The organism is Paenibacillus sp. TAF43_2 (assembly GCF_052113545.1).
GTDB lineage: Bacteria > Bacillota > Bacilli > Paenibacillales > Paenibacillaceae > Pristimantibacillus.
In genome coordinates, this window is sequence record NZ_JBFRDK010000006.1 from 1 (window position 1) to 84,612 (window position 84,612).

Below are 84,612 nucleotides of genomic sequence, written 5' to 3' on the forward strand. Positions count from 1 at the left end.
ATATTTACGTTTCCTAATCTGACGATTATTGGAAGTATAATGTTGCATTAATAAGCCAGTAACATTACAATATATTTACGTTTCCTAATCTGACGATTATTGGAAGTATAATGTTGCATTAATAAGCCAGTAACATTACAATCGTTAACAGACATGCTGCGAGTCCCATGATCGGCTGCATGAAGCAATTATTCAGGAGGACTTCACCTTGGAAACATTCGAATTAATCGCATTTGAAATGACTTATCAGCAAAAGACGATTCAGCTTTCTTTTACTTCCGCTGAGCTCGTTCGAGTTACGGAGTATGGGGATCGATTATGGTACGTTGATATAAATGGCGTTGGCGACCGTGAGCTATTAGCATGGTTTGGCAGAAATGAGGATATCGGAATTGAGCTTACTGCTGTCGCCAGCAGTGGGCAAACCTTCCGAGGCAAAGGCTATTTTCATCCGAATGAGCCTCATCAAGCTGCTGCTGTTCGGGGCGATGGCGAGCTGCTTGAAACATAATTCACACAAAAAAAGAAGCTAAGATAAGTCATGTTAATGACTTGCCTTAGCTTCTTTTGGTTTATTATTATTTGCCGTGAGCAATTTCAGGCGTTGTAAGGCGATCATAAAACTCTACGCCTTTATCTTTGTCTGCAGAATCACGAAGCGCCATAGCGGAACGTGGATGCTCATCCAAAATACCTGTAATCATGTAAGGAATGATGTAACCCCATTCTTCCTTCTCGCGAAGCGGAACCATGTACTTCTCGATCATATCAAGGACAGGACGGATGTTGTATTTCGTGTTTTGAAGCTCGGATACCAATAGCTCCGTGTTGCAGTTGCCCGCTGCGCGGCCCATGCCATAAACAGATGCATCAAGCAGTTCAACGCCATGTTCTGCTGCTAGCAGCGTGTTAGCAAATGCAAGCTGCAAATTGTTGTGTGCGTGAACGCCTAGACGTTTGTTAGGCAAATGCTGACGGAACTTGTCAACGAGGTAGCTCATATCGCTTGGTTTCAAGCTGCCGTAGGAGTCAACGACGTAAACAACGTCAACAACGCTCTCATTGATAAGCTGGAAGGCTTCAATAAGCTGGTTCTCCATTACGTTAGAGAGAGCCATAATGTTAATTGTCGTTTCGTATCCGCGATCATGGAATACTTTAACCAGCTCAAGCGCTTTATCTACATCTTGGATGTAGCAAGCAACGCGAATCAGATCAAGCAAGCTCTCGCTGCGCGGCAAAATGTCGTTCTCGTCAACACGACCGATATCAACAAGTGCGGAAAGCTTCGTATTTCCTTTGTTAGGGATAACTTTTTTCAAGAAATCATCATTTAGAAAACGCCAAGGTCCTGCACTTTCAGCACCCTTAAGCAGTTTTGGAGAGTTTTTGTAGCCGATTTCCATATAATCGACGCCGGCTTCGTTCAAGCTTTGGTACAAATGCTGAACGAACTCGACACTAAAATCCCAATTATTTACGAGTCCGCCATCACGGATCGTGCAGTCAACAATTTTACAGTGGCTTGTTTTTGATTGCATGCTTTGTTACTCCTTTGATGTGAACATGAGTTCATTTTATCTCATCATACTTGAAAAGAAAGAGGAACGCAAAATAATTTTGTCGTTTTATGGTTAATTTAGAAGCAGTTTTGTCTACTCTGCAAACACCTTCTAGGCCAGCGATAGGACATCTACTTTGACTATTATGACCTATGTTCAGACAAAAAAGCCGTCTCAACGAATTAACGAAGAAACCGGCTTCTTTGGCTGCTTTCACAAATAAATTATTTAACAAGCGTTTGAGGCTCTTGTCCATAATGACCCGATCGCTTCATTTTCGTTTGGATATATTTTTCATTATAAGTAGAGGAATTGCCCCATAATGGCACTCTTCCCGCCACGTTCATGCCAGATTTGCGCAGTGCATCCACTTTCCGCGGATTGTTGGTAATAATCGATACCGGGTGCTTCCGCAGCAGCTTCAGTACAGCAATTGCATCACTATAATCGCGTGAATCATCTGCGAAACCAAGCTCTGTATTCGCATCAACCGTATCGAGCCCATCCTCTTGAAGCAGGTAGGCAATCGCTTTACTGAACAAGCCGATTCCACGGCCCTCATGATTGGCTAAATAAAAGAGCGCCCCCGTGCCGTGCTCTATTATGATCCGCATCGATTGCTTTAACTGAAAACCGCAATCACATCTTGCGCTTCCGAAGATATCGCCTGTATGGCAGATGCTGTGCATCCGAATTAGCGCGTCTTCATTATTTTCAAAATCGCCATATACGAGAACGCTTGATTGCTGCAGATCCGCATAAGAGAAACGATTTAAATCATCAACGAGCTGCTCGGGAGACAGCTCCTCGCCTGCTTCTTTGCGGAGCCAGCTATACCAATGAAAAATCTTAGTTTCTCCGTCAAGGTCGACGGGAAGCTTCACAGGACCGATCACATAAATGTCATCATTGCCGCTTTGCGTTCGTTTTAGTTTGTTCTTAATAAGTGCTGCTATATTAGGTTTAATCATGCTAGTTCACCTTCTCTAAAAGTATACGCAATTAAAATTGCATGCATAAGTAGCTTAGCGTACCAAATTCATAGCTTCGATAAATGACCTTTGGAGCTGACTCCTGGCTGCCGCTTCCTAAAGCTATATATAATGGAACAAAATGTTCTGCACGGGGTACTGCCATTTTAGCATGTGGAGCAAGCTGTTCATACTGAAATAGCGAATTTGTATCGTGCTTATTCATTTTTTCTATTAGCCAATCATCAAACTGGACAGCCCAGCTCTCCGGCTCCTTCTGTCCCCAGTTTACAGCACGAAGATTATGAACGGTCACGCCGCTGCCAATGAGCAAAATATTTTGTGAGCTCAAGCTGCGCAGCGCCTCGCCAATTCGGAACTGCTCCTCCGGAGCACGATATGGATTTACAGAAATCTGCACGACAGGAATATCTGCCTTCGGGAACATATGCTTAAGCATCGTCCATGAGCCATGATCCAGTCCTCTTTCATTATCATATGCTACCTGAATATTATTTTCGCTCAGCAAATGGCCAACATGCTCAGCGACTCTTACTGAGCCTTTAGCAGCATATTTGATCTGGTAGAGCTCATCAGGAAAACCATAAAAGTCATAAATCGTTTCATATTCATCATCCTTGGATGAAATCGTAACGATGTCCGTCTCCCAATGCGCCGTGAAAATAACGATCGCATCCGGCTTTAGACTGGCACCTGTTTGTTTCAGAAATTCGCTATATTCATTTTGCTCGACAGCGAGCATCGGTGATCCATGTGCTAGAAATAAAGGATTCATTGCGGTACCTCCTTAAATTCACTTACTATTTGTAACTAATTATAATTTTATAACTAAAGATAGTCAAGTAATTAACAATATCCAAGTGTGCTTGTATAAATAAGATATTGGAGTTATACTTATTAGAAGTAAAAAGAGGTGATGCGCATGGATCAAACTAACCTTTGTCCCCGTTTTCAGAAGGGAATGGAACTTATAAGCAAGCGTTGGACCGGCCTTATCATATTCCAGCTTTTGTCCGGCCCGCAGCGCTTCTGCGCCGTTCAATCCGCCCTTCCGATCAGCGGCAGATTGCTGTCAGAACGTTTCAAAGAGCTTGAGAATGAAGGTATTGTCGATAGACATGTTTACCCTGAAATACCTGTACGCATAGAATATTCATTAACGGAAAAAGGCCTTGCTCTTGAGCCGATTATCCGTGAAATACAAGTGTGGTCTCAAGACTGGATTGAACCGATAACCAAAGTCTAATCCAGCCTACAAGCATAAAAGGGATTATCTGCTCAGCGAGGTTTAAGCGCTGACTAGATAATCCCTTTTTTTAATGTTTATCCGTAATCCGGTTCGCCACAATGAGCATATCCATATGACGGCCGGATTGCAGCAATTCACGGACGATATTGCCGCGAAAGCTTGCATACCACGCCTTTCTGCTAGGCTGCCCGACGATAAGCTGCGTTGCTTTGATGCGATTGGCTGCCGTTAGAAGTGTACCTGCAATATGCTCCCTGCTCTCCGCTTTGGACATTTCAAATACTCCGCCAAGCCTCTCGGTCAGCTTCATCAACAGATCACGCTTATTGATCGCCTCGTCTGTCCAAGGTGCGCCATCCTGCACATGATGCACATGCCACTGCGCCTTCAGCCGATACGCAATGCGGAAGCCCCGCCGAATAAGCCGCTCTGCGTCCACGAGAATATCGATGCCAACAAAGATGACCTCTCTTCGGCGCAGCGTTCCACGCAGCGTCTGATTGCGATCCCATGCTTCAAGCCGTTCATCCACATCATCAGCAAGCTCGCGAAGGGCAAGCTCTCGCAGCGCAATTAAATTGCCTGTCGTAAAAAAAGCACCAAGCGCTTGTTCCACTTTAGCTTTGGCATATATTTTCCCATCTCTCATACGCTGCTGCAGCATTTGCGGTGTCACGTCGATCAGCTCTACTTGATCTGCCAGCCTTATGATCGCATCGGGTACCGTTTCTCTAACACGAACGCCAGTAACCTGTTCAATGGCGTCATTCAAGCTTTCAATATGCTGTACATTCATCGTCGAAACAACCGATATTCCCTTCTGCAGCAAATAAATGACATCCTCATAACGCTTCTTCCTCAAGCTGCTCGGCACATTCGTATGAGCTAACTCATCCACCAGCACAACATCGGGATTTCTGCTAACTATCGCTTCAACATCCATCTCTTCGAGCTGAGTACCTCGATATTGAATCGTTTGCCTAGCGATAATCGGCAGCTCTCCAATCTGCTTCAATGTATCCTCGCGCCCATGTGTTTCCACGATGCCAATAACGACATCTATACCTTTCTGATACATCATGTTCGCTTCAGCAAGCATCCGATACGTCTTACCGACGCCTGGCGCCGCCCCGATATACAGATTGAAGCTGCCTCTTCTGATGGATTCCATTTGCTGCTCGCGCTCATCTGGGGAGAACCTTCGAAACAACGCTTTTCGAGAATCACTTCTTTGCTTAACAGGCAAAATCCGCTCGCCTTCTTGCTCTGAGCGGTCTGCCATAAGAAATAAATCGATCTGCCTCAGCTTGCGCAGTACGCTGTCAACAATCGAGCCCTGTTTGAGCTGCTGCCATCTGCTCTGCTTGGAATGGCCCATAACGATGCGAGTAACCTGGTGCTCCTCCGCATACCTTACTAGAGCAGACGGCAAACGACGGCGGCTTTGCAACGGCAGCTCCTCAAATGTACCCCCTACTTTAACGGTAAGCTTCTTTATTGAAGCTTTAAAAGCATGCTCTTCCTTGGTCAGTTTTTTTTGCGGCTCTTTAAAGGAAACGACTACGACATCTCCATTAAGCCTGCGGGCAATTTGCTGTCCTCTTCTTACATATAAAGAGCCGTTCCAATGATATTGTGCGGTAACCAGAATACGCTCGGAAGCACCCGACGGACCCGTGAGCCCCATCTCCTCCCGATGCTTCTCCAGCGACTCATTGACTCCCTCTGCGACGAGCCGCAGCGACAGCTCTCGCAGCACCGCAAGATTTCCCCGAAGGGAAATTGCAGGATCGGGCTTTACGCCAAGCGTTCCATCCTCAAACCGCTTTAGCATCGTTTCAGGCGATACATCAATCAGCCTAACCTCATCAGCAAGCTCAAGCGTATGAGCAGGAACGGTGCAGCTCGGACGAATCCCCGTCCATTTGAGAACAGCCTGATCTACACCCTCGAGCTCATACACATTGATTGTCGTAATAACGCTTATGCCCTTGCCAAGCAAAAAAATAATATCTTCTAGCCGCGTTTGAAACATTGCATCTTCTCGATTGCGATGGGCTAGCCCATCGATGAGCAGCACCTCAGCGTCCCTCTTAACCAAAGCATCCAGATCAAGATCCTTTTGCTCTGCACCATCCTTCTGCCAATGGATGCTTGGCACACGCTCGAAAGGTTCAATCAATTCGAGCGTCTCCGGACTCTGCGGCCTAGGAACCGCACAAAGAACAACATCAATGCCATCTCGCTTCAGCTCTGTTCCTTCTCGCAGCATATGATACGTTTTGCCTGAACCGCTTACCGCTCCAATGAGTATTTTCAGACGTCCTTGATGCAGCTTTGCGATGGAGAGCAGCAGCTCCTCTGGCGTTTTCTTTTTCAGTGGAGCCATATGGCTATTCCCCCAACATTTTTGACAATGCGATATTCAGCTTCAACACATTAACCCGTTCGTCACCGAAAACGCCTAAATCGCGTCCTTCCGTATTTGATTTAACCAATTGCTCAAGCTCTGCTGGCGATACGCCGGTCAGCTTGCTGATTCTTGCGATCTGTACATCAGCCGACTGTGGCGTAATATGCGGATCAAGGCCTGAGCCCGAGTTCGTAATTAAAGCGATCGGCAGCTGGGAAACCGGTACATCTGGATTTTGTGCCTTCCAAGCTTCAATCGAAGCTTTGGTTCTTTCGATTAAAGCTGGATTGGATGGTCCAAAATTGTTCGATCCAGAACCGGCAGCATTATAGTCAATGCTTGATACACGTCCTTGAAACCATTTCGGATCAACAAAGCTTTGGCCGATCAGCTCTGAACCAACGACTTGGCCGGAGCTATCCTTTATAAGGCTACCATTCGCTTGCTTAGGGAACAGCAGCTGAGCTGCTCCCGTGCTTGCAAGCGGATAAATAATGCCGCAAATAATCATAAATATGATGCTGATTCGTAAAGGTATCATTAAAGACGACAACTGAAATCGTGAAGCGTTTTTCGCTTGTTCATTCATATAGGTAAGCCTTCTTTCGTGTATGGTTATATTAAATCCATAAATGCACTGCAAAGTCGATGAGTTTAATGCCAACGAACGGAACAATGACACCGCCCAGACCATAAATGAATACGTTGCGGCTAAGCAATTTGGCTCCGCTCATCGGTTTGTACGCTACGCCTTTAATGGCAAGCGGGATAAGCAGCGGAATAATAATGGCGTTAAAAATAAGCGCCGACAGTATAGCAGACAATGGAGAGCCTAAATTCATAATATTTAGAACGCCCATCTCGGGAATGGCAAGCATGAACATCGCTGGAATGATTGCAAAATATTTGGCGATATCATTAGCGATACTAAAAGTCGTCAGTGCCCCTCTTGTCATAAGCAGCTGCTTGCCTATAGCAATGACTTCAATAATTTTGGAAGGGTCCGAATCCAAATCAACCATATTGGCAGCTTCTTTTGCAGCAATCGTCCCGCTGTTCATAGCAAGACCCACATCCGCTTGGGCAAGTGCAGGAGCATCGTTTGTACCGTCACCAGTCATCGCAACCATTTTTCCTTCGGCTTGTTCACGGCGTATAACCGCTATTTTATCTTCCGGCCTACTCTCCGCAATAAAATCGTCGACTCCCGCTTCATGTGCGATGGTTGCTGCAGTAAGCGGATTGTCTCCCGTACACATAATCGTTTTGATGCCCATTTCACGCAGCTGATCGAATCTTTCCTTCATTCCTGGCTTAACGGTATCCTTCAAATAGATAACACCAAAGATTTGGTTATCAACAGCTACTGCGAGCGGTGTACCGCCTAATGTAGCAATCGTATTCGAAATATTATCCAAATCGGATGGGATGGTTCCCCCCTGAGAAGCTACCCACTTCCGAACCGCATCGACAGAGCCCTTCCGAACTCGGCGGCCGTTTGCCAGATCAATACCGCTCATTCGCGTCTCTGCTTTGAATTCAATAAATTCGCCGCCTTCCGCAAGTGAAGCATCATAGCTTAAGCCCTGCTTCTTCATCCATTCAAGCACAGATCGGCCTTCAGGCGTTTCATCCTTAAGCGAGCTAATAGACGCCCAACCCGATAAAGCTTGAAGATTGCTGCCTCCGACAGGGACAAGCTCGCTTGCCATCCGGTTGCCGAACGTGATCGTTCCTGTTTTATCCAAAATCATCGTATTAATGTCGCCTGCTGCTTCAACAGCCTTACCTGACATAGCCAGTACATTAAACTGAGTTACTCTATCCATCCCAGCAATGCCGATTGCTGATAATAATCCGCCGATGGTCGTCGGAATCAAACATACGAGCAGCGCGATTAATACTGGAATTTCTAAGTGGATACCCAAATAGTCAGCGATTGGTGCCAACGTAACGACTACAATTAAGAAAATAATCGTTAAGCTAGTCAAAAGTGTATTGAGCGCAATTTCATTAGGCGTCTTCTGACGTTTCGCTCCTTCAACAAGGGCAATCATCCGATCGATGAATGACTCCCCAGGGTCACTCGTCATGCGCACTTTAATTTTGTCACTCACAACCCTTGTACCGCCTGTAACCGAGCTGAAATCTCCTCCAGCTTCTTTAATAACTGGCGCCGATTCACCTGTAATCGCTGATTCATCTACGGAAGCCAGCCCTTCAATGACCTCGCCATCACCAGGAATCATCTCACCTTGGGATACGATGAAAATATCGCCTTTGCGGAGCTCCGTTGATGATACGACTACGATAGAGCTGCCGACGAGCTTATTGGCGCTCATTTCCTGCTTAGATTTTTTGAGCGAATTGGCCTGTGCCTTGCCCCTGCCCTCTGCAATGGCTTCAGCAAAGTTAGCGAACAGCAGCGTGAAAAGCAGGATGAAAAACACGGTAATATTAAAGCCTATGCGTTCTTGAGAATTAAAGTAATTTGGAAAAATAGTCATCAGCAGAACGATAACCGTCCCTACCTCGACAACAAACATAACTGGATTTTTCATCATCGTAACTGGATTTAATTTCACAAAGCTATCGATGACGGCATGTTTAACCGCATCTCCCGACAGTAAATTATTCTTCTTATTTTTATTCATTATCGTTCACCTCATCCGTTAGCGGAGTGTCAAATATTCTGCAACCGGCCCAAGCACGATGACCGGCAAGAAGGTTAATGCACCAATTAAAAGAACAGTACCAATTAGTAATATAGTGAAAAGTCCATTATCTGTACGGAACGTCCCGATTGTTTCTGGAACAGGCTGCTTGCGAACAAGAGAACCTGCAACCGCAAGCATCGCAATCATCGAAATATAACGGCCGGTCAGCATGACTAGCCCAGTACTAATATTCCAGAACGGCGTATTGTCGCCTAATCCCTCAAAGCCGGAGCCATTATTCGCTGCCGATGACGTATATTCGTAAAGCACCTGGCTAATGCCGTGGAACCCTGGATTCGTTATCGCCCCGTGACCCAAATCCGTCATAAAAGCGATGGCGGTGGGCACCAATATAATGAAGGGATGAACTAGAATCGCTATCGCTATCAGTTTCATTTCTCGCGGCTCTACTTTTCGTCCCAGAAACTCTGGCGTTCGCCCAACCATCAGCCCGCATATAAACACAGCTAGTATGGCGTACATGAGCATATTGATAAGCCCTACTCCCTTGCCTCCAAAGACGACATTAAGCATCATTTCAGCAAGCGGGACCAAGCCGCCAAGCGGTGTAAGCGTGTCATGCATATTGTTGACGGTACCCGTTGTCGCAGCGGCTGTTACCGTTGTGAACAGTGCCGATTGCGCGATACCGAACCTTACTTCCTTGCCTTCCATGCTTCCTTGAGTAGCGTCGATTCCTAGTGCGCTCATAGCAGGATTGCCTGTTTTCTCCGATGTGTAAGCAAGGCTTAGAAACACTAGAAACAGACACATCATGGCGGAGAATACAACCCAGCCCTGCTTTTTGTTTTTAGCAAAAAGCCCAAATGCATAAGGCAGCGAAGCCGGCAGCGCCCACATCGACAAGATTTGAATCACATTCGTTAATGGATTTGGGTTTTCAAATGGATGAGCCGAGTTCACTCCAAAAAAACCGCCGCCGTTTGTGCCCAAATGTTTGATGGATTCAAGCGAAGCTACAGGACCGATTGCAATTTGCTGCATGGCTCCCTCAAGCGTTTTAATTGTAAATGTTGGATCAAGTGTTTGCGGCACCTGAAGAGCGACAAGCACTAGCGTGATAATAAAGGAAATCGGAAGAAAAATTCTTGTGTGTGCTTTTACAAAATCCTCGAAAAAGTTGCCGATCGTCGTTCCTTTACTCGTAATCCCACGAACAAACGCGATGGCAACAGAGAAGCCCGTCGCCGCTGACGTGAACATCATCATCATGATGACCGCCATTTGAGAGAAATAAGATAAGGCGCTTTCCCCGCTGTAATGCTGAAGATTCGTATTGGTAATAAAGCTGATGACTGTATTGAAAGTCAGTGTAGGCTCCATGGCTGCCATGCCATTTGGATTAAACGGCAGCGCATTTTGGAACCGCAATATCAAATAGCTGAAAGCAACTAAAATTAAATTGGTTGCAACAAAGCTGAGTGCGTATATTTTCCAGCTCATGCCCTCTCTTTTTTTGAGACCAATAAGCTTAAATATAAATCGCTCCGTCCCTCCGAATACTTTGTCTAACCGATTGTGTTCATTGGAGAACACATGATAGACGTAAGTACCAAGCGGCTTAACTAACAATACAAGAACGGCAATGACGATAAGCAATTGTAAAATATCCATCTTGTAAATCCCCCTCTATTAAAACTTCTCCGGATGAATTAACGCATAAATCAGATAAACGAAAACAAATACAGCCGCTATCGCTATGACAGTCATAGGCCTTCGCCCCCTGTTTTCTCAATAACACTGGAGCACCAAGTTAAAAATCCGTAAAATAAACCGAAGCTAGCTAACAACGCCCCGAACATATAAAAATCCTGCATGTAAACCCCTCCTGCATTATTTGTTGCTTAATAGAAAACCGACTTCACCGGTATGAGAGAATACGATATGATCCGCTCCGAGCCCCTTGTAAATAGCCCTTGGATTCCACTGCTGTGTGATGACGTAAATGGACTTTGAGGTCCAAGCTCTGCAGCACTGTACAAAGCGGCAGCTAAGCGCCAAGCTGCTCTCGAATATAAATACCTCGCTAATGTTCATCGAAGGAACATTCCAGCTTTGACGATCATTCGAATTGATGTACAAAACATTGCTGATACCCTGCTTGCGAAGCTGTTTTTCTTCCTGTTTGCTATTGGTCAAAACGATAAATTTTAATTGATGAAACTGCAAAGTTCGTATGAATGATTGGCCAGCCTCGTTTAGACCAGCAACAATAATATGCTCTTCCTGCAACCGAATTCTCCTCCATATGGTAAAAAAGGCAACAAAAAAGAAGCCTTGGGATAAGAGGAACTTTTCCCGCGGCTTCTTTGCCCGCAGCAGAATAAGCCGCGGGAAGCACGATGGCTGTTGCCTCTCTCGAGTACACTTACGAGGTTAGCTGTCGGATTCGGGCCTTGAGAGTTGCCCTACGCTTGATCATTTTCAAGCGATTCACCCCATGAAGCGAAGTCGTGATTACACACGAATCGTTCGTTGGTTCCCCCGTTCCTGCTGCTGCAGGACTCAGCGTTTTCTTACATTTTGTAGCAAATTAAACTTTTTTGGGCACAAAAAACCACAGAGGTCTATGACACTCTGCGGTCGAAGTTAATCGATCACAAGCTTCATCATTCCTCTCTCGGTCCACGCTTACGAGGTTAGCTGTCGGATTCGGGCGGTGAGAGTCGCCCTACTTTGACCGGTATCCATGGCACCTGTCAAAGATTCACCCCTGCTCTGCGTTTGTTCGACTCTCACATCGAACAGGCGCATCGCGTCATTATTGGTTCCCCCGCTTCCGCTTTCACGGAAACTCAGCGATCAGTAAATCGAAACTTATTTATAAATCCTGTATCGAATATTACTCCTCGCTATAAATACTGTAAAGGCAGCCTGCTGCCTAATTTAGCCAGTTTCAGCCTTGCAGAGCGATTCGCAACGCTTACATTCATTTCGATCTCTCGATATCTCACTATTTCTCAGTTTTACTCTTGTTTTCAAAAATAGTGTTCATTCCCTTTCTAACGATTTTATGCGTGAATAATCAGATTTCTCTATAATCGAGAATGGAAGAGAATAAACGAGTATTTCGAAGAATTACCCTTTTTTTACTGGCATAACGAATGGATTTCTTTTAATTTGGCATATGGCTGCCTTTTCACGATATACCACAGTTTTACAATAATTCATTTCGGGTTTACCATAGACGGCAAGCCAATATGGCTGAGTATTGTCGGTGAATTATTCAAATCGAGGAGAGATCTCATTGATGTCTACACCAGTTGAAGTACCCTTGCCAAGCTTGGAAAATCATCCTGCTGCCTTGTTTGAAATTAAACGAATTCAAATGTTTGTGCTGCCGGCTTCCATGCTTGAATCTAATGGTTACCGTGTTTGCCTAAGGATCTCCACTGCTTATGGTCATGGCTGGAGTGAGCTGTTTATTAAAAAATCCGAGAAGCCTCGCGACTGGATCAGATGGAGCAGTATGCTGCTGAGATTCATCGGCACTCTTCCTCTTACTTCTCCTTTGGTTATTCAAACAGATCCAATGATGAAGGACGAGCGTATATATCATTTGTTTGCAGCCGCTGCTTTGCATATAGAATCCATTCATTACACTTTTCCAAACTGTGAATATGACCGTGAAGAGCATACTTTATTTAAACAAGCTGTCTCCTATGCATCGTTATTTTAAGCAGTTCTGATTTACAGATGCGCTAATGAAGGGTATAATTAAGAGTAAACTATTTACGCTGAATTTTTCGAATGAAAAAGCGGGGGAACCATCGCGATCGATCGAAATCGATTCGCAAGGGGTGAATCCAGGGATTTGTAACCCTGGTAGGGCTTTCTCTCTAGCCCGAATCCGACAGCTAACCTCGTAAGCGAATAAAGGAGAGATGTATATGTTGACAAATTGTGCACGAAATCTGCATCTTTTTACGGAACAGACCCCTTATTTATCTGTCACACGAATCGAGCTATTCGTCATTCCTGCTCTTGCCGTCGATTCTGCAGGCCACCGGGTATGTCTTCGTTTAACAAGCAATCAGGGCTTCGGCTGGAGTGAACTATTTGCCAGCGACACAGAAGAGCCCATTGACTTAGAACGATGGAGCGACCTGCTTCAGTCTTTTATCGGCAGCATTCCTCTACCACCTCTTAACCAGTATCACTATGACAAAACGGATCAGGATGGGCGCGTTCTCGACTTATTCGTCTCCGCCGTCAAGCATGTCCTAGCACAATCCGCCGATGCAGCCCCGTACAGCAACGACCATGAAGAGTCTGTTTTGCGTCAACGTTCCGTCTCCTACATCTCTTTGGATTAATTTCGTTCATAAGAAAAAAAAAGGCAGTCCAGAACAGATAACCTAGTTCTGGACTGTCTTATTGTATTTAGGGTTTAAACCTTCGCTAATGCAGCACGCTGCTCTCTGACTTGGTAAGTAGCCAGCATCATGTTGCGCAGTGAAGCAACCGTTTCCTCCATTCCGCGTGTTTTTAAGCCGCAGTCCGGATTGATCCAGAAGAGCGTAGGATCTAGCACTTTAATGGCGCGCTCGATCATGCTGACCATTTCTTCCACGGACGGTACACGCGGGCTGTGAATGTCGTAAACGCCCAAGCCAATGCCTTGGTCATAGGTGTTCTCCTCAAAGCTATGAATCAGCTCGCCATGGCTGCGCGAGGTTTCAATGGAGATGACATCCGCATCCAGCGCAAGAATGGAATCGATAATATCATGGAACTCACAATAACACATATGTGTATGAATTTGTGTTGTGTCACGCACAGCTGAAGTCGATAGACGGAACGCATGCACGCCCCATTTTAAATAAGCATCCCAATCACTGCGTTTAAGCGGCAAGCCTTCTCGCAAAGCTGGCTCATCAACCTGGATCATTTCGATGCCTGCAGTCTCAAGCGCCTTTACTTCCTCTGAGAGTGCAAGCGCAATTTGGTATGCGACCTGCTCGCGTGTGATATCGTTGCGGACAAATGACCAGTTCAAAATCGTAATCGGACCCGTCAGCATCCCTTTTACCGGACGGCTTGTCAGCGACTGCGCATACACGCTTACGGTTACTGTCATTGGTTCAGTAAATACAACATCGCCATAAATGACCGGCGGCTTTACGCAGCGGGAACCATACGATTGAACCCAGCCGCCTTTTGTAAATGCGAAACCATCGAGCTTCTCTCCGAAAAATTCGACCATGTCCGTACGCTCAAATTCACCGTGAACGAGGACGTCAATGTTAAGCTCTTCCTGGATTTCAATCCAATTTTTAATTTTATCGTTGATAAAGGAAGAGTAGTCCTGTGAGCTGAGCTCGTTTTTTCTCCATTTTTGCCTTGCTTGACGTACATCCAGCGTTTGCGGGAAGCTGCCTATTGTCGTTGTTGGAAGGAACGGCAAATTCCACTTTTGCTGCTGCAGCTTTTGTCTCTCCGCAAATGGATTCTGCCTCGTTGAAGGATGCGCCGATACCACTGCTGCATCAGCAGCTTGACGTTTGCGGGCAGGAGAAATGGATAAATGATGAATCCGCTCGCCGTTAAGCTTAAGCTCAAGCTTGCGCAGTTCTGAGATGTCCGCCGCATTTACAGTCGCTGTTTCACTTAGCCACACGATTTCATCCAGCTTTTCTTCCGCGAATGCAAGCGCCTCACGCAGCTCTACTGGCAGATTGGTTTCGTTTTTTGCCGTTACCGGCACATGCAGCAGGCTGCATGACGATTGAATGATCGTGCGCTCAGCTGGAATGTATGCCGAAAGCTTTTGCAGCAATTCGAGCTTTTGCTTATAGTCTGAGCGCCAAATGTTGCGTCCATCTACAAGTCCGATACCAGCGAGCTTATCCTTCGGATAACCAAATTGCTCCAGCGACTTCAAGTTTTGCACTAAGCCATGAACGAAATCCAAACCGATCGCTTGTACCGGCAGAGCAACTACAGCTTCATAATGCTCAACCGCTTCAAAATACGTTTGAAGCATGATGTTAAGCGCTGGTGCTGCTTGGTTCAGCCTTGCATAAATAGATTCAACCCATTGCATCTCTTCCTTAGAAATCGAAGTAACAAGGATGGGCTCATCGATTTGCACCCATTGTACGCCTTCTTGCTCAAGCTCCTTAAGCAGCTGAGCATAAAGCGGTATAAACTGCTCAATAAGCTGCGGAAGCTGCTTGGCATCGTAGCCCTTCGACAGCTTGAGGAAGGTGTATAGACCGATAATGACAGGTTTACCTTCAATGCCAAGCTTTTCTTTGGCTTCGCGGTATGCAATCAGCGGACGGTTTTCCGTCAGTACCGGTGCAGCACCCGCAAGTTCCGGCACGATATAGTGATAGTTGGTATTAAACCATTTGGTCATCTCGCAGGCTTGTGCTTCCTGTGTCCCTCTCGCCATTGCGTAGTAGGTCTGTACGGGAACAGGACCTCCATCGTAGGAAAAACGCTCTGGCACAAGGCCAAACATCGCTGCAGTATCCAGCATTTGATCATACAACGTAAAATCATTAACAGGGATTAAAGAAATTCCTTTATCCTTTTGCAGCTTCAGGTTGTTAAGGCGAATGCTTTCAAGCGTTTGAAGGAATATCGTTTCGTCCAAATCACCTTTCCAAAAAGCTTCAAGCGCTTTTTTCCATTCCCGATTTTCGCCGATACGCGGATATCCAAGTACACTGTTTTGCAGTTTGCTCACGTTCATATTTCCTCCTAATAAATGTAATTATCATGAAATAAAAGCACAAAAAAGAGCGTCGTTACCTTAAAGAAGCAAAGGTAAAGACGCCCGGCGTTTTAATAAACAGCGGTTCTGTCTTAACACCTCCCTATCTCCCGTAGGTAAAATCAGTGTCGTTCAAATAGGCAGGTCTCCTGGCTCCAGAATCATCATCGTAAGCTTGCCTTCCCAACCGGTTTAGATCAGTGGCGTTAGCGCTTAGACTCCTCTGTTACAGTGGCGGGACCGCGTCGGTTTTGCACCGGACTTCCCTTTTAAGCTCAAGCTATACCGCAAGAGCACCTATTTCCACTTATTTCAATTGTTGATCGCATTTTTTAGGATCACGAATAACTATACACGCAAAATAATAACCATACAATGGAAATCATTATAATATCAAAAAAAGACTTTCCTCTAAGCAGCCTGCGCTGCAAAAGGAAAGCCTTATTGGTTTTTTATACAATTACCTAACCAGCCAACCGCCATCAACAGCCAAGATATGGCCGTTCATATAATCAGAAGCTGAAGAGGCTAGGAACACCGCTGGTCCAATCAAATCCTGCGATGTCCCCCAGCGTCCCGCTGGTATGCGCTGCAAAATTTGAGCACTGCGAACAGGATCCTCGCGAAGCGCTTCGGTGTTGTCTGTACTCATGTAGCCTGGGGCTATTGCATTTACCTGCAAGCCTTTAGCTGCCCATTCGCTGGCAAGCGCTTTGGTAAGACCCGCAACGGCATGTTTGCTGGATGTATAGCCCGGAACATTAATTCCGCCTTGGAAGGTTAGCATCGACGCAATGTTAATAATTTTCCCTGAGCCCTGTTCAATCATATGTTTCCCAGCCAGCTGGGAAAGGAGAAATACAGAATTCAAGTTAACGTCGAGTACATCCTGCCAGTCCTCGTAGCTATGCTCTGCAGCTGGAGTGCGGCGAATGATACCCGCGTTGTTGACCAAAATATCGATGCGTCCCAGTTCTTCAACTGTACGATCAACAATTCCAGCAAGCTTCGTTCGGTCAGCAATATCGGTCTGAATTGTAATCGCTTTGCGTCCAAGCTCTCTTATCGCTGCTGCCGTTTTGTCAGCAGGCGTTTGGTTCGTGACAAGCGCGATATCCGCACCCGCTCGTGCTAATCCAAGCGCAATCGCTTCTCCAAGCCCGCGCCCTGCACCTGTGACGACAGCTGTTTTACCCGTCAAATCAAACAAACTCATCGGCTCAGCTCCTACCTTTAGTACGCTTCCCATTTTCCGAAAGCGCTGCTTTCATCATTTTTATATTTTGTGACTCATACCTCGCCGCAACGTCCGCATCTATACCTTCATCTGTGATGATATAGTCAATTTCATGCAAACCAGCAAACGTTATTAGTGCACCCTTATCGAATTTGCTATGATCGGCAAGGCAGTAGACGACCTTGGCATTTTCCATATACAGCTTCTTCAGCTTCGTCAATTCTTCTGTGAATATGGTAAGCCCATATTCCATATGAATGCCGGTTGTGGAAAGAAACAGCTTGTGTACATTCAGTCGTTTAATCCATTCCTGCGATTCTGCGCCGATAAGCAAATTGTTATGCCGGTAGCCCCCGGGAATAACAAGCCTTACCTGATCCTTCGCAGTCAACTCCCGAATGATAAGCAGATCGTTCGTAAGCACCGTAACCGGGATGTTTGGCAGCCGCTTTGCCATTTCGAGCGTAGTACTGCCAGCATCCAGCGCAATAATATCATTAGGCTCGATGCAGGAAAGAGCAAGCTCCGCAATCGCCGCCTTCTCCTGTTGATGCTTACTATTTGGGAATTGCAGCGGGTATAGGCTATCCTCGCCTCCCTGCTGGGGCACGGCTCCACCATGGGTCCGTTTCAGCAATCCTTTTTCTTCCAGCTTCTCTAGATCTTCACGAACCGTTTTCTCCGTTACTTGAAACAGCTCGCTTAGCTCGGAAACTTTGACCGCGCCAAACTGCTCCAATTTATCTATAATCTTACGATGCCGTTCGGCAGCAAGCATAGTGCACCCCCTGTAGCGAATGTTTCTATTTTAGCTCGCTTGCAGGTACGGCGTCCATATCTGTAAATGTGTAGTTCTCTCCAGCCATCGACCAGCAGAATGTATAATTGCTTGTGCCCACTCCTGAGTGGATCGACCATGGCGGTGAAAGAATTGCTTGGTCGTTGGCAACAACAAGATGTCTCGTCTGCGAAGGCTCGCCCATCATATGGAATACGCGAGCATCATCATTCATGTCGAAGTATAAGTATGCTTCCATGCGGCGGTCATGGACATGAGAAGGCATCGTATTCCAGACGCTTCCCGTTTTCAAGCTCGTTACACCAAGCATAAGCTGGCAGCTTTGGATGCCGTCTGCGTGAATATATTTATAAAGAATACGTTCATTGGAAGTCTCCTGTGAACCAAGATGAGTCGGATTCGCTTCCTCCATCGTCATCTTGCGTGTTGCAATTTCAGCATGCGCAAGCGCGGAACAGAAATAAAGCTTCGCAGGGTTCGCTTTATCGACACTTGAAAGCAGCACCTGACGTTTGCCCTTGCCAACATACAGCACGTCGAGCTTATTCAGCTCGTATACTTCCCCATCAACGGAAATCGAAGCAGGTCCGCCAATATTCAAGAAGCCTACCTCGCGGCGCTCCAAGAAATATTCGGTTTTTAGTGTTGCAGCATCCTCCAGCTCAAGCGTCTCGTTCACAGGCAATGCTCCGCCTACAACCATTCTGTCATAATGCGTATATGTCATTTTTAATTGATCTTGCTCAAACAAGCTTTCGATCAAAAACTCGCTGCGCAGACGTTCCGTATCATATTGCTTCACATCAGTAGGATTCGTAGTATGGCGTACTTCCATTGGATAAAAGCCTCCTAAAAGTTATTTGCGTTAGACTCGCCTCGCAAGCTACGCTAATGTTTGTTATTGTTCGTTTTTATGATAACACACATTTACGAACATAAAAAGAACATTTTAAACATTTTGGAATAGCAGGAGCATTGTATTCTCGAAAAGAGTGTACAACAAAAAAACGACCTCCGCGCGCATCATCTGCAAAGAGGCCGTTTGTTGTTTTAGAAGAAATCTACTGAAGCTTCCACCTTCGATAAACATAAAGAGATACCGCCATAAACATGCCGTATACTAAGACGGTAACAAATACGTTTCTTGGGTCCGTCATAAGCGTGTCACCGATCGTGGCGAACAACAGCATCGCTGGAATTTTGCCAATCGATGAGGCGATCGCATAAACGGTAAAGGAAACACGGCTTAGCGCCGAGTACATATTAACTGCAATGGATGGAATGAACGGAATGAGCCGAGCAAACATAATCGTCAGAAAAGCATTCTGCTCAAACATCACCGTTAGTTTTCCGATGCTTGGATAACGATAGAGAAATTTCTTCCCCCACTCTTGATAGCCATAGCGGACAAACAGAAACATCACAATGGATGCTGCCGCTGAGCCCGTCCAAGTCACTGCCGCGCCTAACACTGGGCCAAGAGCAGCACCAATGAGCCCGCCGATTACGGGATACGGGATGACAGGAAAAAGTGCGACGAGCGTTGCCATAATGACGACGAGCGGCACATGATCCGCTTGCTGAAACCACGTCAAAATCACATCGCCATAACGATAAATAAGAAAAGCAATACTGGCATACAAAGCAGCTAGACCTGTTTTTTTGAGCATCGTTGTACCCCTGAATAGAAGATATCTCCAGCTTATCATTATTGAAGATAAATACGAGCAATGCATTGTGTCAAATTTAAGATAGCCAGTGATCAGTCGTTCAGTTCTTGTTTAAAGGTTGACCGTTGTCTCTGCTTATTTACCTTCATCTCACTGTAAAAAAGGCAAATAGCCGCTACTCCTGTTGTAGCTACCCCAACAGCGAGGAATACACTGCCGACACTCCACCACGAAGCCATCATCGCCCCTATTACCGGTGCAATGAGCATAGAGCTCGTCTGAAAAGCATTCGCTAACGCAAACACAGGACCAACCGTTTCATCCGTCGTCTCTATTTGCAGCACATAGCCAAACGGCACCGCGCTTTGTGCGCTGCAAAAGCCAAGCGCCGCACATAACGGCAGCCACAAAGCGAGCTCCGCTTGGAATATGCCCATTCCGCTAATTCCTACCGCAATAACGAGAAATCCAGTTACGATACCCGCTTTCGTCATATGGGTAAGCGGCCGCTGCTTCCACCCGCTCCATTGTCCTGCCAATAAAGCGCCGGCAACACTGCCTGCACCAACCGCGCCAATGAGCAGTCCGAATAAATTCTCAGCCATTCCCAATTCCTTCGCCAGCAAAACGAACAAACCATCATACAAAAAGATAAGGAAAAACAAAGAAGCAGCATATAGAATGACCGCCCTTAGGAGCGGCCTGCGCATCACATGCTCCCATGCAACCCTTAATCCGCCGGATGGCTTTGCCGCTTGCTCCCTCTGTCCTCTCCAAGACGGGATAAAACTGAGCATGAGAGCTGACAGTGCATACAATATAGCGCTTATGATAAATGGAACCGTTGCTCCGAGCCATGCCGTTATTGCTCCGCCTATCATAGGTCCCAACACCTTCGTCAAATTAACAGACATTTGGCTGAGTGAAGAGGCCTGCGCCAGCAAATGCCGGTCAACGATTCGTTTCACAGCGCTTTGCCTAACCGGATCAAAAACAGCGCTCATGCTGTGCTTAAGCAATACCAATAGCAGGAGAATAGGAAGCGACGGCGCCCAAGCCATCGCCAGCACGAATACAAATCGCAATAGATCGCATCCGATTAACAAGCTTTTTCCAGAAATATAACTTAGACGCACACTCATCAACGGTCCCACAATGACATAAGGCAAACCGACACAGATCGATAAAGCGGCAACTGCCATAGAGCCGTGATTCCATGCATAAACAATTAATGCGCTAAGCGCTATAAAATCAAGCCAATTCGCAAGGTCGGACAACAGCTGGCCAATAAACAGCTGGCGGAAGCTTTTTGCCCGCAGCGGGTGCCAAATCGGATCATTCGTTTTTGCATTTTCCATCTTGATAACCTCCGGTATGAGTTGATAGATCAAACAATACCGGGCAATTATCAGAGCAATATCAGAGCATGAATAAAGATTTACTAGAGAATTATTAGTAAGGTTTCAGCTCAGCTTGAAGCTGCTCCTTTACCTGTTTTGCAATATCATCCAGCCCAATCTGTGCCGTTAACCGGCTCCATTCCTTCACAAAGTAATCCCGGTCTGCTCCCCAGCCATGCACCTTGGTTATGATAAGAAGGGTGTGATAGCTGTTTAACAGATTGGCTAAAAAATGCGACTGCTTCAGCAGCGAGAATCCCTGTTCAATAAAGGACAAGCCGGATTTTCTGTTCGAACGATAGAGCGCTATCCCCTTCAAAACAAGGTAATGCCCCTCCTCGCGTTGATAAGGAAACTGTTTGAGCTTCGCTTCAACAACCTCTGCAGCCGAATCAACTTCTGACCACAGCTCAGCGCGCAGCACAAATTCCAGCTCTAAATTAGCGGTGTAGGGGATGAGCCCTTCCCAGTTATTCCGCTTCACTTCTGCTTTAAGCAAATCCAGCTTTTCCTTGGCAGCCTCGAACTCTCCCCAATCCATCAGCATGCTGATGATCGACATCGTTTCGAGCTCGTTTTGCCATATCTGCGCCAGCACCTGTTGCCTGCGAACGATCGCCACATACTCACGGTTGTCCTGCGGGTCAATAAACTGATTTAAGTACAGCAAAAGGAAGGCACGATCTGCAAATGAGCCCGCCTCCTCCCGCACAATAAAACGTACATCGCCTTCCATTACGCGAAATAAAAGCTTTAAGGTTGGATCCACCTTAAAGCCTAATACTTGCTCATTTCTAGTCAGCATGAGGAGCGCATCTCCTCTTCCATAGCGCAAATAAGTGCTGACAATTCCGCTTAGCTCCTCCGTAAACGAAGGCAGCTCGATTAGAGGGTTGTCATTCAGGCCACCCTGCTTCAGCAGCAGTCGATAACCGAGTCCACGTACCGTATCGATCTGAATAGTCGGCGACCATTGCGCAAGCTTGCGCCGCAGCCGGTAAATGTGATCATCTACCGTACGATCTACCGGCGCCTCCATTGGCCAGACGTTGTCTAGCAGCTGCTCGCGCGACAGCGTTTGCCCTGCATGGCTGTACATGAAATGCAGCAGCGCATATTCCTTCGGAAGCAGTAAAATCTTTTGTGCTTTCCATGCAATGGTGTAAGCACCCGCATCCCATTTCATAAATCTCTCGACCTCTATCCCTGCGCGCTGAAATTATGCTCTTTCGTTAAATCCACAGTGAACGGTGTAGGATCAAAGCATCCACCGAAACCAACGGCCATGACCATCTGTTTCCGCTAACGTTTCCTTTTGCTCCTTGCCCTCCAAATAATAATCAAGATGAAGATTTGGGTCCCACATATTATTGTAGAGGTGAAATATATCTCTTTGTTGCCCTATTCTCCTAATGCTGTCTGTTAATTCAACTTTGTCATCATGAGTCATTTGGTTCGCTACATGGGTGTGAAACACACCAATAACACAATCCTCCGTTATTTTAGCAACCATTTCTGCAAGTCGTTTCACGCCATTCCCCTGAAACAACTCCATCTGCTGCCCTTTTAATAAAGAAGCTGCTTTATCAAAATTCACAATCCGCTCATTATGCTCAGGCCAAATCAACGACTTTAACCAAAGATAATCGTCTTCCTCTTCCAGATTATTAACGTGCAAATCTATTCCTATCCTTGCAATCACCGGCGGACTTTGTTTTAGGAGATGCAAGGCAATGTCTCCACGAACTTCCGAGTGCAGTACCAGTTCAGCATCTATATTTCCATAGGTTTCACTATTGTTGTATTGATAACTATACTTATCCCAAAAAAGCTGCAGCCCCGCACTTGTGCCGATTTCAATGATTGCTAATGGTTTGTTCGTTTTTTGATACATATAACAAAAAGCAGGATACAAGTAAGCACAGCGTCTAACCTCATTCGTTTGTACTAGCTTGCTTTGGAGCAGTTGAACAATTTTGTTTTTATGCTGAAGGCAAAAGTGTTTAAAAAAAGGAAATGCCTCTGCTGCATCTCTCGGATCGTTAACTAAGCTGCCATAAAACTTTTGCAGTTCGTGGCTGCTCTCTTTGCGAAGCAAGTACTGAACCGCAGCAAAAAAAAGATTGGGTACTGGCTGGCCTTCTCTGCAATAAGAAGCCATCTGAAGCATTTCATCATCATCTGCAATGGCTAATGATAGCTGTTCATACAAACGGCTTGAGCCTTTGCATTCCCTCGTCGCGAACATCATAAATTGCTCAGTCAAAATAGGTTTGTTCAACAATGCCATCCCTCCATTTTCCCACTTAACGGAATTGTATCATGACTATCGATAAATTATATTTCAATGATTTTATAAACTATATAGATTTCTTTTATCATGTGTATGTAGGATGAGAAAGGACAAAATCAACTATTTACCTAAAAAACCACCTTCAGATTTTATGACTTGCCCGGTTATCCACTGCGATTCGTCACTCGCCAAGAAGCTGATTGCTTTAGCTGCATCCTCCGGCAAACCGATGCGTCCCATAGGGAACATTGGCAAAAAGCCAGCTTTCATCTGCTCATCCATCCAGCCAGAATCGGTGGGGCCTGGATCAAACCCATTCACTGTAATTTGAAGCGGAGCCAACCCTACAGATAGCGGCTCGATTAGCCCAATCAATGCGCCTTTTGTTGCAATGTAAGCCAAATTATTAGGATCGGGCCCTTTTGAAACCATAAAAATAATTCTGCCCGACGTCCCTTTAATTTGGTTTTTCTCAAATCTGCTCGCAAACTCTGTGCTTAACAATATCGGTCCGCGGTTATTCACAGCATAATGCTGGTCCAATATATTGATATCTAAGCTTTTGTAATTGGAAGGTACGCAATAGGTGGCATTGTTAATTAAAATCGTCGCGTGTCCTAACGACCTTTCTACTTGTTCCATTATAAGGGCAGGTGTTTCCACATTGGTAAAATCCGCTTCCATATGACTTGCCCTCACGCCTAAGTCTTCTAATTCCTTACGCAGCTGCTCAGGCCAGTCCTTCTCTCCCCCATTGCCTTCCGTTTCATCAAAAGCATGCCAATGCGTAAAGAAGATGTCTGCACCTAAGCGTGCAAGCGAACGGCAAATCGCTGTTCCAATTCCCGTTGATCTGCTCGCTCCTGTAACGATAGCTATCTTATTTTTTAATGAAATCATTCGCAGTTCCTCCATATTCGATTATCCTGTACTTATAATCTATCTAATAGATTTAATACATGTTGTTTAATCTGCTTTTTCTCATCGTCTGATAGAGCACTGGATCGAAAATTTTGTAAATTGTCATCAGGGATGATAATGGTTGATGGCTCCTGAAGCTCTTTTTTTCGATCATCTCCATCTTCAACCATCGTGATATGGGACTTGCTGAATTTCGAATGTACGATTTCTGATTTAACGTATTTTCCATCCAGATCATAATAATCCACAACCATTTTGATTTCAGAGCTTGTATAATTTTTATTTTCTGCCAAAGCAGTAATAGAGTTCACCTTCTTAAAGCCTGCTTGTTCATAAAAGCCATCTTTGTTTTTCTCTGAAAAAATTTCTATGCTAAATGCCTCGACATGCTCGACCTTGACTGTATTGCTGCAAGCACTTAACAATATAACAAAAGCAGCTATTATACTTAACTTCATTGCAGCAGCTAACCAATCTGATATTCTCATGACTTTCATAGCTTCACTCCTCATCGCAATTTCCAATAAAATTCCATTACTTTATGATTGCAAAGCTTTCATCATTTGTAAAGGTTTTATCTATAAACAAAAACAGCCCTCTACCAACACGGTAAAGGACTGCTTTGTGGAGCATATGGGAACATATGCGTTCTTACAGCCCGCAAACCAAGCCTGACACACCACTTTAAGAACCTATATGCTCTTAAACGCTCCCATTGATGAGTTACTCCTCCACTTTTGGAGCATATAGGAACGTATACGTTCTTACAGCCTGCATTCGAAGCCTGACACGCCACTTTAAGAACCTATATGCTCTTAAACGCTCCCATTGATGAGTTACTCCCCTACTTTTGGAACCGCCCCTCTACTCTCTATTCCACCGTCAAACAAAAAACGAGGTGGAAACATCTCCACCTCGCATGCAAACCCATTAAAATATTTTCCGACCAGCCGCATCGGCAATGCCCGATTTACGATAGAAATACGTATTGATCACATCGCGCCAATGTTTGCCATGAGCAGCTTGAAAGGCTAATCGCTCAGCGATATGCGCAAACCTTGCTTCATCGATTTTATCGGCCAAACCAGCCCAATCCCGCAGCATCTGATCGGCTTCCTCCGCACCCGCAAAATGGGTATCGTAGATATGCTGAATGACCGTCTTGCCAGAATGGAGCACATGGGTATAAGGCACATGATGGAAAAATAGCAGCAGCTCGTCTGGACAAGTGTCCAAACTATCATACTGCGAACGGTTTGGTTCATTATACTGTGCGGTATATCCTGTTCCGCTCGCCTGCGTTCGGTCAACGCCGATACCGTCACGATCTGCAAAATGGTAGGTTCCCCATCTTGAATACTCGTAGCCATCAACATCCGGACCAAAATGATGGTTAGGCGTGATCATCCAGCCTACGCCAAGCGGCGCCGTATAGCTTTCATATAACAGCCACGACTTCATCAGCATGTCACCGATTGCTAAAGCTATCTCAGCATCATTGCCAAACGTTGCGGCTATCCACTCGTGCGAAATCTCCTCGGCTGTTAAAGCCGGGTTCCACACCAGCCGGCCATATCCGTAAAGATTGGCTTGTGCGAGAATATGCCCTGTCCAGCTCTCTTCATTCCCAATATTGCTCACCGCTGCAATTCCGCTATATTTCATGCCGTACAATGTGCCATCCACCACTCGCTTAACTTCAGTCGATGCACCTTCCGCATAGGTATCGAAATCCATTACCTGCTTCCACTGCGGTACGAGATAGCAAAGATGCTTCTGTTGGCCGGTATATTCTTGAGTGATCTGGAACTCCATCATCTGGTTCGTTTTCTTCATCGCGCCAAACAATGGGGATACGGGCTCGCGAACCTGAAAGTCCATCGGTCCATTCTTAATTTGTAGAATGACATTACTCCGAAAACGACCATCGAGCGGTTTAAAATGGTCAAATGCAGCACGTGCTCGATCGATCTTCCGATCACGCCAATCCTGCATGCAGTCATAAACGAAGCAGCGCCAAATGACGATGCCATCGTGAGCTTCCAGCGCTTCAGCCAGCATATTCGCTCCATCTGCATGGTCGCGTCCATAAGCAAATGGCCCGGGCCGATGCTCAGAATCTGCCTTCACGACAAAACCACCGAAGTCAGGAATGAACGCGTAAATCCGTTCAGCTGTTTCCTTCCACCACTGCTGCACACCAGCATCCAGCGGATCCGCAGTAGCCAGACCTCCGATTTGCAGAGGAGCAGCAAAGTTAACACTCAGAAACAGCGTAATTCCGTACCTGCGGAAAATGTCTGCAATAACCGCAACAACAGGAAGCTTTTCCTCTGTGATGAACATCGTTTCAACCTCATGAACATTCACATTATTGATAGAAATCGCATTGAGGCCAACGGATGCGAGCATTCTCGCATAATCGTTTATTCGATTAAAATCACTCGTTATTTCTCCGTTTTGATAAAATATAGACTGTCCCGCATACCCTCGCTCTACCGAACCGTCAGCATTATCCCACTGATTAATCATTCGAAGCGACATGGCTGGAGATTCCTCAGCATTCAGTTCTTTCACTGGCTTACTGGCGCCTAATAGACGCAGCAAATGAAACACACCATATAATACGGCTGTATCTGATCCGCCGACAAGAGATAAGTTGCCATGGCCTTGCTGAGAGCTGTACCGAATCATATATCCCGCTTTGGACGGCTCCCATCTATCAGAATCCATCAATACGGAGTCCACCATAATATGAAGAAAGCCAGCCGTCGCAGGCTCAGCCCGCTCCTTTACTGCCGGGATTATGCCGATTAAGGCACGAATACCATGCTGCAGCTCTTTGATTGCCGTTTCCAAAACGCCGGTCGCTACGCCACTAAAGACGATCTGACCAAAAAGAGCTGAATACTCCTTTTTCAAATGCAAATCCTCTATCCGCTGAGGATTCAGCCAAGCCTTATACGTGTGACTGTCCATTTATTAACGTGCCTCCTTGTAAGCTGGCTCAGAGAGATGAGTGCTGCTTCATGACGCGCCAGAACGAACCTTTTGGCTCATGGTTCTCATCAAATAGCATTGGCCAATTTTTCCGTCCACGTACAGGAAAATCACTGAGCCACGTATAATCATCCGCCGCTCCCCAGAACGTAACCGCATCAATATGATTGCGATATTCCGTCAGCAAATGAAAGACAGCCTCATATCGTTTCTCCTGCAGCTCCAGCATTTCTTCAGTAGGCTTTGCTAAGTCGGTTCGTACATCATCATGGCGGAACATCGATATATCAAGCTCTGTTAATTGCAGTCTTAGGCCAAGTGAAGCGTACTTCTCGATAGCAGCCCTTATTTCATCTAAATGAGGATTATATAAGCTCCAATGCGCTTGAAGGCCAACGCCATGAATCGGGACATCCTGCTCTAGCAGCGATTTAACCAATTGATAGATTTTATCGCGTTTCAGAGGGTTCGACTCATTATAATCATTGTAGAAAAGCTGAGCTTTAGGATCTGCTTCATGTGTGAATTCAAACGCTTTGGCTATATAGTCCACTCCGGCGATATCCAGCCATTTGGTTGGACGCAGCATAGCTGCGCCTTCGTCAGAAATGACTTCATTTACGACATCCCATGCATAAATATCATCTTTATAACGGCCAACAACGGTATGAATATGCGATTTCAAGCGATCCAAAAGCTTCTCGCCGCTAACCGGGCTTCCATCCGCTTCTTCAAACAGCCAATCGGATGTCTGATTATGCCAAACCAGTGTATGCCCTCGCATTTTTTTCCCATGCTCTCTTGCAAATGCGACGATTTTGTCTGCTTCTTCGAACGTATAGGTAGCTTCGGAAGGGTGCAAGCTAACAAATTTCATTTCATTCTCAGCAGTCAAGCTGTTAAAATGTGTGGCAATGAGATCGCGAGCCTGAACAATCGTGCGCGGATTGACCGCTGCGCCTATATCAAATGAATCTTTGAATGCTTCATATAGCTTAGGAATAGAACTAGCTGCATTGCTGCTCATCGTATTTCCCCCTGTCTATTAACCTTTCACGCCGCCTACTGTCATACCTTTTACAAAGTATTTCTGTAGAAACGGATACACCATAATGATCGGCAAGGAAGCCACAATTGTCATCGTTGCCCGAACCGCAACCGGGGTCACTGAATTAGCTCCTGAATTAGCCGCACCTGAGAAAGCATCGGCTGCCGACTTCGTCGTCAAGGAAGCATTGGAGTTCTGAAGAATTTTTTGCAGCTCATACTGCAGCGTACTGAGATCGATATTTGATGAATTGTACAAGAACACATCAAACCACTGGTTCCACTGATACACCGCTGAGAAAAGCGCTACAGTCGCGAGTACAGGAATGCAAAGCGGCAGGACGATACTGTAAAACATTTTAAAATCGCCGGCTCCGTCTATTCTAGCAGACTCCAAAATGCTCTCAGGCAGCCCTTCAATAAAGGAACGGATAATGATTAAGTTAAATACACCAATTAAACCTGGGAAGATGTATACCCAGAAGTTGTCAAGCAAACCCAAATCACGAATCAATAAAAAGTTTGGAATGAGCCCACCGTTAAAATACATCGTCAAGATGAACGCAATTGTAACGAATTTCCTAAGCACATACTCTTGTCGAGTAATCGTGTAAGCCACCATCGCTGAACAAAAGACAGTAGCTATTGTACCAATCACCGTTCGAAGGATGGAAATCAGCGTCGCATGGAATATCGTTGCTTCTTTTAGTACATAGGCGTAATTGTCCAGCGTCCATATCCTTGGCAGCAAATAAATGCCGCCCTTAATCGAATCCGTCGCATTGTTAAGTGATACGGCGGCTGTATTCAAGAAAGGATATAAAGTAACAACCATCAGCAAGGTAAGAAATATATAATTGCAAATATCAAATATGAGATCGCCGCGTGATGAGCGGATGCGGCTTGGTTTGTTTGGCACAGCTTCTGATGCCGAATGACTCATGTTGTACCCCTCCCTTTAAAACAGTCTGGACTCGCCCATACGTTTTGCAAGATTGTTCGCTGCGAACAATAAAATAAAGCTGATAATGGTTTTAAACATGCCCGCTGCAATCGATAGCGAGTAGTTGCCTTGCGCAATCCCGTATTTAAGAACAAATATGTCAAGGTTTTCGGAAAAATCGACGTTCATGCCGTTCCCCAGCAAATACTGCGGCTCGAAGCCCGATTCAAGCAAATACCCGATATTCATAATGAGCAATACGATAATAACCGGTTTGATACCCGGAAGCGTTACATACCACATCCGTTTAATTCGGCCTGCTCCATCCATCTCTGCTGCTTCATATTGCGCAGGGTCAATCATCGTCATTGCCGCTAGGTAGACGATTGTATTCCAGCCTACATCTTTCCATACAGAGCTTGCTCCAAAAATGGTCCAAAATTGCTCGGGTATACCGAGAAATAATATTTCCTCGCCTTTTTCCACAAAGCCGGTCCAAAGCAGCATTTGATTGATGATGCCATCTGGAGATAACGTTGTTTGAATAATGCTTGCCGCAACTACCCAAGAAATGAAATGGGGCAAATAACTGACCGTTTGAACAATGCGTTTGAAAGCAACCTTGCGAACCTCATTTAATAACAATGCAAGAGTTATTGCCGTAACGAAGCCGAGAACCAGATTGATTCCGCTCATCGCCAACGTATTTCTCAAGACACGAATAAACCGTTCGTCTTCGAACAAAAATTTAAAATGATCAAACCCAATCCATTTCTGCTCACTGAAGCTTTTGGCTGGCTTATAAGCTTGGAAGGCGATCGTCCACCCCCATAGAGGCATATATTTAAAAATAAACAACCACGCTAGAAACGGTACAGACATAAGAACAAGCACGCGCTGCTCAATGAGCTTTTTCGCAAAATTCTTCAGTCCCGACGGCTTCTTAGGCAGCACCAGGTTTGACGATGACATATCGGGCTTATGTTCCATCTTGAATCTCTCCTTCCGGACTGAATGATGCTGGATAGCAAGCAAAGACGTCTTCGGCGACCTCTGGACGCTGAAGCAGCTTTGACGGAGAAATATAAGCCTTTTATAAGCTAATAAACTTATAAATTCTTATATTTGAAGAAAGGCCGGCATTTTGCATGCGCAAGCCGGCCTTCCACCGTTCCTTCTATATTATTGCTTGGATGCTTCGATCAATTTCTTCACTTCATCTGTTGTCCATTTCTCGTAAGCAGCCGTATCGAGCTTGCTAAATGCATTGGTGTACTCAGTCCATACTTTTTCAAAGTCTGCTGATTTTGCAAGGACAAGCTTAGGGAAATATTTTTTCGTAAGCTCATCTTTTTTCGTTTCCCAAATTTGCTGTGGAGAGCCTTGCTCCTTCGGAATGCCCCAAGCAGGGTACCATGGACGATCGTCCGGTGCTGCGAACATTTCCGAATACGTTTTCACGCCATACTTCTCGAGAATAGTTTTATCTTCATTGGTTAAGCTCATTTGAAATACTTCTGCTTGCATTCCTGGTGCTACGGAGTTTCCATCCGGCAGGGACGAGCCGTTGTTGTATAGCGGCCAGTTCCAAGAATAATATTTAAATCCAAATTTTTCGTTGAAAGCTTCATCAATTTTGGCGATTTGTTCCGCTGTACGGTACATCCGGCCTTTATCGTTTATTTCGTACGTTTCCCCTTTAATGCCCCATTTTTGAAGAATTTGGTTCTCGTCTGTCAACAAATTATCCAAATATTGAATAATGCGAACCGGGTCTTTCGCGCTTACAGTAATACCCATACCACGGTTTTTAACAAAGCCTGGAGGATCCAGATATTGATCCTTTTGACCGTCAAAAGTAACAGGAAGCGGGAAGTATACGAAATCATCCTGTGTTGGATCTTGTTTAGCGGCGTCCTTGAGCGCATTTTGCGCATTAGCAAACTGCCAGCCGTAATCAAAGAAACCTACTACCTTATGCGAAGTTAATTTCGCCAAATATTGATCGTAATTGTCTACGAAAGATGCTTTATCGAAATAACCGCCAGCATTCATATCATTCAGCTTCTGCAACCAACGTTTCGTGTTGTCATCTGCTGCATATGTTTTTGCTTCAAATGTGTTCATATCCACGATGACGTTTCCATCATTCGGGTAACCTGCCAAATGGTTCGGCGGGTTAGCTGTAGCGAAAAATCTCCAGTCATGCGTCAAAGAAACGATTCCCGTCAAATCTTCGTCTTTATGCTTGTCTACAAAATTTTTGACTAAATCCATGTAAGCATCAAGAGTCGTAATTTTCGGATAACCGGCTTCTTTCAAAACACGTCTTTGAACCCAGAAAGCACCTTGGTTTATATTCGGATCTGGAATGTACTCGCCAACCGTATTTGAAAACGGCAGGAAATAAATTTTACCATCCGCTGCTTTCATTTGATTGAAATATTTACCGTATACACGCTTAATATTCGGACCATGTTCTTCAATTAGGTCGTCCAATGCAATAAACGCACCTGCTTCAAGAATTTTGTCTATTGCAGCATCCGGAATCATAACATCCGGATAAGCGTTGGATGCGATCATCGTTCCAACCTTCGTGTTCAAATCGCCAACCAAATGCTCGATTTTAAAGTTTACACCCGTTTGATCTTCTAAAATTTTGCCGATTGTCGTTTCATTGGTGTTCGTATCCTTGGCCGCTGCTACACCGTTGAAATAAGAGAAGGTTACTTTCTCAACCGGCTTTTTTTCTTCCCCATCTTTAGCTTGTTCGGTTGGAGTGTTCGTGCTGTCTGCTTTCTTTGCTTCTCCGCCATTGCCGCTGTTCGAGCATGCAGCAGTAAAGATCATAAAGGCAGTCATACAAGTCAATAATATTTTCTTTTTCACTTTCCCCAGCCCCTTTCGAGTGCAACTTATTTTGTAAGCACTTTCATTATAAGTAATTCAAAATACTTTGTTTACCCGATAAACTATAGTTCAAACTTAAAAAAACATATACGATATTCGTTTTACGGGCACCTCATATTTCTACAGGAACAGCAACCCGAATAAATGTGCCTTGTCCAGGCTCACTCTCAATTAATAGTTGAAAACGGTCACCATAAATCAGCTTCAAGCGGTAAATAACGTTTTGAACGCCAATTCTCTCGCCCAACTCTTCGTCGCTTTCCAAATAGCCATAAAACTGTTTTACTTTTTGTTCATTCATGCCAATTCCATTATCTCGGATCGAGAAAATTAACGTGTCCGCCTCGCGTTCAACCTGCACCTGAATGCTGCCTCCATGTCTTAGAGGCTCAATGCCATGGATGCTGGCATTTTCTACGAAAGGCAAAAACATCATTTTGGGCACCATGCACTCTTTTGCAGAAGGATCTACATGAATGTGATAATTCATCCGATCTTCAAAGCGGTATTTCTGAATTTCGAGGAAACACAATATAAATTCAATTTCCTCACTAACCATGACGCGGTCCTTGCCCCAAGTGAGCGAGGTTCTAAATATTTTCGCCATATTATGAATGATCTTGGCCGTCTCCATCTCGTCCTTAATCAAGCTTCGCATTCGAATCGTTTCCAGCGCATTAAATAGAAAATGAGGATTGATTTGGCTTTGCAGTGCATTCAGCTGCGCTTTCCTCCGTTCGAGCTCTAATGTTTTGGTCTGAATGTCCGCGATATAAACATCATCAATCAAGCTTTTCACTTGTATCGTCATCCGATTGAATTCGCTCGTTAATTGTCCGATTTCATCCAAGGATTCACCCTGCTTAATCGTATCGAAGTTTTGGTTCTTCACTTTTTTCATATGCTGCAAAATGCGAACCAACCGCTCATGCAGTGAACGTGAAATCCATAATATAATCAGCGTTGGGATGAAAATATTTAAACAGGCCAGCACAAAAACAAATTCTCTAGACTGTCTTACGTCCTTCAGCACCTCTTCCTCCGAAATCGTCCCTACAATGCGCCAATTTTCCAAATAACTCACATAAGAATTCGTTGAAGGAAATTGGATGGAATCCTTTGGAAAAACCAATTCATCAAACGATACCGGTTTTCCGCTCCAGTCCACCTCAGGGTCTGTCGTATACTCCACATGACCTTTATCATCAATTAAATAAATGTTGCCCTGCAGGTTTTGATTTCGAAATATTTGGTCAATCGTGCTCGTTTTCAAATCAATTTTCAAATACTTTTGCCATTTATTTTTGGATTCAAAATAATTCATTTCACGGATAATGCTGAATGTATTCCGCCTGTCCGCGCCATCGCTTTTCAGATATAAATCCTCCTGCTGCGTTCGGATGAAAATAGGGTAAGAATTGTTCCTTTCCTTCAGCAATTGATACCAATCAGACTGCTTAATTTCGTTTGATAAATAACCAACGCCGCCTGAATGCAGCATCGTAGGATTTTCTACGAAAATTTTTATGCTTTGAATGGAGGCATAAACAGGAGTATAGCTATTCAAAATTCTCCGGAAATACGTATCATAAGCTTCAACATAAGCAGCCGGCTCTTGATAGTCCGTTTCTAAAATTTCGTTTAAGTTGTAATCGGTATAAAACACAGCTGAAATGGTCACGGCATCCTCGACTTCGGCGCGGAATTCGTTGTTGATCTGTTCTACTGCTCGTGTAATATCCTTCATCCGTTGATTTCTCACATTATCCGTCGTCACATTATAAAAAATAACGTTGGTTAATACGATTGGAAGAAACACCGAAAAGATATAAAGGATGAGCAACTTATTCCGCAGACGAACATTGTTGAGACTTAGGCTCAGCTTCACGGATATTCTCCTTTTCTTGTGCAAACGGATGGTTTAAGTAACTACGCCTACAAAAGCTTATTTCGGTATTCTGTAGGAGTCATATGCTCGATCTTCTCGAATTGCGTAACAAAATAATCTGCATTGCTGAAGCCAATTTTCTCCGCAATCTCATATATGCGCATCGTGCGCGATTGTCTAAGCAGCTTTTTAGCCTCATTCACCCTAAGCTGGAGTAAAAATTCATTAAAATAGACGCGGTATGTCTTTTTAAATAATTGGCCTAAATAGACCGGATTGACATAAAATAACGCAGCAATGCTCTYCAAGCTGATATTTTGCGAATAATTAGCTTCAATATAGCTTTTAATTTTTTGAATATCACTCTTCAGCTGTTCCTTCCTAAGCTCTGCAATACTTTGCTGACTCTCTTCGATAAATGCATAAAACAGTTTTTTCAGTTCACCGAGCGATAAATTAGAATCATGCCAGTTTAGGAGCGGTGCCAGTGTATGCAAGGAGTTTTCATCCCCCTCCATATTGCGGATCGTTTTCAAAATTCCCATCAAGCATAGCTGAATGTTCATTTTAACCGCTTCTGGAGCATATCGTTTCTCGCGAAAATCAATAAACCATTTATCAACAATTGTTTTCACTGCCTCCAGCTGCAGCTCTTCCATTTGCTCCATAAATAAATTAAATTCAGCAGGATCAAACCCGATATAATTGAGCCTCTCCAGCTTTTTTTGATCGAAGCTAACGATGCGATTGTCCTCGTTTATATATTTGTATAAACTGGCTTCCTTGGCGGTCTTGTACGATTCTCGGATCTCCGACAAATGTTGAACAGCAGAACCTGCGTAAAGAAATACGCCTTTTCCCAAATGTGCATCCAGCGCATCTCGAAAGGCCGTTAACAATCGCTCAATATCTCCACCCCATCTTGCCAGTAAATAACTAGGCAGCAAAATCCCGATGCGATTGCGATGCTCATTTAAGCAAATTGGCTGATCTGCAGAAGTTATACGCGTAAGCTCTTGTTGAACGAGCTCCTTGAAGTGCGCGTAGGAAACTTTCTCCTCATACGGATGCCAGTTGTAGTTATCATTCAGCTCAGCAAGCAAATAATATAAACGATCAGCTTTACTCAGATTCAAACGCTGCTCCCATTCTGCAATGGACGCCTCGCTCGCTTCACCAAGAATGAGTGATTTAATCATTTCACCGCCCAGAAGCCGTTCATTTCTAGCCTGTTCCTCTTGCTGCAGTATTAATTTATCTTTTAATTTGCTCAACGTAGCGGCGAATTCAATCTCATCGACCGGTTTAACAACGAAGTCATGAACGCCATAACGCATCGCTTGCTGGGCATAATTGAAGTCATTGTAGCCGCTTATGATAATAAAATAAGGTACTGCAATATTTTCCAGCATGACGCATCGAATGAGCTCAAGCCCATCTATAACCGGCATACGAATATCCGTTATGACAAGCTCTGGCTGCACACGCTTGATCAGCTCAAGCGCATCCTCGCCATTGTCAGCCTCCCCTACAATCTGAAAGCCGCAGGTTTCCCAATCGATAAGCTTCATTAAGCCTTTGCGGGTAAATGGTTCGTCATCAACCAGAATTGCACGATGTAAATGCATCAAATTCCTCCTCTTATTGGGGGTTAGACCACTTTAAAAACCGGATCTACAGGCAAGTAATGAACAGGAATAGTGGAATATTTATGGCGAAGCCGATCAGCCAGCAGTTTCATACCTGGCTGCTCGCTTTCGGAATGTCCTAGAACAACCAGTGCTTGGTGCCTGCCTAGGTGGACGGCATCCCTTACATACTCTGGCGTCTCCCACTCCGGGCCTTCGCCGTATATGATCAAGTCCAGCTTATAGTTTGCAAATAAAGGAATTGCGTTGTCCCCCCCGCCTCTGTAGCCGGCCAACAATCCAATCCGGCTGCAACTCGTGGATAAATCCCCTACTGCACGCACATAACGGATTCCCAGCTTTTTTTTGATATGCTCGATTACTTGCTCGAGCTTCATCGGTTGAACGGCAACGATTGATGCGGCGGGCAAATGCTCCGTCACATAATCATTCCAATCCAAGGCATGAATAAGCCCCTCCATAATGCCGTCTGGCTCGTACCGATGCCAATAATCGTGGAAGCGATAAATCGCCAAACCTGATTCTTCAATGAATCGGCTTTTAGCCTTATAAATAGGATCATTCACGTAAGTAGATTCCTTGGCATCATGGTGGCTGAAGAAGGTTCCTTCATGCGTAATAATGAGGTTCGCACCCATTTCGACTGACCTTTCCAGCACCTGCTGCGTTGCCATAAACGCAACAACAATGCCCTTGACTTCCGTTTGAGGATTTCCAAACTTTAGCGTATCCACACTGCCTGCAATTGGAGTTACAGGGGCCAATAAATCATCCACAACATTTTGTATTTTTATCATTTTATAGGTGCACCCCTTCAGATTTATTATGACATGTAATTGAATAAAAAGATGAAATAAAGCGTATTCATATTTAATTAAATTGTAATTTCAAAAAATAAACTGCACAATGTAAAAAGTATAGTGTCAACCCTATAAACTATATATTTTGCAATACAAAAAAGGCGATTGCTTCCGAATTAATTTCGGTAAGCAATCGCCAAATTATTTTGATCGTTTCAGTTCAAAAATGATGGAATGCTAACGGCCTATAGACGTTCCTTCACCCATACCGCCATCTCGCCTTTGCCGCGATTCGCCCATGCGTAATAGGGAATAAACGTAACATCCGTCTGCTCAAGAGCTGCATCTGTGTTGGTGCGGTAAAGCTGAGTGCCCCAATCCTCGAATTGAAGCTTCAGTGCCTGCGCCTTAATGACTTGGATGCCGCCAATCAGATGTTGTTCAAACGTTTCCTCCAGCTTGGCATCCTGCGGCAGAAGCAGCTGCTGAAGCTGCTTCCCATTGTCCGCCTCCTCTAGGCAATAGACGAGCGGTCCGCGCTGCAGCGCTACCTTACCAGCATTTTGCTTCACTAGCGGATGGCTTCTTACTCGTAATATAGGCATATCGAGTGCAAGCTCCACAACGTCGCCGGACTTCCACTCCCGCTCAATTCGCGCATAGCCGTCCACGATTTGATTCGCAAGGGAAAAGGCTTCTCCGTTTATGAGTACCGCTGCATTGGAAGACCAGTCTGGTATACGCAGCGCCAAAGTGAATACTGAAGGCTCGCCGAGTGTCACCTCAAAACGTGCTGACCCTGCCCAAGGCATATTGGATTGCTGATGAAGCTTGATTTTTGTATCTCCTAATGAAAGCTCCATTTCTCCGCCGATATACAAATGCGTATAAATGGTATTACCTTTTGTGGAATACAAATATTCGCCAAGCGAGGCAAGCAAGCGCGCAATATTCGGCGGACAGCAGGCACAGCCGAACCACTCTTGGCGGACAGGCTTCACATGGTTAAAGTTTTTGTTTCTTCCTTCACATACATCCGGCGTTACCTCCAGCGGATTTACGTAGAAGAAATGTCTGCCGTCGCGCGACATGCCTGCAATAACGGTATTGTACAAAGCACGCTCCATAACATCCGCATAGCGGCTGTTAGGCTCGAGCTGAAGCATGCGATGAGCGAAGAAAATGAGGCCGATCGATGCACAAGTTTCTGAATATACCGTATCATTTGGCAGATCGTAATCGAATGAAAAAGCTTCGCCCTGCGCCATAGATCCAATACCGCCAGTAATGTACATCTGCTTGGAGGCTATATTGTCCCACAATCTGCGGCATGCCTCAAGCAAAGACTCGTCGCCCGTTTCGCGTGCAACATCCGCCATACCCGCAAGCATATAAACGACACGTACCGCATGGCCAACCGCCGTTTCTTGCTCACGAACAGGCAAATGCGCTTGGAAATAATCCGCTTCAATATGAATTTTATTATTGCTCCAATGCGAAGTTCTGCCCCTGCGGTCAGCCTCTGCTTCGAAGAAGCTGGGCTGCTGGCCGCGTTTATCAATAAAGTAGCTGCTTAGCTCCAAATATTTGCGATCACCTGTCGCTTCATATAACTTCACAAGCGCCAGCTCAATTTCTTGATGACCGTCATATCCTGCAATTTGACCTGGTCCATCACCAAACACGACAGCAATATCATCTGCGATGCGGCATACAATTTCAAGCAGCTTCTTCTTGCCTGTTGCTTTATAGTAAGCTACTCCAGCCTCGATCATATGGCCTGCGGTATAAAGCTCATGGCACTCCGTCAAGTTTGTCCACTTCTTGCCCGGCTCTTTAATCGTATAGAAGGTATTCAAATAACCGTCAGGCTGCTGCGCCTTTTCAATAATGTCGATCATTTCGTCAGCAATTTGCTCTAGGCCAGTATCTGGCTTTGTCTCAAGCAAATAAGCGACCGCCTCCAGCCATTTGGCTACATCGGTATCTTGAAATACGAAGCCGTAAAAATCCCCTTTTTCTAAACCTGCCGCAATTTTAAAATTACGAACCGCTCCGCTTCGTTCGGCTCCCTCTACTTGATCATTTATAGCATCCCATTGATAGGGTACAACAACATCCCTAACTAGATTAATATAATAATTCCAAAATGAATCTTGAATTTTGATCTGCTTAAGTGATACGGGTTTGGCATGGTCCCTGCTTGCGATTTGCTCCATTTATTAAAACCCCTCTTCCGAAATGAATAACTTTCATACTGCTGATCTCTATTTTATGGGTTAAAATAAAACTTAAATACAAACGAAAATAACTAAATACTTATAAAATTTCACACAAGCAGGGAGTGTAATTGATTATGATAGCAGCATCGGAGCATATTTATTTTGCAGCCCCTCCGCTTCCTTATTACTTAGAGAGCGGCGTTACGAATCACGAACGGGGCGATCAGCATCCGAGCCGGAAGCAGCTAGGCGTATTTGATCTTCTTATCGTAGAACATGGCTGCTTATTTATAGGCGAGGATGAGCGGAACTGGCAATTAACAGATGGTCAAACCTTGCTTCTGCTGCCTGACCGCTATCACTATTCCGTAAAACCTTCCGAGGAAAAAACACGCTTTTACTGGGTTCATTTTCAAGCGGTGGGGGAATGGCAGCAAACGGAGCTCGATCACTCGGGCATTAACCAAGAAGAGCATTACAATCGTTTCTTAACTTCGCCTTACTCCCTTCACCTGCAGAAAGCATGGACGCTCCCCTATCCAGAGCAAGCGTTTCGCTTAATGCGTACGCTGAACAAAGCTGGAGGAGAGCGTCAGTCGAGTGCATTCTGGACGCAGCAGCAGACATTCGAGGAGCTGCTGCGTATGATGGACCTGCGGCAAAATGACAGCTATACAAGCCCCATTGTCACTCTAGCTGAGAAAGCGGAGGCTTATATAAAAAATAATTATCGATTTGAAATTTCAAGCAAAACGATGGCTGAAGCTCTCAATTTTCACTATAACTACATTACCCGCTGCATGAAGCAGGTGTATGGCATGACACCTATCGACTATTTGTCCAAATATCGGCTTGAGCAAGCCAAGCTGATGCTGCTCAAAACAGAATGGCCGATCGCAGAAATCGCACAATATGTTGGATTTGAAAATGTTCCCTACTTCTCCAATTGCTTTACGCAGCAAATCGGGTTGCCGCCTACGAAGTTTCGCAAGCAATATACGACGTAATTTAAGGCGATAACGTTTGCTTCAACCAATCGCAAGCCAGTCGGCCGCTTATTTCATGCTTGCCCGGAAATACGTCCGTTAAAAGCTTGTCACCAGCTCCATCCGCCTCATAAATGGCCTGAATCTCTGCCTCCGCCTTCCGAAAGCCTGCCAGCGGAAAAATCGGATCATTTTCTCCAGATTCAAGAAATAATGGACGCGGAGCAATTAATCCGATCAATTCCGGCAGCTCCGCGTGAACGAGTAAACTTGGCGTGTAATTATCAATGCAATGATGAACAGCAAAGATGCTGTCTTTGACTGTGCTGGCGAAGCCAGTCAATACCGTTGCATTTATGCGCGCTTCCAGCACGGCCGTCACAAACCCAATTAAACCTCCGCCAGAAAAACCCATGAGGCCAATCCGATCAGCATCAACCTCTTTACGCGTAGACAAATAATGAAATGCTTTTAACGCTTCTGATACGCGCAGGCCGGTCAATGTCTTGCCAAGCATCATCAGCTGCGTCGACAGCCGGTAGCACGAGCTTGGCGTATCTGGATTAAGCGCAAGATCGGCATGGAGCCTGCGTTCGCCGAAGCCGATCACGTCTGGTGCGATCACGACCATGCCCCGTTTCACGAGCTGAATAGCAAAATGCTGATGGCTGCCGGGGTCTTCATCATCTAGTGATCCATCCTGCCGCAAACCAACAATTTGCCTGCTCCCATAACCATGACCATGCAGTGCCAGCACACTCGGCTGCGGCCCCTGCACATCACTCGGAATAAGCACATACGCGGCAAAGGTCAGCTCTGGCGTAGCCGACAGCTCCACCCGTTCGCGAACATATCCATCGCATTGAACGCGCTCAAGCAGCTTCGGTATATGTGCGGGATTAGGCTCGAACTGGCCTACCAACTCTCGCAGCGCTGATTTCAGCTTCGGCCTGCGTTCATTTCGGAGCTGCAGAGTTCGAAGCTGTTGATGCCGAGCTATGGCTTCGTCATATAGCTTCGTTAAATAAGAATCACCATTCCACATCGTGATCTCTCCTCATTGTTTGCGTTTTTGTTGTTCTCTTCCCTACATTCTGTTGTCTTTAAGAAAATTCAAGCAAAGTGGTTGAATCTTTATTCTTAATGTTGTATATTTATGCAATACAATGAATAACCGGGAGGCTCGTAAATGATTCAGATGGAAAAGTCAGCAACAAAGGCATTATTAGAAACGGCGGAGAAATCGGTTCTTTTTACGGCGCACCGTCCCAGCGTCGTGATGGAAAAAGGCAAGGGTATGTTTTTGTGGGATACGGATGGAAATCGTTACTTGGATTTTGTCGGCGGCTGGGCGGTTGCAAGCTTGGGGCATTCCCCTGCTGTATTGCAGGAGGCATTGTCACGTCAGGCTTCAACGCTTGTTCATGCAAGCCCCGGTTACTATAATAAACCAATGATTGAATTCGCCGAGACGCTGACCAGCGTCAGCGGTATGGATAAAGCTTTTTTTGTAAGCAGCGGTGCTGAGGCGAATGAAAGTGCAATTAAGCTGGCAAGAAAACATGGCTCTGTTAATTTGAATGGAGCATATGAGATTATTACGTTAACGAACAGCTTCCACGGACGCTCGCTAGCTATGATGTCTGCAACTGGGAAAGCAAAGTGGAAGGATCTATACGCTCCTAAGGTCGAGGGCTTTAAACATGTACCTATTAATGACCTTGATGCTTGCTTTGCTGCGGTTACGAACAACACCTGTGCAATTATGGTCGAGCTCGTGCAAGGGGAAGGCGGCGTTCATTCCGTAGATGAAGCGTATTTGTTCGGATTGCGTAAAATATGCGATATGTACGGCATGCTGTTAATATTTGATGAAATACAGACGGGGATGGGCAGAACAGGCAAGCTGTTCGCATATGAGCATTACGGTATTATGCCTGATGTCATCACCTTAGGCAAAGGCATTGGTGCTGGCTTTCCGTTGGCGGCGATGCTGACAAAAAGCAAATATGACTTATTTGAGCCGGGAGATCAAGGCGGAACCTATACAGGAGCCCCGCTTGCCATGGCCGCAGGTTATGCCGTGCTTCAGGAACTGCTGGAGCAAAACTTGGCAAACAACGCTAAGCTGCAAGGCCAATTTCTAGAAGGCAGCCTTCGCGATCTTTCTCACGAATTTCCGATTGCGAATATTCGCGGCAAAGGGCTTCTGCTCGCATTTGACGTACCCGAGAACACCGCGGATGAGCTTGCTGCGATCTGTATGCGTGAGGGACTGCTTATCAATGCACTGAATTCATCTACCATTCGCCTCGTTCCTCCATTAATTGTAACGCAGAAGGATATCGATCTCATGATATTCATCCTGCGCCGCTCTTTCCGTCAGCTGCTTGCTGCCAAATAATGACTCATTCGTAACGAGCCAGCTGATCCAGCGAATGCTGAATCGGCTGGTTTATTGAAGTGAGCTCTTGCGCTGGCCTCCGCCACACAATCGACTCCGCGTCTCAAGCTTCTACCAATTCAGCGCATTGCCTGCATAATCCACGTATTCACAATCTGCTGCCGCAGCATCCAAGCTTATGCGGGCTTCAACTAGCTTTAGAATAGCGGACGCCGATTGCTCAGGCGTAAGCGTTGCTGCAGCATCTAACTTGCCCTGCATATACGTCTGCACCCAGCCTGGGTGCACAACCAGTACACGGCCACCCAGCTGCTTAATGCCATTATGGATCAGCTTGGATTGCATGTTCAGCGCTGCCTTTGACATACAATACGCATACCAGCTGTCCCGGTAGCAATCACTTATGCTGCCCGCCTCCGACGAAATATTGAGCAGAAACTTTGACTCTCCTTTTAGCAGGAGCGGCATAAAGGTCTGGCTCATCCGCAAGCTCCCTAGTGTATTCACATTGAAAACATCAAGCATCTCCGCGTAGTGAAGCGGATCCAGCACCGTTGCTGTAATGTCTCCCAATATCGCTCCGTTATTGATTAATAGATCCAGCTGATCCGTCCTTGCAGCTGTTGCCGCGAACGCCCTCGCCACACTCTCATCACTTGATATGTCCAGCTGCAGCACCTGCAGCCGACCTGCATGTGCTTCTTTTAACTCATCAAGCTGCGGTACATGGTCCGCATATTGTCCAGCAAAAACGTCATATTCTAGCTCAAGCAAGCATTTTACGAGGGCCAAGCCTACTCCTCGATCTGCTCCGGTTACGAAGGCTGTTTTCTTCAATACAATCACTCCTATTATACTTATTGAAATCATTGCGAATGATGGATAAGCTGCTCCGCATAATCTAGTTACGGTTGTAATGCGCCTAATTAGCAGGAGGGCTCCCATTTTGCGTACTCGAGCTGCCAAAAAAGAAGAATTTGAAATATACATTGTTCCCGCCTGGAAATGGAAGGAGTTCATTGCCTTTGAGCTCATCGGCGGCGCGGCATTTTATTTGCTATGCCGAAAAGCAGTGCATTCCGAGTTATTCGGAATAGCCGCGAATATAGCCGGACCGCAGATGCTCAAATTTTTGATGGCTGCTTATCGCTTGGATACAAAAAAACGTCCCACAGCCCCCGCTGAGCTAGCGGAATTGTAGAACGTTTTATGCATGCTAGAAGCCGAAGTAAGCTTTCGCGTTGCGGTAAGAAATATTTTGAACCATTTGACCCAGCAGCTCCATATCTTCCGGCGCCTCGCCATTCTCGACCCATTCACCTAGCAAATTGCAGAGCAAACGCCGGAAATATTCATGTCTGGTGTACGAGAGGAAGCTGCGGGAATCGGTCAGCATGCCAACAAAGCGGCTAAGCAGTCCTTGATTGGCAAGCGTATTCATTTGGTCAATCATACCATTTTTTGTATCGTTGAACCACCATGCAGAGCCAAGTTGAATTTTCCCAGGCACCCCGCCCCCTTGGAAGCTTCCAATAATGGATCCCAGTACATCATTGTCCTTGGCATTTAGCGAATAAACGATTGTTTTCGGAAGCGCGTCGTCCATATCCAGCGCATCAAGCAGCCTCGTTAGCGGGTAAGCTACGTCGCTATCATTGATCGAATCAAATCCTGTATCCGGTCCGAGCTTGCCAAACATGCGCGAGCTGTTGTTTCTAGCCGCATTGATATGGAACTGCATCGCCCAGCCGCGCTCGGCATACAAACGTCCCAAGAAGAGCAGCGTATACGTCTTGTACTGTTTCTCTTCTTCCAGGGTGACCGTTTCCTTGTTCAAGGCTTTGGCAAAAATAGCGGCAGCAACAGCCTTCGTTGTCTCTGCATACGCAACGTAGTCCAGCGCATGGTCAGACACTTTGCAGCCCGCCTCAGCGAAAAACTTTACTCTTGCCTCAAGCGCATCAAGCAGCGCATCATAGCTGTCGATCGTCGTTGCAGCCGCCTCTTCAAGCTTGCCAACCCATTCTAGAAAAGTAGGACGATTGATTTCCAGCGCTTTGTCAGGCCTGAAGGAAGGCAGCACCTGTACGTTAAAATCATCTAAAGCTTTGATCGCGATATGATACTCCAGCGAATCAACAGGATCATCTGTCGTGCAGATGACCTCGACCTTGGACATGTTGACCAAATCACGCGCTTTAAATTGGCCTGTCGCGAGCTTCGCGTTAACCTGTTCCCATATGGACGGTGCATTTTTCTCATTAATAAGCTCATAAATGCCAAAATAACGACGAAGCTCCAGATGCGACCATTGGTACAGCGGATTGCCGATCGTTTGCGGAACGGTTTTGGCCCATGCTTCAAAGCGCTCGTAATCGGTTACTCCCTCGCCGCCTGTTACTAAACGCTCCTCTACTCCATTCGCACGCATTGCCCGCCACTTGTAGTGGTCACCGTACAGCCATGCCTCCGTAATGTTCTCAAAGCTTTTATTCTCAAAAATTTGCTGCGGACTCAAATGGCAATGGTAATCAATGATCGGCATGTCCTTTGCAAAATCATGATACAGCTTAATCGCCGTTTCGTTTGACAACAAAAAATGATCGTCCATAAATGGCTTCATTCCAGCTTCCTCCTCCGCAACCTAATTATGAAATTTCACAAGCTCATCAATTTGTACTGCGAGTCCCGTCTGGATAGAACGGTTCGCTGCAATACCCGTTAGAATCGATCTTGCTCCATCAATATGATTCGCCGCCCTATGGAATGGGTCCTCTACAGGCGTTCCAAACAGATCGTTCAGCAATACCGGATCACCGCCGCCATGACCGCCAACGCCTTCCTCTACCTCAACCACGTAAGGAGCTGCAAACATTGGAAATACTTTAATCGACTGCTCTTTCAGCGCGCCCTCATCTGATTTCTCGCCGCCGGAATTCACATACGATTGTTCCACGATATTCATCTCGATGCGTCCTTTTGTTCCATTAAATGCGATGCGGTAGCCTTCCCATGGCAAATATGCGTTTAAGGAGTAAGTTAAGATCGCATTGTTTTTGTAGCGGACAAGCACGCCCATCGTATCTTCAATATTAATGCCGTCACCGAACACGCTTTGATCGCGGCGGTAGCCGTCCTCATGCTCCGCATCCAAATACATCGCTTTCAAATGATCATTTTTGTCCAAATGCAGCGCAAATGGATCATTCTCAGCCAGCGGATTTCCCGTCGCGCGCTCATAAAATTGCGTCTCCCCGCGCTGCTCTGCATTTTCGCGACCATAGAACAAGAGATCACCAAAGGCAAATACCGACTCCGGCTGCGAGCCGATCCAGAAGTTCACGAGATCAAAGTGATGCGTCGATTTATGAACCAGCAAACCGCCGCTGTTCTGCTTGTTGCGATGCCATCTGCGGAAATAATCTGCGCCATGCTGCGTATTCAGCAGCCACTCGAAGTGAACAGAGGTTACTTTGCCGATTGTACCATTAGCAATCAGCTCTCTTGCTTTCGTATGATGCGGCGCATACCGATAGTTGAACGTCACACGCACATTGCGGCCCGTCCGTTCAACCGCATCCAAAATTTGCTGGCATTTTTTCTCGTCTACCGTCATAGGCTTCTCGGTTACGACATCACAGCCAAGCTCCAGCGCACGAATAATGTACGTATGATGCGTCCGATCCATGCTCGTAACGATGACCGCATCCGGCTTCTCCTGCTCAATCATTTGTTCAAATTCATTTGACTTGTACGTTTTTACAGCCTCATGGTTATATTTATCAACTAATATGCGATTCGCATAGTCCATCCGAGTTTGGTTAATATCACAAAAAGCGAGCAGCTGCGACGTTTCTCTGAAATCGGTTGCAAGAGCACCGTAGAAAAATTCTGCCCTGCCGCCGCTGCCTACCAATACATACCGTTTTTTTGCCATACTCATTATTCCTCCTCGATTCCAATTACCTTCATATTACTGCATGATAGTGATATAATTCTCTGCATATCCTGCTCTATTTCGATCAAACACCGCTTATTTTGCGATAAAATCAAAAGGAGTACATCCCTAATGAGCATCCAGCCCGACATCTACAGCTTTGGCTCTATAACCGACCTGTACATTGAGTATACGAAGCGGACAGCACCCTACACGATGGAATACAATCACTACCACGACTATTATGAAATTTACTATATGCTGTCAGGGCAGCGGATTTATTTTATACGTGACCGTTCCTATTCAGTCGAGCAAGGCGACCTCGTCTTTATTTCGAAGCATGAGCTGCACAAAACGATGCAATCCGGCGATGCTGCTCATGAACGAATTATCATACACTTTGATGATGCCATGTTGACCAAATTGGCAGGAGCGCATGCCAGCTTCTTATTGACGCCATTTGAACAGCAATCCCATATTATTCGTATGCCTATGCAAGAGCAGCTGGCGACAGCACAATTAATGAGTAGAACGCTCTCAGAGATCAGACAGCAGCCTGCTGGCTTCGAGCTGTTTCCTGCGTTTGCCGTAACGGAGCTTCTGCTGACTGCAGCTAGACATATTCAGCAGCATGAGCCAGTGCCTCTGCACCACGCCACTCCCATGCATGCCAAAATTTCAGAGGTTATCCGCTACATTAATGCTCACTTTGGGGAGACGCTTCGGCTTGACGAGGTCGCAAAACATTTTTTCATCAGTCCTTACTATTTAAGCCGCATGTTCAAGGAGCTGACAGGTTTTACCTTCTCCGATTACATCACTCTGACCCGCATGAAGGAAGCGCAGCGTCTGCTTCGCGAGTCCGATAGGAGCATTACCGATATTGCCGCTGCGGTTGGCTTCGATAACTTCTCCCACTTCGGAAAAACCTTTAAAAAGATAACCCGCATATCCCCGCGTCAATATCGGAAGCAATATAGGTAAGAGAATTTAAGCGAAACAAATTTTTGTCGTAATTTCATACAAATTTGGTCATTAAATTACACTAAAAATAAGCATAAAACTATGTTAAATTATAGCTGTTGTCATAAATTTATATATGCAATGCAAATTCGCTAATAGATGCCCAGGGAGAGATGAACCTATGATTCGAATCGGTAAAATCAGTTATTGGCATGTACACGCATGGGATTATACGAAACAAGCTCAGGAGCACCCTGGTACGGAAATCGTTGCTGTATGGGACGAAATCGCGGAACGCGGTCAAGCAGCTGCCGAGAAGCTTGGCGTTACTTTTCATTCCGATCTTAATGAAATGTTGAGTCGCGATGATATTGACGCCGTTATTGTTGACGCTCCAACTTTCAGACACCAAGAGGTTATCGTAGCAGCGGCTAAAGCCGGCAAGCATATTTTCACAGAGAAAGTTATTGCCCCGACTCTTAAAGAAGTAAATGTTATACTAGATGAAGTAGCTAAAAATAATGTAAAATTAACTGTATCGCTGCCTCGTCTAAATGACGGCTATACACTGGCGATTCGCGATATTTTGTCACAAGGCGTACTTGGAAAAATCACACTCGTTCGTGCTCGTCTCTCACATAACGGAGCAACAGCGAACTGGCTGCCTGAACACTTCTACAACCTAGAGCAATGCGGCGGCGGTGCTTTAATCGATTTGGGCTGCCACCCTATGTATTTGACTAGACTTTTCTTGAATGAAATGCCAAAAGAGGTTTCTGCTCACTTTGGTTATGTGACTGGCAAAGAAGTAGAAGATAACGCAGTTGCGATATTGAACGCGCCATCTGGAGCAATCGGAATTGTAGAAGCCGGCTTCGTTAACAATCATTCACCATTTACGCTTGAGGTGCATGGAACTGAAGGAACGCTATTGTATGGCAATCCTGAGAGCCAGCTGCTGCTTCGCACTTCTACACCAGGAGCACAATCATCTGAGCAATGGACGGCACAAGTGATTCCGCCGAACAGAGAAAGTGCATTTGACCAATGGGTGCAGCACATCGAGAACAACACGTCCGCTGACGAAAATGTAAGCCTTGCCATTGACTTAACAAAGCTGATGGAAGCTTCAAACCGTTCTGCTAATGAGCACCGTGCAATCCGCATCGATGAGCTGAGCGAGTAATACTACACACATAATTTGAACGACTCCAAGGAGTGATCGGCATGCCTAACTTCCCGTATGAGGTCATGCATGAACGCCAGGATGCGCTTGAACGCCTGGAGCTGTGCATCAGATGGGGACCCTACGACATCCATGTACTGCGCTTCCATCTGACGCAATTTCCTCCCGGCAGAATGATTGGATTTCATAAGCACGCGGAATATGAATTTCACTTCATACCGCAGGGCAAAGGAAAGGTCATTATTAGCGACCAGGAGTATGCGTTAAAACCTGGCATGCTTTATTTAACCGGACCTGAGATCATGCATTATCAAGAAGCAGACCCGCTTGAAGCGATGGATGAGCTTTGTCTGCATGTCGATATCATTGATCGCACCGAGCAGAATAACGGCGAGGATGTTCATTCCTATGACGACTGGGAAGCTGCTGAAGCGCGAAATTGTATCGAGAAGCTCAAGGCGCTTCCACTCTATCCAACAATGGATCTTCATCAAGCGATGCCTCGCTTTCTTGAAGCGTATCAAGCTTGCAACGATAATTTTGTCGGCAGCTATACTACCATTAAGCAGACAGTTATCCAGATTTTAATGCGAGCGGTTCGTGCTTATGAAACAGCAAGTGAACAGAAGCATTTTCCAACGCGGGATATGAAGGCTTATCGTTATCGACTCGCCTTGGAGTATATTTACGCTAACTATGACGGCTTCATCACGCTTGAGGACGTTGCGGACAAGCTTAATTTAAGCTCTCGGCAAATTCAGCGATTATTCAAGGAGCTTCATCACGGACATACATTCAGCCGTATTCTTGAAGACATCAGGCTAGCTGTCGTATGTCGTGAGCTGCTCGAGAGTTCGCATTCGGTGGAGAAAATAGCTAAGTTATCCGGCTTTGCCGGCGGCAACTATTTACACGCTGTATTTCGCAAGAAATTCGGCGTCACTCCTTCCGAATATCGCAGGAATGCTCGTCAAACCGTTTCTCAATAGAAAAAAATCATTATACTACTAGGAGGCTTTATAACATGTCTAAAGTATACAAACTTGCTATTATTGGCTGTGGCGGAATTGCAAACGGAAAACATCTACCAAGCTTGAAGAAACTTAAAAACGTTGAAATCGTTGCATTTTGCGATATCGTTGAACAACGTGCGATTGACGCAGCTGCTCAATACGGCGCAGAAGGCGCGAAAGTATACACGGATTACACGGAGCTGTTGAACGATTCTTCCATTGAAGTTGTTCACGTATGTACGCCAAACGATTCACATGCAAACATTGCCATTGCTGCGCTTGAAGCTGGCAAACATGTTATGACAGAAAAGCCTATGGCAAAAACAGCTCACGATGCACAACGTATGGTTGACGCTGCTCGCCGTACTGGCAAGAAACTTACTGTTGGCTACAACAACCGTTTCCGTCCAGACAGCCAACACTTGAAAAAATTGTGTGAAGCTGGTGAGCTTGGTGACATCTACTACGCGAAAGCGCATGCTGTTCGTCGCCGCGCAGTTCCAACTTGGGGCGTTTTCCTTGACGAAGAAAAACAAGGCGGCGGACCGCTTATCGATATCGGTACTCACGCACTTGATTTGACGCTTTGGATGCTTGACAACTACAAGCCAAAAGTAGTGCTTGGTACTTCTTACCACAAGCTTTCGCAACGTGAGAATGCTGCTAATGCATGGGGCCCTTGGGATCCTGCAAAGTTCACAGTTGAGGATTCCGCATTTGGTATGATCGTTATGGAAAACGGCGCTACAATCGTGCTTGAATCCAGCTGGGCACTTAATACACTTGAAGTTGACGAAGCAAAATGTACGTTGTCTGGTACTGAAGGCGGCGCGGACATGAAGGATGGCCTTCGCATTAATGGCGAGAAGCATAGCCGTCTATTTGCAACAAAGGTTGATCTGAATGCAGGCGGAGTTGCTTTCTACGATGGCAAAACAGAAAGCGATGCTGATCTCGAAATGAGAATGTGGCTGAAAGCTATCGAAGAGGACACTGAGCCTGTTGTTACACCAGAGCAAGCTTTTGTCGTTTCTCAAATTCTTGAAGCGATTTATGAATCATCCAAAACCGGCAAAGCCGTATATCTATAAGCTATACAAAAGGAACTGCCTCGCTTGGTCTATACAGACCTTGCAGGGCAGTTCCTTTTTTTATTCTCCTATTGAATTACTCATTAACGAAAAACGAGGCCAATAAAATGACAGGAGCATTATAATCAATCGCGTATTCATTGCTGGAATAAGAACCTCTTACGTCCAAATAGGCCATGGCAGGTGCAAGACTATCCTTGACCGCATCCAAATCAGGATCTCCTCCGTAACGATTCGGACCTCCAACGACTAAACCTGGAATCAATACTCCAGTAGCTGCATTAATGCGGTGATGAGGCTCCAGCGGGTATTGACTGCCTATTCCCGTCACATAACTAAACCCCGTTGCGCTGCGGCCAAATACATGGTGCAGCTGCTCAAGCGCAGTAGCTCTGAAGCTAGCTTCTTCAGGCTTCATTAGGTTTGCAATCAGAAGGATACAGCCATAAGCAGCTCCGGATTTCACCGATGCCCACGTGTATTCCTCTGCGTTCAATAGGTTGAAATAGCCGTCTGCTTCGGATCTTGCAACAAGCTCCTTCGCTCGATCAATTACTGCTGTACGAATAAGCTCCTTCCACTGCTCATCGGCTTTCTCCGCACGATAGTACGCCCATTGACCAAGCAGCTGGGCATTCGCCCAGTTGACCGCCTGTGGGGAGCTCTTCAACAAATAATCAAACCGACTAGTCAGCACGTCGCTATAACTGCTATTTCCCGTAGTGCGAAACAGCTCAGCAAGTGCCCACATCCTCTCTTCTGCATCGGTTTGCTTGCCATATCCGCCAGAGCCGTTATCCTGCATCGGATCCTGCCGGAAAGCAGCGGCTTCGTTTGCGCTCAAGTAACTCTGTGCTTTCTCAGCCGCAGCTAACAGTCGATTTGAAAATTTTTCGTCGAAGGGTTTATATAATCGGGACGCCAGCGCTGTTGCACCCGCAAATTGAGCGGTGCCATACGTCGACAAACCATATACATAACGAGTTTGTGTATCCGTATCTGGCGTAACAAATCCAGTCCAAGCGGAGCCGCTCACTTTATGATAAACCGCACCGTCTGCACGCTGCATGCGCAGCATCCATTCCAGCTCATAACGCACCTCTTCCAAAATATCAGGAAGCGAGGAATTAGCAGCCTTTAACCCTTCAGGGAACTTAAGCTGTTCCGCAGGAAATGCTTCTGGATTGATGTCGTATGCGAGCAGCAGCTGAGCAACTGTAACAGCTGCAGGAGGTATGTATTTCCCATAATCACCCGCGTCGTACCAGCCCCCGGATACATCTATGGGATCACCTTTATGCGATACCCCATCATCAAAGAAGATCTCTGCTTGCGCATCTTGTAAATGCCCCGCTGTCTGCTTCAGCTTCGTAATCGGATCGTCGATCGTTACGCCCGAACGCTGCAATGTATAAGATCTGAGCAGCGTAGCGAGTGCATCATGATATGGAGCATCTCCAATGACAAAAGGATAAGAACTGCCCGCCCCAGCTACCAGCAGCTTATATTCTCCAGCCGTTTGGAAGCTGGAGAAATCCGCTCTTCTTACTGTCTTTTGTGATGCTGCATCCGCAAGCGGCTCAGATAAGCTGCCCGTAAACATCGTGTTGCCATTGCTGTCTACTAACGAAAATTCCGCTCCGCTTGGCAATTCACCCTCCACGATGGCAAACTTCGCATGCGCTGTTCCATAGCCTACCTGATCCACCTTCACTTGTGTTCCTTGCTTAATTTCTGGCTGCGAGTCAGGTTCCGTTGCAATTGGCAATTCAGCATTGTTTATTGGGGCATTTCCTTGTTCCTGCTGCTTATTCAATGTATTCCCGCCTTCTGACCCTGATAACAGTCGAAATGATATCGTCACGACTAACAAAAGAATAATGATTCCGCCTATGACATACAAAGAACGTCTGCGTATACGCATCAGTCACCGCCAATTTTGATTTTGCTGCCTTATAAATTCATAGGAGCGCCATTATGATCAATAAAAAGTGCATCTGCTTCCGTTTTCCGCTCGACGATGTTCAAGATGCCAGCTGCAGATACTGTCGCATCTCCTGGCGCTTGCTCGCCTCCCATATCTGTTTTGATCCAGCCGGGATGAAGCGCATGAACAACAAAGCCTTGCGGTGCAAGCTCGTTTCGCAGCTGAGCTGAGAACATGTTCAGAGCAGACTTAGACAGCGCATACGAATAGTCGCCGCCATAAGCGCCTGTGAAGCTTCCTGCTTCCGAGCTAATATTAATGATGCTTTGCCGCTCTCCTTGACGAAGCATAGGCAAAAAATGCTTGAGCACGACGATCGGACCAAAAAGATTAGTCTGGAACGATTGCTCTACTTGCTCCAAGTCGAGCTGCTCCAGCTTCTGGTCCCGTCCCAGCAATATCGCTGCACTGTTTATAACCGCATCCAGACTGCGAACTCGGTTTTCCGCTTGCTCGGAAGCGTAGCGAACCGAATTCTCATCCGTAACATCAAGCGGCAGGATCGTTACTTGATCTGGAAATTTCGAAAGCAGCTCTTGCAAGCCCTCTGCGGATGATCCCGGGCTGCGAACCCCAGCTAGCACATAATGCCCTCGTTCGCACGCTTCACTAGCAATCGCTAAGCCAAGACCTCGATTGGCGCCTGTAATTAATATGTTCATACCGCTCATTCCTCCTGTTCATTCATCGCCTATATTGGGAAGCTCGTTATCGCATCATTTACTTTTTATCGTTTTCCAGAAGCTCCAGCATGATCTTCAAATTTTTAAAAGTATCCATATAAGCGTATCGTCCGCCGGTATACTCTCCCTTTTGAACCAATGCCATTCCGTTTTTCTCCATGGACGCTACAATTTCTTTCATGCCGTCAACGACAAACGCGATGTGATGCGGGCCTTCACCATGCTTGTCGAGATGCTCTCTCCACGTACTAGGATGTTCATCCGGCTCGATAAGCTCAAGCTGCAAGGAACCCATATCAAAAAAAGCAAGCTTGGCGCGAGCCACTGACGATTCACCATTGTATTCCGTTTGTGCTTTATCTACCGTGTCCGTCCAAAACCAATTCGGCTTTTCTATTCCAAAAAAATCGGCATACGCCTGCGACGTTGTATCAATATCATGAACTAATAGTCCAATTTGAGTTACTGTACGTGTTCCAATCAAGTTTTTATCCATGCCCGTTTCCCCCTGTAGATTGATTTTATCGTTATAAGTGCTGTAAAAGCCGTATAATCACTATTCAATATCCGGATGCTCCAATTCATTGTAAATCCTTCACCTACATCCGCATTCCCCCTCTCACAAAGCTACAACACGTGAACGCGTGTTCATTCGAAAGTAAAAAATAATATGCAGTTCAAACCTGACATTAGAAGCCATTATGCAAATCATAACGACCTCTAACTACGTAGGCTTTTGTCTTAACTATGAATCTTCCCTTGCCCTTTGACAGGAATCACGGACAACAAGCTCCGTGCTTGCCGCAACCGGCTGATAGTCGCCCGAGCCATTCTCAATGCTGGAAATCAAGGTTTTCGTTAATTTGTCCATCATGTCTGCAAAATCAACCCGAATCGTCGTTAATGCCGGACTGGAATGCGCACTCAATATATGGTCATCAAAACCTACGATCGATACATCCTCCGGCACACGAATACCGGATTCCTTCTGTGCTCGAATAGCTCCGAATGCAACGCTGTCATTTGCCGCAAATATCGCTGTCGGCAGCTCCATCTTGGATTTCATAAATTCCTTAATCGCCATGTAGCCGCTTGATTCGTTAAAATCTCCCGGCAGCATCCACTGCTGCACGAGCGGTAATTGATGCCTTGCCATCGCTGCTTGAAAGCCGCGCCACTTGGATGGTCCAGAGTATCTATTCATGTCTCCGTTAATCATGCCGATTCGCTTATGGCCCAAGCTGACTAAATAATCAATCGCTTGCCCTACACCCGTTTCGTTGTCAAAGTTGAACACAATACGATTGGATTCGGTTCGTCCTGGCAAGTGCTGATCCACGATTGCCACCATAAATCCTTCGGCTATAAGTTCTTCAATGAGCGGTTCATGATTTGCTGCTCCAATGAACACGCCTCCATCGATTCTGCGCTGATAAAAGCTCTCCTTAATCGTACGAGCCTCATTCTGATCTTTCATATCGTGAACGATATGAGTCAGCACATAATAGCCATGCGAAGAAGCGTTTTCAATAACCCGCGCAAGCAGCAAGCTTGAAATGCTGTCGCCGGATACTCGCCCGGAATCGGCCATAAACAAACCAATCGTTCGCGTGCGTTTGCCTGCCAGCACCTGCGCGGATAGATTAGGGTAATAATTGTATTGCTGAATGACCTTCAATACCTTTTGCTTCGTCTTCTCAGGAACATTCGCATAATTGTTAATAACACGACTGACCGTGCTTCTGGAAACACCTGCTAGCTTAGCAATTTCAGTACTATTAATTTCCTTGCTCAATCCTAGTCCCTCTTTCCGTAAACACGCGTTTATGAAAATATGGTACCAATGTTCCGAAGCGCTGTCAATTCATAATTGCAAGCTGCTTTAAAGATATTAAAATAGAAGCAGCCTCAAAGGTTTCCCTGAGGCTGCTTCTTATATAAAAACAGCTAAGTCGAGGCTGCGGCCAGCTGCTTGGTGTATGCGTGACGATCCTCATTGAACAGCTGACCACGTGCGAATTGATCTACGATTTGCCCTTGTTTCATAATGATGATACGATCACTCATTAAACTGACAGCCGAAATATCATGCGAGATGAAGAGATATGATATGCCAAGGTCTTCCTTTAGTGAGGAGAGCAGCTTCAGTATCTGTGCCTGCACGGTTACATCAAGGCTAGAAGTTGGTTCATCACAAATGAGCAGCTTAGGCGCCAGACTTATGCCACGTGCAATTGCAACTCGCTGTTTTTGTCCGCCGCTCAGTTCATGCGGGTATCTATCCAAATGCTCAGCCTGCAAGCCGACCAGCTCCAGCAGCTTTAACGCTGTTTCTTTACGGGATAAACCTATATTGCCCAAGAAGGAAGGCCTTACCTCCTTGAAGTTATCTAGCGGTTCCATAACAGACCGCCAAATCGGCAAACGTTCGTTCAAAGCGGCTGACGGGTCCTGAAATATAACCTGAATATGCTTCCTCATCTCACGTAATTCCTTACCCTTCAAGGAGAACAACGATACCCCGCTGAGCAGTGACTCGCCGCTGTCCGGCTGCTCGAGCGCAAGCAGCAATCGGACAAGCGTGCTTTTTCCGCTTCCGCTTTCTCCAATGACTCCTAAACATTCATCTTGATAAATGGTAAGGGATACATCACGTAATGCATGTACTATTGTGCCGTTTTCCTTATACGTTTTGCTTAAATTAGCAACGGACAGAAGCTTTGTCATTTTTGTCACGCAAGCCCTCTCAGCGGGTATCGCAATGAAAGCTCATCGGCCGCCATATTCTGATGAATACGTTCAATATCCATTAAATTCGGTTTTGCTTCAAGAAGCATTCTCGTATAAGGATGGCTGGCTTCATGTCCTATTTCATCCGTACGATCAATGTCGAGGAGTTGTCCATATCTCATAACGGCGACGGTATCCGCCCGCTTTAACACATTTCGAAGATCATGTGAAATAAGCAAAACGGCACAACCCGTCTGCGCCTTCATCTGGGCAAGCAAGTCAAGTACACGCTCGCCTGCCAAAACATCCAGTGCTGTCGTTGGCTCATCTGCGATTAGCAGAGCCGGCTCCAGCATCATCGCCGACGCCAGCACTGCACGCTGAAGCTGTCCGCCACTCAGCTGAAAGGGATAACTTTCATAAACCCGCTCTGCCTGTATCCCAGCTTGCTCAAGCCATTCTAGCACCACTTGCTTCGCCTCCTTGCGCGTACAGCTGCGATGGCTGCGCAATGTCTCCGAAAGCTGATTGCCTATTTTGATAAAAGGAGTAAAGCTTCCTTGGTAATCTTGGAAGACAAAGCCGATTTTGTCGCCGCAAAGCTTCCTTCGCTTTTTTTCCGGCAACAGGCTAATGTCCTCACCGCTGAGCAAAATACGGCCTTCCGTCATCTTAAGATGATGAGGCAGCATGCCAAGCACAGCGTTTGCAGTCACGCTTTTTCCACTTCCGCTTTCGCCTACCAGCGCCAATGTTTCACCTTGATTTATTTGTAATGTCAAATCCTTCACAAGCAGTCGATGCTCCTTGCCTTTGTCTGCACATATGTACAGATTTTCGATTTGCAACACGGCTTGGTTCATTGCATCTCACCTCCGCTTAGCTTAGTACTGTTAATGGCTTCTAACATCAAACCGATCGCGTACGCCCTCACTTATCAAATTACATGAAGCCACGACGAGCATAATCGCAAGTCCCGGGTAAAGCATGAGCGAAGGATTCGACTCGAAGTAAGGCCTTCCGTCATTCAACATCGCCCCCCATTCCGGAGACGGAGGTTGTGCGCCTAATCCTACATAGGAGAGCGAAGCAATAATTAAAATAATTTTTCCGATGTCGAGTGCCGCAAGCACGATGATCGGCGAAATGATATGAGGCAGCAGATGACGCCAAATCAATTTCCAGCTGCTGCAGCCTGCTGCCCGAGCCGCGAGCACATAATCCTTCTCCCGCTCAGACAACACAATACCGCGAACAACACGAGCGTAATTAATCCAACTGACAACGACAATGGATATCATCAAGTTTTTTAGGCTGGGACCCAGAAAGCCGGTAAATGCGATCGCCAAAATAAACTCAGGAAATGCGCCGATAGCATCTACGATTCTCATTAAGACGATATCAAACTGCCCGCGCTTATAACCAGACAGCAGTCCGATTGGAATACCAATGATCATTGCGGCGGCAAGCGTTAGCGCGGCAATGCCTAATGTTGTCTCAGCACCAACAGCAAGTCTAGTGAAAAGACATCTTCCCAAATGATCCGTTCCGAGCGGATACTGCCAGCTTGGCGCCAGCAGACGCTCAGATAAATTGACAGTCAGTGGATCATTTTGCCAAATAAGCGGCTCTATCATTACGATCACTACAAGGAGCGTAAGCATAGCAATTCCAATAACAGTCAGCGGGTGATTGCGAATGGAACGGTTTCGCTTCCAGCTAGTTTCATTAACATTTACATTCGTTATCGTCGGCCTCACAGCGGCTTCTCCTTCCGAATACGGATACGCGGATCAAGAACTCCATAGCTTATATCGACGAGCAAATTCACGCTGACAACAAGCAGGCCCATCAGTAATACAAAACCTTGAACAATAGGATAATCGCGCTCGAATATAGCAGATACAGCCATCGTTCCAAGTCCTGGCCAAGAGTATAGCGTCTCTGTGACGACAGAGCCTGCAAGCAGGCTGCCAATGCTCATCCCGCAAACGGTAATAATCGGCAGCAAGGCAGCACGCAGCGCATGCAGTGACATTACCCTCCATTCCGATATACCTCTAGCACGAGCAGAACGAATGTAAGGCTGCGACATGCTCTCCAAAAGACCAGCGCGCAGTAAACGTGAATATTGCGCAGCTAAACCAATTCCTAACGTAAGTGAAGGAAGAATCATATGCAGTATGCTGCCCTTGCCCAGCATCGGCAGCCAGTGCAGCTTGTTAGCAAACAAGTAGATAAGTAGAAGTCCCAGCCAAAATAACGGCATCGAAGCACCGATTAACGAAAAGATTCGGCTAAAGTGATCTGGCAGTTTTCCTTGATATTTTGCAGACCATATTCCAAGCGGAACCGCAATAAGCACCATAAAAAATAAACCGCCTGCAGTAAGCTGTAGAGTTGAAGGAAGCCGGTACAAAATTTCATCAAGCACCGGCTTTCCTTTCATATAGGAATAACCCAAATCTAATTGCACTAATTGCAGCAGCCACATGCCATATTGCAAAATAACCGGCTTGTCGAAACCAAGCTCCTTGCGCAGCTCCTCTTCATCGTCTTGCGTTACCGTTACGGTATCCGCTTCAAGCATCAAGAGAACAGGATCGCCCGGTGCCAGCTTCATCAATATAAAAGTTAGTAAGGATAAAAAAAAGAGCACGAATACGAGCTGCAGCGCACGTTTTTTGACCATATACAGCATTACTTCACATCCAGCTGGTTTGTAATAATGTAGTACTCCTCAGGACCAGGTTTCCAGCCTGTAACACGGTTATTGACGCCAACGATGAGATTTGGATAGACGATATAGGAATGTATCACTTCGTCCATCACAACCTTTACTGCCTCTTGTGTAAAATGGGCTCTGCTTGCTAAATCATTCGTTGCGTTCAGCTTGTTCACAGCTTCGATAATGGAACTGTTCTCATAGTGAGTACCATTCAACGATCCGCCCGGCATGAGCGCCGCGTTCAAAAAATAGCCGCCGTCGCCGCGCGGAGCCGACAAATTACTATATGTAACGATGTCCCACTGTTTATTTTCACGAATATACGTATCTGCATTTTCTACGGTTGAAATATGGATGTTGATCCCTATTTTTGCCGCATCGGACTGCAGCAGCTGAGCAATTAACGAAAGCTCTGGACGAGCGCTGTACGTTGCCAGCTCAAGGTTAAGCTCCTTACCGTCGCTCTCCATTTTGCCGGCACGGTTTAGCGTAAACCCCGCTTCCATAAGCAGCTTCTGCGCTGCAGCAGAATCCGCCTCCCTAACTGCCTCTTTACTGCCAAAAGGCAGGCTGGAGTTGAATGGGCCGTTCGCGGGTGTCCCATTTCCCAGCATGATATCGCGTGCTACACTTTCGCGATTAAGCAGCAGATCGATCGCTTTGCGAACCTTAATATTTTGCATTAAAGGCTTTTGTTGGTTGTATAACAAGAAATGAACCCGTAATCCAGCAATAGATTCTACGTGAAGATTGTTATCCTTCTCGATACTGGAAACAGTCTCAGCAGGTACCGAATAGACGATATCCGCTTCATTCGATTGCAAAGCGAGCGCTCGCACGTTGCTATCCTCGTTAAATTTATATACCACGCTGTTCACTTTCGCTTTGCCGTCCCAATAGCCGTCGTAACGCTTTAATTCCACTTCAATGTTCGGTGTAAATTTCACCACTTGGAAAGGCCCAGTCCCCACTGGCGCAAGATTAAAAGCTTCTGTCCCCAACCCCTCTTCCGCCGCTACACTTATAACCGATGCGTACGGATTTACCAGCTCTGAAGGCAAGGAAGGATGTGGCTCGCTCGTTATGATTTTTAGTTCGTTTCCGTCCGCCTCCATCGCCTCAATCTTTAAAGAGCCTGCAAGCACCTGACTCGCAGCGATGCCTCGCTCAAAAGAAGCTTTTACCGCCGCCGCATCCAGTGGTGTACCATCTTGAAACGTAACCCCTTCACGAATGGTAAACAACCAGGTTACATCGTCGATCGCTTCCCATTTTGTAGCAAGCCAAGCCTTTAACTCTAACTTTTCATCCATACGAACGAGCGTCTCCACAATTCCGGCACGCAGCGTTTCCCAGCTGTTATGCGGGTCTAAGCTTGCTGTTTTAAAATTGCGTATGACCGTAATCTGTTTTATGGCTTCTCCCCCTTCTCCTTTCACCGAAACCATTTGATTTTCATTTTTTCCGCATGCAGCAAGCATTGCCGTACATAGCAAGACTGACGCCAGCAAAGAAATATACCGTTTCCTCGTTTTAAATAAGGATATCACTTTAATTCTCCTATTCTATTAAGCTTCTTGCCGTTATTGAATCGCTGAGTTCATCTGATCATTCATTGCATTCGGAAATTCATCAAGAAAAACGTTCCAGTCGAGCGGCAGCTCCTCGTCTCTCAGCAAGCAGCGGTCGAGCGATTCGGTCAGCTGCTTACGATTCATCGCAATGCCGATAAGTACAAACTTGTTAACACGATCACCATATTCCTCGTGCCATACGTTTGCCAGCTCCGGGTCTTCGAGCAATAATTCTTCTCGTTCCGCATCCGGCAATGCAGCAGCCCACAGACCAGCTGGTCCAAACTGTATGGAAGGCCCTGCTTGGCTCAAGCTTTGTGCATAGTTGTTGCGAGTCGCCAGCCATACGATACCTTTGGCCCGAACGACTTCCTCTGGCCAGCGCTCCATCCAAGCTTTAAGACGCTGCGGATGAAATGGCTTCGCACGTTCGTATACGAAGGAGGATATGCCGTACTCTTCCGTTTCAGGTGTATGTGATGGAGCTTCCAATTCCTTTATCCACCCTGCTGAACGACTAGCTTCGTCAAAATTAAATAACGACGTATTCAAAATTTCTTTCGGATTAACTTCGCCTTTGGAAGTTCGAATAAATTTGGCGCGCGGCTGCATGGTCCGGAGCACCCCTTCAAGCTCCGCCAAATCCTCATCATCAACAAGATCGCATTTGTTCAAAATTAGCACATCGCAAAACTCGATCTGATCTATCAACAAATCAACTACCTCGCGTGTATCGTCTTCTCCAACGGCTTGACTGCGATCAAGCAATGTTTCGCCTGATGCATAATCATGCCAGAAGCGATAAGCATCAACGACCGTTACCATACAATCCAGCCTGCAATATTGTGTTAAATCAATTCCTTGCTCTTCATCGATATAGGAGAAGGTCTGAGCTACGGGAACTGGCTCACCAACACCCGTTGATTCAATCAGAATATAATCAAAGCGATTTTCTTTCGCCAAGCTCTCTACTTCCTTAAGCAAATCTTCCCTAAGCGTGCAGCAAATACAGCCATTGGACATTTCGACAAGCTTTTCTTCTGTCCGTGACAAGCCGCCCCCATCTTTAATAAGACTAGCGTCTATATTCAATTCACTTAAATCATTTACAATAACAGCGACTTTCAAGCCATCGCGATTATGTAGGATATGATTCATAATCGTCGTCTTGCCAGCGCCCAAATATCCGCTCAATACAGTTACAGGCAGTTTTTTAACAGTCATCATTGGCACCTCCGGTTAATTTAAGCTTTCGTTTAAACGTAATTATTACGATTATATAGCAAATAAAAAGCGCACTCAATTAATAGTAATCATTACGCTTAATGAGTATAACGATATTTCGCTAACTCGTCAAGATCGTATTCATTACAATTAAACAACCATGCTTTTTGTCCCATTTATCGTTTTTCCATAAAAACCAAACTTAATTGAGCATTGATTAATTTTGTTTGGAATATCTCATATCCTGCTTTTTTATAAAGCTGAATGTATTATTTCCCCCATCCGAATACAATCTATATCCGTATTATCATTTACCACGACTAGTTTATTGCTGTTCGGCTCCAATAGCTTGAAAACTTGCACATTTTCCTTCTTTTTATGATTATAGTTCTACGCGTACATTCTCCATAACATAGAAAAGATTTGTTTGTAATTCTCTTTTTCTAAATCCAAGCTTCTGTACAATAAATCTTTTTTGCACGAATGCACACATGCGAGTCCACCTACTTTATTCAAGTTCATTCTCTCTATCCTTCAGTCATATCCGCCTTCTGCTTCTGGCAGTTTCTGATAGGCTTCCTTCCCTGCAACGATTTGATGAATGAACTGTCGCAGTTCCAGCAATTGTTTTGCATCCTTTGTTAACTCGCAATATTTCTCGGTCCAAGTAAATGTCTTTGATTCCCCGTTTATACTAACTTCCCAGCTGTCTTCCCCGTAAGGAGTCCGTTCACACCCTATAGCAGCAGGCTTTAAGTTTTTTGTTCCCATTATATTTATTTCTCTCATTTTCTCATAAATGCTGCGCATCTCTTCTGTCGTAAACGCAATTTTTGCAGACGCAGTCCCGTTCATTACTAAATCCTTTGTAGCTGTATCTAGAAAAGTATTAATTTCGTTTTTGTTCACTTCGCTGTATCCGTAACGCACCATGAAATCAAAATCACTTGGCATTTCTTTAGGCATATTGTTTGATTTTATAACGATATCATTTGTTGGTTGATACTGATCAACAGTGTTTATCTCTGCACTCGTCCCCTTGCTGCAACCACTTGCGATAACTGCAAATAGGAGTAAAACTGAGCATAAACGTTTCATTTTAATGCCCCCCAATTAAATTAATGCAATGTTAAAGACGTAATTGGGAGATATTAGTTGCATCTATCCATCTTGTTCCTTTGTGAAACTAATCATATCCTCGCGCCTCGCTAAGTGTATGATTACTATACAAAAAAAGCCGATGACCCCTTTGCTTTGGACTCATCGACCTATTATCATTGGGCTCTCTCTGCACTACACATTAACATTATAGGAGAGCTGCAGTTCATCCCCTGGCAGGCCGCGAATGCCCCAGTTATATTTTGGAGTTTCAAAAATTGTTATTTCGATATCTTCAGGAGAAATATGCAATTGTGCTTGAATGTGATCAAAGAGCGAACGAATAAGCTGTTTTTTGGAATCGATGGAACGACCTTCAAATACGCTTATTTCGATAATCGTATACGCCTCGGTCCGTCCAGGAGCGTAATAAAAATCTTCTTTCTCCATTGCGAAAAAACGATGAAACTTCTTATCGAGCGGCATCTTAAATACATCCACTACACAGGAATGAATAACTTCTGATAATTGTTGTTTTATCGGATTTAATTGATCCTTAAGTCCAAAAACTTTGACCTGAGCCATTCTACTAATCACGCCTTTCTTATTTCAATGATTGTTAGTGTAATCTTGTATTTTTAGTAAAATTATAGCACATGCAATTAGAGTAAATCTCCTATGTTGAGCCAAACCAAGCATGGCTTAGCAGACGAATGCCTTCTTCAATATCATCCTCGCTCATTCCGCCAAATCCAAGCCATACAAATGATGCCGGACAGCGCTCACTATCCATCCAATGTACATTCGGAGAATACACCTTAACCCCATTTTCTGCTGCCCGTTCGATCAGCTGGCCGCTTTCTCTGTCCTTAACATCAAGCAGCAAATGCAGTCCTGATTTGCTCCCAATGACACGTACACGATCACCCATATACAGTGAAATCGCAGCAACTAAAGCTTTATGCTTCGCTTGATAAAGTCTTCTCATTTTGCGTATATGCCCAGCAAAATGTCCGCGATTCATAAACAAAAACACGGCCTGCTGAATGATAGGTGATGCAGGCTGACTGTAAACGGAAAATATCTCATCCCGCTTTTCTAGCATGTTTGTTGGCAAGACGATATAGCTTAATCGGGCCGCAGGCAAAAATGATTTCGAAAATGTCCCCAAATAAACGACACGTTCTCCTGAGTCCAATGCTTTAAGAGAGGGAATCGGCTGGCCAACATATCGGAACTCACTATCGTAATCATCCTCGATAATGACAGCGTCGTTTTGGTTTGCCCACTGGAGCAGCTTCATTCGTTTCTGTACTGACATCACCATGCCTAATGGAAATTGATGTGATGGTGTCACATACACTGCATTGACATTGCTTGATTGCAGCTCTTCTATGTTCAAGCCATCAGAATCGACCGAAATGGGCGTAATTTCGCAGCCATGATTTTTGAAAATCGTTCTAACGCCATTATAGCCGGGTTCTTCCATAGCTATGTTTTGCCCCCCTAGAGACAAAAACTGCAATAACATGCTTACGGCATGTTGTGTTCCTGAACAAATGATAATTTGATTCGGGCTGCACGATACTCCCCGAGATTGAAATACGTATTTTGCAATTTCTTCCCTAAGCTCCTCTTCTCCTTGTGGATGTCCATAACCCAATATTCGATAAGGGTCTCCATTTAAACCATCCGACAAACATTTCTTCCATATCTTCATCGGGAAACGATGCCATTCAATATCACCATAGTTAAAATCATACCGATACCTTTTCCAATTAATATCCTTAGTGGAGCTTACTTGAATTGAATCTCGATTGGTATTCACTTCCTCTAGCGGCAGCACTCTTAACCCATTACGGCTTTTACTATCCACATACCCTTCTGCAAGCAGCTGCTGATAAGCAGCTTCTACAGTGTTTTTGCTAATCTTCAAATAGTGCGCCAACTCACGAATCGATGGAAGCTTAGTACCTTCAGCCATTAATCCAGATTCAATTTGATCCTTAATATACGTATACAGCTGCGAGTATAAAGAATGTTTTCCCTGCTTATCGAGTAAAGGAGTAATCTCTATCATATGCAGCACCTGACCCCATGAAATATTCGGAATCTGCCCCTTTTCACAGGGACAATTGTTCATTACTATTACATTATCATAAAGACAAAGGGTGTGCCTAACTATGTTTCCCGTAAGATTACAGAAAAGAGAGTGTACTGATCAGGGTAAAATTCAATCTTTTTTGTTAAACGCAAAAACGGGATTCCTTGGCCTATCTGCCGATGGAATCCCTTACGTTGTTCCGTTAAACTTCACTTGGCTGAACGACACTGTTTACTTTCACGGTGCTGCTGAAGGGCGGAAAATCTCCTATATCGAGCAAAATCCAGAAGCTTGTTTTACCGTAAGCGAAGAATATGGAACATTAACTGATCCCGTACCTGCTCATACCGATACCTCTTATATGAGCGTTATGATTTCTGGGCAAATACAGTTTGTTAATGAAATAGATGAGGCTGCAAAAGCTATGCAAAGCATGCTGGACAAATATGTGCCTGGCTACTATAAACAACCGTTGTCAAAATCGCATTTGGAAAAATATGAATCATCCTTGGGGAGTAAAACTAAAGTATTTAAATTAATAGCAGCTTCCATCTCTGCGAAAGAAAACGAGAAAGTAGAGAGCGCTATGTTTTATCCAGGTAAAACGGTACACAACGATTTGTAATAACGGTTAGACAACTAAAGAAATCATCATTACCGATGAGCAATCGTCAATTGGAACTTTTGCCTTGAACCGCCTTCGGGACCGTTTGGAATCGATTCCTCCAAGGGAATGAAACCAAATCTCTCATAAAGGCGCCGTGCAGGCATCCCATCTGGAATATCATCGCCAAATGTTGTGACTGTTATTTCTGAAGGAACATCAACAAGCGTTAGAACATGATTCAGCAATGCCGATGCCACGCCTTTATTTCTTGCTTTAGCGGAGACAGACAACCAGCCGATTTTGTAGCTTGGGGCATTAGATGTAGAAAGCAATAGTCCCCCTAACAGGCTGCACCCTGGCGAACCATCATTTTCCCGCACGCAGAACGCGCGATTTTGATGGATATTTCTCTCTAGTGCCAGAACAAAGTTTGGATCATCCACCATTGGGCCAAAGAGGTACTCCACCTCGGCAGCCAGCTCTAACCAACCATTTATATCTTCTAATGTTGCGATTACGACATTCATTTATTATGTCTCCCTTTAACTGCTTCCTGAACAAAAAACCGAAAGATAGACACTTTATAAAAAAGCGTCTTGTCTCTCGGGTTTTTGCTTATCTATCTATTTTATTCTAAAGCATTCTGCTTAATAACGATATAAGTGGCGATCTTCCTTTTCACGAATCCATACCTGCATGAAGCCCGCATCTCGGTTATCCCAAGCATAATAAGGAACAAATAAACAAGCGCTGCCTTCAGCCACTTTTCCTTTGAGAACAGTCACGCCGCCAAGCCATTCTGCTCGGTGCTCAATGAAAAGCGGGTCATGTGCTGCAATAGAAAACTCATCATAGGATAGCTCCGTATTATCAATCTGCTCCATGCAGTACACAATAGGTCCGCGCTGCAGAGCAATTCTTCCAATGTTAGCCTCCACCTCCGGCCGTGACCGAATAACTTCAACCGGCATATCCAGCTCTAATACAATGGAGTCTCCCGGCGTCCAGCAGCGATTCAGTACGAGATAACCATTTTCGATCTTTCCTTCCGATGGCTCCAGCTGCTCCCCTGGAAGCGATAGCTTATATCCTCTGCACCAGCCAGGAACACGAAGCCGGATCTCGAACGTTTCCGCTCGATCCAAGCTTACCGCAACTTCGATTTTTCCATCCCAAGGATACGCGGTTGCCTGCCTAAGTTTGACGGTTGTCCCGCTCTTAATTTCCAAAGCAGTTTCTCCGTTCATGTATTGATTGACGACTACTCCAGCATCCGTAGCAGCATAAGCATATTGTCCAATGGATGGTAAAAATCTAACCAGGTTAGTCGGGCAGCAAGAAGTGCCAAACCAATCCACGCGGTGATGCTCGCCCTTTGATGCAAGCGGATTGACGTAAAAAAATTTGTCGCCAGACAACGAGATTCCGGCTAAAGCGCCATTGTACATCTCACGTTCTACAACATCGGCATATTTGGCATCGCCAAACAACAAGTTCATCCGGTGATTCCAAAAAACCATAGCGATCGCCGCACAGGTCTCGCAGTAAGCCGATTCATTCGGTAGATCGTAATCATGTGTAAAGCCTTCATTATGCTGAGATGGCCCGATGCCGCCTGTCACATACATATTCCTTTCAACCGTATGCGACCAAACGCGGTGCAGCGCATCAATATACGTCGGATCACCGGATGCATGCACGACATCAGCCATCGCGGTGTACAAATACATCGCTCGTACAGCGTGTCCTGTTACCTTCTCGATATCTCGAACAGGTACATCATCCTGGCAGTACGCAGGGCCCCATTCCTCTTTGTCCCAAATGGCGCCTTTACCATGACCATGGCCACGTTCTTCCAGCAGCCAAAGCGCCAGCTTCCAATAACGATTCTCGCTGGTCGTGCGGTAAAGCTTCACAAGCGCAAGCTCAATCTCCTCATGCCCCTCCACCCAGTGCCGCTTGCCAGGGCCAAATACGCGATCATAATGATCAGCCAATTTGCATGCTACATCCAGCAGCTTCCGCTTGCCTGTCGCTTCGAAATAAGCAACCGCTGCTTCAATTAGATGGCCGCCATTATACATCTCGTGTTTTTCCATATCCGACCATTTGAGTTCAGGCGCTTCAAGCGTGTAATACGTACTTAAATATCCATCTGCCTCCTGCGCCGCAGCTATGAGATCGATAATCCGATCAATCTCTGCTTCCAGTACTGGATCACGATCCGTCATAAGGGCATAAGCGGCACCTTCAAGCACCTTATACACATCGGAGTCGTTATAATACATCCCTTCAAATTTGCCTTCCAGCAGTCCGCCTGCTATTGCAAAATTGTCAATTCGGCCTGTCTCCTCGCATTTGTCTAAACATGCCTTCATCGTAATATTTTTGAGAACCTCCAGCCGCGGCCTCCAGAAAGCATCATCGATCTCAACTTTCGTAAAAGGCACGTTTTGCCAGCCTTTTATCGCCTTCGTTTCAGTTAATGTCATGTCTAACCATCCTTTCATCGCTAATTGTTATCCTTTCAATCCCGTTAACGTAATGCCTTCCAGAAAATAACGCTGGCCGATTAAAAATACGAGCACGCAGGGCATAACGACAGTTGCTGAAGCCGCCATGAGCAAATCCCATTGCGCTGTATAGCTGCCTTGAAACATTTGCAAGCCAAGTGCTAGCGTAAAGCGGCTGTCACTCTTCAAATAGATAAGCGGCCCCATGAAGTCATTCCATGAACCTAAGAAGGTAAATAGCGCAACGACGATAACAGCCGAACGGCTAAGCGGCATAAGAATACGCCAGTAAATTTGAAAATAATTAGCCCCGTCAACAAAAGCAGCCTCGTCAAAGTCACGCGGAATCGTCATGTAGAATTGGCGAAGCAGGAATATATTAAAGATACCTCCGCCAAAGAACGCAGGAACGATAAGCGGATAGAACGTATCATAGAAGCCCAGCGTTTTCCATCCGAGAAAGCTAGGAATTAGCGTAACCGCAGCAGGCAGCATCATGCTGGTCATGAGGATTGCAAAAATCGTGTCTCTGCCCTTCCACTGAATACGAGAGAAACCAAAGGCTGCGATCGTACTCGTCAGCACAGTTCCGATAATAACGCTGAACACAATAATAAGCGTATTTTTGAAAAATTGTCCGAAAGGCAGCACAGTAAGCGCTCTCTCGTAGTTATCCCATTTAAAAGGATTTGGAATCCATTCCGGCGGCATAACGAAAATTTGCGACAAATCCATCACTGAGCTTCGAATCAGCCAAACGAACGGAATGATAAACATAACTGAAATAATAATTAGGGCCGCATAACCTGCTGTCAGCTTGAGTTTGGACTCTCTCATGATTTTTCCCCCTCGTAGTAAACCCAAGATTTCGAGGTTTTGAATACGATAAACGTAAAGAACAAAATAATGATAAATAGAATCCATGCCAGGGCAGATGCATAACCCATCTCTGTATCACGGAATGCTGTACTCCACAAATAAAACACGAAAAATAAACTTTTATTATTCGGCCCGCCCTGTGTCAAAATGTAGGCTTCGCTAAACACCTGGAAAGAACCGATAATCGTCATGATTGTATTAAAGAAGATTGTTGGCGTTACCATCGGGATCGTAATATGGCGCAGCTTATGCATCCATCCTCCGCCATCGACATCTATGGCTTCATAATACTGCTTCGGAATACCCGAAAGCCCTGCTAGAAAAATAATGACCGTGCCGCCTATTCCCCAAAGCGTCGTTAAGACAACAGATGGAATAACACTGCTCTCGCCAAACAACCAGTTGCTTGTCGGCAAATGAAGCCATGCGAGCACCGTATTAACTAAACCAAGGTCTGGATTTAGCAGCCACAGCCATATCATGGACGATGCAACCGCTGGAACGATACTTGGCAAATAAATAATGGTGCGGAACAACGATCTACCCTTTACATTCATATTAAGGAGCAGCGCCAGCAGAAAAGAGATGATGATGACAGCAGGTACCCGCAGAATAACAAAATAGAAGGTAACGCCTAGTGATTTATAAAATAAATCATCTTCACCTGAGAACAGCTTGGCGTAATTATCGAAACCAATAAATGAGGTTGTATCTTTGAACACGCTATAATCAGTTAAACTGAGCACCAAACTAGCAATCATAGGACCGAGCGTAAATATGATGAAGCCTAGTATGGCAGGAGCTGTAAACAATAACCCGTAGAATAACGCCTTACGCTCTCTTATGCGACTTTTTTTACTGACTGCTGGAATGGTTTGCGCAGGAATATCCATGCCCATACTTGCCTCCTATCCTAAGAAGACGGCGGTCTTCAGGAAGAACGCCGTCAATCTGACTATAGTTCTTTCTTTAATTGGTTATTGTACGTCACGACGTCCTTGAACCTGTGCTTGCGCTTTCGCAGCGATAGAATCCATTGCCTCTTGAGCGGTTTGCTGGCCTAACCAAACTTTATCGAGTGCTGGATTAACGATATCCATAATTTTATTAAAGTTTTTCACATAAGCGGTTGGTGTTGCATGGCTGTTGCTCAATACCATCTCAACGACCGCATCCTTGTAGCCCGATGGGCGAGAAGGCAGGTTTTCAGTCCATCTGGTTAGGTAAGATTCATCCGTGTACCACTCTTTATGAGATGGCATCCAAGTGCCGGCAGTTAGCAGCTCGATTGAAGCTTCTGGATCAATCAGCGCCTTCAAGAGCTCCCATGCTTCCTCCGGATGTTTCGTTGATTTAAACATCGAGAACATGCCAGAAACGACAGTCGTCATCGGCTGTTTCATCACGGGAAGCACGCCAACGTTAAAATTAAATTTGGATTGTGCCAAGCTTGTGCTTGCCCATTGACCATCAAATGCCATCGCTACTTTTTTGGTTTGCAGCGCAACGTTGGTGCCTGGTATATTTTTCGCTTGAACAGGTGACGGCGCTACATGATGAACATTAATAAGATCGGAAATCTTCTGAATAGCTTCAACAGCTTCAGGCTGGTTCAGAGCAAAGGTTTTGCCGTCCTCAGACAAGAAGTCTCCGCCATTTGAATAGATGAAGTTGCTGTATGCGCCCCACCAAGTTGGTACGTTGACTCCGAATTGTTTAATATTTTTAGGATCAAAGCCTTCTTCTGTCGCATTCTTGCCTTTGTTGTCAATCGTAAGTTTCTTCGAAACCTCTACGAACTGATCCCATGTCCACGCTTCAGAAGCTTTGGCTGGCGGAGGTGTTAAGCCTGCATCCTTAAATACATCTTCGTTATAAAATAAAGCAAAAGATTCTGGTCCAGGCGCAATACCGACTACATTGCCAGGCTCCGAGGAATACATAATGTTAGGAACGAGCCTATCCACAGTCAACTCCGTATCCTTATCAAGGAAATCCTGAAGGTTGACGAACTTTCCTTCTTCCGCTAAAGGAAAAGCGATCGTGCTGGACTCCATCATGGCAATATCCGGCTCATCGTTGCCAGCTACCATGGTCGTTAATTTCGTATCGTAATCCGCTGAAATGGCTTGGAAATCAACCTTAATATTGGTATGCTTAGCCTCAAAACTAGCGACTGCTTTCTTAAATGCTGCGATCTCATCAGGTGCGCCCCAAGCGGTAAGACGCAGTTTGATCGGATCTTTGGATACATTTTCACCGCTGCCTGTATTTTCGGTGTTGCTTGAGCCATTCGTTGCCCCAGCCTGAGAATTTTTGTTACCCGAATCAGACTTCGTGCAAGCCGATAATAAGCTGATTGCCATAAGCAGCACAACCAAGAGAACGGAAACCGATTTCCATTGTCTTCTCATATTCGTAACGAGCCCCTTTCATTTATCCATCTCATTGGCTCATAGCTGCAGTCTATGATGGTTTTATTGTAATCGATAGATAACGCTTTCAAAACCCGAGTATTATTGGAATGGTGGACTATTATTAGGTATCTAGCGGAAGTCTTATCAGAATGCTGGTACCAGATCCTGGCACGGACTGTATCTCGATCCCGTATTCATCACCGTATGACATCTGTAAACGGGAGATCGTATTTTTAATGCCGACCGAGGAAGATTGTTTGTACATAATCACCTTGATCATCTCTTCGCTAATCCCTCGACCATTATCCTTGATTTCAAAAAAACGTGTACCCTCGTCTGCCCAGCCGCGAATGAGGATAACTCCTCCCTCTTCCATCTGATTAAACCCGTGCAAAATAGCATTCTCAACAAACGGCTGAAACAGCAGCCTAGGCAGCTTATGATCATAAAGGATCGGATCAATTTCATAGTTAACGGTAAACTTGCCTTCGAACCGCGCAGACATAATATAAAAGTAGTTTTTCATCCATTCGATTTCCTCTGACAGATGAACGGCGCCCCATTCCTTACGAGAAGTATAATGCAGCATATTGGACAAACAGACGAGCATCTTGCTTAGCTCCTTCTGATTATTTTCAATCGCTGTCCAATTCATAATATTGAGCGTGTTATACAGAAAATGAGGATTCATCTGCATATTGAGCGCGTGAATTTCTGCTTCCTTTTCCTTTAGCTTAATCTCATAGTTTTCTTTGACGAGCAGGTGAATCCGATCATTCATCCGGTTAAATCGCTGCATCAAGATGCCGAATTCGTCATTCGTGCTGACTTCCACGCGGGTTTGAAAATCACCTTCGCCAACGGATCTCATCGCTCCGAGCAGCTTCTTAATCGGACCTGTGATGCGGCTTAATATAAAATAGGCAAATAAAAATGCAATTCCGCTCAATATAGCAGCCAACACAATCGTTGAGGTTCGAATAACAGGCACAAGGTTGCTTACCAATGCAGACTCCGGCGTTATTACGATCGACAACCATCCGGTTACGGTTGAGCGGTCAAAGCATATGATCATATTCTCGCCGTTCAGCTTCATTCGCTGAGTACCGCTTCCCGTCATGCGGAATGAATCCACCCAATTCTCGTTGAAGCTTTTTGTCACTTGCGACACATCACTGCCGGCAACTACCATGTCGTTCAAATCTAACACCATATAGCGGGAACCGACTGGTATGCTCTTCTCAAACAGGGCATCCAGTACGGTCGATTTGAAGCTTATCGTAAGCACTGGACGCTCCACATTCGGATTCAGCTTAATTAATGTACTGTCTTCCATATGTGAGAAATTGAGCAAACGCGTGGCTGAATATAAATAGCGATAATCGATCATGCTCTTGGAAAGATAAGACTGATCAAACATCTCCGTAAAATCATAGGTAGGATACCAAATCATTTTTCCACCCGCATGCACAGCTTGCTTGTAAATATTTGAAAGTGTAGGATCGCCTTGCGGCATGTTTTGTGAATTGCCGAAGGTGAAGTAAGAAGTCCAAAGCTGATAGGCGTAAACATCGTCGTTTTGTGAAAAGTATTTGCTGAGAATAGTAGATACGCGCCGGTCCGCTGCAAGCAGCTCCTCAGCCTTTGCTGGATTCAGCTGACTGAAAATTTGAAACAGATCCTTGTCTACGAACAAGGCCAAACTGTTCTGATCGACAACTTTGAGCTTCGTATCGATGACTTCATTATTTTTTTTGACGATCTCATAAACATTTTTTTGCGCTTGCTCCGTCACAACCTTGAGGCTTGTACGATAAAATAAAGTGCTTAACACAAGGAACGGCAAAGCAATTAGAATGATATAGCTGATGAACAACCGTGATCGAAATGTCATATTCATATCTCGTCTCTATTCGTTGTAAGGGAATTGTGCTTATAAGCTTCCGGTGATAGGCCATTCTGCTTCTTGAACACTCGGCAAAAATACTTCGTATCGCGATAGCCGCATTGCGCAGCTATATCATATATTTTCAAATGGCCATCTCTGAGCAATTGTTTCGCCCGTCGCATTCGTGCCTCGGTGATATGGTCAGAAAAAGACTTTCCGGTACGGCTTTTAATCAATGTACTGAAATAAGACGAATTAAAGGCAAACTGTTCAGCTGCCATCTCTAGTGTCAAATCCTCCATATAATTCTCTTGTATCCAGCTCAAGCACTGCTCCATAATAATCTCGTTTTTCCCTTGCTTCATGTTCCGTAATGCTTGGTGCAGCTCACGAATTTGAGACTCCATGAGCGCCAGCAGCTCGCCATAACTATCGCATGCAGGTATTTCCGTTACGACCGTATTCGTGAGGACGCTTCCAAAGTTTCTTTCGACAACATCTCTTGTTCGGCTTTTAAGCTTCATAAGGGTGAGTGAGGCACACTCTTTAATAAGCTGCGGCTCAGTGTGGCCCTCGCCTGCCAGTTCTTGAAAGGCAGATCGGCATAGCATGATGGCAGCCATTGGATCATTATCCTGCAACGCTTCAAAAAGCCGCTCCCCATCTAAGTGAAAGGACTTGCTGGAGTGGTTCAGCTCATCATAAAATAGGACTCCTTGCCAGCAATCATGGAAATTATACTCACATGCAGTTTGAGCCGTTCGGTAAGCATGCGGCAGCTGCTCTACTAATGATAAACAGCTCGTCCCCATGCCATGAACAAGCCGGCCATACAGCAGCCACTCCTTGTTTAGTTCGCTAAATGCCAATCGAATCTCATCGCGTCTAAGGAATGGGCTCGGCGTACGCACAATAGTAATTGCTTGGAATGCATCTTCACGAAGCGTATTGATGGAGAAGGTACTGGCTTGACCGTAGCAGGACCCCAAATGCTCCAGCTGCTGCAGCAACGCAGGCGTATAGAGGCTCTTATCCTCCTCAAGCCGAATGGTGAGTTCAGAAAATATAACTGTACCGCTTCCTTGCACAATATCGAGTGCTTCAAGCTCCACTTGCTCAACTGCCGATAGATTGCCGCTTAACCATGACAAAAGCAGATTGTTTTGGTAGGCAGAGGAGGTGAGCTTAAGCCGATGCTGCAGTTTTTCGGAAGCCTCACTTTGCATAGACTCTGCCGCTAATTGTGCATCAAGCCGCCCCAAGATATCCTCCACTTTGTCTATATCAATCGGCTTCAATAAGTAGTCATAAGCGCCATGACGCAGCGCGGTTTGCGCATATTCAAATAAATTATAAGCCGATACCATAACTACCTTCGGTCGATGTTCCTTATCCTCAAGCCATTTCAATAAAGTCAATCCATCCATATTAGGCATCTGGATATCCGTCATTACAATTTGCGGTTGATTCTGTTGAATGATAGCGATAGCAGCTGCCCCATCCTTCGCTACTAATATTTCAGCTTTTGGCCGCATCGCACTAACTAATTTAGCCATTCCTCTGAGATGCCTTGGCTCATCGTCTACAATTAGTATTTTCAATCCGCTCACGCTCCATCTTCATGCGGTCGCTTTCACTCAGTTACTGATGAATTTCCGCATTAGTTGTCAATTTAATAGCGAGTATAACACTAAATATCTGGTCTGTTGCAAAATTATATTACACGATCCTATATATTTAATGAACGCACATTTTGGATTGATAGCATACAAAAAGGCCATCCTTTGCAGGATGACCATTGGTTTTAAAGGATTCTCGTCGCCTTACTTAAGTCGCCAGCCTATTTACTCGATGATTGCAATAGCGTCGATTTGCACTAAAATATCCGAGTTCACGCCGGTAATTGCTCTTGCTGGATACGGAGCAGAAAAATACTCTTTGTAATAGATGTTGAACTCATTAAAATCAGCCCCTGCTCCGAGAAACACGGTTACTTTGACGACATCTGTCATTTGCGCTCCTGCTTCTTCAAGGATCGCTTTCAAGTTGTCCAATGTCCTTCTTGCCTGATATTCTAATGTGCTGTCTTCACACAGCCCGCTTATAGGATCGAAAGGTCCCTGACCAGCTACATAAACCGTATTTCCGACTTTGACAGCTTGTGAGTAAGGCATTCCTTCTGGCTGTTGAGCTTTATCTGTTAATATAATTTCTCTCATAACATCAACCTCCTATAATGAAATATTAGTAATGTTGGTTATTTCCATATCCTTTCCACATGCTCCAGCTTATTCAGATTAAATGTTAATTTATAAATATCCGGCTTCGAGGTCGTATCCCAAAAATCAAATCCAAACCTATCATCATAATGGTTCATAATGATCGTCATTATATTGCCATGTGTACCCAAAACAATATTTTTACCTCGGTGCTCCTCAAGTATTCTCTCTATGACGGGTATCGCTCTTTGTTGTACGCTTCGAGTCGTTTCGCCGCCCTCCAAAGCAAAATCGATATCGATAAAAGATTTCCTTATCGCTTCATACAGAACGTCCCAAGCAGCCTTATAATCCAAACCCTTTATCGCTCTTTCCACCAGTTCTTCATACTGTACAATCGTCATCGCTTTCCGCTCAGCTAACTCCTGAATCGTCTGCACCGCTCTCGTGTAGGAGCTGGATGCCATAAAATGAATATCGATATCGCCCAGCACCTCTGCAATACGTTTTGCTTCTAAGAAACCCTCCTCCGAAAGCCCGCGCGTTCGTTCTTGTCCAAATTCAAAAGGCGATTCTGCATGTCTAACCATATAAATGACCGTATTCATAGGTTTATCCTCCGTTAATGTTCAGATCATAAGCAGCTTTTATTTAATCGCTTGGCTAAGAAACAGCTCATGAATATCCGGATACGATTTACTCGATGGTGTAGGTGTTGCTTGTATGACGGATACAAATTGATGCTCAGGAATGACATTCACCTGTTGCCCGCCAAATCCGCGACAGCCATATCCAGCTTGAGTTAGCCACCAAAGAAAGCCATAGGACGGATAGGATGGGGTTATCGCTTGCTTCACAAACGCTGGAGAAACAATTTGTTTGCCATTAACACTGCCATCTCCTAAAAACAGCAAACCTACCTTAGCCATATCTCTAGCAGACAAATCCGATTGCTCTTCACCCTTCATTACCGTATAGGAGAAACCGCATGGACTGCTTGGCCAAATTCCACTGGCGATATCAAGCGGTTTATACATTTCATGATAAATGAGGTCGTAGGATGTGCTACCATAGGCTTTGCCTATGACCGCTGATAACAACATAACATCCCATTCCTTATAATGAAAATTCATGCCAGGAACACTGTGCATGTCAATATCAGCGATATGCGATAGCCAGTCATTCGTACGCATCATTTGCTGCATCATCGGACAATGGTAATGAACACCGCCATTCCAGTAAATGCCTGATGACATCGTTAGCAAATGCCGAATCGTAATCAGCTTATGATAATGATGGTTATGACCAGCAAAGGCGGGCAAATAATTGCCTATCGGTTCATCTAGATTATTAATCAAGCCTTTGTCCAAACAGATGCCTGCAGCGATGGCTAAAATACTCTTCCATACTGATTTAATGGAATGCCTCGTATTTTCATTACACTTATTGAAGTAACGTTCATAAACCAGTTTCCCGTTTTTCACAATGATCACACTGTTTATGAGCCTATATCGCTTTTGCTTCACATAATCATCTATCTGCTCTAGAAGTTTAGCATCCATTCCCTCCGCCTCGGGAGTGGACAACTGCCATTCAAAGCTCATTTCAACACCTGCTTTATATATTTCCCGATGATGGAATGACGGTTCGACATTAGTTCAAGCGGCATGCCCTCGGCAATAATAGCTCCCCCATCCCTTCCGCCGCCAGGTCCCATTTCGATAATATAATCACAATTGGCGAGTACAGCTGGATCATGCTCGGTAATGATAATCGTATTGCCAGCATCTGCGAGCTGCTGCAGCAATGTCATCAGCCGCTCCGTATCTGAGAAAGAAAGGCCAGTCGTCGGTTCATCCAAAATATAAACATTATCTTTCCCGCTTTGCCTGCACAGCTCCTTGGCGAGCTTAATCCGCTGCGCTTCACCGCCTGAAATAGATGGCGTCTTCTGGCCGAGCGTAATATAACTCATACCTACACTTTCAAGCGTGCTGAGCGTAGCCGATATCATTTTGTCATATGCCATAGATTGTTCATTTCCAAAAAAAACGCTGGCCTCTGCGACGCTCATCATCATAATTTCCTTAATGTTTTTTCCCTCAAGCCTTACACTTAGAGCTTCTTCAACAAATCCTGTTGCCCCGCACATATCGCACTCTACCTCTATGAAGTTGCCGAAGCCAACATAGTGGTTTTTAAAACCTTCGCCCTTGCAGCCTCTACAGCCTCCTTCAGAATTAACGGTAAACAGGCTGGCTGTATATCCTTTTTCCACCGCATCGGGTGTTTTGCTRAACAAAGTTCGGATTCGATCAAATATGCCCGTATAGGTTGCTGGACAAGAGGTTTTGCTCCTTCCAATGGGCTTCTGGTCCACCACTATACATTTTTTAATCTGCTCGAATCCAAGTAACGTCACCTCGTCTTGCAGCACAAGCTCTGTATCATCGTTGTCATATATAAACTTGCTTTGGAGTGACTGCTTAAGCTTTGGTACAAGCGTGTGCTGGATTAGGCTGGATTTGCCGCTGCCCGATACTCCTGCTAATCCTATCATCAGCCCAAGAGGTATCGTCACGGAGACATCCTGAAGATTATGTAGACTCGCATGCTCCAGCTTAAGTGCTTTGCTTGGATCGGCTATCTTATATTGTGTTTTGACATGCAAGGTTTTGGTGCCATTCAAATAAGGGGCTGTTCGCGATCGATCACAAGCCATAAAATCAAGGTAGCTGCCTTTGAAAATAAGCTCTCCGCCATGAACTCCCGCTTCGGGTCCAAGATCGACAATGTAATCGGCAGCTTGCATAAATTTATGATCATGCTCTACGGCAACGACTGTATTTCCTCGCTCCACTAAGCCTTGAATGATGCTTATCAGCATCTCCTTCTCTACTTCATGCAATCCGATTGTAGGCTCATCGAATATAAAAATAATAGAATCCATATCCGCAATAATAAAAGACGCCAGAAACAAACGCTGGATTTCGCCCCCTGAGAGAGTAGGAACTGGACGCGATAAAGAAAGATGATGAAGCCCTACATCGACCATACACTTAAGTTTCATGACCATTTCATCCAGCAAATTTTTGCTTGATACATTGCCGTGCTGCTTTTGCAAAAACGCAAGCAGTTCATTGATGTACATATCCTCGAGCTCTTTAATCGTTTTCTTGCCAATTGTGGTATGAATCGCCTGAAGGCCAAGTCCTGTGCCTTTGCATTTGGGACATGGGATCGAATCCGCATTAATCCCCCATAAATTCACTTCTTTGTCTTTGCCCCCATGTCTCTTCACTTTGCTAGCCATATGTTTCATCATATCGGTAAAAACAACAACTGCACCTGCAAATCCACTCTTGCGGCAGCCATACTTAAAGGAATGAAAAACATCCTCCGGCAAAACACCGATTTTGTCATTAATATCAATCTTGTATATTTCACAAAACTTTTTGAAGTTTCCTCTATGAAAACGATGCTTGACCAAAAAACCATCAAATACGTTTTTGATTTGTGTTTCCGGATTAAGAATCGTTTCTTCTTGAATCATCTGATGGCTTCCCGTACCAAGACACTTCACACACATTCCCTTAGGCGAGTTCCTCTGAAACAACTCCATGGAGAGCGGCAGCCCGTCATTGTAGGCAGGATCACGTTTGCCATACGTTGCAAACAAAATGGCAAGTAAATTTCCGATTTTTGTCCGCGTGCCTACAGTACTTCTAGGATTGGATTGCCGGATGATACGCTGCTCAATGGCTACCGCAGGCGACAAACCCGTTATTTTATCAAAAGAAGACACCGCATCAACCATATACTGTGTACCCGAGAACAATAGATAGCGCCGCTTTCCTTCTTCATATAACGTATCAAAAGCAAGACTTGATTTGCCGCTTCCCGATACGCCTGTTATGACTGTCAGCTTATTTTTTGGAATACGAACATCGATATCCTTGAGGTTATGCAGCCTTGCTCCTTCTATCTCTATGAACGCTTTCATGCATGCACTCCATTCTGGCATTGATCTCATACCCATAATTTACCGCACATACGTTCTTATGTAAATAGTTTACTAAAAAGGCTGCCTAATGGCAGCCTTCTCGTTTTAAAATAWTGAATATCAGCTCGCCGATTCCACCTGAATAGTAATACTGCTAAATAATTTATCTTGAATGTATACGTTTAGCCGCCACATGCCGGCTTCGGGCAGTACCATCGATGATGGAATGACCGCGTCTGCCCCATTCAGCGGAGAGCCCACACTGCGCGCAGAGAAAACTTCAATCTCCTGCGTGGTGCCTTCTTTTACGCCCATAACGTTAAAGCTGCCCGTGAGCTCCTCCTTGCTCCCCCAGAAATACCACATATACTTGTTTCCTTTCCCCGCAACAATCGGCTGCTCGTCGAGGATCAATCCTTGCTCATTTTGATAAGGGCCTACAAGAAATCCAACCTTGTCTTTCTCGCCAGCAAGCACATAGTTGTGAGGCATTCCATCGTTGCCTGTATAAGGCAATTTGAACGTAGATGTTTTTACCCATGGCGAAGGCTCCTGCACTGCCAAAACAAAGTCACCGTAAAATTGTTCATTCAGCTTGACCTCGAATGTCCATGTTCCGCCCAATGGCAGGCTAAAGCCGGTTGTAAAACGTTCCAACGTCTCATACCCTGAGCTCGGCTCTGTAATGGTCACAGGGGACATAACGGTCAACCGTTTTCCCGATTGTGCGTGATAGCCTTCAATAGAAATGTTTTTACCTAGAAAAACAGCAATGGGCTGCGTGAAATGGAGAACATAACCTTGCTTTGCCCCTGCAACCACATTCTCTTCAGGAAATACTTGAAATATCATTTGGCCGTTCTTCCTATATTCCGTTCGAGCCCCCTCTACCCTGTTGCTTCCATTTGTTCCGATTATTTGTGAAGGGTTCGTAAACAGCTTGCTTAAATCTGTGACAAACAGCATATAGACAAGAACGGCTGCGATTGCACCCACTGCTCCCAGACGAGCGATAGGAAACTTTTTCTTCGCTTTATCATTAGCCCTAAAAACAATTTTCTCCCTCAATTGCTCAGTGAAGCGAGGATTCACAAACGGGGAGCGTCTAAGCGCTTCTTCCCACTGTTTTGGCTCCTTCATATGATGTTTCCTCCTTTTGAATCACTTTGCAGTAAACTTGCCATTTTTTTGCGTGCGCGGTGCAGCCTCGATTTAACCGTCCCTTCCGCTAGTTGCAGCATACTTGCCATTTCTTGCATCGATAATTGATAATGAATTTCCAGTATGAGGACTTCTCGGTAGCGCAGCGGCAGCTTCATAACGGTGTTCCAAATATATTTGGTTTCCATCCGGTCAAAAACTTCCGCTTCCGCTGATCTGGATGTTTCCCTTCTAGTTACGAAATCCATCACAATGACCTTAGAAAAATAGGCGCTTCTTTTGTACTTATACGTTTTGTTTCGTGTAATGGCAAGCAGCCAGCTCTTCATACTGGCTTCGCCTCGAAATGTATGCAGCTTCTCATATACTGTCAAAAAAACATCCTGACAAATGTCATCTGCCGCATCGGCATTCCGAATTAAAAAGAATGCAAAATTCCAAACGTCGTTGCCATATGCATTCATCAAATCAATCAATACGGCATCCGTTTCAAATCCTTTTGCCAAATACTTCACATATTCGAGCTCCACCTCATCACCTCTCTAATTAAGAAGACCCTTCTGCGTTCCTAAAGTTCCCGAATAGTTGAGGAAAGGACATCCATTTATGATAGTCAAAGGCCGGCCCCTTAATTTCGAGCAAGCAAAAGAAATATCGGTACAACTCACGCACCTGTAATAAATCAGGGAAAGGAAGCACTTCAGCATAACCTTTGCGGAAATGATGTGCTCCCGCTTCATCCAACGAGCATTCAATCGCTATTAAATCCATTTCACGAGGACCAAGCACATACGCTTCTGTATCAACGATTGCGCTAACACGTTCTCCATTTGATAAAAACTGCCTCGGGTCCATATCAAGCATGATGCATGAGGCATACGTCGGTACCGGCATATTTTCAGCTAATGAACAGTAGTAATCAAGAGATTCATAGATTGCTGCATTTTCCTTGTAATAACGTGCTGCCAACACCCTCAATGCATCTGCAAGCTTCTGAGGAAAATCAGTTAATTCATGCCGGACTGAACCGTTTAGAGAACCCCATTCCATAACTTTGTGGGCATGAATCTCCGCAATCGATCTGCCGAAATCCTCCATCAGCATCGCGGATTTATTTTGAAAAGACAATGGAACTCCATTTATTTTTTCAACCGAAATCACTTGTCTTCCATCGATCACGGCCTTGCCAAGTACACTGGGAATAGCGATATTGCTTGTCAATCGCGAGAGATATTTATTAATCATTTCCATATCAAACGTCTCGCTTAATTGTTTCCCGAACAAATTGCTGCATGCCCATACAAAAGGAGCATCAACCGTCTCATCTACGCCGGATGACCGAACTACGTATTCCCCTGCTTCCGTGATGACTAGAAACACGTCACTAGCAAAGCCACCCAGAGTGGACTGTGACATAATAGGTTCAGAAAATAATGATTGTAGGTTCATGCTGTACCTCCCATCCAAGATAATCAAATTTTCACATATTATCATTCAAAAATATAGACTTATAATTACCCCTCTGTTATGATGTTGAATAAGGTCTTTATAAAATTCCCGACTCCTAAAAACATCAAAGGACTGCTTAAAAAGTACATTTCCCGGCTTTCATTAAACGGGAGTACCTTTATAAGCAGTCCTTTTTATTTCAACATTTATTAGTAGGCAAGAACAGATTCACCGCTAATGATGGTACCATTGTTTCCGCCTTCACAAATTTCTTTCATGGATCCGGGCTTGTCGAAGTTGAACACATGCATAGGCAAATGATAGTCTCTAGCCAATATAAAGGCTGACTGATCCATTACCTTCAAATTATATTGCAAAACATCATTGTAATGAAGAGATTTGAACCGCTTCGCATCGGCATCGAATTTAGGATCTGCATTAAAAATGCCATCTACGCCTTGTTTTGCAACTAGAAGCGCCTCACTATTGACTTCAATGGCCCTTTGTACCGAAGGATAATCCGTTGTCACGTAGGGTTGACCGTTGCCTCCAGCAAATATGACGATATAACCTTGCTCCAAATGGTGGATTGCACGCAGTCTGATGTATGGCTCGGCGACCGAAGTAATCGGTATCGCTGTCATTACGCGTACTTCTTTGTCTGTTTTAGCTTTCAGCACCCCGCGAAGCATCAAACTATTAATGACGGTTGCAAGTGTTCCGATGTTGTCTGCTTCCGCTCTTTCGATTCCCCAGCTTTCCGCCATATTGCCGCGAAATATGTTCCCCCCGCCAATAACGAGCGACACCTCAACACCTAAACGGACCACGGATATAATTTCATTCGCAATGTAATTTAACCGTTCAGGCTCAAAACCGAATTCAGCATTTCCTGCAACTGCCCCGCCRCTAAGCTTAATAAGAACTCTCTTGTATCTCATTCGCCGTTACACCTCCATAGGATAAAAAAAAACACTAAAGCAATAGATGCTTTAGTGTAAAAGTGAAATGGGAATATGAAAAACACAATTGGTTAACGTAACCCTGCACTTGATCCTCATATTCCCACTCCTTCCATTTATTAATTCTCACCTATTTTATACTGAGTACGAGCAAAAAAGCAACTATCCATTAGCAGCAAACATTTCTACTCCACTTTTGTCGCATGCTTCTGAGCAAGAAGCGACAGCTCAGCTGCTTTGAAAGCATGCTCCTGCGTCATGGCATGCTCAGTGCCGTTCAAGCAATCGAGAATGAGCTGGCCAAAATAAGGGAAGCCCACTTTGCCGCGAAGCTGAATATGCTGCTCGCCATCTGCGTTTACCAAATAAAGCTGGTCCCCATCCTTATCTTTAGCGATATCAATATACTTCCTCATCTCGATGTAGCCTTCTGTTCCGAGAATCATAGTACGGCCGTCGCCCCATGTTCCAAGACCGCTTGGTGTCAGCCAGTCGACACGGAAGTAGCCGGTTGCCCCGTTCTCGCCAACAAGCGTCATATCTCCAAAATCCTCAAGCTCTGGATACTCCTTATTGGCATAGTTGGCCACCTTGCTGTTTACAACATTGGCATTTTGATTGCCTGTAAAATATAGAAATTGTTCAATTTGATGCGATCCGATATCACAAATAATGCCGCCATACTTTTCCTTCTCAAAAAACCATGATGGGCGGGAGGCAGCGTTTAAACGATGCGGCCCGAGCCCAATAACTTGAACAACACGCCCAATTGCGCCTTGTTCGATCAATTGCCCCGCATAAACCGCGCATTCCACATGCAATCTCTCGCTGTAATATACTGCGTATTTTTTACCTGTATCTGCATATGCAGCGCGAGCGTCCGCGAGCTGTTCAAGCGTTGTGAATGGCGCTTTATCGGTAAAATAATGTTTGCCGCTCTGCATGACGCGAACGCCTAGCGGTCCGCGCTCCGATGTTACCGCTGCAGCTGCAACCAGCTGCACCTCATCATCGGAGAGCACCTGCTCTTCCGACTCAGCTGCCCGTACCTGCGGATATTGACGGATAAATGCTTCAACCTTAGCGGGGTCAGCGTCGTATACCCATTTTAAAGTGGCGCCCGCTTCCACTAGTCCGTTGCACATGCCATAAATATGACCGTGATCAAGACTAACAGCGGCGATTACGAATTGCCCATCCTCAACTACTCTATTCGGCTTTCCCTTTGGCGCATATTTCATGCCATCTGCATTACTCATCGATCTAGTCCTCCTTCTGATAAGCTGAGCTTGCGATTTTCTCTTGCAGATGCTTATAAAACAACTCCTCATCAATCGGCAAATCTACCCAGCCATCCGTCCATGTCGAAAGCAGCATCGCATTCGAGAGCATAAGCCCTTTGATGCCTTCCTCACCTGGAGCAATCAATGGTTCATTGAAGAGAATCGCATTCACCCAGTTTTGTGTAATGCCTTTATGATCAGGGTTGCTGCCATGAATCGGAATTTCACATTTCCAACATTCTGGCTGACCGAAGCCGCCTTTGAACTGCTTGTTGAATTCCGGCTCAGGAACGGTTAGACGCCAGAATGTTAATTGGTTATTTTCAATTACAATTTTACCGCGATCACCGCTCACTTCCAGTCTGTTCGTGCCTGGCGCTTCGCCAGTCGTCGTCACGAACACTCCAGTAGCTCCGTTCTCGTACTCTACGAATGCGGTTACATCATCCTCAACCTCGATGTCACGATGCTTGCCGAAGTAGCAGAAAGCACGGACGCGCTTTGGCATCATACTGATCGTCCATTGCCACAAATCGAGCTGATGCGGATCTTGGTTTAGCAGCACTCCGCCGCCTTCACCAGCCCAAGTTGCACGCCAAGTACCGGAGTCATAATAACTTTGTGAGCGATACCAATTGGTTATAATCCAATTGGTTCTTCTTATTTCACCTAGCTCGCCGTTATCTATCAATTCTTTCAGCTTCACGTATATCGGGTTTGTCCGTTGGTTATACATCATGCTGAATTTCACATTTGTTTGGCTGGCTGCATCATTCATCTCGCGAACCTGCTTCGTATAAACACCTGCCGGCTTCTCGCAAAGCACATGCAGACCACGCTTAAAGCAAGCAATAGAAAGCTCTGGATGGGAGAAATGCGGCGTCGCAATGAGCACTCCGTCAACAAGTCCAGAGTCCATCATTTCATAAGGATCCTCATATAATCCGACTTGATCGCCAAGCTTTTCTTTTGCCCACGCAAGATTTGCTTGTACACAATCACTAACTGCGGTTATTTCAACTCCACTGACTTCACCTTTTAATAAGTAGCCAATATGACCCTTGCC

The 84,612-nt window shown here is 45.3% G+C and carries 74 protein-coding genes and 4 riboswitches; of the genes, 12 read left to right on the plus strand and 62 right to left on the minus strand.

The window, feature by feature from the left end:
* Nucleotides 1–208 precede the first annotated feature (208 nt).
* On the plus strand, nucleotides 209–511 hold the full coding sequence (locus tag AB4Z17_RS02475) for a hypothetical protein (protein WP_441879080.1): 303 nt from the start codon (nucleotides 209–211) through the stop codon (nucleotides 509–511).
* Nucleotides 512–578: 67 nt separating this feature from the next.
* Here the strand turns inward: AB4Z17_RS02475 and AB4Z17_RS02480 are convergent, their stop codons facing one another.
* The 3 genes from AB4Z17_RS02480 to AB4Z17_RS02490 all read right to left on the minus strand — a co-directional run bounded on the left by AB4Z17_RS02480 (nucleotide 579) and on the right by AB4Z17_RS02490 (nucleotide 3,329).
* Nucleotides 579–1,541, minus strand: a complete 963-nt coding sequence (locus AB4Z17_RS02480) for an aldolase catalytic domain-containing protein (protein WP_441879082.1) — start codon at nucleotides 1,539–1,541, stop codon at nucleotides 579–581.
* A gap of 245 nt (nucleotides 1,542–1,786) precedes the next feature.
* Entirely contained in the window at nucleotides 1,787–2,533 is a 747-nt protein-coding gene (locus AB4Z17_RS02485; protein ID WP_441908899.1) for a GTP cyclohydrolase II, read from the minus strand.
* Between the two features lie 31 nt (nucleotides 2,534–2,564).
* Complete coding sequence (locus AB4Z17_RS02490) at nucleotides 2,565–3,329, minus strand: DODA-type extradiol aromatic ring-opening family dioxygenase (protein WP_441957949.1); 765 nt, start codon at nucleotides 3,327–3,329, stop codon at nucleotides 2,565–2,567.
* Nucleotides 3,330–3,476: 147 nt separating this feature from the next.
* Between AB4Z17_RS02490 and AB4Z17_RS02495 the strand changes: the two genes are divergently transcribed.
* The gene (locus tag AB4Z17_RS02495; RefSeq protein ID WP_441957950.1) at nucleotides 3,477–3,800 is read left to right on the plus strand and encodes a winged helix-turn-helix transcriptional regulator; all 324 of its coding nucleotides are present in this window, start codon (nucleotides 3,477–3,479) and stop codon (nucleotides 3,798–3,800) included.
* Between the two features lie 70 nt (nucleotides 3,801–3,870).
* Here the strand turns inward: AB4Z17_RS02495 and AB4Z17_RS02500 are convergent, their stop codons facing one another.
* The 6 genes from AB4Z17_RS02500 to AB4Z17_RS02525 form a co-directional block, all read right to left on the minus strand.
* On the minus strand, nucleotides 3,871–6,192 hold the full coding sequence (locus tag AB4Z17_RS02500; protein ID WP_441957952.1) for a histidine kinase: 2,322 nt from the start codon (nucleotides 6,190–6,192) through the stop codon (nucleotides 3,871–3,873).
* 4 nt (nucleotides 6,193–6,196) lie between these two features.
* Nucleotides 6,197–6,805: a potassium-transporting ATPase subunit KdpC gene (gene kdpC / locus AB4Z17_RS02505; RefSeq protein WP_441908894.1), complete on the minus strand. Its 609-nt coding sequence runs from the start codon at nucleotides 6,803–6,805 to the stop codon at nucleotides 6,197–6,199.
* Between the two features lie 31 nt (nucleotides 6,806–6,836).
* Nucleotides 6,837–8,870 (minus strand): potassium-transporting ATPase subunit KdpB, encoded by a 2,034-nt coding sequence (gene kdpB / locus AB4Z17_RS02510; protein ID WP_441957954.1) that lies wholly within the window; start codon nucleotides 8,868–8,870, stop codon nucleotides 6,837–6,839.
* An 18-nt stretch (nucleotides 8,871–8,888) separates the two neighbouring features.
* Nucleotides 8,889–10,568, minus strand: a complete 1,680-nt coding sequence (gene kdpA, locus AB4Z17_RS02515) for a potassium-transporting ATPase subunit KdpA (protein WP_339207644.1) — start codon at nucleotides 10,566–10,568, stop codon at nucleotides 8,889–8,891.
* An 18-nt stretch (nucleotides 10,569–10,586) separates the two neighbouring features.
* Nucleotides 10,587–10,664, minus strand: a complete 78-nt coding sequence (gene kdpF, locus AB4Z17_RS02520; protein WP_076268070.1) for a K(+)-transporting ATPase subunit F — start codon at nucleotides 10,662–10,664, stop codon at nucleotides 10,587–10,589.
* Nucleotides 10,665–10,787: 123 nt separating this feature from the next.
* The gene (locus tag AB4Z17_RS02525; protein WP_441957956.1) at nucleotides 10,788–11,186 is read right to left on the minus strand and encodes an NAD-binding protein; all 399 of its coding nucleotides are present in this window, start codon (nucleotides 11,184–11,186) and stop codon (nucleotides 10,788–10,790) included.
* A gap of 118 nt (nucleotides 11,187–11,304) precedes the next feature.
* Nucleotides 11,305–11,475, minus strand: a riboswitch (cyclic di-AMP (ydaO/yuaA leader).
* Nucleotides 11,476–11,566: 91 nt separating this feature from the next.
* Nucleotides 11,567–11,765: riboswitch (cyclic di-AMP (ydaO/yuaA leader) on the minus strand.
* A 439-nt stretch (nucleotides 11,766–12,204) separates the two neighbouring features.
* On the opposite strand from AB4Z17_RS02525, the gene AB4Z17_RS02530 reads away from it, so the two are divergent.
* Complete coding sequence (locus AB4Z17_RS02530) at nucleotides 12,205–12,633, plus strand: hypothetical protein (protein WP_441957957.1); 429 nt, start codon at nucleotides 12,205–12,207, stop codon at nucleotides 12,631–12,633.
* Nucleotides 12,634–12,679: 46 nt separating this feature from the next.
* A riboswitch (cyclic di-AMP (ydaO/yuaA leader) is annotated at nucleotides 12,680–12,841 on the plus strand.
* A 3-nt stretch (nucleotides 12,842–12,844) separates the two neighbouring features.
* Nucleotides 12,845–13,270: a hypothetical protein gene (locus AB4Z17_RS02535; protein ID WP_441908888.1), complete on the plus strand. Its 426-nt coding sequence runs from the start codon at nucleotides 12,845–12,847 to the stop codon at nucleotides 13,268–13,270.
* 74 nt (nucleotides 13,271–13,344) lie between these two features.
* On the opposite strand, the gene metE is transcribed toward AB4Z17_RS02535, so the two are convergent.
* From metE to AB4Z17_RS02630, 19 genes are all read right to left on the minus strand, one after another.
* Nucleotides 13,345–15,651 carry a 5-methyltetrahydropteroyltriglutamate--homocysteine S-methyltransferase gene (gene metE / locus AB4Z17_RS02540; protein WP_441957958.1) on the minus strand — a complete coding sequence of 769 codons (2,307 nt, stop codon included), beginning with the start codon at nucleotides 15,649–15,651 and terminating at the stop codon, nucleotides 13,345–13,347.
* Nucleotides 15,652–15,800: 149 nt separating this feature from the next.
* A riboswitch (cobalamin riboswitch) is annotated at nucleotides 15,801–15,994 on the minus strand.
* Between the two features lie 144 nt (nucleotides 15,995–16,138).
* Nucleotides 16,139–16,894: a 2-dehydro-3-deoxy-D-gluconate 5-dehydrogenase KduD gene (gene kduD, locus AB4Z17_RS02545; RefSeq protein WP_339207638.1), complete on the minus strand. Its 756-nt coding sequence runs from the start codon at nucleotides 16,892–16,894 to the stop codon at nucleotides 16,139–16,141.
* A 4-nt stretch (nucleotides 16,895–16,898) separates the two neighbouring features.
* Nucleotides 16,899–17,693, minus strand: a complete 795-nt coding sequence (locus AB4Z17_RS02550; protein ID WP_441957959.1) for a DeoR/GlpR family DNA-binding transcription regulator — start codon at nucleotides 17,691–17,693, stop codon at nucleotides 16,899–16,901.
* A gap of 25 nt (nucleotides 17,694–17,718) precedes the next feature.
* A complete protein-coding gene (gene kduI / locus AB4Z17_RS02555) occupies nucleotides 17,719–18,549 on the minus strand; it encodes a 5-dehydro-4-deoxy-D-glucuronate isomerase (RefSeq protein ID WP_076267940.1) in 831 nt (276 codons plus the stop codon).
* A gap of 226 nt (nucleotides 18,550–18,775) precedes the next feature.
* The gene (locus tag AB4Z17_RS02560) at nucleotides 18,776–19,384 is read right to left on the minus strand and encodes a TVP38/TMEM64 family protein (protein ID WP_441957961.1); all 609 of its coding nucleotides are present in this window, start codon (nucleotides 19,382–19,384) and stop codon (nucleotides 18,776–18,778) included.
* A gap of 92 nt (nucleotides 19,385–19,476) precedes the next feature.
* Entirely contained in the window at nucleotides 19,477–20,742 is a 1,266-nt protein-coding gene (locus AB4Z17_RS02565) for an MFS transporter (RefSeq protein ID WP_441957963.1), read from the minus strand.
* 94 nt (nucleotides 20,743–20,836) lie between these two features.
* The gene (locus AB4Z17_RS02570) at nucleotides 20,837–21,970 is read right to left on the minus strand and encodes a winged helix-turn-helix domain-containing protein (RefSeq protein WP_441957965.1); all 1,134 of its coding nucleotides are present in this window, start codon (nucleotides 21,968–21,970) and stop codon (nucleotides 20,837–20,839) included.
* Nucleotides 21,971–22,042: 72 nt separating this feature from the next.
* Nucleotides 22,043–23,068: a DUF2332 domain-containing protein gene (locus AB4Z17_RS02575; protein WP_441908881.1), complete on the minus strand. Its 1,026-nt coding sequence runs from the start codon at nucleotides 23,066–23,068 to the stop codon at nucleotides 22,043–22,045.
* A gap of 129 nt (nucleotides 23,069–23,197) precedes the next feature.
* The gene (locus AB4Z17_RS02580) at nucleotides 23,198–23,977 is read right to left on the minus strand and encodes an SDR family oxidoreductase (protein ID WP_441957966.1); all 780 of its coding nucleotides are present in this window, start codon (nucleotides 23,975–23,977) and stop codon (nucleotides 23,198–23,200) included.
* 32 nt (nucleotides 23,978–24,009) lie between these two features.
* Entirely contained in the window at nucleotides 24,010–24,495 is a 486-nt protein-coding gene (locus AB4Z17_RS02585) for a hypothetical protein (RefSeq protein ID WP_441957968.1), read from the minus strand.
* Nucleotides 24,496–24,928: 433 nt separating this feature from the next.
* A complete protein-coding gene (locus AB4Z17_RS02590; protein ID WP_441957970.1) occupies nucleotides 24,929–26,977 on the minus strand; it encodes an alpha-glucuronidase family glycosyl hydrolase in 2,049 nt (682 codons plus the stop codon).
* Between the two features lie 28 nt (nucleotides 26,978–27,005).
* The gene (locus tag AB4Z17_RS02595; RefSeq protein ID WP_441908877.1) at nucleotides 27,006–28,025 is read right to left on the minus strand and encodes an endo-1,4-beta-xylanase; all 1,020 of its coding nucleotides are present in this window, start codon (nucleotides 28,023–28,025) and stop codon (nucleotides 27,006–27,008) included.
* Between the two features lie 18 nt (nucleotides 28,026–28,043).
* Nucleotides 28,044–28,988 (minus strand): carbohydrate ABC transporter permease, encoded by a 945-nt coding sequence (locus AB4Z17_RS02600; RefSeq protein ID WP_441957972.1) that lies wholly within the window; start codon nucleotides 28,986–28,988, stop codon nucleotides 28,044–28,046.
* Between the two features lie 15 nt (nucleotides 28,989–29,003).
* Nucleotides 29,004–29,978, minus strand: coding sequence for an ABC transporter permease (locus AB4Z17_RS02605; protein WP_441908875.1), 975 nt, complete (start codon nucleotides 29,976–29,978; stop codon nucleotides 29,004–29,006).
* Nucleotides 29,979–30,170: 192 nt separating this feature from the next.
* Nucleotides 30,171–31,850, minus strand: a complete 1,680-nt coding sequence (locus tag AB4Z17_RS02610) for an ABC transporter substrate-binding protein (protein WP_441909084.1) — start codon at nucleotides 31,848–31,850, stop codon at nucleotides 30,171–30,173.
* Between the two features lie 160 nt (nucleotides 31,851–32,010).
* Nucleotides 32,011–33,786, minus strand: a complete 1,776-nt coding sequence (locus AB4Z17_RS02615; RefSeq protein ID WP_441908874.1) for a sensor histidine kinase — start codon at nucleotides 33,784–33,786, stop codon at nucleotides 32,011–32,013.
* A 47-nt stretch (nucleotides 33,787–33,833) separates the two neighbouring features.
* A complete protein-coding gene (locus AB4Z17_RS02620; RefSeq protein ID WP_441957974.1) occupies nucleotides 33,834–35,414 on the minus strand; it encodes a response regulator in 1,581 nt (526 codons plus the stop codon).
* A 23-nt stretch (nucleotides 35,415–35,437) separates the two neighbouring features.
* A complete protein-coding gene (locus AB4Z17_RS02625) occupies nucleotides 35,438–36,232 on the minus strand; it encodes a Nif3-like dinuclear metal center hexameric protein (RefSeq protein ID WP_441957976.1) in 795 nt (264 codons plus the stop codon).
* Between the two features lie 248 nt (nucleotides 36,233–36,480).
* On the minus strand, nucleotides 36,481–38,454 hold the full coding sequence (locus AB4Z17_RS02630) for a glycoside hydrolase family 127 protein (protein WP_441957978.1): 1,974 nt from the start codon (nucleotides 38,452–38,454) through the stop codon (nucleotides 36,481–36,483).
* Between the two features lie 137 nt (nucleotides 38,455–38,591).
* On the opposite strand from AB4Z17_RS02630, the gene AB4Z17_RS02635 reads away from it, so the two are divergent.
* Complete coding sequence (locus tag AB4Z17_RS02635) at nucleotides 38,592–39,464, plus strand: helix-turn-helix domain-containing protein (RefSeq protein ID WP_441957980.1); 873 nt, start codon at nucleotides 38,592–38,594, stop codon at nucleotides 39,462–39,464.
* Between the two features lies 1 nt (nucleotide 39,465).
* On the opposite strand, the gene AB4Z17_RS02640 is transcribed toward AB4Z17_RS02635, so the two are convergent.
* Nucleotides 39,466–40,488 (minus strand): dienelactone hydrolase family protein, encoded by a 1,023-nt coding sequence (locus AB4Z17_RS02640; RefSeq protein ID WP_441957982.1) that lies wholly within the window; start codon nucleotides 40,486–40,488, stop codon nucleotides 39,466–39,468.
* A gap of 144 nt (nucleotides 40,489–40,632) precedes the next feature.
* On the opposite strand from AB4Z17_RS02640, the gene AB4Z17_RS02645 reads away from it, so the two are divergent.
* Nucleotides 40,633–41,847, plus strand: a complete 1,215-nt coding sequence (locus AB4Z17_RS02645; RefSeq protein WP_441908867.1) for an aspartate aminotransferase family protein — start codon at nucleotides 40,633–40,635, stop codon at nucleotides 41,845–41,847.
* 111 nt (nucleotides 41,848–41,958) lie between these two features.
* On the opposite strand, the gene AB4Z17_RS02650 is transcribed toward AB4Z17_RS02645, so the two are convergent.
* A complete protein-coding gene (locus tag AB4Z17_RS02650; RefSeq protein WP_441957984.1) occupies nucleotides 41,959–42,693 on the minus strand; it encodes an SDR family NAD(P)-dependent oxidoreductase in 735 nt (244 codons plus the stop codon).
* A 100-nt stretch (nucleotides 42,694–42,793) separates the two neighbouring features.
* Here AB4Z17_RS02650 and AB4Z17_RS02655 point away from each other — a divergent pair, with 100 nt between their 5' ends.
* The gene (locus AB4Z17_RS02655) at nucleotides 42,794–43,048 is read left to right on the plus strand and encodes a hypothetical protein (RefSeq protein WP_339207608.1); all 255 of its coding nucleotides are present in this window, start codon (nucleotides 42,794–42,796) and stop codon (nucleotides 43,046–43,048) included.
* A 15-nt stretch (nucleotides 43,049–43,063) separates the two neighbouring features.
* On the opposite strand, the gene uxaC is transcribed toward AB4Z17_RS02655, so the two are convergent.
* Both uxaC and AB4Z17_RS02665 read right to left on the minus strand, forming a co-directional pair.
* Nucleotides 43,064–44,470, minus strand: a complete 1,407-nt coding sequence (gene uxaC, locus AB4Z17_RS02660) for a glucuronate isomerase (RefSeq protein WP_441957986.1) — start codon at nucleotides 44,468–44,470, stop codon at nucleotides 43,064–43,066.
* 21 nt (nucleotides 44,471–44,491) lie between these two features.
* Nucleotides 44,492–45,784: a Gfo/Idh/MocA family protein gene (locus AB4Z17_RS02665; protein ID WP_441957988.1), complete on the minus strand. Its 1,293-nt coding sequence runs from the start codon at nucleotides 45,782–45,784 to the stop codon at nucleotides 44,492–44,494.
* Nucleotides 45,785–45,916: 132 nt separating this feature from the next.
* On the opposite strand from AB4Z17_RS02665, the gene AB4Z17_RS02670 reads away from it, so the two are divergent.
* The 4 genes from AB4Z17_RS02670 to AB4Z17_RS02685 all read left to right on the plus strand — a co-directional run bounded on the left by AB4Z17_RS02670 (nucleotide 45,917) and on the right by AB4Z17_RS02685 (nucleotide 50,037).
* Nucleotides 45,917–46,768 (plus strand): helix-turn-helix domain-containing protein, encoded by an 852-nt coding sequence (locus AB4Z17_RS02670; protein WP_441908862.1) that lies wholly within the window; start codon nucleotides 45,917–45,919, stop codon nucleotides 46,766–46,768.
* A gap of 160 nt (nucleotides 46,769–46,928) precedes the next feature.
* A complete protein-coding gene (locus AB4Z17_RS02675) occupies nucleotides 46,929–47,933 on the plus strand; it encodes a Gfo/Idh/MocA family protein (protein WP_430057532.1) in 1,005 nt (334 codons plus the stop codon).
* Nucleotides 47,934–47,974: 41 nt separating this feature from the next.
* Complete coding sequence (locus AB4Z17_RS02680) at nucleotides 47,975–48,922, plus strand: AraC family transcriptional regulator (protein WP_076267964.1); 948 nt, start codon at nucleotides 47,975–47,977, stop codon at nucleotides 48,920–48,922.
* A 35-nt stretch (nucleotides 48,923–48,957) separates the two neighbouring features.
* Nucleotides 48,958–50,037: a Gfo/Idh/MocA family protein gene (locus AB4Z17_RS02685; protein WP_076267965.1), complete on the plus strand. Its 1,080-nt coding sequence runs from the start codon at nucleotides 48,958–48,960 to the stop codon at nucleotides 50,035–50,037.
* Between the two features lie 76 nt (nucleotides 50,038–50,113).
* On the opposite strand, the gene AB4Z17_RS02690 is transcribed toward AB4Z17_RS02685, so the two are convergent.
* The 13 genes from AB4Z17_RS02690 to pdxR form a co-directional block, all read right to left on the minus strand.
* A complete protein-coding gene (locus AB4Z17_RS02690; protein ID WP_441957990.1) occupies nucleotides 50,114–51,961 on the minus strand; it encodes a glycoside hydrolase family 9 protein in 1,848 nt (615 codons plus the stop codon).
* Nucleotides 51,962–51,990: 29 nt separating this feature from the next.
* Nucleotides 51,991–52,686 carry an SDR family oxidoreductase gene (locus AB4Z17_RS02695; protein WP_441908860.1) on the minus strand — a complete coding sequence of 232 codons (696 nt, stop codon included), beginning with the start codon at nucleotides 52,684–52,686 and terminating at the stop codon, nucleotides 51,991–51,993.
* Nucleotides 52,687–52,744: 58 nt separating this feature from the next.
* Complete coding sequence (locus tag AB4Z17_RS02700; protein WP_339207600.1) at nucleotides 52,745–53,203, minus strand: VOC family protein; 459 nt, start codon at nucleotides 53,201–53,203, stop codon at nucleotides 52,745–52,747.
* Between the two features lie 249 nt (nucleotides 53,204–53,452).
* On the minus strand, nucleotides 53,453–54,502 hold the full coding sequence (locus tag AB4Z17_RS02705) for a LacI family DNA-binding transcriptional regulator (RefSeq protein WP_441957992.1): 1,050 nt from the start codon (nucleotides 54,500–54,502) through the stop codon (nucleotides 53,453–53,455).
* A gap of 152 nt (nucleotides 54,503–54,654) precedes the next feature.
* The gene (locus AB4Z17_RS02710; RefSeq protein ID WP_441909081.1) at nucleotides 54,655–55,434 is read right to left on the minus strand and encodes an ABC transporter ATP-binding protein; all 780 of its coding nucleotides are present in this window, start codon (nucleotides 55,432–55,434) and stop codon (nucleotides 54,655–54,657) included.
* Nucleotides 55,435–55,439: 5 nt separating this feature from the next.
* Complete coding sequence (locus AB4Z17_RS02715) at nucleotides 55,440–56,300, minus strand: ATP-binding cassette domain-containing protein (protein ID WP_441957994.1); 861 nt, start codon at nucleotides 56,298–56,300, stop codon at nucleotides 55,440–55,442.
* A 30-nt stretch (nucleotides 56,301–56,330) separates the two neighbouring features.
* Nucleotides 56,331–57,197 carry a nickel transporter permease gene (gene nikC, locus AB4Z17_RS02720; RefSeq protein ID WP_441957996.1) on the minus strand — a complete coding sequence of 289 codons (867 nt, stop codon included), beginning with the start codon at nucleotides 57,195–57,197 and terminating at the stop codon, nucleotides 56,331–56,333.
* Nucleotides 57,194–58,138 (minus strand): nickel ABC transporter permease, encoded by a 945-nt coding sequence (gene nikB / locus AB4Z17_RS02725; RefSeq protein ID WP_441908854.1) that lies wholly within the window; start codon nucleotides 58,136–58,138, stop codon nucleotides 57,194–57,196. The genes nikC and nikB overlap by 4 nt, the downstream gene beginning before the upstream one ends.
* Nucleotides 58,138–59,715, minus strand: a complete 1,578-nt coding sequence (gene nikA / locus AB4Z17_RS02730; RefSeq protein ID WP_441957998.1) for a nickel ABC transporter substrate-binding protein — start codon at nucleotides 59,713–59,715, stop codon at nucleotides 58,138–58,140. The genes nikB and nikA overlap by 1 nt, the downstream gene beginning before the upstream one ends.
* Before the next feature lie 33 nt (nucleotides 59,716–59,748).
* Complete coding sequence (locus tag AB4Z17_RS02735; protein WP_441909080.1) at nucleotides 59,749–60,963, minus strand: GTP-binding protein; 1,215 nt, start codon at nucleotides 60,961–60,963, stop codon at nucleotides 59,749–59,751.
* Nucleotides 60,964–61,497: 534 nt separating this feature from the next.
* Nucleotides 61,498–62,061: a hypothetical protein gene (locus AB4Z17_RS02740; protein WP_441908852.1), complete on the minus strand. Its 564-nt coding sequence runs from the start codon at nucleotides 62,059–62,061 to the stop codon at nucleotides 61,498–61,500.
* Nucleotides 62,062–62,256: 195 nt separating this feature from the next.
* Nucleotides 62,257–62,646, minus strand: a complete 390-nt coding sequence (locus tag AB4Z17_RS02745; RefSeq protein ID WP_339207598.1) for a tautomerase family protein — start codon at nucleotides 62,644–62,646, stop codon at nucleotides 62,257–62,259.
* Between the two features lie 91 nt (nucleotides 62,647–62,737).
* Nucleotides 62,738–64,141 (minus strand): MocR-like pyridoxine biosynthesis transcription factor PdxR, encoded by a 1,404-nt coding sequence (pdxR, locus tag AB4Z17_RS02750; protein ID WP_441958029.1) that lies wholly within the window; start codon nucleotides 64,139–64,141, stop codon nucleotides 62,738–62,740.
* A 103-nt stretch (nucleotides 64,142–64,244) separates the two neighbouring features.
* On the opposite strand from pdxR, the gene AB4Z17_RS02755 reads away from it, so the two are divergent.
* Entirely contained in the window at nucleotides 64,245–64,790 is a 546-nt protein-coding gene (locus tag AB4Z17_RS02755) for a pyridoxamine 5'-phosphate oxidase family protein (protein WP_441908850.1), read from the plus strand.
* A gap of 29 nt (nucleotides 64,791–64,819) precedes the next feature.
* On the opposite strand, the gene AB4Z17_RS02760 is transcribed toward AB4Z17_RS02755, so the two are convergent.
* The 17 genes from AB4Z17_RS02760 to AB4Z17_RS02840 form a co-directional block, all read right to left on the minus strand.
* Complete coding sequence (locus AB4Z17_RS02760; RefSeq protein WP_441958000.1) at nucleotides 64,820–65,299, minus strand: GNAT family N-acetyltransferase; 480 nt, start codon at nucleotides 65,297–65,299, stop codon at nucleotides 64,820–64,822.
* 120 nt (nucleotides 65,300–65,419) lie between these two features.
* Nucleotides 65,420–67,264 carry a glycoside hydrolase family 127 protein gene (locus AB4Z17_RS02765; protein ID WP_441958002.1) on the minus strand — a complete coding sequence of 615 codons (1,845 nt, stop codon included), beginning with the start codon at nucleotides 67,262–67,264 and terminating at the stop codon, nucleotides 65,420–65,422.
* Between the two features lie 27 nt (nucleotides 67,265–67,291).
* Nucleotides 67,292–68,122 (minus strand): carbohydrate ABC transporter permease, encoded by an 831-nt coding sequence (locus tag AB4Z17_RS02770; protein WP_076267977.1) that lies wholly within the window; start codon nucleotides 68,120–68,122, stop codon nucleotides 67,292–67,294.
* Complete coding sequence (locus AB4Z17_RS02775) at nucleotides 68,119–69,057, minus strand: carbohydrate ABC transporter permease (RefSeq protein ID WP_076268074.1); 939 nt, start codon at nucleotides 69,055–69,057, stop codon at nucleotides 68,119–68,121. The genes AB4Z17_RS02770 and AB4Z17_RS02775 overlap by 4 nt, the downstream gene beginning before the upstream one ends.
* A gap of 84 nt (nucleotides 69,058–69,141) precedes the next feature.
* The gene (locus AB4Z17_RS02780; protein WP_441958004.1) at nucleotides 69,142–70,578 is read right to left on the minus strand and encodes an ABC transporter substrate-binding protein; all 1,437 of its coding nucleotides are present in this window, start codon (nucleotides 70,576–70,578) and stop codon (nucleotides 69,142–69,144) included.
* A gap of 124 nt (nucleotides 70,579–70,702) precedes the next feature.
* Nucleotides 70,703–72,475 carry a sensor histidine kinase gene (locus AB4Z17_RS02785; protein WP_441958006.1) on the minus strand — a complete coding sequence of 591 codons (1,773 nt, stop codon included), beginning with the start codon at nucleotides 72,473–72,475 and terminating at the stop codon, nucleotides 70,703–70,705.
* A gap of 2 nt (nucleotides 72,476–72,477) precedes the next feature.
* Nucleotides 72,478–74,079 (minus strand): response regulator transcription factor, encoded by a 1,602-nt coding sequence (locus AB4Z17_RS02790; RefSeq protein WP_441958008.1) that lies wholly within the window; start codon nucleotides 74,077–74,079, stop codon nucleotides 72,478–72,480.
* A 234-nt stretch (nucleotides 74,080–74,313) separates the two neighbouring features.
* Nucleotides 74,314–74,688: a RidA family protein gene (locus AB4Z17_RS02795; RefSeq protein WP_441958010.1), complete on the minus strand. Its 375-nt coding sequence runs from the start codon at nucleotides 74,686–74,688 to the stop codon at nucleotides 74,314–74,316.
* Between the two features lie 38 nt (nucleotides 74,689–74,726).
* A complete protein-coding gene (locus AB4Z17_RS02800) occupies nucleotides 74,727–75,296 on the minus strand; it encodes a histidine phosphatase family protein (protein ID WP_441958012.1) in 570 nt (189 codons plus the stop codon).
* A 39-nt stretch (nucleotides 75,297–75,335) separates the two neighbouring features.
* Nucleotides 75,336–76,292 (minus strand): serine hydrolase domain-containing protein, encoded by a 957-nt coding sequence (locus AB4Z17_RS02805; RefSeq protein ID WP_441958014.1) that lies wholly within the window; start codon nucleotides 76,290–76,292, stop codon nucleotides 75,336–75,338.
* Nucleotides 76,289–78,691, minus strand: coding sequence for an ATP-binding cassette domain-containing protein (locus AB4Z17_RS02810; protein ID WP_441958016.1), 2,403 nt, complete (start codon nucleotides 78,689–78,691; stop codon nucleotides 76,289–76,291). The genes AB4Z17_RS02805 and AB4Z17_RS02810 overlap by 4 nt, the downstream gene beginning before the upstream one ends.
* A 120-nt stretch (nucleotides 78,692–78,811) precedes the next feature.
* Nucleotides 78,812–79,831 carry a DUF4871 domain-containing protein gene (locus tag AB4Z17_RS02815; RefSeq protein ID WP_441958018.1) on the minus strand — a complete coding sequence of 340 codons (1,020 nt, stop codon included), beginning with the start codon at nucleotides 79,829–79,831 and terminating at the stop codon, nucleotides 78,812–78,814.
* On the minus strand, nucleotides 79,828–80,382 hold the full coding sequence (locus tag AB4Z17_RS02820; protein ID WP_441958020.1) for a sigma-70 family RNA polymerase sigma factor: 555 nt from the start codon (nucleotides 80,380–80,382) through the stop codon (nucleotides 79,828–79,830). Before AB4Z17_RS02820 ends, AB4Z17_RS02815 begins: the two co-directional genes overlap by 4 nt.
* 16 nt (nucleotides 80,383–80,398) lie before the next feature.
* Complete coding sequence (locus tag AB4Z17_RS02825; RefSeq protein ID WP_441958022.1) at nucleotides 80,399–81,301, minus strand: phosphotransferase; 903 nt, start codon at nucleotides 81,299–81,301, stop codon at nucleotides 80,399–80,401.
* A gap of 209 nt (nucleotides 81,302–81,510) precedes the next feature.
* Entirely contained in the window at nucleotides 81,511–82,242 is a 732-nt protein-coding gene (gene pyrH, locus AB4Z17_RS02830) for a UMP kinase (RefSeq protein ID WP_441958024.1), read from the minus strand.
* A gap of 206 nt (nucleotides 82,243–82,448) precedes the next feature.
* Nucleotides 82,449–83,522, minus strand: a complete 1,074-nt coding sequence (locus AB4Z17_RS02835; protein WP_441958026.1) for a Gfo/Idh/MocA family protein — start codon at nucleotides 83,520–83,522, stop codon at nucleotides 82,449–82,451.
* 4 nt (nucleotides 83,523–83,526) lie between these two features.
* On the minus strand, nucleotides 83,527–84,612 hold a 1,086-nt coding region (locus AB4Z17_RS02840; protein ID WP_441958028.1), incomplete at its 5' end, for a Gfo/Idh/MocA family protein.

Coding starts and splice junctions, on each gene's coding strand:
- AB4Z17_RS02835 (WP_441958026.1), bottom strand. CDS start 83,522: ATGAGTAATGCAGATGGCATGAAATATGCGCCAAAGGGAAAGCCGAAT.
- AB4Z17_RS02780 (WP_441958004.1), bottom strand. CDS start 70,578: ATGAGAAGACAATGGAAATCGGTTTCCGTTCTCTTGGTTGTGCTGCTT.
- AB4Z17_RS02625 (WP_441957976.1), bottom strand. CDS start 36,232: ATGATAAAAATACAAAATGTTGTGGATGATTTATTGGCCCCTGTAACT.
- AB4Z17_RS02795 (WP_441958010.1), bottom strand. CDS start 74,688: ATGAGAGAAATTATATTAACAGATAAAGCTCAACAGCCAGAAGGAATG.
- AB4Z17_RS02530 (WP_441957957.1), top strand. CDS start 12,205: ATGTCTACACCAGTTGAAGTACCCTTGCCAAGCTTGGAAAATCATCCT.
- AB4Z17_RS02735 (WP_441909080.1), bottom strand. CDS start 60,963: ATGACTGTTAAAAAACTGCCTGTAACTGTATTGAGCGGATATTTGGGC.
- AB4Z17_RS02775 (WP_076268074.1), bottom strand. CDS start 69,057: ATGGATATTCCTGCGCAAACCATTCCAGCAGTCAGTAAAAAAAGTCGC.
- kdpF (WP_076268070.1), bottom strand. CDS start 10,664: ATGACTGTCATAGCGATAGCGGCTGTATTTGTTTTCGTTTATCTGATT.
- AB4Z17_RS02500 (WP_441957952.1), bottom strand. CDS start 6,192: ATGGCTCCACTGAAAAAGAAAACGCCAGAGGAGCTGCTGCTCTCCATC.
- AB4Z17_RS02785 (WP_441958006.1), bottom strand. CDS start 72,475: ATGACATTTCGATCACGGTTGTTCATCAGCTATATCATTCTAATTGCT.
- nikB (WP_441908854.1), bottom strand. CDS start 58,138: ATGCTGTATATGGTCAAAAAACGTGCGCTGCAGCTCGTATTCGTGCTC.
- AB4Z17_RS02685 (WP_076267965.1), top strand. CDS start 48,958: ATGTCTAAAGTATACAAACTTGCTATTATTGGCTGTGGCGGAATTGCA.
- AB4Z17_RS02690 (WP_441957990.1), bottom strand. CDS start 51,961: ATGCGTATACGCAGACGTTCTTTGTATGTCATAGGCGGAATCATTATT.
- AB4Z17_RS02590 (WP_441957970.1), bottom strand. CDS start 26,977: ATGGACAGTCACACGTATAAGGCTTGGCTGAATCCTCAGCGGATAGAG.
- AB4Z17_RS02630 (WP_441957978.1), bottom strand. CDS start 38,454: ATGGAGCAAATCGCAAGCAGGGACCATGCCAAACCCGTATCACTTAAG.
- AB4Z17_RS02480 (WP_441879082.1), bottom strand. CDS start 1,541: ATGCAATCAAAAACAAGCCACTGTAAAATTGTTGACTGCACGATCCGT.
- AB4Z17_RS02610 (WP_441909084.1), bottom strand. CDS start 31,850: ATGACTGCCTTTATGATCTTTACTGCTGCATGCTCGAACAGCGGCAAT.
- AB4Z17_RS02490 (WP_441957949.1), bottom strand. CDS start 3,329: ATGAATCCTTTATTTCTAGCACATGGATCACCGATGCTCGCTGTCGAG.
- AB4Z17_RS02560 (WP_441957961.1), bottom strand. CDS start 19,384: ATGCTCAAAAAAACAGGTCTAGCTGCTTTGTATGCCAGTATTGCTTTT.
- AB4Z17_RS02495 (WP_441957950.1), top strand. CDS start 3,477: ATGGATCAAACTAACCTTTGTCCCCGTTTTCAGAAGGGAATGGAACTT.
- AB4Z17_RS02755 (WP_441908850.1), top strand. CDS start 64,245: ATGTTTCCCGTAAGATTACAGAAAAGAGAGTGTACTGATCAGGGTAAA.
- AB4Z17_RS02550 (WP_441957959.1), bottom strand. CDS start 17,693: ATGCTTGCTGCCGAACGGCATCGTAAGATTATAGATAAATTGGAGCAG.
- AB4Z17_RS02805 (WP_441958014.1), bottom strand. CDS start 76,292: ATGAGCTTTGAATGGCAGTTGTCCACTCCCGAGGCGGAGGGAATGGAT.
- AB4Z17_RS02565 (WP_441957963.1), bottom strand. CDS start 20,742: ATGGAAAATGCAAAAACGAATGATCCGATTTGGCACCCGCTGCGGGCA.
- AB4Z17_RS02595 (WP_441908877.1), bottom strand. CDS start 28,025: ATGAGCAGCAATGCAGCTAGTTCTATTCCTAAGCTATATGAAGCATTC.
- AB4Z17_RS02645 (WP_441908867.1), top strand. CDS start 40,633: ATGATTCAGATGGAAAAGTCAGCAACAAAGGCATTATTAGAAACGGCG.
- AB4Z17_RS02695 (WP_441908860.1), bottom strand. CDS start 52,686: ATGAACATATTAATTACAGGCGCCAATCGAGGTCTTGGCTTAGCGATT.
- AB4Z17_RS02600 (WP_441957972.1), bottom strand. CDS start 28,988: ATGAGTCATTCGGCATCAGAAGCTGTGCCAAACAAACCAAGCCGCATC.
- kdpC (WP_441908894.1), bottom strand. CDS start 6,805: ATGAATGAACAAGCGAAAAACGCTTCACGATTTCAGTTGTCGTCTTTA.
- kduI (WP_076267940.1), bottom strand. CDS start 18,549: ATGGAAGTACGCCATACTACGAATCCTACTGATGTGAAGCAATATGAT.
- AB4Z17_RS02570 (WP_441957965.1), bottom strand. CDS start 21,970: ATGAAATGGGATGCGGGTGCTTACACCATTGCATGGAAAGCACAAAAG.
- AB4Z17_RS02740 (WP_441908852.1), bottom strand. CDS start 62,061: ATGAAACGTTTATGCTCAGTTTTACTCCTATTTGCAGTTATCGCAAGT.
- AB4Z17_RS02815 (WP_441958018.1), bottom strand. CDS start 79,831: ATGAAGGAGCCAAAACAGTGGGAAGAAGCGCTTAGACGCTCCCCGTTT.
- pdxR (WP_441958029.1), bottom strand. CDS start 64,141: ATGATAGAGATTACTCCTTTACTCGATAAGCAGGGAAAACATTCTTTA.
- AB4Z17_RS02710 (WP_441909081.1), bottom strand. CDS start 55,434: ATGACAAAGCTTCTGTCCGTTGCTAATTTAAGCAAAACGTATAAGGAA.
- AB4Z17_RS02580 (WP_441957966.1), bottom strand. CDS start 23,977: ATGATTTCATTAAAAAATAAGATAGCTATCGTTACAGGAGCGAGCAGA.
- AB4Z17_RS02765 (WP_441958002.1), bottom strand. CDS start 67,264: ATGACATTAACTGAAACGAAGGCGATAAAAGGCTGGCAAAACGTGCCT.
- AB4Z17_RS02585 (WP_441957968.1), bottom strand. CDS start 24,495: ATGAAAGTCATGAGAATATCAGATTGGTTAGCTGCTGCAATGAAGTTA.
- AB4Z17_RS02760 (WP_441958000.1), bottom strand. CDS start 65,299: ATGAATGTCGTAATCGCAACATTAGAAGATATAAATGGTTGGTTAGAG.
- AB4Z17_RS02745 (WP_339207598.1), bottom strand. CDS start 62,646: ATGGCTCAGGTCAAAGTTTTTGGACTTAAGGATCAATTAAATCCGATA.
- uxaC (WP_441957986.1), bottom strand. CDS start 44,470: ATGAAGCCATTTATGGACGATCATTTTTTGTTGTCAAACGAAACGGCG.
- AB4Z17_RS02535 (WP_441908888.1), top strand. CDS start 12,845: ATGTTGACAAATTGTGCACGAAATCTGCATCTTTTTACGGAACAGACC.
- kduD (WP_339207638.1), bottom strand. CDS start 16,894: ATGAGTTTGTTTGATTTGACGGGTAAAACAGCTGTCGTCACAGGTGCA.
- AB4Z17_RS02635 (WP_441957980.1), top strand. CDS start 38,592: ATGATAGCAGCATCGGAGCATATTTATTTTGCAGCCCCTCCGCTTCCT.
- AB4Z17_RS02715 (WP_441957994.1), bottom strand. CDS start 56,300: ATGAACCAAGCCGTGTTGCAAATCGAAAATCTGTACATATGTGCAGAC.
- AB4Z17_RS02770 (WP_076267977.1), bottom strand. CDS start 68,122: ATGAGAGAGTCCAAACTCAAGCTGACAGCAGGTTATGCGGCCCTAATT.
- AB4Z17_RS02800 (WP_441958012.1), bottom strand. CDS start 75,296: ATGAATACGGTCATTTATATGGTTAGACATGCAGAATCGCCTTTTGAA.
- kdpB (WP_441957954.1), bottom strand. CDS start 8,870: ATGAATAAAAATAAGAAGAATAATTTACTGTCGGGAGATGCGGTTAAA.
- AB4Z17_RS02605 (WP_441908875.1), bottom strand. CDS start 29,978: ATGGAACATAAGCCCGATATGTCATCGTCAAACCTGGTGCTGCCTAAG.
- kdpA (WP_339207644.1), bottom strand. CDS start 10,568: ATGGATATTTTACAATTGCTTATCGTCATTGCCGTTCTTGTATTGTTA.
- AB4Z17_RS02700 (WP_339207600.1), bottom strand. CDS start 53,203: ATGGATAAAAACTTGATTGGAACACGTACAGTAACTCAAATTGGACTA.
- AB4Z17_RS02680 (WP_076267964.1), top strand. CDS start 47,975: ATGCCTAACTTCCCGTATGAGGTCATGCATGAACGCCAGGATGCGCTT.
- AB4Z17_RS02670 (WP_441908862.1), top strand. CDS start 45,917: ATGAGCATCCAGCCCGACATCTACAGCTTTGGCTCTATAACCGACCTG.
- AB4Z17_RS02825 (WP_441958022.1), bottom strand. CDS start 81,301: ATGAACCTACAATCATTATTTTCTGAACCTATTATGTCACAGTCCACT.
- AB4Z17_RS02640 (WP_441957982.1), bottom strand. CDS start 40,488: ATGTGGAATGGTGATTCTTATTTAACGAAGCTATATGACGAAGCCATA.
- AB4Z17_RS02665 (WP_441957988.1), bottom strand. CDS start 45,784: ATGGCAAAAAAACGGTATGTATTGGTAGGCAGCGGCGGCAGGGCAGAA.
- AB4Z17_RS02485 (WP_441908899.1), bottom strand. CDS start 2,533: ATGATTAAACCTAATATAGCAGCACTTATTAAGAACAAACTAAAACGA.
- AB4Z17_RS02675 (WP_430057532.1), top strand. CDS start 46,929: ATGATTCGAATCGGTAAAATCAGTTATTGGCATGTACACGCATGGGAT.